This is a genomic window from Duganella dendranthematis (genome assembly GCF_012849375.1).
Lineage (GTDB): Bacteria > Pseudomonadota > Gammaproteobacteria > Burkholderiales > Burkholderiaceae_D > Rugamonas > Rugamonas dendranthematis.
The window spans coordinates 224915-339275 of sequence record NZ_CP051684.1 but is presented as its reverse complement, the minus strand read 5'-3'; the positions used below and the strand labels follow the sequence as shown (position 1 = coordinate 339275).

Annotated in this window: 99 protein-coding genes, 1 tRNA gene, 1 pseudogene and 1 riboswitch (2 of these 102 cut by a window edge); of the genes and pseudogenes, 67 read left to right on the top strand and 34 right to left on the bottom strand. The window is 63.2% G+C overall.

Features of this window, described 5'->3' with window-relative positions:
* On the bottom strand, window positions 1-256 hold the 5' portion of the coding sequence (locus HH213_RS01655) for a CidA/LrgA family protein (RefSeq protein ID WP_169110347.1). Its footprint begins 155 nt before the window's first position; the window shows 256 of its 411 coding nt (coding positions 1-256); the start codon lies at window positions 254-256; the stop codon falls past the left edge of the window.
* 77 nt (window positions 257-333) lie between these two features.
* On the opposite strand from HH213_RS01655, the gene HH213_RS01650 reads away from it, so the two are divergent.
* The gene (locus HH213_RS01650) at window positions 334-1221 is read left to right on the top strand and encodes a LysR substrate-binding domain-containing protein (protein WP_169110346.1); all 888 of its coding nucleotides are present in this window, start codon (window positions 334-336) and stop codon (window positions 1219-1221) included.
* Here the strand turns inward: HH213_RS01650 and HH213_RS01645 are convergent.
* Complete coding sequence (locus tag HH213_RS01645) at window positions 1218-3875, bottom strand: TonB-dependent receptor (RefSeq protein ID WP_169110345.1); 2658 nt, start codon at window positions 3873-3875, stop codon at window positions 1218-1220. The genes HH213_RS01650 and HH213_RS01645 overlap by 4 nt on opposite strands.
* 364 nt (window positions 3876-4239) lie before the next feature.
* Here HH213_RS01645 and HH213_RS01640 point away from each other — a divergent pair, with 364 nt between their 5' ends.
* From HH213_RS01640 to ispF, 34 genes are all read left to right on the top strand, one after another.
* Entirely contained in the window at window positions 4240-5580 is a 1341-nt protein-coding gene (locus HH213_RS01640) for a sugar MFS transporter (RefSeq protein ID WP_169110344.1), read from the top strand.
* A gap of 83 nt (window positions 5581-5663) precedes the next feature.
* A complete protein-coding gene (locus HH213_RS01635; RefSeq protein WP_229263253.1) occupies window positions 5664-8279 on the top strand; it encodes a TonB-dependent receptor in 2616 nt (871 codons plus the stop codon).
* A gap of 10 nt (window positions 8280-8289) precedes the next feature.
* A complete protein-coding gene (locus HH213_RS01630; protein WP_169110342.1) occupies window positions 8290-9990 on the top strand; it encodes a hypothetical protein in 1701 nt (566 codons plus the stop codon).
* Window positions 9977-11227, top strand: a complete 1251-nt coding sequence (locus HH213_RS01625) for an ABC transporter substrate-binding protein (RefSeq protein ID WP_169110341.1) — start codon at window positions 9977-9979, stop codon at window positions 11225-11227. The genes HH213_RS01630 and HH213_RS01625 overlap by 14 nt, the downstream gene beginning before the upstream one ends.
* A gap of 96 nt (window positions 11228-11323) precedes the next feature.
* On the top strand, window positions 11324-13873 hold the full coding sequence (locus HH213_RS01620) for a family 20 glycosylhydrolase (RefSeq protein ID WP_229263252.1): 2550 nt from the start codon (window positions 11324-11326) through the stop codon (window positions 13871-13873).
* A gap of 72 nt (window positions 13874-13945) precedes the next feature.
* Complete coding sequence (locus HH213_RS01615) at window positions 13946-15364, top strand: ABC transporter substrate-binding protein (protein ID WP_229263251.1); 1419 nt, start codon at window positions 13946-13948, stop codon at window positions 15362-15364.
* Window positions 15333-16043, top strand: a complete 711-nt coding sequence (locus HH213_RS01610; RefSeq protein ID WP_174864446.1) for a response regulator — start codon at window positions 15333-15335, stop codon at window positions 16041-16043. The genes HH213_RS01615 and HH213_RS01610 overlap by 32 nt, the downstream gene beginning before the upstream one ends.
* 4 nt (window positions 16044-16047) lie before the next feature.
* Window positions 16048-17496: a sensor histidine kinase gene (locus HH213_RS01605; RefSeq protein WP_229263250.1), complete on the top strand. Its 1449-nt coding sequence runs from the start codon at window positions 16048-16050 to the stop codon at window positions 17494-17496.
* A 28-nt stretch (window positions 17497-17524) separates the two neighbouring features.
* The gene (locus tag HH213_RS01600) at window positions 17525-18634 is read left to right on the top strand and encodes an acyltransferase family protein (protein ID WP_110848944.1); all 1110 of its coding nucleotides are present in this window, start codon (window positions 17525-17527) and stop codon (window positions 18632-18634) included.
* 123 nt (window positions 18635-18757) lie between these two features.
* A complete protein-coding gene (locus HH213_RS01595; RefSeq protein ID WP_169110338.1) occupies window positions 18758-19525 on the top strand; it encodes a GIN domain-containing protein in 768 nt (255 codons plus the stop codon).
* Between the two features lie 23 nt (window positions 19526-19548).
* The gene (locus HH213_RS01590; protein ID WP_161047962.1) at window positions 19549-20157 is read left to right on the top strand and encodes a tetratricopeptide repeat protein; all 609 of its coding nucleotides are present in this window, start codon (window positions 19549-19551) and stop codon (window positions 20155-20157) included.
* A gap of 97 nt (window positions 20158-20254) precedes the next feature.
* Window positions 20255-21235 (top strand): NAD(P)H-quinone oxidoreductase, encoded by a 981-nt coding sequence (locus HH213_RS01585; RefSeq protein WP_169110337.1) that lies wholly within the window; start codon window positions 20255-20257, stop codon window positions 21233-21235.
* Window positions 21236-21361: 126 nt separating this feature from the next.
* A complete protein-coding gene (tpiA, locus tag HH213_RS01580) occupies window positions 21362-22108 on the top strand; it encodes a triose-phosphate isomerase (RefSeq protein WP_169110336.1) in 747 nt (248 codons plus the stop codon).
* A gap of 72 nt (window positions 22109-22180) precedes the next feature.
* Entirely contained in the window at window positions 22181-22588 is a 408-nt protein-coding gene (gene secG / locus HH213_RS01575) for a preprotein translocase subunit SecG (protein ID WP_169110335.1), read from the top strand.
* A 183-nt stretch (window positions 22589-22771) separates the two neighbouring features.
* Window positions 22772-22856 (top strand) — tRNA-Leu (locus HH213_RS01570).
* 163 nt (window positions 22857-23019) lie between these two features.
* The gene (locus HH213_RS01565) at window positions 23020-23379 is read left to right on the top strand and encodes an NADH-quinone oxidoreductase subunit A (protein ID WP_072780614.1); all 360 of its coding nucleotides are present in this window, start codon (window positions 23020-23022) and stop codon (window positions 23377-23379) included.
* 3 nt (window positions 23380-23382) lie between these two features.
* The gene (locus HH213_RS01560; RefSeq protein ID WP_008450353.1) at window positions 23383-23859 is read left to right on the top strand and encodes a NuoB/complex I 20 kDa subunit family protein; all 477 of its coding nucleotides are present in this window, start codon (window positions 23383-23385) and stop codon (window positions 23857-23859) included.
* Between the two features lie 17 nt (window positions 23860-23876).
* Window positions 23877-24470 (top strand): NADH-quinone oxidoreductase subunit C, encoded by a 594-nt coding sequence (locus HH213_RS01555; protein WP_110848938.1) that lies wholly within the window; start codon window positions 23877-23879, stop codon window positions 24468-24470.
* On the top strand, window positions 24470-25723 hold the full coding sequence (locus HH213_RS01550; protein ID WP_110848937.1) for an NADH-quinone oxidoreductase subunit D: 1254 nt from the start codon (window positions 24470-24472) through the stop codon (window positions 25721-25723). Before HH213_RS01555 ends, HH213_RS01550 begins: the two co-directional genes overlap by 1 nt.
* An 18-nt stretch (window positions 25724-25741) precedes the next feature.
* Entirely contained in the window at window positions 25742-26221 is a 480-nt protein-coding gene (gene nuoE, locus HH213_RS01545) for an NADH-quinone oxidoreductase subunit NuoE (RefSeq protein ID WP_110848936.1), read from the top strand.
* On the top strand, window positions 26218-27513 hold the full coding sequence (gene nuoF / locus HH213_RS01540; protein WP_110848935.1) for an NADH-quinone oxidoreductase subunit NuoF: 1296 nt from the start codon (window positions 26218-26220) through the stop codon (window positions 27511-27513). Before nuoE ends, nuoF begins: the two co-directional genes overlap by 4 nt.
* A 22-nt stretch (window positions 27514-27535) precedes the next feature.
* The gene (nuoG, locus tag HH213_RS01535) at window positions 27536-29854 is read left to right on the top strand and encodes an NADH-quinone oxidoreductase subunit NuoG (protein ID WP_169110334.1); all 2319 of its coding nucleotides are present in this window, start codon (window positions 27536-27538) and stop codon (window positions 29852-29854) included.
* The gene (gene nuoH, locus HH213_RS01530) at window positions 29854-30939 is read left to right on the top strand and encodes an NADH-quinone oxidoreductase subunit NuoH (RefSeq protein ID WP_110848933.1); all 1086 of its coding nucleotides are present in this window, start codon (window positions 29854-29856) and stop codon (window positions 30937-30939) included. Before nuoG ends, nuoH begins: the two co-directional genes overlap by 1 nt.
* 12 nt (window positions 30940-30951) lie before the next feature.
* Window positions 30952-31440, top strand: coding sequence for an NADH-quinone oxidoreductase subunit NuoI (nuoI, locus tag HH213_RS01525; protein ID WP_110848932.1), 489 nt, complete (start codon window positions 30952-30954; stop codon window positions 31438-31440).
* Window positions 31441-31515: 75 nt separating this feature from the next.
* Window positions 31516-32145, top strand: coding sequence for an NADH-quinone oxidoreductase subunit J (locus HH213_RS01520; RefSeq protein ID WP_110848931.1), 630 nt, complete (start codon window positions 31516-31518; stop codon window positions 32143-32145).
* The gene (gene nuoK / locus HH213_RS01515; RefSeq protein WP_169110333.1) at window positions 32142-32450 is read left to right on the top strand and encodes an NADH-quinone oxidoreductase subunit NuoK; all 309 of its coding nucleotides are present in this window, start codon (window positions 32142-32144) and stop codon (window positions 32448-32450) included. The genes HH213_RS01520 and nuoK overlap by 4 nt, the downstream gene beginning before the upstream one ends.
* Window positions 32451-32486: 36 nt before the next feature.
* A complete protein-coding gene (gene nuoL, locus HH213_RS01510; protein WP_169110331.1) occupies window positions 32487-34574 on the top strand; it encodes an NADH-quinone oxidoreductase subunit L in 2088 nt (695 codons plus the stop codon).
* Between the two features lie 31 nt (window positions 34575-34605).
* Window positions 34606-36117, top strand: coding sequence for an NADH-quinone oxidoreductase subunit M (locus tag HH213_RS01505; protein WP_110848928.1), 1512 nt, complete (start codon window positions 34606-34608; stop codon window positions 36115-36117).
* Window positions 36118-36138: 21 nt separating this feature from the next.
* A complete protein-coding gene (gene nuoN / locus HH213_RS01500; protein WP_110848927.1) occupies window positions 36139-37644 on the top strand; it encodes an NADH-quinone oxidoreductase subunit NuoN in 1506 nt (501 codons plus the stop codon).
* The gene (locus HH213_RS01495) at window positions 37644-37949 is read left to right on the top strand and encodes a DUF2818 family protein (protein ID WP_169110329.1); all 306 of its coding nucleotides are present in this window, start codon (window positions 37644-37646) and stop codon (window positions 37947-37949) included. The genes nuoN and HH213_RS01495 overlap by 1 nt, the downstream gene beginning before the upstream one ends.
* Before the next feature lie 34 nt (window positions 37950-37983).
* The gene (locus tag HH213_RS01490) at window positions 37984-38535 is read left to right on the top strand and encodes an NUDIX domain-containing protein (RefSeq protein ID WP_169110327.1); all 552 of its coding nucleotides are present in this window, start codon (window positions 37984-37986) and stop codon (window positions 38533-38535) included.
* Entirely contained in the window at window positions 38532-39221 is a 690-nt protein-coding gene (locus tag HH213_RS01485; RefSeq protein WP_110848924.1) for a hypothetical protein, read from the top strand. The genes HH213_RS01490 and HH213_RS01485 overlap by 4 nt, the downstream gene beginning before the upstream one ends.
* An 8-nt stretch (window positions 39222-39229) precedes the next feature.
* On the top strand, window positions 39230-39958 hold the full coding sequence (gene ispD, locus HH213_RS01480) for a 2-C-methyl-D-erythritol 4-phosphate cytidylyltransferase (RefSeq protein WP_110848923.1): 729 nt from the start codon (window positions 39230-39232) through the stop codon (window positions 39956-39958).
* 2 nt (window positions 39959-39960) lie between these two features.
* Window positions 39961-40449, top strand: a complete 489-nt coding sequence (ispF, locus tag HH213_RS01475) for a 2-C-methyl-D-erythritol 2,4-cyclodiphosphate synthase (protein WP_169110325.1) — start codon at window positions 39961-39963, stop codon at window positions 40447-40449.
* Here ispF and HH213_RS29825 read toward each other — a convergent pair.
* Window positions 40389-40889 (bottom strand): DUF433 domain-containing protein, encoded by a 501-nt coding sequence (locus HH213_RS29825; RefSeq protein WP_217363484.1) that lies wholly within the window; start codon window positions 40887-40889, stop codon window positions 40389-40391. The two genes, ispF and HH213_RS29825, sit on opposite strands and share 61 nt — an antisense overlap.
* On the bottom strand, window positions 40816-41091 hold the full coding sequence (locus HH213_RS30620) for a BrnT family toxin (protein ID WP_169110324.1): 276 nt from the start codon (window positions 41089-41091) through the stop codon (window positions 40816-40818). Before HH213_RS30620 ends, HH213_RS29825 begins: the two co-directional genes overlap by 74 nt.
* Window positions 41092-41234: 143 nt before the next feature.
* Here HH213_RS30620 and HH213_RS01460 point away from each other — a divergent pair, with 143 nt between their 5' ends.
* Window positions 41235-41906 carry a DUF6624 domain-containing protein gene (locus HH213_RS01460; RefSeq protein WP_169110323.1) on the top strand — a complete coding sequence of 224 codons (672 nt, stop codon included), beginning with the start codon at window positions 41235-41237 and terminating at the stop codon, window positions 41904-41906.
* 5 nt (window positions 41907-41911) lie between these two features.
* On the opposite strand, the gene HH213_RS01455 is transcribed toward HH213_RS01460, so the two are convergent.
* From HH213_RS01455 to HH213_RS01435, 5 genes are all read right to left on the bottom strand, one after another.
* Window positions 41912-42334, bottom strand: a complete 423-nt coding sequence (locus HH213_RS01455; RefSeq protein WP_169110322.1) for a hypothetical protein — start codon at window positions 42332-42334, stop codon at window positions 41912-41914.
* A 66-nt stretch (window positions 42335-42400) separates the two neighbouring features.
* Window positions 42401-43342: an MBL fold metallo-hydrolase gene (locus HH213_RS01450; RefSeq protein WP_169110321.1), complete on the bottom strand. Its 942-nt coding sequence runs from the start codon at window positions 43340-43342 to the stop codon at window positions 42401-42403.
* 40 nt (window positions 43343-43382) lie between these two features.
* Entirely contained in the window at window positions 43383-45305 is a 1923-nt protein-coding gene (locus tag HH213_RS01445) for a M61 family metallopeptidase (RefSeq protein ID WP_169110320.1), read from the bottom strand.
* Between the two features lie 80 nt (window positions 45306-45385).
* Window positions 45386-46111 (bottom strand): SDR family oxidoreductase, encoded by a 726-nt coding sequence (locus HH213_RS01440; protein WP_169110319.1) that lies wholly within the window; start codon window positions 46109-46111, stop codon window positions 45386-45388.
* Window positions 46108-46974, bottom strand: a complete 867-nt coding sequence (locus HH213_RS01435; protein WP_169110317.1) for an NmrA family NAD(P)-binding protein — start codon at window positions 46972-46974, stop codon at window positions 46108-46110. Before HH213_RS01435 ends, HH213_RS01440 begins: the two co-directional genes overlap by 4 nt.
* Before the next feature lie 97 nt (window positions 46975-47071).
* Here HH213_RS01435 and HH213_RS01430 point away from each other — a divergent pair, with 97 nt between their 5' ends.
* A complete protein-coding gene (locus tag HH213_RS01430) occupies window positions 47072-47977 on the top strand; it encodes a LysR family transcriptional regulator (RefSeq protein WP_169110315.1) in 906 nt (301 codons plus the stop codon).
* Between the two features lie 28 nt (window positions 47978-48005).
* Window positions 48006-48311 carry a hypothetical protein gene (locus tag HH213_RS01425; protein ID WP_169110313.1) on the top strand — a complete coding sequence of 102 codons (306 nt, stop codon included), beginning with the start codon at window positions 48006-48008 and terminating at the stop codon, window positions 48309-48311.
* 4 nt (window positions 48312-48315) lie between these two features.
* Here the strand turns inward: HH213_RS01425 and HH213_RS01420 are convergent, their stop codons facing one another.
* Entirely contained in the window at window positions 48316-49545 is a 1230-nt protein-coding gene (locus HH213_RS01420; protein WP_169110311.1) for an MFS transporter, read from the bottom strand.
* A gap of 89 nt (window positions 49546-49634) precedes the next feature.
* Here HH213_RS01420 and HH213_RS01415 point away from each other — a divergent pair, with 89 nt between their 5' ends.
* Window positions 49635-50234, top strand: a complete 600-nt coding sequence (locus tag HH213_RS01415; protein WP_169110309.1) for a TetR/AcrR family transcriptional regulator — start codon at window positions 49635-49637, stop codon at window positions 50232-50234.
* A 69-nt stretch (window positions 50235-50303) separates the two neighbouring features.
* Here the strand turns inward: HH213_RS01415 and HH213_RS01410 are convergent, their stop codons facing one another.
* The 5 genes from HH213_RS01410 to HH213_RS01390 all read right to left on the bottom strand — a co-directional run bounded on the left by HH213_RS01410 (window position 50304) and on the right by HH213_RS01390 (window position 57245).
* Window positions 50304-53258: a sensor histidine kinase gene (locus tag HH213_RS01410; RefSeq protein ID WP_169110307.1), complete on the bottom strand. Its 2955-nt coding sequence runs from the start codon at window positions 53256-53258 to the stop codon at window positions 50304-50306.
* On the bottom strand, window positions 53258-54259 hold the full coding sequence (locus HH213_RS01405; protein WP_169110305.1) for an FHA domain-containing protein: 1002 nt from the start codon (window positions 54257-54259) through the stop codon (window positions 53258-53260). The genes HH213_RS01410 and HH213_RS01405 overlap by 1 nt, the downstream gene beginning before the upstream one ends.
* The gene (locus HH213_RS01400) at window positions 54256-55740 is read right to left on the bottom strand and encodes a S1 family peptidase (protein WP_169110303.1); all 1485 of its coding nucleotides are present in this window, start codon (window positions 55738-55740) and stop codon (window positions 54256-54258) included. Before HH213_RS01400 ends, HH213_RS01405 begins: the two co-directional genes overlap by 4 nt.
* A gap of 15 nt (window positions 55741-55755) precedes the next feature.
* Window positions 55756-56409 (bottom strand): GTP cyclohydrolase II, encoded by a 654-nt coding sequence (gene ribA, locus HH213_RS01395; RefSeq protein ID WP_169110301.1) that lies wholly within the window; start codon window positions 56407-56409, stop codon window positions 55756-55758.
* A gap of 131 nt (window positions 56410-56540) precedes the next feature.
* Window positions 56541-57245 (bottom strand): pirin family protein, encoded by a 705-nt coding sequence (locus HH213_RS01390; protein WP_110848906.1) that lies wholly within the window; start codon window positions 57243-57245, stop codon window positions 56541-56543.
* A 154-nt stretch (window positions 57246-57399) separates the two neighbouring features.
* Between HH213_RS01390 and HH213_RS01385 the strand changes: the two genes are divergently transcribed.
* The 5 genes from HH213_RS01385 (at window position 57400) to HH213_RS01365 (ending at window position 62543) form a co-directional block, all read left to right on the top strand.
* Window positions 57400-58338 (top strand): LysR substrate-binding domain-containing protein, encoded by a 939-nt coding sequence (locus HH213_RS01385; RefSeq protein ID WP_169110299.1) that lies wholly within the window; start codon window positions 57400-57402, stop codon window positions 58336-58338.
* A 39-nt stretch (window positions 58339-58377) separates the two neighbouring features.
* Complete coding sequence (locus tag HH213_RS01380; protein ID WP_169110297.1) at window positions 58378-59361, top strand: EAL and HDOD domain-containing protein; 984 nt, start codon at window positions 58378-58380, stop codon at window positions 59359-59361.
* Window positions 59354-61501 (top strand): putative bifunctional diguanylate cyclase/phosphodiesterase, encoded by a 2148-nt coding sequence (locus HH213_RS01375; protein WP_169110295.1) that lies wholly within the window; start codon window positions 59354-59356, stop codon window positions 61499-61501. The genes HH213_RS01380 and HH213_RS01375 overlap by 8 nt, the downstream gene beginning before the upstream one ends.
* Before the next feature lie 87 nt (window positions 61502-61588).
* Window positions 61589-62170, top strand: coding sequence for a BPSL1445 family SYLF domain-containing lipoprotein (locus tag HH213_RS01370; protein WP_110848902.1), 582 nt, complete (start codon window positions 61589-61591; stop codon window positions 62168-62170).
* Window positions 62171-62177: 7 nt separating this feature from the next.
* Window positions 62178-62543, top strand: coding sequence for a glutaredoxin (locus HH213_RS01365; protein ID WP_169110294.1), 366 nt, complete (start codon window positions 62178-62180; stop codon window positions 62541-62543).
* Here HH213_RS01365 and HH213_RS01360 read toward each other — a convergent pair.
* Genes HH213_RS01360 through HH213_RS01335 form a run of 6 tightly spaced genes read right to left on the bottom strand, consistent with a single transcriptional unit; the run spans window position 62540 to window position 67553 of the window.
* Window positions 62540-62845, bottom strand: a complete 306-nt coding sequence (locus HH213_RS01360) for a protealysin inhibitor emfourin (protein WP_229263249.1) — start codon at window positions 62843-62845, stop codon at window positions 62540-62542. The genes HH213_RS01365 and HH213_RS01360 overlap by 4 nt on opposite strands.
* 14 nt (window positions 62846-62859) lie before the next feature.
* Window positions 62860-63888, bottom strand: a complete 1029-nt coding sequence (locus tag HH213_RS01355; protein ID WP_169110293.1) for a M4 family metallopeptidase — start codon at window positions 63886-63888, stop codon at window positions 62860-62862.
* A 58-nt stretch (window positions 63889-63946) separates the two neighbouring features.
* Window positions 63947-64171 (bottom strand): DUF3820 family protein, encoded by a 225-nt coding sequence (locus HH213_RS01350; protein WP_110848898.1) that lies wholly within the window; start codon window positions 64169-64171, stop codon window positions 63947-63949.
* A 14-nt stretch (window positions 64172-64185) separates the two neighbouring features.
* Window positions 64186-65634, bottom strand: coding sequence for a class II fumarate hydratase (gene fumC / locus HH213_RS01345; RefSeq protein ID WP_169110292.1), 1449 nt, complete (start codon window positions 65632-65634; stop codon window positions 64186-64188).
* Between the two features lie 12 nt (window positions 65635-65646).
* A complete protein-coding gene (mqo, locus tag HH213_RS01340; protein WP_169110291.1) occupies window positions 65647-67164 on the bottom strand; it encodes a malate dehydrogenase (quinone) in 1518 nt (505 codons plus the stop codon).
* The gene (locus HH213_RS01335; protein ID WP_169110290.1) at window positions 67161-67553 is read right to left on the bottom strand and encodes an AraC family ligand binding domain-containing protein; all 393 of its coding nucleotides are present in this window, start codon (window positions 67551-67553) and stop codon (window positions 67161-67163) included. The genes mqo and HH213_RS01335 overlap by 4 nt, the downstream gene beginning before the upstream one ends.
* 174 nt (window positions 67554-67727) lie before the next feature.
* On the opposite strand from HH213_RS01335, the gene HH213_RS01330 reads away from it, so the two are divergent.
* From HH213_RS01330 to sppA, 6 genes are all read left to right on the top strand, one after another.
* Complete coding sequence (locus HH213_RS01330) at window positions 67728-68621, top strand: VOC family protein (RefSeq protein WP_169110289.1); 894 nt, start codon at window positions 67728-67730, stop codon at window positions 68619-68621.
* A complete protein-coding gene (locus HH213_RS01325; protein ID WP_169110288.1) occupies window positions 68608-70068 on the top strand; it encodes an alginate export family protein in 1461 nt (486 codons plus the stop codon). The genes HH213_RS01330 and HH213_RS01325 overlap by 14 nt, the downstream gene beginning before the upstream one ends.
* A gap of 13 nt (window positions 70069-70081) precedes the next feature.
* Window positions 70082-71179, top strand: a complete 1098-nt coding sequence (locus tag HH213_RS01320) for an aromatic ring-hydroxylating dioxygenase subunit alpha (RefSeq protein ID WP_169110286.1) — start codon at window positions 70082-70084, stop codon at window positions 71177-71179.
* Window positions 71180-71264: 85 nt separating this feature from the next.
* A complete protein-coding gene (locus tag HH213_RS01315) occupies window positions 71265-72467 on the top strand; it encodes an MFS transporter (RefSeq protein WP_110848892.1) in 1203 nt (400 codons plus the stop codon).
* Between the two features lie 123 nt (window positions 72468-72590).
* On the top strand, window positions 72591-74036 hold the full coding sequence (locus HH213_RS01310; RefSeq protein WP_169110284.1) for a sodium:solute symporter: 1446 nt from the start codon (window positions 72591-72593) through the stop codon (window positions 74034-74036).
* A 40-nt stretch (window positions 74037-74076) separates the two neighbouring features.
* Complete coding sequence (gene sppA / locus HH213_RS01305) at window positions 74077-75969, top strand: signal peptide peptidase SppA (RefSeq protein ID WP_169110282.1); 1893 nt, start codon at window positions 74077-74079, stop codon at window positions 75967-75969.
* A 39-nt stretch (window positions 75970-76008) separates the two neighbouring features.
* Here sppA and HH213_RS01300 read toward each other — a convergent pair whose 3' ends face one another.
* Entirely contained in the window at window positions 76009-77277 is a 1269-nt protein-coding gene (locus tag HH213_RS01300; RefSeq protein WP_110848889.1) for a sensor histidine kinase, read from the bottom strand.
* Entirely contained in the window at window positions 77277-78014 is a 738-nt protein-coding gene (locus tag HH213_RS01295) for a response regulator (protein WP_169110280.1), read from the bottom strand. The genes HH213_RS01300 and HH213_RS01295 overlap by 1 nt, the downstream gene beginning before the upstream one ends.
* 242 nt (window positions 78015-78256) lie before the next feature.
* Between HH213_RS01295 and HH213_RS01290 the strand changes: the two genes are divergently transcribed.
* From HH213_RS01290 to HH213_RS01245, 10 genes and pseudogenes are all read left to right on the top strand, one after another.
* Entirely contained in the window at window positions 78257-79585 is a 1329-nt protein-coding gene (locus HH213_RS01290) for an efflux RND transporter periplasmic adaptor subunit (RefSeq protein WP_169110278.1), read from the top strand.
* Window positions 79582-82742: pseudogene (locus HH213_RS01285) on the top strand (efflux RND transporter permease subunit). The gene HH213_RS01290 and the pseudogene HH213_RS01285 overlap by 4 nt, the downstream one beginning before the upstream one ends.
* Window positions 82739-86035, top strand: coding sequence for an efflux RND transporter permease subunit (locus tag HH213_RS01280; protein ID WP_110848886.1), 3297 nt, complete (start codon window positions 82739-82741; stop codon window positions 86033-86035). Before HH213_RS01285 ends, HH213_RS01280 begins: the two are co-directional and overlap by 4 nt.
* Before the next feature lie 68 nt (window positions 86036-86103).
* Entirely contained in the window at window positions 86104-87513 is a 1410-nt protein-coding gene (locus tag HH213_RS01275; protein ID WP_371875705.1) for an efflux transporter outer membrane subunit, read from the top strand.
* A 45-nt stretch (window positions 87514-87558) separates the two neighbouring features.
* Entirely contained in the window at window positions 87559-90138 is a 2580-nt protein-coding gene (locus HH213_RS01270; RefSeq protein WP_169110274.1) for a chemotaxis protein CheB, read from the top strand.
* 2 nt (window positions 90139-90140) lie between these two features.
* A complete protein-coding gene (locus HH213_RS01265) occupies window positions 90141-91826 on the top strand; it encodes a PAS domain-containing sensor histidine kinase (RefSeq protein WP_169110272.1) in 1686 nt (561 codons plus the stop codon).
* A 32-nt stretch (window positions 91827-91858) separates the two neighbouring features.
* Window positions 91859-93994 (top strand): S46 family peptidase, encoded by a 2136-nt coding sequence (locus tag HH213_RS01260; RefSeq protein WP_169110270.1) that lies wholly within the window; start codon window positions 91859-91861, stop codon window positions 93992-93994.
* Window positions 93995-94026: 32 nt separating this feature from the next.
* A complete protein-coding gene (pnuC, locus tag HH213_RS01255; protein WP_169110268.1) occupies window positions 94027-94635 on the top strand; it encodes a nicotinamide riboside transporter PnuC in 609 nt (202 codons plus the stop codon).
* On the top strand, window positions 94632-95144 hold the full coding sequence (locus HH213_RS01250; RefSeq protein WP_169110266.1) for an AAA family ATPase: 513 nt from the start codon (window positions 94632-94634) through the stop codon (window positions 95142-95144). The genes pnuC and HH213_RS01250 overlap by 4 nt, the downstream gene beginning before the upstream one ends.
* Window positions 95145-95170: 26 nt before the next feature.
* Window positions 95171-95860, top strand: coding sequence for a hypothetical protein (locus HH213_RS01245; protein WP_308494522.1), 690 nt, complete (start codon window positions 95171-95173; stop codon window positions 95858-95860).
* On the opposite strand, the gene HH213_RS01240 is transcribed toward HH213_RS01245, so the two are convergent.
* Window positions 95857-97989: a TonB-dependent siderophore receptor gene (locus tag HH213_RS01240; protein WP_169110262.1), complete on the bottom strand. Its 2133-nt coding sequence runs from the start codon at window positions 97987-97989 to the stop codon at window positions 95857-95859. The genes HH213_RS01245 and HH213_RS01240 overlap by 4 nt on opposite strands.
* Window positions 97990-98046: 57 nt before the next feature.
* Window positions 98047-98145, bottom strand: a riboswitch (TPP riboswitch).
* Window positions 98146-98247: 102 nt separating this feature from the next.
* Here HH213_RS01240 and HH213_RS01235 point away from each other — a divergent pair.
* A complete protein-coding gene (locus tag HH213_RS01235; RefSeq protein ID WP_110848878.1) occupies window positions 98248-98757 on the top strand; it encodes an Imm26 family immunity protein in 510 nt (169 codons plus the stop codon).
* Here the strand turns inward: HH213_RS01235 and HH213_RS01230 are convergent.
* From HH213_RS01230 to ompR, 3 genes are read right to left on the bottom strand one after another with little or no spacing between them, the layout of a single operon-like run.
* Entirely contained in the window at window positions 98720-99445 is a 726-nt protein-coding gene (locus HH213_RS01230) for a hypothetical protein (RefSeq protein WP_169110260.1), read from the bottom strand. The two genes, HH213_RS01235 and HH213_RS01230, sit on opposite strands and share 38 nt — an antisense overlap.
* On the bottom strand, window positions 99445-100812 hold the full coding sequence (locus HH213_RS01225; protein ID WP_169110258.1) for an ATP-binding protein: 1368 nt from the start codon (window positions 100810-100812) through the stop codon (window positions 99445-99447). The genes HH213_RS01230 and HH213_RS01225 overlap by 1 nt, the downstream gene beginning before the upstream one ends.
* Window positions 100813-100825: 13 nt before the next feature.
* Window positions 100826-101593 (bottom strand): osmolarity response regulator transcription factor OmpR, encoded by a 768-nt coding sequence (ompR, locus tag HH213_RS01220; protein ID WP_110848875.1) that lies wholly within the window; start codon window positions 101591-101593, stop codon window positions 100826-100828.
* A gap of 233 nt (window positions 101594-101826) precedes the next feature.
* Between ompR and HH213_RS01215 the strand changes: the two genes are divergently transcribed.
* The 3 genes from HH213_RS01215 to HH213_RS01205 all read left to right on the top strand — a co-directional run bounded on the left by HH213_RS01215 (window position 101827) and on the right by HH213_RS01205 (window position 106257).
* Window positions 101827-102168: a hypothetical protein gene (locus HH213_RS01215; protein WP_229263247.1), complete on the top strand. Its 342-nt coding sequence runs from the start codon at window positions 101827-101829 to the stop codon at window positions 102166-102168.
* Window positions 102169-102483: 315 nt separating this feature from the next.
* Window positions 102484-104277, top strand: a complete 1794-nt coding sequence (locus HH213_RS01210; protein ID WP_169110254.1) for a flagellar assembly protein A — start codon at window positions 102484-102486, stop codon at window positions 104275-104277.
* A gap of 111 nt (window positions 104278-104388) precedes the next feature.
* Window positions 104389-106257 carry a flagellar assembly protein A gene (locus HH213_RS01205; RefSeq protein WP_229263246.1) on the top strand — a complete coding sequence of 623 codons (1869 nt, stop codon included), beginning with the start codon at window positions 104389-104391 and terminating at the stop codon, window positions 106255-106257.
* Between the two features lie 68 nt (window positions 106258-106325).
* Here the strand turns inward: HH213_RS01205 and HH213_RS01200 are convergent, their stop codons facing one another.
* A complete protein-coding gene (locus tag HH213_RS01200; protein WP_110848872.1) occupies window positions 106326-107216 on the bottom strand; it encodes a LysR family transcriptional regulator in 891 nt (296 codons plus the stop codon).
* Between the two features lie 77 nt (window positions 107217-107293).
* Between HH213_RS01200 and HH213_RS01195 the strand changes: the two genes are divergently transcribed.
* Together HH213_RS01195 and HH213_RS01190 are read left to right on the top strand one after the other, a co-directional pair.
* Window positions 107294-108028, top strand: coding sequence for a sulfite exporter TauE/SafE family protein (locus tag HH213_RS01195; RefSeq protein ID WP_174864379.1), 735 nt, complete (start codon window positions 107294-107296; stop codon window positions 108026-108028).
* A gap of 94 nt (window positions 108029-108122) precedes the next feature.
* Window positions 108123-108449 carry an Arc family DNA-binding protein gene (locus tag HH213_RS01190; protein WP_199538309.1) on the top strand — a complete coding sequence of 109 codons (327 nt, stop codon included), beginning with the start codon at window positions 108123-108125 and terminating at the stop codon, window positions 108447-108449.
* Between the two features lie 18 nt (window positions 108450-108467).
* Here the strand turns inward: HH213_RS01190 and arfB are convergent, their stop codons facing one another.
* Entirely contained in the window at window positions 108468-108863 is a 396-nt protein-coding gene (arfB, locus tag HH213_RS01185) for an alternative ribosome rescue aminoacyl-tRNA hydrolase ArfB (RefSeq protein ID WP_169110252.1), read from the bottom strand.
* A 114-nt stretch (window positions 108864-108977) separates the two neighbouring features.
* On the opposite strand from arfB, the gene HH213_RS01180 reads away from it, so the two are divergent.
* The gene (locus HH213_RS01180; RefSeq protein WP_110848868.1) at window positions 108978-109457 is read left to right on the top strand and encodes a chemotaxis protein CheW; all 480 of its coding nucleotides are present in this window, start codon (window positions 108978-108980) and stop codon (window positions 109455-109457) included.
* A 10-nt stretch (window positions 109458-109467) separates the two neighbouring features.
* On the opposite strand, the gene HH213_RS01175 is transcribed toward HH213_RS01180, so the two are convergent.
* The 5 genes from HH213_RS01175 to HH213_RS01155 all read right to left on the bottom strand — a co-directional run.
* Entirely contained in the window at window positions 109468-111474 is a 2007-nt protein-coding gene (locus HH213_RS01175) for an ATP-binding cassette domain-containing protein (RefSeq protein WP_169110250.1), read from the bottom strand.
* Between the two features lie 89 nt (window positions 111475-111563).
* Window positions 111564-112451: a 50S ribosomal protein L3 N(5)-glutamine methyltransferase gene (gene prmB, locus HH213_RS01170; RefSeq protein ID WP_110849190.1), complete on the bottom strand. Its 888-nt coding sequence runs from the start codon at window positions 112449-112451 to the stop codon at window positions 111564-111566.
* Window positions 112452-112497: 46 nt separating this feature from the next.
* Window positions 112498-113631, bottom strand: a complete 1134-nt coding sequence (gene dapE, locus HH213_RS01165) for a succinyl-diaminopimelate desuccinylase (RefSeq protein ID WP_161053879.1) — start codon at window positions 113629-113631, stop codon at window positions 112498-112500.
* A 1-nt stretch (window position 113632) separates the two neighbouring features.
* Entirely contained in the window at window positions 113633-113986 is a 354-nt protein-coding gene (locus tag HH213_RS01160; RefSeq protein WP_169110248.1) for an ArsC family reductase, read from the bottom strand.
* Window positions 113987-114054: 68 nt separating this feature from the next.
* A protein-coding gene (locus HH213_RS01155) for an RNA 2'-phosphotransferase (RefSeq protein WP_169110246.1) crosses the window boundary here: on the bottom strand, window positions 114055-114361 show its 3' portion. It continues 251 nt past the right edge of the window; 307 of the gene's 558 nt are visible here — the last part of the coding sequence; its start codon lies beyond the right edge, outside the window; it ends in the stop codon at window positions 114055-114057.

The window sequence follows — 114361 nt, the reverse complement described above, 5'->3', positions numbered from 1 at the left end:
TCAGCAGGCCGGTGAACTGCACCACCGACACCACCAGCGGAATAAAGAACAACAGCATATTAGACAGCAGCCAGTCGGCGCCATGCTCGATGGCGGATGGGCGCAGCACGCCGCTTTGCAGCAGGATAACCATGACAATCAGGCCGACCACGCCGCCGGAGAAGGGTAATCCGACCCAGGCCGAGAAGCGGTCGGCGGCATACCATGCCGCGATCAGCCCCAGAACCTGCGCCAGTGTGTAGACAATACGTTTCATGCTGCCATTCTAGGCTGCGGCAGTTAAAAGATAAAATGAATTAAAATTATCAAAATCATTCTTAATTGGAATAGATCATGGATATCCGCGCGCTGCGCTATTTTGTCGCCGTCGTCGATCAACAGGGATTCAGCCGCGCCGCCGAAACGCTGCATGTGACCCAGCCTACCGTCAGCAAGATGATCCAGCAGCTGGAGCAGTCGCTCGACCTCACGTTGCTGGAACGGGTCGGCAAGCGCTTCACGCTGACCGATGCCGGCAACGTGGTGCTGCAACGCGGCCGCGCGCTGCTGGCCATGCACGAAGAGATGGGCGTCGAGCTGCAAGACTTGCAGCAGCTGCGTCGCGGCGATCTGCGCCTGGGCGTCACCCAGCAATCGCACGCACCACTGGCGCCGCTGCTGGCCGCCTATCACAAGCGTCATCCGCAGATAGAACTGAAGCTGTTTGAAGGCGGCTCGCAAGGCATTGAAGCAGACCTGCGTAGCGGTGTGCTGGAAATGGGCACCATGCTGGATCACCCGTCCAATCAGGCAGCGTGGCAGGAGTTCGATTCCTTCCCGCTACTGACGTCGCCAATGTGCCTGCTGGCGCCGAAGGATTCCGCCTGGCGCGGCAAGCGCGGCGTGCGGCTACGCGAACTGGCCGATTGCGCTTTCATCTTCTATGGCGAAGGCTTTGCGCTGAACGACATCATCGCCGATGCATGCCTGCGCGCCGGCTTCACGCCGCGCATCAGCGGCCGCAGTGGTCAATGGGATTTTGTCGCCTCGCTGGTGCGGCTGGGCGTGGGCATCACGCTGCTGCCCAAGGTGTTTTGCGATACGCTGGAAAAGGGCCAGTTCACCGTGGTCAAACTGGAGGAACCGGCCCTGGACTGGAAGCTGATGCTGGCCTGGCGGCGCGGCGGCCACCTCTCGTTTGCCGCGCGCGCCTGGCTCGATCTGGTGCGCAGTAAAGCTTAGAAGTTGGCTCCCACGCGGAAGCCGAACATGCGCGGCTCGATGTAGTTGGCCTTCATGAAGCCGCCGAAGGCCGAATCGGTGCTGGTCTTGGCATGCTTGTCGGTGAAGTTGCGGACATACAGCTCCGCGTGCCATGTGTCTTCCGGCGTTTCAAACCGCACCGACGCATCGCCCGTCGCATAAGCGTCCTGGAAGCGGCCGATGTGGGCGAAGTCGGAATTCAGCAGATCGAAGTACGCCTTGTCGCGCCAGTTCAGCTTCACGTACGGAATAACCTTGTAGCCGTTATCCAGCCCGAACTCCTGTGAGAAGTTCAGGTTGACCTGGTACTTCGGCGTATTCGGCAAGTGGTTGCCGTCGATGTTGGCCAAGCGGCGTCCCAGCAGCGTCTTGTCGCTGCCGTTGTAGACCGCAGGGCAGGCCGGCAGGCCAAGCTCCGTGCGCACATCGCACTGGTAATCGTCGCTGTACGAATTGAAGTCGTGGATGCTGGTGTTGATGTAGGCGAAGCCGCCGCCGAAGCGGCCGCCGCGCCATGGGCGGTAATCCCACTCCAGTTCCAGGCCGGGGATATTGACCTTGCCGACGTTGATGGTGCGCCAGGTTTCATACACATCGCACTTCGGCTGGTCGGCCGGGCAGGGCTGGCCGTTGTCCGGGATGATCTGGTTGACGAAGTAGGTGCCGGTCAGCTGCATGCCCTTGTACTTCATGAAGAAGGCGGTCGCGGACAGGCTCAGTTTATTTTCCAGGAACTTGCCCTTGAAGCCCAGCTCATAGTTGGTGACGGTCTCCGGATCGTACGGCAGGAAGGTGACCACGCCCGGCTTGCCATCGGCGCACAGGTGGTTGTTGCAGCTGTCCGTCTTGTCGGCGAAGCCGCCGGCCTTGTAGCCGGTGGAGATGGAGCCGTACACCATCTTGTTGTTGTCGATCTGCTTTTGCAGGCCCAGACGCCAGGTGACCTTGTTCCACGTCTGTTTATGATCGTTGGAGGTCGGTGCGCCATACAGGCTGTAGGCCGCTACGCTGCCGCCCATGCCGGGCGCCAGGTCGGTGCCGTCGTGGACGTGGAAGCCCGGCGTCCCGGGCGTGCCTTGCGAATACCAGCCGTTGTAGTAGGCCGCGTTACCGATCCAGTTGGCGCCGTAGACCTGGCCGCCCTTGTCCTCCTTGCTGTCGATGCTGTAGCGCGCACCAGCGGTGGCGGTCCATGTCGGCACGAACTGCCAGTCGGCCTGCGCGAAGGCGGCCTTGGCGTCCACCTGGCGGTTAGGCTGGTGATACAGCACGCTGCCGACATCGCCGTATGGTTTCTGGATGGTGTTGGTCTGCTCGTAGTCGATGGCGTTCCGCTCGTGCATCCAGAACAGGCCCGCCACATATTTCAGGCTGCCCAGCTGTTGCTTGAGCTGCGCCTCGTGCACGGTCGACAGGTAGCGCGAGTCCAGCGTGCGGTGGAAGGAGTCGGTGAGCGGCCAGGTGCCCCAGTTGCCGTCGACCGAATTCGGATAGGCGCCATTGATCTGGAACGGCGCGGCGTTCTGCAAGCCCTTGTCGTCGTCGGTGATTTCCGAGCGGCGCTGGTCGGCCACCTGGAAGGTGTAGTCAAGGCTGGTGTGGTCGTTGAGGTTCCAGTTGACACCTGTGCGCAGCGTGCGGATTTTCATATCGGTGTGACCCGGCACGTTGACGTTGATGTCCCACTCGCCCTGGCCTGGCGTGCAGGCGTAGCGCGTGCCGGCGCCGGCGTCGCAGTCGCGGAAGTTGGAACCGCCGGCGCTGGAGTCCTGGAATTCTTCATATGCCGCCTTGGCGGTGATGTCACGGTTGACCTTCAGCAGCGCGGTCAGGCGGCCGGCCCATTCGTTCTGATTGGTATAGAACTCGCTCGGACCGATCACGCGGTTGAAGCGCTGATCGACGTCCGGCTTGCCGTTGGGGATCCAGCCCAGCGCCGGCGCGTTGGCTTCGCTCAGGTCGCGGGTCTGGTTGGCGTAGCCGTCGCGCTTCACTTTCATGAAGGTGGCGCGCAGGGCCAGCGCGTCGTTGACCACCACGTTCTGAATCAGGTTGATCTGCTTCTTGTTGTAGTTGCCCAGGTCCAGATCGGCCTTGCCGTAGTTGCCGGTCCAATCGGGTTTGGCGGGAATCACGTTGATGCTGCCGCCGGTCGAGTTACGTCCGAACAGCGTGCCTTGCGGACCGCGCAGCACTTCCACCTGTTCCAGGTCGAACATCAGCGCCTGCGCGCCTTGTGGACGCGGCGAGTACATGCCGTCCACGTGGAAGCCGACCGCCGGGTCGCCGGTCTCGGTGAAGTTGGTCGAAGTGATGCCACGGATGGTGATCTGCACCGCCGAATCGAGGCCGGTGTTTTCGATCACCACGTTGGGGATTTCGCCGCTCAGGTCACTCAGGCTGGTGACGCCTTTGCGCGTCAGCTGCTCCTGCGTGACGGCGGTGACGGCCAGCGGGGTTTTCAGCAGCGAGGTGGAATAGCGGGTCGCGGTGACTTTGACTTCTGGAATCTGGTCAGGCGCGGGGGCTGCGGCGGCCGTGTCGCTGGCCTGCGCACAGGCCGTCGCGCTGATGAAAGCGCAAGCGCTGGCCACGGCAAGACTGACCAGCGTCCTACTGGTTGATTGCTGCATGTTGTCTCCTCGGTTTTTTGATTTATAGCCACATTTATCAATATGGCAAAACCAGATTGCTCTCGAAAAACAGGAGGGTCAAACGATTCCAAAAATAGGCATGCAGTTTATTTGTCTTTACTAAACAGACCTGCTTACAACACTTGCCCGACATTTTGGTTAAGTTTTGTAAGCGCATCTTGCAAAGTGCATGGCGACGTACGCCACCAGACGTGGGTTTAAGTAAGGAAATGTAAGCCCAGGAGCCCCTTCAAAAAGAACATTCTCAATAAAATCATATGGTTATACATTCCCGTACGCTTGCTGGTCATGCAAGGTTTGCCGCTGTTAGCATGAATCATCGACAACAAGGGGATGGCAGCACATGGAAATTAGTAACGATTGGTCCGAACAGCGTAGCGGCGGCTCCACCCGCGCCGTCGTGGTCGGGATGCTGTTTGTGGGCCTGCTGTTTTTCATCCTGGGTTTTGTGACCTGGCTGAACGGTTCACTGGTACCGTTCCTCAAGATTGTCTGCAGCCTGAGCAACTTCCAGGCGCTGTGGGTCACCTTCGCTTTTTACATCGCTTACACCGTGATGGCGCTGCCGTCGGCCATGGTGCTGAGCCGCATCGGCTACAAGAAGGGCATGACACTGGGCCTGGCCATCATGGGCGTGGGCGCCTTGCTGTTCATCCCGGCCGCGCGCAGCACCCACTACGAATTGTTCCTGGCCGCGCTGTTCACGCTGGCCAGCGGCATGACGCTGATGCAGACCGCCATCAATCCCTACATCGTCTGCCTCGGGCCGCGTGAGAGCGCCGCCATGCGCATCAGCATCATGGGCCTGTTCAACAAGGGCGCCGGCGTGGTCGTGCCGCTGGTGTTCTCGTCGCTGATGCTGGCCGATATCGACAACTTCTCGCACACCGCACTGTCGGCGCTGGATGCGGCCGGCCGCGTCGCCGCACTGGGCCAGCTGGCGCAGCGGCTGGTGTTCCCGTATGCCTGCATGGCCGCAGTGCTGTTCGTGATCATGGCCTTCATCCATTTTTCCAGCCTGCGCGATATTCCGGCGCAGACCGACAGCGTCGATGAGCAGCTGGAACGTAGTGGCGTGCTGCAGTTTCCGCAGCTGGTGCTGGGCGCGCTGGCGCTGTTTGCCTACGTCGGCGTGGAAGTGATCGCCGGCGACACCATCGGCCTGTACGGCCACGAACTAAGCGTCGCCAATTTCGGCGTGCTGACCTCGTACACCATGGTGTGCATGGTGATCGGCTACCTGATCGGCGTGGTGGCGATTCCGCGCTATCTATCGCAACAGCATGCGCTGGTTGCGTCGGCCGTACTGGGCCTGGCGCTGACGCTGGGCGTGGTCACCGGCTCGCCGCACGACGGCGTCATCTCGCAGGCGCTGCTGGGCTGGAGCGGCGTGCCGCTGGTGCCGGACACCGTCATGTGCCTGGCGCTGCTGGGTCTGGCCAACGCCATGGTGTGGCCGGCGATCTGGCCGCTGGCGCTGCATGGCCTGGGACGCTACACCGCCACCGGCTCGGCGCTGCTGGTCATGGCGATTTCCGGCGGCGCCGTGCTGCCGCTGCTGTATGGCCGCTTGTCGGATTTCGCCAGTCCGCGCGCCGGCTACTGGCTGCTGTTGCCTTGCTACGCCGTCATTCTCTGGTACGCCACCTACGGACACAAGATCCGCCACTGGCGTCGCCGCTGACGTACCCGCATTACCGTTTCTCACCCCAAAATCAGGAGAGTATCGAGATGTCCCTATTGAGCACAAAAAAAACGATTATCAGTATGGCAGTCGCTGGCGCTTGCGGCGGTATCATCACGCCGGCGCTGGCGCAGCAGGCGGCGCCGGCTGCGGCCAGCAAGGATGAAATCCCGGAAGTGGTGGTCACCGCGACGCGCCACGCCACTTCACTGCTGAAAACGCCGGTGTCGATGAGCGCCGTTACGCAGGACGAGCTGACCCGCAAGGGCATCACCGATATCCGCGGCCTCAGCGGCGAAGTGCCCAATCTGCAACTGGGTAGCGCCACCGACGGCAGCTCGGGCGTCAAGATCTCGATCCGCGGCGTCAGCAGCAATGACTTCACCGAGATTGGCAATCCGGCGGTGAGCCTGCATGTGGACGGCATCTACACGCCGCGGCCGCAATCGGCGCTGGCGCTGCTGTTCGACCTGGACCAGGTGGAAGTGCTGCGCGGTCCACAAGGTACGCTGTTCGGCCGCAACGCCACCGGCGGCAGCATCAACATCATTCCGGCCAAGCCGCAATTCGGCGTCAGCGAAGGCATGGGCACCTTCACGGTCGGCAATTACAACCTGCGCCAGGTAGCGGTGGCGCAGAATATCCCGATCAGCGACACCTTCGCCATGCGCGCCACCGCCATGGTCATCAAGCGCGACAGCTACCTGAACCAGCAGCAGGACTTCTACGCCGCCAACTTCCCGGCGCTGGGCATCGTGCCGCAGCGTGACGCCTCCGGCAACATCATCCCGGACGTCGACCAGCGTCATAACGTCAAGGTCGGCGCCGACAAGGCGTATGGCAACAAGGACGAATGGGCGGCGCGGCTGCAAGCGCGCTGGAAGGCCAGCAACAACCTGGAATGGCTGGGCGCCTACGAGCGCTACACCAACAAGGGCGCCGGCGATATCGCACTGAAGGACTGCAAGATGGCGGCCGGCACCGCCTACGCCTGTCCGGGCGGCCAGTGGGACGTCAAGATCAACGTGCCTGGCGAACTGGACTGGAGTATCGATACCTGGCGCAGCCGCTTCACCTGGGCCGTGTCGCCGACCGACACCATTGAGCTGAACTCGTCGTACGCGGTGCAGAAGCGCCGCCAGATCCGCGACGGCGACGCCGGCTACCAGCCGAACGCCGACGACATCAACATCTACGGCGGCATCTACAACGACACCGCCACCTTCACCAATTCATCCAAGTTCAAGACCACCGTCAACGAACTGCAATGGCGCGGCGAACGCGGCAGCCTGCGCTATGTGGCCGGCCTGTTCTGGATGCATGAAAAGAACGCCATCGAATTCGGCGAGGACGACATCTCGTCGATGGTACAGGCGCCAGGCCAGCCGTACTACTATATGTACAGCCAGACCGACCGCCAGTCCGATTCCAAGGCCGTCTTCAGCCAGGTCGACTGGGGCTTTGCGCCGAAATGGAACGCCACCATCGGCGGCCGCTTCACGCGCGACGTGCGCCAGGACCGCGACGGCAAGTTCTACGACTCGGGCACCGTCAGCGATCCGTATTCCTACTTCCAGGGCCAGTACACGCCGGTGGCGGGGCAGTACTTCAATAGCAGCGACCTGAAACCGGGCATGGGCGCCTACTATGGCCTGAGCGGCCTGAACCCGGCGATCGTGCCGGACGTCAGCAACAACAAGGACTCGTGGAACAAATTCACCTGGCGTCTCGGCCTGAGCTACCAGCCGACTCCGCGCGACTTCCTGTTCACTTCGCTGTCCACCGGCTACAAGGCCGGCGGCTTCAGCGACAAGCAGAACATCTGCGCGCGCGGCCTGAACGGCAATTGCGCCGACATGACGCCCGGTCCGCACTACACCTTCCTGCCATGGAAGCCTGAGACGCTGACCAACTTCGAGCTGGGCTACAAAGGCCGCATGCTGGACAACCGCCTGTCGGTCTCGGCCACCGCGTTCTACAGCCGCTACAAGGACATGCAGATGACCGGCGCGGTACAGATGGGCAAGATCATCCCGACCATCCCGTGCACCGCCGCCAACCCGGCCTGCGACGCCGCCGTGTTGTACGGCACCACCAACGCCGCCGAGGCCAAGATTTCCGGCCTGGAACTGGAAGGCAAGTACAAGCCATGGTCGGGCGCCGAAATCAACTTCTCGGCCTCGCATCTGCATGCGGTGGTGAGTTCGTATCCGGACTATGTGCAGACCTGGCGTGACGTGCCGTGCGGCCCGTTCCGCGAGACCTACGGCGTGCCGGCCTGCGTGCGCTACACCGGCACCGATCCTGCACTGATCGGCAAGTTCCCGCTGAACGTGGTGGGCAACCGCTTGCCGAACGCGCCGGACAACAGCGCCCGCGTCGAAATGTCGCAGGAGTTCGCGCTGCCGAACGCCTACCTGCTGACGCCACGCGTGTCGGCCCGCTGGCAGGACAAGATGTACTTCAGCATCCAGAACCTGGACAACGCGCACGTCGGCAACTCGCAGAAAGCTTACGCCACCTACGACGCCGCGCTGCGCCTGACCGCGCCAAGCGGCAAATGGCATGCGGAGCTGTACGTCAACAACCTGAGCGATGTCTTCGCCAAGAACAATGCCCGCGTTGTCGATCCTGGCTACGTGATTGCCCAGTACAACGATCCACGGATGTTTGGCTTGCGCATCGGCGCTGAATGGTAAGGAGAAAATAATGGCTCATATCAGGAATAGTCTGGCTTTGATGGCAGCGGGCGCCAGCCTGCTGCTGGCAGCATGCGGTGACAATACGGCGCCGGCGCTGGCGTCCCAACAGCAGTCGCAACAATTGCGGGCAGGCGCGCTCGCGGTGCAGCAGTCTCCGTGGCCGGTCTGGTCGGGCCTGGACTTTCCTTACAATGAGCCACCGCTGGCGGCCGCTCCGGCGGTCACCTTCGGCATCTCGCAGCTGACGCGGACCGCGTCGCAGACGGTGTTCGCCGGCAGCCACACGCTGCCGGCGGCCAACGTGCAGAACTACCGCATCGGCGTGTTCCTGCATAATGATGTGTTTTACTGGCAGGGCGACGCCGTGGCGGCCATCAATGCCAACGGTACTTTCAGCGTCACCATCCCGCGCGCGGTGGGCAGCGCCGACCGCGCGGTGCTGGTGCTGTACCCTAGCGGCAGCAACCCGCTGACGGCGTCGAACTGCAATGCGGCCGGCGGCTATTGCAGCCCGAGCACCACGGCCGCCACCAAGCTGACGCTGCCGCTCGATCCGGCGACGCTGACGGCCTACACGGCGGCATACTTCCCGGCCGCCGTGACCTCGGCCAATACCCAGATCGCCGGCCTGCAAAGCATGATGAACACGACCACCATCACCGGCGGCGCGTATGGTGACGGCCGTCTGATCCGCAGTTTCCGCGACATGGACTCGGCCTTCCTGTACGACCAGGCGCTGGCCGTGATCGCCTTCAGCCTGGCCGGCGACCAGGCCCACGCCGACCTGATCATCAATGCCATGGCCAAGCTGCAGAGCGCGTCCGGCGCTTGGGTGTTTGCCTACATGACCGACGGCTCGGACGCCAACGCCGGTGTCGACATGCGCATCGCCGGCTCCAACGCCTGGTTCGGCATGGCGCTGAACGCCTACCAGAAAGCTTTCAACAGCACCAAGTACCTGGCGGTGTCGACCAAGTTGCACAACTACCTGCTGGGCGAGCTGATCAACATCAGCATCAACGGCAGCGCGAAAAAAGGCCTGCGCTTCGCGCCGACCAACTACGTGGCGGGCCGCACCGGCATCTATGCGCTGGAGCACCAACTGGACGCCTACGCCAGCATGCACCAGTATTATGCGCTCAACGGCGGAGCGCAATACCTGAGCGCCGCCAACAGCCTGCGGGCGATGTCGGAAAGCCTGTGGAACGGCAGCCGCTTCCTTGGTGGCTACGACGCCAATACGCAGACGCTGAACACCAGCGAACGCTATCTGGACAATTATTCGTGGTCGGTGCTGGCGCTGGGTAACACCGGCAGCAGCGGACAGAATTTTGCCGCTGCGCTACCCGGCATGTGCGACTATTTCAACGTCGCAGGCAAGCTGGACTACCCATCCCGCAAAGTCACCGGCATCGTCGGCTTCTATGACGTCATCTACGACAATGTGCCATCATCGTCGCCGTTCGTGTGGAGCGAGGGCACCCTGGGGGCGGTGATGGCGATGAAGCAGGGCGCCAGCACCATGACTTGCGCCGGCAACACCGCCGCCAATATCGTCGAGTCGATGAACTACATGGTCGACAAGCTGTACACCATGCCGTACGCCACGCAAAATAGCAACGCCGACTTTACCAGTTCGGGCAGCGTGGCCGGCACGGCCTGGCTGTATTTCGCCAACCAGAACAAGAACCCGTATGCGCATTATTGATTTGCTCCGTCGTGGCGTGTTGCTTGCCCTGTGCGCGGCGGCGTCCGCGCGCGGCGGCACGCTGGTGATCGAAAGCTGGCGCGGCGACGACAAGACGCTGTGGGACCAGGTGCTGATTCCGGCCTTCGAGCGGCATCACCCGGGCATCGAAGTGCGCTTCGCCGCCAGTCCGCCGACCGGCTACGACGCCAGCGTGGCCAGCCGGCTGGCGTCCGGCGGCGCCGGCGACCTGATCGCCTGCCGGCCGTTCGACGCCTCGCTGTCGCTGTACAAAAAGGGTTATCTGGACCGTCTCAACGGCAAGCCCGGCATGCAGAACTTCGCCCCCACCGCCTTGCTGGCCTGGCAGACCGACGACGGCAAGGATACCTTCTGCATGCCGGTGGCCTCGGTGATCCACGGCTTTTTGTACAACAAGAAGATTTTCCGCAAGCTGGACCTGCAGCCGCCGAAAACGGTGGACGAGTTCTTTGCCGTGCTCGACGTGCTGAAGAAATCCGGCGTGGCGCCGCTGGCGCTGGGCACGGCCGAACAGTGGGAGTCGAGTCAGATGGTGTTCACCAACATCGGCCCGAATTTCTGGCGTGGGGAAGAGGGCCGCAAGGCGCTGATCGCCGGCCGCGCGCGCTTCACCGATGCACCTTTCGTCGACGCGCTGCAATTCGAGGCGCGCATGGGCAGCTATCTGCCCGCCAGTTCGACCACGCAAAGCTACGGCGACAGCCAGGCGCAGTTTGCCGCCGGCCGCGCCGCCATCTATCCGGCCGGCTCGTGGGACATCGCCTACTTCAGCCAGGTGCCCGGTCTGGAATTTGGCGCCTTTGCGCCGCCGGTGCGCAAGCGCGGCGACGCCTGCTTTATTTCGGATCACATGGATATCGGCCTCGGCGTCGCCAGGAATTCGAAAAACAAGGAAGACGCCTACAAATTTCTGGCGTGGGTCGGTTCGCAGGAGTTTGCCGACCTGTACACTGACCGGCTGACCGGCGTGTTCACGCTGTCGGACCATCTGATCGCGGTGCGCAATCCGGTGGCCAAGCAGATGAAGGAGTGGCGCAACAGTTGCGCCTCGACCATCCGCCTGAACGCACAGGTGCTCAATCGCGGCCAGCCCGGCATGGAAAGCGAACTGTGGGACGTCAACGCCCGTGTGTTGAATGGCAGTCTGGCGCCGCAGGAAGCGGCGGACAGGTTGCAGCAAGGTTTTGCCAAGTGGTACAAGCCACAGCAAAAGTAGTCACACATAATCCCTCCCATTGATGTGTGTGAATTTTTGGCCGGCGCCGACGCGCGGCGCCGGCATTTTTTTGGGGAGCAGGACTTGGAGAGACTCTTGAAGAATAAAACCATCTATGGCAGCTGCGCACTGGCCTTGCTGTTGCTGGCGGCGCCGCTGACCGAAGCGATCGCCGCCACGCCCGCCGCGTCGCAGGTCAGCGGCTACGCCAGTGGCGCCAAACTGACGCTGCGCTGGGAGTTGCAGCGCAACCTGTTCAGCGCGGCCGGCATCCGCGCGCAAACGCGCTTCATCCTGACCAATCAGGATAAGCTGCCGCTGCCGGCGCAAGGCTGGTCGCTGTATTTTAACTGCATGGATGGCGTCGAAAGCGGTACGCTGCCCAGCAAGCTGATCCTCGAACAAGTGGCGGGCAGCCTGTTCCGTCTGCGGCCGGCGCCGGACTTTGCCGGCCTGGCGCCGGGGCAGACGCTGGAGATTGCTTACTACCACCCGGACATGATCATCAAGATGGCCAAGGCGCCGGTCGGCCCCTACCTGGTCTACGACGCCGTGCCTGATCAGGGCGTGGCGATTACCGATTTCGAATGGCTGCCGGTGACGCGGCCGGAACAACTGGACAAGGGCAACAGTGGCGCCAAGCCGGTGGTCACGCCGCAAGACACTTATTTGCGCAACACCCAGGCCACGCTGCTGCCCGCCGCCGAAGTGCCTCCGGTGCTGCCGACGCCGCTGCAACTGCATCCCGGCAGCGGCACGCTGGTGCTGAAGGCGCAGCCTGCGATCAGCGCCCCAGCCGCGTTGGGGCGGGAGGCGGCGCTGGCGCGTTCGCTGTTCCCGGCCGGACTGGCGGCGGCCGGCGGCCCAGTGCTCAAGCTGGCTGTCGGCAAGGTGGAAGGGCAGGCCTCGCCGGAAGCCTACAGCCTGACGGTGCGCGCCGACAGCGGCATCAGCATTGTCGGCAACAGCGCCGCCGGCGTGTTCTACGGCCTGGAAACGCTGCGCGACCTGCTGCCGCTGCCGGGCGCTGCTGAGTTGAGCGTGCGGGAAGTCAGCATTGTCGACGCGCCGCGTTTCGGTTATCGCGGCTTCCAGCTGGACGTGGCGCGCAACTTCCACACCAAGCAAACTGTATTCAAGTGGCTCGACCTGATGGCGCGCTACAAGCTGAACAAATTCCACTTCCACCTGACCGAAGACGAAGGCTGGCGCCTGCAGATCAACGGCCTGCCGGAGCTGACCGCGATCGGCGCGGTGCGCGGCCACAGCGACAAGCCGGGCGTGCGCCTGCAACCGGCCTACGGCTCCGGCCCCGATCCGGCCGATCCGCACGGCAGCGGCTATTACACGCGCGCCGACTATATCGAGATTCTGCGCTACGCCGCCGCGCGCCACATCGAGGTGATTCCCGAGCTGGAAATGCCGGGCCACGCGCGCGCCGCCGTGCAGGCGATGGAGGCGCGCTACCACCGCCTCAAGTCCGCCGGCGACAAGGACGCCGCCAAGTATCTGCTGAACGACTTCGACGACCGCTCGGTCTACAAGTCGCCGCAGCTGTATAACGACCATGTGCTCAATCCGGGACTGGAGTCCAGCTTCACCTTCATCGAGCAGGTGGTCAAGGAAGTGGTGGCGCTGCACCGCGAAGCCGGCGTGCCGCTGCATACCATCCACATGGGCGGCGACGAATTGCCGAACGGCGCCTGGGAAAAATCGCCGGCCGCGCATGCGACCATGCAGAGGCTGAAGCTGGAAACCACCGCCGACCTGTGGGATTATTTTTACGACCGGGTCGACACCATCCTGCACAAGCATGGCCTGTTCACCTCCGGCTGGGAAGAGCTGGCGGCGCGCAAGACCATGCTCAACGGCCGCCACAAGCTGATTCCGAATCCGCGCTTCACCCAGCGCGGCTTCAGCGCCTACGTGTGGAACAACACCGAGGGCGCCGAAGATTTCGCCTATCGCCTGGCCAACGCCGGCTATGACATCGTGCTGGCGCCGGTGACCAAGATGTACCTGGATATGTCCTATAACCCGAACCCGGACGAGCCGGGCGTCAACTGGGGCGCTTATATCGAACTCGATTCGGTGTACAACTTCATGCCGCTCGATTACCTGAAAGAGGCGAGCGAAGCGAACCGTGTCGGCAAGGACGCGCTGACCGATTACGGCAAGCGCCGTGTGCGCGGGCTGGAGGCCACGCTGTTCACTGAAACGGTGCGCGATCCGCGCCGCATCGATTACCTCGTGATGCCGCGCCTGCTGGCGGTGGCGGAACGCGCCTGGGCGCCGGACCCGGCCTGGGCCACCGAGCCGGATGCCGACAAGGCCGCCGCGCTGCGCCGCATCGGCTGGACCGGCTTCGTCAACGCCCTGAGTCAGCGCGTGCTGCCGCGCCTGGACCTGGAACATGCGGACATCGATTACCGCATCGCACCACCCGGCCTGATGCTCGATGGCGACCGCGTGCTGGCCAACCATCTGCTGCCGGGCATCACCATGCGCTACACCAGCGACGGCAGTGCACCAACGGCGACCAGCCCGCTGGTGAGCGGCCCCATCATGGAGCATGGCGTGATCCAGGTCGCCGCCTTCGACCGCAACGGCCGCCGCGGCAACGTGGCGCGCATCGAACGGCCATAGCATACCAGCCCGCCGCAGACTGCCCGGCGGCGGGCTTCTTAGCTATAATCAACGTTTTCTGCGGGATATTGAGTGATCGCTTCGATGGAAAAACTGGGCCGGTTTTGCTTCGACTGGTTATGCCTTCGCCCGCGTTCTCACAGCTCATCCGCGCGCCGCGCCTGGGTCTTCGGCCTGCTGGCCGCGACCTGCGCCTGCAACGGCGGCCAATTGGCGCTGGCCGCACAAATTCTCACGCCCGCTTCCGCCCCGGTTGCCGCGCCATCGTCCAGCGTGCAGGTGCTGCACTGGTGGACCTCGGCCAGCGAGCGCAAGGCCGCGGACCTGCTGGTGCAGCGCCTGGCCGACGAACATATCGAATGGCAGGACGCGGCGATTCCCGGCGGCGCCGGGATTGGCGCCGGCAAGGTACTGAAGGGCAGGGTGCTGGCCGGCGATGCGCCGGAAGTCACGCAGATGATCGGCGTCTCGATTGCGGAATGGGCCGAGATGGGCCTGTTGCTGGAACTCGACAACGTCGCCGCCGCCGGCAACTGGAACAGCTTCCTGTTCCCGACCGTGCAGAGCCTGATCCAGCACCGCCGCCATGTGGTGGCGGCGCCGCTGGGCATCCACCGCGTCAATACGCTGTACTACAACCGCGCGCTGTTCGCGCAGCTCAGGCTGGCGCCGCCGCAGACCTGGCGCGAGTTCGAGGCCGCCGTGCACAAGCTGCGCGCGGCCCGCGTGCAGCCGCTGGCGCAAAGCAGCGAAGCGTGGCAGGTGGCGGCGCTGTTTGAAAACCTGGTGCTGGCCGAAAGCGGCCCGGAGTTCTATCGCGAGCTGTTCGTGCGCCGCAGTCCGGCCGCCGCCGCCGACCCGCGCAGCGCCAACGCCTTGCAGCGCCTGCGCATGATCAAGGGCTGGATGCGCGGCCCGGTGGAGGAGCGGCCTTGGACCGACATCGTCGCCCAGTTCGCGCGCCAGCCGGTCGGCATGCTGATCATGGGCGACTGGGCCAAGCCCGAACTGGCCGAACATGGCGCCGTGCTGGACCGGGACTACGGCTGCGCCGCCGCGCCGGACACCGGCAAGTACCACCTGTACAGCGTTGATGCATTGTCGATGTTCGCCGGCGACTACCGCCACATGGCGGCGCAGGAAAAGATGGCGCGGCTGCTGGTGACGCCGGCGCTGCAGGGTGACTTTAACGCGCTGAAGGGCGGCGTGCCGGTGCGGCGCGATGCCGATCCGGCGCGCATGGACAGCTGCGCGCGCGCCTCGTGGACCACGTTCGCCAAAGGTGCGGCGGTGCAGGCGCCCAGCCTGGTGCACCGCATGGCCACCGACGAAGCCACGCGCGACGCCATCATCGCCGAAGTGCAGCGCTATTTCCTCGACGACCGGGTGACGGTGGCTGAGGCCCAGCGCCGCATCGGCGCCCTGTTCAAAATGTTCAATCTCAGAAACCAAGGAGTACCTGGTGCGCAAGATACTGATCGTAGACGATGATCAAAAGACCCGTGTGCTGCTCAAGACCTACCTGGAAAAAAACCAGTATGAGGTGATCCTGTCGCATAACGGCGAGAGCTTTCTCGCCGAGCTGCAAACGCATGTGGACCAGCTGTCGCTGGTGATCCTCGACGTCATGCTGCCGGATACCGACGGCTTCGTGCTGTGCAAGCAGGTGCGCCAGCGGTCCAACGTGCCGATCATCATGCTGACCGCCAGTTCCGACGAGACCGACCGCATCGTCGGGCTGGAACTGGGCGCCGACGATTACATCGCCAAACCGTACAGCCCGCGCGAGCTGCTGGCGCGCATCAAGGCCATCTTGCGGCGCAGCGCGCTGGAGGCGCCGTCGGCGCGCTATTACCGTTTCGTCGGCTTCACGCTGGACCTGATGGAGCGCAAGGTCACCGACAGCGACGGCCAGCAGGTGGTACTGACGGGGCTGGATTACCAGCTGCTCAAATACTTTATCGAACATCGCGGCGTGGTGCTGGATCGCAGCGTGCTGAGCGAAGAAACGCGCGGCCGCGATACCGGCCCGCTGGACCGCTCGCTGGACGTGCAGATCAGCCGCCTGCGCCTGCGCCTCAACGACGACGGCAAGCAGCCGGCGCTGATCAAGACGGTGCGCGGCGCCGGCTATGTGTTTGCCGCCGACGTCAGCGTGTCCAGTGCTTAAGCTCATGGGGCGCCTGCGCCGGCTGTGGCCGGCGTCGCTGCTTGGCCGGCTGACGCTGGTGATGGTGGCCGGCGTGCTGGTCACGCAGGTGGCCGCCAGCGCGATCTGGGCCAGCCAGCTGCGCGCCAAATCGCGCGTGGAGGCGGAATCGTCGGCGCAGTACGTGGCGCACAGCGCGGCCGGCGCCATCCGCTTCTTCCGCAGCCTGCCGCCGGCCTATCGCATGCTGATCATCCAGCAGTTGCGCGAAATGGGCGGGACGCGCTTCTTCGTCAACTTCAACCATGCGTATGTGCCGGTCAGCCAGATCAGGGGCTATCCGCTGGCCGACAGCGTGATTGCCACCGTCGGCGCGACGCTGAAGGCCGACCTGCCACATTCGCCCGGTTTCCAGCTGGCGTTCTCGTGGCCGGACAAGCTGGTGGTGGCCGAGCACGACGTGCGCCTCAACGATCTGCCGGATTCGTGGGTGCAGCACGTGCTGCTGTTGCAGCCGGACCCCGCGCCCATCCTGGTGATCCAGACCGAGATTGAGCCGGGCAACTGGCTGTACATGGCGGCGCTGATGCCCAACCCGTATTTCCTGAGCAGTAACGACCCGTTCACGTGGGACCGGCTGACGCCGCAGGCGCTGTCGCTGGCCGTGGTGCTGGTGCTGTGCCTGCTGGTGGTGCGCTCGATCACGCGGCCGCTGGCGGCCTTGTCGGATGCGGCGGCGGCCTTCGGCCAGGGGCAGGACGAGGAGACCCGGCCATTGCCGGAGACCGGCAGCCGCGAGTTCATCAACACGGCGCGCGCATTCAGCGCCATGCGCGAGCGCATCCACCGTTACATCGAGGACCGCGAACGGCTGTTCATTTCGATTTCGCATGACCTGCGTACGCCGATCACCCGCCTCAAGCTGCGCTCCGAGTTGCTGGACGACGAGGCGCTGCGCAACGAGTTCGAAGAAGACCTCGACGAGCTGGACATGATGGTCAAAGGCGCGCTGCAATGCGTGAAGGACAGCGACATCCACGAGAATCCGGCCGAGATCAAGCTCGACGCCATGGTCGGCCGGCTGGTGCGCAGCGCGCAACTGGCCGGGCACGTGGTGGCGTGGCAGCCCGAGGGACTGACGGTGCGCGCCAAGCCGCTGGCGCTGAAGCGCGCGCTGGGCAACCTGCTGGACAACGCACTGTTCTACGGTCAGCGCGCCGAGATCCGTGCCTACGCCGCGCCGGGAACGGTGACCATCGCCGTACGCGACCATGGTCCCGGCGTGCCGGACGACGCCTTTGCCAGCTTGTTCGATCCGTATGTGCGGCTGGCCCACGGTCGCGAGCAGAACGACGGCGGCATGGGGCTGGGATTGGGCATCGCGCGCGGCATCATCGAAGCGCAGGGCGGCGAGCTGATACTGGAGAACCATCCGGAAGGCGGCCTGAACGCCATGATCCGGCTGCCGGCTTGATTCATCATCTGAGGGAAAGGGCGGTTCAATGAAGACACAGCATCAACGTTCGCAAGCAATCGACGTGTTGCGCGGCCTGACGGTTGCGCTGATGATCATGGTGAACATGCCGGGTTCGCCGGAAACAAGCTATGCCCCATTCCTGCACGCCGCCTGGCATGGGCTGACGCTGACCGACCTGGTGTTCCCGACCTTTATGTTCGTGGTAGGCACCGCGCTGGCCTTCACGCTGCAAAAGTACGAGGGCATGGGCGAGGCGGCGGTGCTGAAGAAAATCTTCACCCGCACTGCGCTGATCTTCCTGTGCGGTTTTCTGATGTATTGGTTCCCGTTCATCAGCCTGGAGCACGGCGTCTCGCTGATTCCGCTCTCCGGCACACGCATCTTCGGTGTATTGCAGCGCATCGCACTGGGCTACTGTGCCGCGTCGCTGATCCTGCATTACAGCGGCGAGAGGGGCGCGCTGCTGTTTGCGGTGCTGGCGCTGTTCGGCTATTGGGCGGTGATGGCCGGGTTTGGCGACTACACACTGGCTGGCAATGCGCAGCGCAAGCTGGATCTGCTGGTGCTGGGCGAAGCACATATGTACCACGGCGAGGGCATCGCCTTCGATCCGGAAGGGATACTCAGCACGCTGCCGTCCATCGTTAACGTGCTGGCCGGCTATTTTGCCGGACGGCTGGTGCGGCGGCTGGGCGCCAGCTACGAGACCATTGCCAGGTTGATGCTGGCTGGCGCAGTGCTGGCGGCGGTGGCGCTGAGCTGGAGCAGCGTGTTCCCGCTGAATAAAAAGCTGTGGACCAGTTCCTACGCGCTGATCGCGATCGCGATTGACCTCGGCGCACTGGCGCTGCTGCTGTACGTGATCGATCTGCGCGGGCAGCGCAGCTGGACTTATTTCTTTGAAGTCTTTGGCCGCAACACACTATTCATCTACCTGTTCAGCGAGTTGCTGGCGACGCTGTTCTTCATCAACCAGATTGATGGCCGGTCGATATTCGACTGGATTTATCAACATCTGTTCCGGCCATGGGCCGGCATTTACAACGGTACGCTGCTGTGGGCGCTGACCTATATGCTCGGCTGCTGGCTGGTCGGCTACGCGCTGGACCGCAGGAAAATCTACATCAAGCTGTAACGCGCCATCGCCTCCATTCGTCGTCCAGTGCCCGTTTTGTGCAGTTCGTCGCATTCCGGACTGGTGGCGCGGCTGAGCATATTATGCTTATGATAGCTGCAACAACATCTGAGGAATTCTACAATGAAGAAGCTTTTCCGGTTCGGCCTGCTGTTTGCCGCGTTCTGTGCCCTGTTCAGCCGTGCCAGCGCCGCCGATGAGGTCACTGAAACGCGCACGATTACGGTCGACGCCCGCGTGGTGCGAGTCATGATCGAAGGCGTGATCGACGTCAAGTTGCGCCAGGGCGACATGCCGTCGCTGAAGGTTACCGGCGAAAAGCGCTATATGGACAAGCTGACGGCGTCGCAGACGGGCGACACCTTGCATCTGGAAAGCGAAGGGCGTGGCATCAAGGTGGGCCGCGGCACCACCCGCGCCGAACTGATCCTGCCTAACCTGCGCCAGGTGGTGTCGGAAGGCGTCGGCACCACCGATATCAACGGGTTTAGCGGCGACAAGCTGGAATTGAGCATGGACGGCGCCGGCAGCATGAAGGTGGTGGCCGATTACCGCGCGCTGAAGGCCAGCCTGGGCGGCGTCGGCAGCATGAATCTGTGGATCAGCGAGAACGACGAGGCCGACCTGGACCTGCGCGGCGCCGGCTACATCACGCTGGGCGGCCGCAGCAAATTGCTGAAAGCCAACCTCGGTGGCGTCGGCAGCCTGAATGCGCAGCAGTTCCAGGCGGACACGGTCGATATCGACCTCAGTGGCCTGGGCAACGCCACGGTCAACGCCAAAACCAATGCAACGCTGAACTTGAGCGGCCTGGGATCGGTCATTGTGTATGGCAAGCCGCTGAATCGCAATGTCAGCGTGGATGGCCTGGGCAAGGTCAGCTGGAAGTAAAACACACCTATATATAACGCGATATGAAAAAATTCATACTAGCGATGGTCATCGCTTTGGGCTGGCAGTCAGCCGCGATGGCCGGATTCGCCGAAGGGGCGACTGCGTACAACAACAAAAATTACGCAGTGGCGTTGAAAGAAATACGGCCATTGGCTCAGGCCGGCAACGCGGATGCCGAGCATCTGCTGGGCTTGATGTATTACATGGGCCGCGGCGTGCCGCAGGATTACAAGGCGGCGCTGGAGTGGCATCGCAAGGCGGCGCTCAAGGGCAAGGCCGACGCGCAATATGTGGTGGGCGCCATGTATTACACCGGCAATGCGGTGATCCAGGATCACAAGCAGGCGGTGGGCTGGTTCCGCAAGGCGGCCGAGCAGGGCCATGTGCAGGCGCAGCAGGTGCTGGGGCTGATGTACCGGTATCACATGGGCGGCGTGCCGCAGGACAATGTGATTGCCTATATGTTATGGAACCTGGCGGCGGCCAACGGCTCGGCCAATGCGGCCGAGCAGCGCGCGCAGGTGGTCAAGACCATGACCCAGGAGCAGGTCGAGGAAGGGCAGGCGCTGTCGGCGGCGTGGAAGGTCAATACGCCGCTTCCTCAGAAGTCGCGCACGGGCGGCGGCTGACACCCCCAGGCGAAGAGGGGTCTGGCCCCATACGGGGCCAGACCCCTCAGCGAATCGCCGTGCGGGGTAAAATCGTGCTTTCCTTGAAAGGTTCCCCATGCGCGCGATTGAAATCACCCAGCCCGGCCCGGCCGATGTCCTGAAACTGTGCGAACGCCCGATGCCAGTGGTCAAGGCCGGCGAGGTGCTGATTAAGGTCCACGCGGCCGGCGTCAACCGCCCCGACGTGTTCCAGCGCCAGGGTAATTACGCGCCGCCACCGGGCGCTTCCGACATCCCCGGCCTGGAAGTGGCCGGCGAGATCGTCGACGGCGATCTGGACTACACCACCCTTGATATCGGCGACCATGTCTGCGCTTTGGTGCAGGGCGGCGGCTATGCCGAGTACGTTGTTGCGCCAATACAGCAGGTTTTACCGGTGCCGAAAGGCTGGTCCATGCTGGAAGCGGCTTCAATTCCGGAAAATTACTTCACAGTCTGGAGCAACGTTTTTGACCGTGCCCATCTGACCGCCGGCGAGACTTTATTGGTGCAGGGCGGCAGCTCCGGCATCGGCGTCACCGCCATCCAGTTGGCCACTGCCATGGGCCATCGGGTGTTCGCCACCGCCGGTTCCGACGACAAGGTGGCGGCCTGCATGAAGCTGGGCGCCGAGCGCGGCATCAACTACAAAACCGAGGACTTCGCCACCGTCATCAAGTCGCTGACCAATGACCGCGGCGTTGACGTGATTCTCGACATGGTGGCCGGAGACTACCTGCCACGCGAGGTTTCCTGCCTGGCGGACGACGGCCGCCTGGCCATCATCGCCACCCTGGGCGGTGGCAAAGCGACGCTGGACATGGCCCAGGTGCTGCGCCGCCGGCTGACCATCACCGGCTCCACGCTGCGCCCGCGGTCGGCCGAATTCAAGGGCGCGATCGCCAAAAAGCTGAAAGACCGGGTGTGGCCGATGCTGGCCGAGCGCAAGATCAAGCCGGTGATCCACACCGTGTTCCCGCTGGAACAGGCCGCCGCAGCCCACGCGCTGATGGAGAGTAGTTCTCACGTCGGAAAAATCATGTTGCAAGTGATCTAAATGGGGATTTCGTTGTAAAATGCGTAGTAAATTTACGGTTTTGGTTAGCCGGGGATGTCCTTTGCCTGTTTGACCCCGCCTTTTTCGGCGCGGTACAATGGCGAGTTATTCATCTTTAGGCTAGCTATGCGTCACAAACTCGTTATCGGTAACTGGAAAATGAACGGCAACCGCGCCGCCAACACGGCTCTGTTGTCCGGCATCGTTGCCGGCTTAAACGACTTTGGCGCGGATTGCGCGGTGTGCGTGCCGGCGCCGTACCTGGCGCAGTGCCAGGCTGAGCTGGCGGGAACGCCGGTCGCGTGGGGCGGACAAGATGTCTCCATCCACGCCGACGGCGCCTATACTGGAGAAGTGTCGGCAGCAATGCTGCGGGACTTCGGCGCCACGTACGTGCTGTGCGGCCACTCCGAGCGCCGCGCCTATCACCACGAGAGCAATGAGCTGGTGGCGCAGAAGACCGTGGCGGCGTTGGCTGCCGGTCTGACGCCGGTGGTGTGCGTGGGCGAATCGCTGGCCCAGCGCGAAGCGGGGCAGACCGAGGATGTGATCTGCGGCCAGTTGCAGGCGGTGCTGGATGCGCTGCCGGCGGACGATGTGGCGAAAATCATACTGGCCTACGAGCCGGTGTGGGCGATCGGCACCGGCCAGACCGCCACGCCGCAAATTGCGCAAGACGCCCATGGCTTCCTGCGCAACTGTGTGGCCAGCAAGAATGCGGCAGCAGCCGCCACCGTGCAAATCCTGTACGGCGGCAGCATGAAGCCGGAGAATGCCAAAGAATTAATGGCGCAGCCGGATATCGACGGCGGCCTGATCGGCGGTGCAGCTTTAAAGTCGACTGATTTTCTCGGGATTATTCAGGCGGTTTAAACGCAACGCTGTAGCGGTAAAACTGAAGTAGAAACAAAACGATACAAAACTTTTAATTTGGAATGGAATAACATGAGCTCCTTGTTCAATCTGGTTATCATCGTGCAGGTCGTTTCGGCCATCGCCATTATCGGCCTGGTGCTGCTGCAGCACGGCAAAGGCGCCGACATGGGCGCGGCCTTCGGCTCGGGCGCATCGGGTAGCCTGTTCGGCGCCACCGGCTCCTCCAACTTCATGTCGAAGTCGACCGGCGTCGCTGCTGCCATCTTCTTCGTCGCCACGCTGGCGCTGTCGTACATCACCACCCACCAGACCAACAATGTCAGTGGCGGCGTGATGGATAAGCTGCCGGCCGTCACCGCCCCGGCGCCAGCCCCGACCAACACGATTCCTGCGACGCCAGCGGCCCAAACGGCGCCGGCGGCATCGGCGCCCGCCGCACCTGCAGCACCGGCGCCAGCAAACTCCATCCCAAAGTAATATAATTGTGTAGTTAATTAGGCGCAGTTGATAATTTTTTAAGTTGTTTGCACATTGTTTTGGCAGTATCGTAGCGAAAATCTTTTGTGCATCAAAATAGTTAAAGATTTATCGTTTTTCTTCTTGTTTTGACGCAATACGGATTAACAACCGCGTGAAAAAGAAGTAAAATAACGGCCTTATGCCGACGTGGTGAAATTGGTAGACACGCTATCTTGAGGGGGTAGTGGCGCAAGCTGTACGAGTTCGAGTCTCGTCGTCGGCACCAGAAAATATAGGCCAGCAAGGGTGGTACCAAGCTGGCTTTTTTACGAGGATGTGTCGTTCGATCCTGGTCAGAGCAGTTTTACGATTGGGGCGAACGTTAAGCGCACCGCAGAACAGCGCGATGTGTCCTTTAAACTGATCGTTCAACATAAGCTCATCTAATCGTGAACCTCGAAAATTATCTCCCCGTCCTGTTGTTCATCCTCGTCGGTCTCGGCGTAGGTATCGCTCCCCAAGTGCTGGGCCACATTCTCGGCCCGAAAAAGCCTGATGCAGCCAAGCTGTCCCCGTATGAGTGCGGCTTCGAAGCTTTCGAAGATGCGCGCATGAAATTCGACGTGCGTTACTACCTCGTCGCGATTCTCTTTATTTTGTTCGATCTGGAAACGGCATTCTTCTTCCCGTGGGGCGTCTCCATGCGCGAACTGGGCTGGCAGGGCTTCGTTACGATGATGGTGTTCATCGCCGAATTCGTGGTCGGTTTTTGGTATATCTGGAAGAAAGGTGCCCTTGATTGGGAATAAGCCATGGCTATTGAAGGCGTATTAAACGAAGGTTTCATCACCACCTCGGCCGACAAGCTGATCAACTGGGCGCGTACGGGTTCGATGTTCCCGATGACGTTCGGTCTGGCCTGCTGTGCGGTCGAAATGATGCACGTGGGCGCAGCCCGTTACGACATGGACCGCTTCGGCGTGGTGTTCCGTCCATCGCCACGTCAGTCCGACGTGATGATCGTGGCCGGCACGCTGTGCAACAAGATGGCCCCGGCACTGCGCAAGGTCTACGACCAGATGCCGGAGCCGCGCTGGGTGATCTCGATGGGTTCCTGCGCCAACGGCGGCGGCTACTACCACTACTCTTACTCCGTCGTGCGCGGCTGCGATCGCATCGTGCCGGTCGACGTGTATGTGCCGGGCTGTCCGCCAACCGCTGAAGCCCTGCTGTACGGCATCATGCAGTTGCAGAACAAGATCAAGCGCACCAACACGATCGCACGCTAATGGGGGCGCTACACACAATGACTACTCATCTGGAAAAACTCCAAACCGCCCTCGGCACTGCCCTGGGCGATCGCGTTACTACCATCGTTGCACTGGGCGAAATCACGCTGGAAGTGAAGGGCGCCGATTACTACGCCGTCATGCAACTCCTGCGTGACAATGCCGAACTCGGCTTCGACACCGCGATCGACCTGTGCGGCGTGGATTACCTGAACTATGGCGACGGTATCTGGGAAGGCCAGCGCTTCGCCGCGGTGGTGCACCTGCTGTCGGTCAAGCACAACTGGCGCGTGCGCGTGCGCGCGTTCTGCGCCGACGACGACATGCCGCTGCTGCCGTCGATCACGCCGCTGTGGCGCGCGATGAACTGGTACGAGCGCGAAGCGTTCGACATGTTCGGCATCCTGTTCGAGAACCACAACGACCTGCGCCGCATCCTGACCGACTACGGCTTCATCGGCCACCCGTTCCGCAAGGACTTCCCGGTGTCGGGCTACGTCGAAATGCGCTACGACCCAGAGCAGAAGCGCGTGGTCTACCAGCCGGTCACCATCGAGCCGCGTGAAAACGTGCCGCGTGTGATCCGCGAAGAAAACTACGGGATTAAATAATGGCTGAGATTAAGAACTACACCCTGAACTTTGGCCCGCAACACCCGGCCGCCCACGGCGTGCTGCGCCTGGTGCTGGAGCTGGACGGCGAAGTGATCCAGCGCGCCGACCCGCACATCGGCCTGCTGCACCGCGGCACCGAGAAGCTGGCCGAGCAAAAGACCTACCTGCAGTCGGTGCCGTATATGGACCGCCTGGATTACGTGTCGATGATGTGCAACGAGCACGCCTACGTCATGGCCATCGAAAAACTGATGGGCATCGAAGTACCGCTGCGCGCGCAATACATCCGCGTGATGTTCGACGAGATCACCCGCATCCTGAACCACCTGATGTGGCTGGGCGCGCACGCGCTGGACGTCGGCGCCATGGGCCCGTTCCTGTACTGCTTCCGCGACCGCGAAGACCTGTTCGACTGCTACGAAGCGGTGTCGGGCGCGCGCATGCACGCGGCCTACTACCGTCCGGGCGGCGTCTACCGCGACCTGCCGGACGCGATGCCGCAGCACAAGCCATCGATCATCCGTTCGGCCAAGGCCATCGACAACCTGAACAAGGACCGTCAAGGCTCGATGCTGGACTTCATCGAAGCGTTCACCGCGCGTTTCCCGACCTATGTCGACGAATACGAAACGCTGCTGACCGACAACCGTATCTGGAAACAGCGGACCGTCGGCATCGGCGTGGTGTCGCCGGAAGATGCGAAAGCGATGGGCTTCACCGGCGCCATGCTGCGCGGTTCGGGCATCCAGTGGGATCTGCGCAAGCACCAGCCGTACGAAGTGTACGACCTGATGGACTTCGACATTCCGATCGGCACCAACGGCGACTGCTACGACCGTTACCTGGTGCGCGTGGAAGAGTTGCGCCAGTCGAACCGCATCATCAAACAGTGCGTCGAGTGGCTGCGCAACAATCCGGGTCCCGTCATGACCAGCAACCGTAAAGTTGCGCCACCAGGCCGCGTGGACATGAAGACCAATATGGAATCGCTGATCCACCACTTCAAGCTGTTTACCGAAGGCTTCCACGTGCCGCCAGGCGAAGCCTACTGCGCAGTGGAACACCCGAAAGGCGAGTTCGGCGTCTACCTGATGTCCGACGGCGCCAACAAGCCATACCGCGTGAAACTGCGCGCTCCAGACTACGCACACTTGCAGTCGCTGGATGAAATGGCGCGTGGCCACATGATTGCCGACGCCGTGACCATTATTGGCACGCAGGACATCGTGTTCGGCAGTATTGACCGCTAAGTGCGAGAGGCAAAAAGTATGTTGTTATCCGAGCAGTGCTACCAAAAAATCGATCGCGAGCTGGCCAAGTACCCAGACGATCAGCGTCAGTCGGCCGTCATGGCCGCGCTGGCGCACGCCCAGGTCGAACTGGGCTGGATCTCGCCTGAAACCATGCAGGAACTGGCGGACTACATCCGCATGCCGGCGATTGCCGTGCAGGAAGTTGCCACGTTCTACAATATGTACAACCTGAAGCCGGTCGGCAAACACAAGATCACCGTGTGCACCAACCTGCCTTGCGCCCTGTCGGGCGGCGAGCGCGCGGCGCACCACCTGAAACAAAAGCTGGGCATCGACTACCGTGACACCACGGCCGACGGCGAGTTCACGCTGATGGAAGGCGAGTGCATGGGCGCTTGCGGCGACGCGCCGGTGCTGCTGGTGAACAATCACCGCATGTGCAGCTTCATGTCCAATGACAAAATCGACTCCCTCGTGGAGGAATTGAAGAAATGACGTCACTCCACGACCGACATATCGACCCGGTGATCCTGGCTGGCCTGAACGGCGACAACTGGCACCTGGAAGACTACGTAAAACGCGGTGGCTACAGCGCCCTGCGCCGTATCATCGAAGAGAAAATCACTCCGGAACAAATCATCGCCGACCTCAAAGCGTCGTCGTTGCGTGGCCGTGGCGGTGCGGGCTTCCCGACCGGCCTGAAGTGGAGCTTCATGCCACGCCAGTTCCCGGGCCAGAAGTACCTGGTATGCAACTCAGATGAGGGCGAGCCGGGCACTTTCAAGGACCGCGACATCCTGCGCTACAACCCGCACGCGCTGATCGAAGGCATGGCCATCGGCGCCTACGCGATGGGCATCACCGTCGGCTACAACTACATCCACGGCGAGATCTTCGACGTCTACCTGCGCTTTGAAGAAGCGCTGGAAGAGGCGCGCGCCGCCGGCATGTTGGGCGACAAGATCCTCGGCAGCGAGTTCAGCTTCCAGCTGCACGCGCACCACGGTTATGGCGCCTACATCTGCGGCGAAGAGACCGCGCTGCTGGAATCGCTGGAAGGCAAAAAAGGCCAGCCGCGCTTCAAGCCGCCATTCCCGGCGTCGTTCGGCCTGTACGGCAAGCCGACCACCATCAACAACACCGAAACCTTCGCTGCGGTGCCGTTCATCCTGAACATGGGTCCGGAGAAGTACCTGGCGATCGGCCGTCCGAACAACGGCGGCTCGAAGATCTTCTCGATCTCCGGCGACGTTGAGCGTCCGGGCAACTACGAGGTGCCGCTGGGTACCCCGTTCGCCAAACTGCTGGAACTGGCAGGCGGCATGCGCGGCGGCAAAAAGATCAAGGCAGTCATCCCTGGCGGCTCCTCCGCGCCAGTGGTGCGCGGCGAGGTCATGATGCAGACGGACCTGGACTACGATTCGATCGCGAAAGCCGGTTCGATGCTGGGTTCGGGCGCGGTCATCGTCATGGACGAGACCCGCTGCATGGTCAAGGCGATGGAGCGTCTGGCGTACTTCTACTTTGAAGAGTCGTGCGGCCAGTGCACCCCATGCCGTGAAGGTACGGGCTGGATGTACCGCATGATCCACCGTATCGAAAACGGTCAGGGCCGCAAGTCGGATCTGGACGTGCTGAACTCGATCTGCGACAACATCCAGGGCCGCACGATTTGCGCGCTGGGCGACGCGGCGGCCATGCCGATGCGTGCGTTCATCAAGCAATTCCGCGAAGAATTTGAACATCATATCGAGCACAAGCAATGCTGCGTGCCCGCTTATATCTAAGCTGCGTCAGGTAACGATCACCATGGTTGAAATCGAAATAGACGGCAAAAAAGTCGAAGTCCCTGCTGGTAGCATGGTGATGGACGCCGCCAACAAATTGGGAACCTACATTCCGCACTTCTGCTATCACAAGAAATTGTCGATCGCGGCCAACTGCCGGATGTGCCTCGTCGAAGTGGAAAAGGCGCCGAAGCCTTTGCCAGCATGCGCAACGCCGGTCTCGGCCGGCATGATTGTGCGCTCGCACTCCGAAAAGGCCGTCCAGGCACAGAAGTCGGTCATGGAATTCCTGCTGATTAACCACCCGCTGGACTGCCCGATCTGCGATCAGGGCGGCGAATGCCAGCTGCAAGACTTGGCAGTGGGCTACGGCAAGGGCGAATCGCGCTACGAAGAAGACAAGCGCGTCGTGACCCCGAAAGACGCCGGCCCGCTGGTGTCGATGCAGGAAATGGCCCGTTGCATCCAGTGCACCCGTTGCGTACGTTTCGGCCAGGAAGTGGCCGGCGTGATGGAGCTGGGCATGATCGGCCGCGGCGAACACTCGGAAATCACCGCGTTCGTCGGCCAGACCGTCAACTCGGAAATGTCCGGCAACATGATCGACCTGTGCCCGGTCGGCGCACTGACGTCGAAGCCGTTCCGTTACAGCGCCCGTTCGTGGGAACTGTCGCGCCGCAAATCGGTCTCGCCGCACGACGGCCTGGGCGCCAACCTGATCGTTCAGGTCAAGGGCGGCAAGGTCAAGCGCGTGCTGCCGCTGGAAAACGACGCCGTCAACGAGTGCTGGATTTCCGACAAGGACCGCTTCTCGTACGAAGGCCTGGACACCACCGACCGTCTGACCCAGCCGATGCTGAAGCAGGGCGGTGAGTGGAAAGAAGTCGACTGGCAAACCGCGCTGGAATACGTGGCGCACGGCCTGAAAAACATCAAGCACGAGCACGGCGCCAACGCCATCGCTGCCGTGGCCACGCCGCACTCGACGCTGGAAGAACTGCACCTGCTGCAAAAAGTCGTGCGCGGCCTGGGTTCGGACAGTGTCGACACCCGCCTGCGTCACAGCGATTTCTCGCTGGACGTGACGCCATGGCTGGGCATGTCGATCACCGAATTCGGCGCGCTGAACCGCGCCTTCGTGATCGGCTCGTTCCTGCGCAAGGATCACCCGCTGCTGGCCACCCGTCTGCGTACCGCCATCAAGGGCGGCGCCAAGTTGTCGCTGCTGAGCGCGACCGACGACGACCTGCTGATGAACGTCGCCAACAAACTGATCGTTGCTCCATCGGAGTGGCTGTCGGCGCTGTCGCAAGTGGTGGTCGCTGTTGCCGAGGCCAAAGAAGTGGCGGCTCCGGCCGGCTTCGAAGGCGTACAGGCTTCGGACGCTGCCGCCGCCATCGCTGCCTCGCTGCTGTCGGGCGAGAACAAGGGCGTGTTCCTGGGTAACGCTGCTGCACAACATCCACAAGCTGGCGCGCTGCACGCCGCCGCCCAATGGATCGCGGAACAGACCGGCGCCAAGCTGGGCTACCTGACCGAAGCGGCCAACACCGTCGGCGCCTACATCGCCAACGCCAACGCCGGCAAGGCGCCAGTCTTCACCGAAGCCAAATCGGCCTACGTGCTGCTGAACGCCGAGCCTGAGCTGGACGCGCACAACCCGCAAGCCGCCGTCGCCGCGCTGAACAAGGCCGAAATGGTCGTCGTGCTGTCGGCCTTCAAACACGGTATGGACTACGCCGACGTGCTGCTGCCGGTATCGCCATTCAGCGAAACCTCGGGCACCTTCGTCAACGCCGAAGGCCGCGCGCAAAGCTTCAACGCGACCGTCAAGCCGCTGCTGGAAACCCGTCCAGCCTGGAAAGTGCTGCGCGTACTGGGCAACATCCTCGGCCTGACCGGCTTCGACTACGACACCTCGGAAGCGGTGCGCAACGAAGTGCTGGGCGCCGATGTGTTCGACGTTTCGGCCAAGCTGAACAACGTATCGAAACTGCCGCTGGCCGCTTCGAGCGTTGCTTCGAGCGGTCCTGAGCGTATCGCCGACGTGCCGATCTACTTCGCCGACGCCGTGGTGCGCCGCGCCGAATCGCTGCAGAAAATGGCCGACAGCGCCGCGCCGCAAGCGCACCTGTCGAGCGCACTGGCGCAGCAACTGGGCGTGGCCGCTGGCGACAAGGTCAAGGTCACCCAAGGTTCCGGCAGCGCGATCCTGGTCGCCGCTGTTGACGCCAAACTGCCTGCCAACGCCGTGCGCGTGGCCGCTGCGCACGCATCGACCGCCGCCCTGGGCAGCATGTTCGGTTCCATTACCGTAGAAAAAGCAGGAGAGGGGAAATAATGGCTCTGCCTGAGTTCGTTACATCGCTTTACACGCTGGGCGAAACCAGCGTGCTGGCGCCGGTCTGGCCGCTGGTCTGGTCGCTGATCAAAGTCCTGTGCGTGCTGTTGCCGCTGATGGGCCTGGTTGCTTACGCCACGCTGTGGGAACGCAAGTTCATCGGCTGGATCCAGATCCGCGTTGGTCCTAACCGCGTCGGTCCACTGGGTCTGCTGCAGCCGATCGCCGATGCGCTGAAACTGCTGTTCAAAGAAATCATCACCCCGGCCAAGGCCAACCCTGGCTTGTTCGTGATCGGTCCGATCATGACCATCATGCCGGCGCTGGCTTGCTGGTCGGTGGTGCCGTTCGGTCCACAGGCGGTAATCGCCAACGTCAACGCCGGCCTGCTGCTGCTGATGGCGATTACCTCGATGGAAGTCTACGGCATCATCATCGCCGGCTGGGCGTCGAACTCGAAGTACTCGTTCATGGGTGCAATGCGCGCGTCGGCCCAGATGATTTCCTACGAAATCCCGATGGGCTTCGTGCTGGTGGTGGTGCTGATGGTGTCCGGTTCGCTGAACTTCGGTGACATCGTCGCCGGCCAGCAAAAGGGCATGATGGTCGAGCACGGCCTGAACTTCCTGTCGTGGAACTGGCTGCCGCTGCTGCCGCTGTTCGTGGTGTACCTGACCTCCGGCCTGGCCGAGTGCAACCGTCACCCGTTCGACGTGGTCGAAGGCGAGTCCGAGATCGTTGCCGGTCACATGGTGGAATACTCGGGCATGGCCTATGCCATGTTCATGCTGGCCGAATACGCCAACATGATTCTGATCGCCACGCTGGGTTCGATCATGTTCCTGGGCGGCTGGTCCGCACCGTTCGCCTTCCTGGAATTCTGGGGCGGTTTCGGCGGCTTCTTCTGGTTGTTCGCGAAAGCGTTCTTCCTGGTGTCGGTCTTCATCTGGGTGCGCGGTACTTTCCCACGCTACCGTTACGACCAGATCATGCGTTTGGGCTGGAAAGTATTCATTCCACTGACCCTGGTGTGGCTGGTATTGGTCGCTGGCTGGATGCAGACCTCCTGGAATATCTGGAAGTAAGGAATAGAGACTATGGAACGTTTAAAAGACTTCATCGGCAGCTTCATGCTGACCGAGCTGATCAAAGGGATGGCGCTGACGGGCAAATATATGTTCTCGCGCAAGATCACCGTGCAGTACCCGGAAGAGAAGACGCCGATGTCGCCGCGCTTCCGCGGCCTGCACGCGCTGCGCCGCTACCCGAATGGGGAAGAGCGCTGCATCGCCTGCAAACTGTGTGAAGCAGTGTGCCCGGCGATGGCGATCACCATCGAATCCGAGCAGCGTGCGGACGGCTCGCGCCGTACCACCCGTTACGACATCGACCTGACCAAGTGCATCTTCTGCGGTTTCTGCGAAGAGTCGTGCCCGGTCGACTCGATCGTCGAAACGCACGTGCTGGAATACCACGGCGAGAAACGCGGCGATCTGTACTACACGAAAGAGATGCTGCTGGCCGTAGGCGATCGTTACGAAGACGATATCGCCGCAGCCCGCGCAGCGGACGCTCCTTATCGCTGACGAAACAGGGCGGCGCCGTACCGGCCGCCCGCTACAGCGATGTGATCAATAAACTGTACGTCTCTTGGGTTAGTTATGGAATTTAAAACTGCTTTGTTCTACGTCTTCGCCGCCATCATGATATTGGCTGCGACGCGCGTTATCACGGCCCGCAATCCGGTGCACGCGGCACTGTTCCTTGTGCTGGCGTTCTTCAACGCCGCCGGCATCTGGATGCTGCTGGAGGCCGAGTTCCTGGCCATCGTGCTGGTGCTGGTCTATGTCGGCGCCGTCATGGTGCTGTTCCTGTTCGTGGTGATGATGCTCGACATCGACACCGAAAAGCTGCGCGAGAACTTCTGGGGTTACCTGCCGGTCGCTTCCTTCGTCGGCGTGATCATCGTGCTGGAAATGGCCGCCGTGCTGTGGCGCTCGTTCCTGTCGTTCGACCCGCGTCCGGCGCCCGTCGCCAGCCTGGGCGGCACCAAGGAACTGGGCATGCTGATCTACACCAAATACATCTATGGCTTTGAGATCGCCGCCGTGGTCCTGCTGGTGGCGATCATCGCCGCCGTGGCACTGACGCTGCGCAAGCGCAAAGACACCAAACACTTCGACCCAGCCGACGCCGTGCGCGTCAAACGCAATGACCGCCTGAAGATCGTCAAGATCGCCCCGGTCACCACGCGCGGCGCGGCCGAAACCGAAGTTAAGGAGGCACCATGACTTTATCCCTGGCTCACTACCTCGTTCTGGGCGCGATTCTGTTCGCGATCTCGATCGTCGGTATTTTCCTGAACCGCAAGAACATCATCGTCATCCTGATGGCCATCGAACTGATGCTGCTGGCAGTGAATATGAATTTCATCGCGTTCTCGCATTACCTCGGTGATGCGGCAGGTCAGATCTTTGTCTTCTTCATTTTGACCGTTGCGGCCGCCGAATCGGCAATTGGCCTCGCGATCCTGGTGGTGCTGTTCCGTAATCTGGACACCATCAACGTCGAAGACCTGGACAGCCTCAAGGGCTAATTTTAACCTCACGAAAAATAACGATTAAGGTTCATCATGGCGGTTACTCTTAACCCTAATCTCCTGCTGGTCATACCACTGGCGCCCCTCGCGGGCGCGGCGGTGGCGGGCTTGTTGGGAACGAAATTCTTCGGCAACGTGGTCGGTCGCAAGACCGCGACCGCGGCGACCATCCTGGGCGTGCTGGTGGCATTCATTATTTCGGCGATGACGCTGAACGACGTGCTCAACGGCGCAACCTTCAACGGCACCATCTATAACTGGATGACCGTGGCCGGCATGAAAATGGAAGTCGGCTTCCAGATCGACTCGCTGTCGGCGATGATGATGTGCGTGGTGACCTTCGTGTCGCTGATGGTGCACATTTACACCATCGGCTACATGGCGGAAGACGAAGGCTACAACCGCTTCTTCTCATACATCTCGCTGTTCACCTTCTCCATGCTGATGCTGGTGATGTCGAACAACTTCCTGCAGCTGTTCTTCGGCTGGGAAGCGGTGGGCCTGGTGTCGTACCTGCTGATCGGCTTCTGGTACACCCGTCCAACCGCGATCTTCGCCAACATGAAGGCTTTCCTGGTCAACCGTGTGGGTGACTTCGGCTTCATCCTGGGTATCGGCCTGCTGCTGGCCTACGGTGGTTCGATGAATTACCAGGAGGTGTTCGCCAAGCGCGAAGCGCTGGCTCTGCTGACTCTGCCAGGCACCGACTGGATGCTGCTGACCGTGGCCTGCATCTGCCTGTTCATCGGCGCGATGGGTAAATCGGCGCAGTTCCCGCTGCACGTCTGGCTGCCGGACTCGATGGAAGGTCCAACCCCGATTTCCGCACTGATCCACGCGGCAACCATGGTTACCGCTGGCATCTTCATGGTGTCGCGCATGTCGCCGCTGTTCGAACTGTCGGACACCGCGCTGAGCTTCATCCTGGTCATCGGTTCGATCACCGCGCTGTTCATGGGCTTCCTGGGCATCATCCAGAACGACATCAAGCGCGTGGTGGCTTACTCGACGCTGTCGCAGCTGGGCTACATGACGGTGGCGCTGGGTTCGTCGGCGTACTCGGTGGCCGTGTTCCACCTGATGACGCACGCGTTCTTCAAGGCACTGCTGTTCCTGGGCGCCGGTTCGGTCATCATCGGCATGCACCACGATCAAGACATCCGCAACATGGGCGGCCTGCGTAAATACATGCCGATCACCTGGATCACTTCGCTGCTGGGTTCCTTGGCACTGATCGGCACGCCGTTCTTCTCGGGCTTCTACTCGAAAGACTCGATCATCGAAGCAGTGGGCGAGACCCATATCTGGGGCGCCGGCTTCGCGCAGTTCGCCGTACTTGCTGGCGTGTTCGTGACCGCGTTCTACTCGTTCCGTATGTACTTCCTGGTGTTCCACGGTAAAGAGCGTTTCGGCCAGGCGCATGCGCATGGTCATGACGACCACCATGCCGCCGCGCACGACGACCACGCTCACGATTCCGACGCGCACCATGAGGAAGAGGAAGACGACCACGCTCACCACGGTCTGGCCCCAGGTCAGAAACCGCATGAATCGCCATTCGTGGTCTGGTTCCCGCTGGTGATGCTGGCCATTCCATCGGTCATCATCGGCGCGCTGGCCATCGGCCCGATGCTGTTCGGCGACTTCTTCAAGAATGTGATCTACATCGGCGAAAACCACCACGCGATGGAACTGCTGAAAGAGGAATACCACGGTCCATTGGCCATGGCGATCCACTCGCTGACCTCGCTGCCGCTGTGGCTGGCGATCCTGGGCGTGGCATCGTCGTACTACTGCTACATGATCAATCCACGCGTACCGGCATGGTTCTTCGCCAAGTTCAAGGCAGTGCACACGCTGCTGGACAACAAGTACTACCTGGACAAGTTCAACCAGGTAGTGTTTGCAGGCGGCGCCCGTCTGCTGGGCGAAGGCCTGTGGAAAATCGGCGACAAGACCCTGATCGACGGCCTGCTGGTCAACGGCAGCGCCAAAGTAGTGGGCTGGTTCTCTTCGCTGACCCGCCTGGCGCAGACTGGTTACATCTACCACTATGCGTTCGTCATGATCCTCGGCATTCTGGGGTTCCTGGTCTACTTCCTGCCGTTTTGGCACGCTTAATTAGCTGATACGCAAAGAGATAACGATAACCATGATGCAGCAAACCATATCTACTCTACCTCCGTACCTGAGCCTGGCGATCTGGCTCCCGATTATTTTCGGCCTGATCGTCCTGGCAGTGGGGCGCGACAGCAACGCCGGCTTTACCCGCGTGCTGACGCTGATCGCGTCCATCGTCAGCTTCGGCGCGACGATCCCGCTGGTCACGCACTTTGACAATGCCGCGCACGGCATGCAGTTCGTCGAGAAATCGGCGTGGATCGAGCGCTTCAACATCTTCTACTCGCTGGGCATCGACGGCCTGTCGCTGTGGTTCGTGCCGCTGACCGCCTTTATCACCATCATCGTGGTGATCTCGGCCTGGCAGGTGATCCAGAAACGCGTGGCCCAGTACATGGGCGCGTTCCTGATCCTGTCCGGCCTGATGATCGGCGTGTTCTGCGCCATGGACGGCCTGCTGTTCTACTTCTTCTTTGAAGCGACCCTGATCCCGATGTACATCATCATCGGTATCTGGGGCGGCGACAACCGTGTCTACGCCTCGTTCAAGTTCTTCCTGTACACCTTCTTCGGTTCGCTGCTGACGCTGGTTGCCATCATCTACCTGTACAAAGTCACCGGTAGCTGGGACATTCTGTACTGGCACAAGGCGCCGCTGACGATGACCGAGCAGGTCGCCATCTTCTTCGCCTTCTTCATGGCGTTCGCCGTCAAGGTACCGATGTTCCCGGTCCACACCTGGCTGCCGGACGTCCACGTGGAAGCGCCAACCGGCGGTTCCGCCGTGCTGGCCGCGATCATGCTGAAACTGGGCGCGTACGGCTTCATCCGCTTCTCGCTGCCGATCACCCCGGACGCCTCGCACTACCTGTCGGGCTTCGTCATCACCCTGTCGCTGATCGCCGTGATCTACGTCGGCCTGGTGGCACTGGTCCAGAAAGACATGAAGAAGCTAGTCGCCTACTCGTCGATCGCGCACATGGGCTTCGTCACCCTGGGCTTCTTCGTCTTCAACAGCATGGCCACCCAGGGCGCCATCATGCAAATGATCTCGCACGGCTTCGTGTCGGCCGCGATGTTCCTGTGCATCGGCGTACTGTACGACCAGGCGCACTCGCGTCAGATCGCCGACTACGGTGGTGTGGTCAACAAGATGCCGCGTTTCGCCGCCTTCTTCATCCTGTTCTCCATGGCCAACTGCGGCCTGCCAGCGACCTCCGGTTTCGTCGGCGAGTTCATGGTGATCCTGGGCGCCACCCAGTACAACTTCTGGATCGGCCTGCTGGCAGCCACCGCGCTGATCTTCGGCGCAGCGTACTCGCTGTGGATGGCCAAGCGCGTCATCTTCGGCAAAGTGGCCAACCACCACGTCGCCGAGCTGGTTGATCTGAATGGCCGTGAATTCCTGATGCTGGGCATTCTGGCAGTCTGCGTGCTGGCCATGGGCCTGTACCCAGCCCCATTCACCGACACCATGCAAACCTCGGTTGCGGACCTGCTGGCACACGTTGCACAGAGCAAGCTGCCGTTCCCGGCGCATTAAGAAGAAAACGGAAACGCATAAATGACTACACCTATTCCACAAGAGGCCGTGAACCTGGTCCCGGCCTACGCCGAGATCGCGTTATTGATCGGCGCCTCGGCGATCCTGCTGATCGATATGTTCCTGACCAAGGCGCAGCGTTCGTTCACCTACGCGCTGTCGCTGCTGATGCTGGTGGTCCTGGCCGGCATCAGCTACCACGACTACGCCGCCGGTACGACGACCTATACCTTCCACGGTATGTTCGTCTCCGATCCGATGGCCAACCTGCTGAAACTGTTCACCTACCTGACCGTGGGCATGACGCTGGTGTATTCGCGCCAGTACGCGGCGGACCGCGACATGCTGAGCGGTAACCTGGGCGGCGAGTTCTACGTGCTGGCGCTGTTCGCCATGATGGGCCAGATGGTGATGATCTCGGGTTCCAACCTGCTGTCGATCTACCTGGGCGTGGAACTGATGTCCCTGTCGCTGTACGCACTGGTGGCGATCCGTCGCGACAACGTGCGCGCGACCGAAGCGGCGATGAAGTACTTCGTGCTGGGCGCCCTGGCGTCGGGCTTCCTGCTGTACGGTATGTCGATGCTGTACGGCGCGACCGGCACGCTGGACATCGCCCAGATCTCGGCAGCGGCAGCCAGCGGCACCATCAACAAAACCATCCTGATCTTCGGCCTGGTGTTCCTGGTAGCCGGCCTGGCGTTCAAACTGGGCGCCGTGCCATTCCACATGTGGGTGCCGGACGTCTACGACGGTTCGCCAACCGCCGTGACCCTGCTGCTGGGCGGCGCACCGAAAATCGCTACCTTCGCGATCTGCATCCGCCTGCTGGTGGAAGGCCTGATGCCGATGGCCTTCGACTGGCAGCAGATGCTGATGGTGCTGGCCGTGCTGTCGCTGGCGATCGGTAACCTGACCGCCATCGCCCAGACCAACATCAAGCGTATGCTGGCGTACTCGACCATCGCACAAATCGGCTTCGTGCTGCTGGGCCTGCTGTCGGGCGTGGCGGGCACCACCGACGTGACCGGCCGCGACGCTGCCTACAGCGCCTCGATGTACTACGTGATCACCTACGTGCTGACCACCGTCGGTACCTTCGGCACGCTGATGCTGGCCTCGCGCGCCGGCTTCGACGCCGACAACCTGGCCGACTTCAAGGGCCTGAGCAAGCGTAATGGCTGGTTCGCGCTGGTGATGACCATCCTGCTGTTCTCGCTGGCTGGCGTGCCACCGATGATGGGCTTTGCCGCCAAGTTCGCTGTACTGAACTCGGTGCTGGCCACCGGCCAACTGTGGCTGACCATCTTCGCCGTGATGTTCTCGCTGATTGGTGCGTTCTACTATCTGCGCGTCATCAAGACCATGTGGTTTGACGAGCCGGTCGATACCGCGCCGATCGTCGCCCCGTTCGACATGAAGCTGGTACTGAGCATCAACGGCCTGGCCGTCGTTGCGCTGGGTGTTATGCCAGAAGGCATGCTGAAAGCCTGCATGGCCGCCATCAAAGCGACCCTCGCGACCTGATGGATACCTCCACCGCCGGCTGGTTGGTGATCGCGATTGCACTCGCGGCCGCCAACCTGCCGTTCTTCAACGACCGCCTGTTCGCCGTGGTCGGCGCCAAATGGCAGCGCAAGCCGCTGTACATCCGGCTGCTGGAAATGACGGCACTGTACATGGTGGTCGGTTTTATTGGCTTCGCCCTCGAAGCCAATATCGGCGTCCGCTTCCCGCAGGCGTGGGAGTTCTACGCAATCTCCGGCTGCCTGTTTGTGGTTCTCGGTTTTCCGGGATTCATCGTCCGTTACCTGCGCAAGCCTCACGGCTGATACACTATCGTTCTCATACGATCGTGGAGCAGGGATGGACAACCTCAAAGAAACGCGCATCGACGGTGAACTGGTCTACAACGGCCATTTCCTGAAGGTGCAGCGCGACATCATAGAACTCCCCAACGGCAAGCACACCAAGCGTGAATACATCCTGCACCCCGGTGCAGTGGTGATTCTGCCGTTGCTGGACGACGGCACGGTGCTGATGGAGCGCCAATATCGCTACCCATTGCATGACGTCTTCATCGAATTCCCGGCCGGGAAAATCGACAAGGGTGAAGACCCGTTGGTCGCCGCCAAGCGCGAGCTGGAAGAGGAAACCGGCTACACCGGCGGCGAATGGCAGTTCGTCAGCAAAATCCATAACGCCATCGCCTATTCCGACGAGCACCTGGACCTGTACCTGGCGCGCGGCCTGAAAGCCGGCCCGGCCAAACTGGATGAAGGCGAGTTTCTCGAAACCTTCACCGCCACCATCGACGAACTGCTGCAATGGGTCCGCGAAGGCAAGATCACCGACGTCAAGACTGTGATCGGCATCTTCTGGCTGGACAAGCTGCGCGCGGGCGACTGGAAGCTATGAAACCGTGGATGGCGTGTTTGCTGATGCTTGCCGCTGGTAGCGCGCAAGCGGCGCAGCAACGCACGCCATTCCAGATTCGCTGCGAAGACACGATCAGCAAGACGGTATCGGTGCTGTCGTCGAAGCAGAACGGCTTCACCGTCAACAACCAGCTGCCATACCGCGCATTGACTGCGCGCACCGGCAGCATGGACAACCGCATGCAGACACTCGGGCTGACGGTCACCAATGGCGTTTACCGCGCCACGCTGGGCGGGCCGATTCTGCAAGACCCGGCCAGCGGCTACGAATGCGTGGCGCCGCGCGTGACGATCCAGCTGAATTATTCGCCGGTGCTGATCTATGTCGGCAACGAGTTTGCGCCGGGCACCTGCGCGTACAAGGAAATCCTGACGCACGAGCAGCGCCACCTGAAAGCCTACATGGACAATCTGGCGCGGGTGGAAAAAGTGGTGACGGCGGCGTTAAACAAGCGTTTTGCCGGGCAGCCGATGTACGCGCCGTCCGGCACCGCCATGTCGGCGCTGGAGCACGAAATCAACGGTACCTGGTTCCCGTTCATCCAGGCGGAATTCGACAAGGGCAAGCTCGAACAGGCCAGGATCGACACGCCGCAGGAATACGCACGCCTGGCCCAGACCTGCAACGGCGAGATAGCGGCGATCGTGAATCGCCGCCGTAAATAGAGAAACTGATGACAGCAACAACTCAACAACCACCGCGCTACTTTGCGCTGCTGCCTGCCGCTGGCGTTGGCGCGCGCATGGCGGCCAACGGGCCGAAACAATACCTGACTGTCGGCGGCAAACCGATGCTGCGACATGCGGTGGACGCGTTTCGCGCTTCCGCGCTGGTGACGCATACCTACGTCGTCGTCAGCCCGGACGATGGCGTGATCGACTCGGTGCTGCCGTCGAACCTGGACGGCGTGACGGTGCTGCGCGTCGGCGGCGCCACGCGCATGGACTCGGTGCTGAACGGCCTGCGTGCGCTGACTGGCGTGCTCGATCAGTACGACCTCGTCATGGTGCACGACGCCGCGCGTCCCGGTCTGACGCCGGCCTTGATCGCCAAACTGATCGACGGCGTCGGCGATGATCCGGCCGGCGGATTGCTGGCCATGCCGGTAGTCGACACCATCAAGCGCAGCGCCCCCGCGACGGACGGCTCAAGAACCAGCGCCGCCACCGTGCCACGCGATGGCCTGTGGGCCGCGCAAACGCCACAAATGTTCAGCTACGGATTGCTGCTGCGCGCCTTGGGCAGCGCTCCCGACGCCAATGCGATCACCGACGACGCCAGCGCCGTCGAAATGCTGGGCCATGCACCGCGCCTGATCGAAGGCCATCCACGGAATTTAAAAGTAACGCTGCCAGCGGACATCCGCATCGCCGAAATGTACCTGGCTAACAAGGAAGACTAAACATGAGCAAACTCCCATTCCGCATCGGTCAAGGCTATGACTGCCACGCGCTGGTGGAAGGCCGCAAACTGATTATCGGCGGCGTAGACATCCCGCACCACGTCGGCCTGCTGGGCCACTCGGATGCCGACGTGCTGCTGCACGCGATCACCGACTCGATCCTGGGCGCCGCTGCCCTGGGCGACATCGGCAAACACTTCCCAGACACCGATCCAGAATTCAAAGGCGCCGACTCGCGCAAGCTGTTGAAGGAGGCCGCCAGGCGTGTGGTGGCGACCGGCTATAGTATCGGCAACATCGACTGCACCATCATCGCCCAGCGTCCGAAGATGGCGCCGCACATCCCATCGATGCGCGCCAACATCGCCGAGGATTTGGGCGTGGACATCAGCCAGGTCAACGTCAAGGCCAAGACCAATGAGAAGCTGGGTTACCTCGGACGTGAAGAAGGCATCGCTGCTGAATCCATCGCTTTGCTGATTGCCTCATAAAAAATCGTCGCATCGTTTTCCAGCACGGCGACCGCCACGTCGCGCGACACGGCGGGATAGTCACGGAGGAAGTCCGCCATCGGCCGTCCCGCCAACAAATAGTCGAACATCCGCTTGACCGGCACTAGCGTGTCTTTGAAAACTGGCATGCCGCCGAGGATGTCCGGCTCCATCTGCACCAATGGCGTGATCGATTTCATAAACGCCAGCACCGCAGGATCAAAAGGGTCCAGCGGCGATTGACGGGGCGGAATCACGCGACCGTTAAAGTAATGTACCGGCTCACCAAAATACCTCGGATCATATTCCGGCCCATCCTCATCAATGATGATTTCGTCGTCGTGATTGGGCATCGCATTAAACCAGCTATCCTGATCGTCGAAGGTATCTTCTTGATTCTTGTCGAGTGGCTTTTCTGAATGAAATGATTCGTAGTCCATTGCGCCTCTCCGTGTAAGTGATGCATACGATCTGGGCGTTCCACCAGCCGTAAGCGTTGTAGCGTTGTTCGCCGTAGTCATGGCGGAAATCTTCAATGACGAGTGCTTCAGCTTCAAGCACAGCACAAGCGTCGGCGAAGTCCAGGCCGTGCTTACGCAGATTGCTCTTGCGCTTAGCTGCGTCCCATGTATAGATAGTCATTTCAGTGTAGCGGCTTGACGATATCCTTCAAGCGGACTGAAAAGCCAGCGGACTCAGGGCATCTTCACCATCGTCCGCTTGCTGTTTGCCTGATCTTTAGTTTGGATCAAAGGTGCGTGATTTGATATCCTGGAGATGAAGTCATGCCAGCTCTTCGCATGACGGCTGCGTACGCCAAGAATGCCTTCAAGCGGTTTAGGAGTTTTGTGAAGAATCGATTCATCTTTTTAGGCTGGTTTGCTTTTGCTTTTGCTTTGCAGGCCAGTGCGCAAACCATTCATTGTGATGCCGTCAGTACTCGCTTGAACGAGCTGGCGGGTGGCGACCAGAAAATTCGGCAAGCGCTGCATCAACAGGCCACTGCCGCTGAACAGGAGCGTGTGCAAAAGCGCCAGATGGTCATCGATAGCGAGAATCTGCAACACCTGAAAGCGATCGTCGCAGCGTGCGGGTGGCCCAAGACCACAAAGGGCAGCCATGCCGCCTGGTTGCTAGCCCAGCATGCGGATAGCGACCTCGCGTTTCAACGCAGTGCAAAGGAACTGCTGGAAGCTTCAGTCAAAGCAGGCATTGCCGCACCGCTCGATGTTGCCTACCTTGCCGATCGCATTGCCACCAACGAAGGCCGCCCACAAGAGTATGGAACGCAATTCTCGCTGACGGATCGCTGCCACCTGGTACTCGATCCGGTGGATGATCGGAAACTGGTCAACCGTCGCCGCCTGGCGATTGGGCTGCAAAGTCTGGAAGAATACGAGGCAGAAGCCCGCCGGCGTTTTATCCCGGCTGATTGCCCCCCAGCGGTGGGCCGTTAGCCAACTTATTTTGGCGTCGCCGTTGCGGTGGTGACCGGCACGCCAAATGAGGCTTGCAGCGTCTCGTAATGATCGATGTCCAGCGCGTCGCCGCCTTCGGTGAAGATCAGCTGGGCGCCGTCCTTGGAGACGAACTGGTCGGGGGACGTGGGGAAGATTTCCACAGTGGGCTTGCCCCTGAGTCCTATATAGAAACGGCCGACCCGGCGGCTGAAGCGCACGATGTCGCCGTTATTCAGCACGTACTCGTACTCGAACGCCTTGAAGTCCTGCGGCTCCATGTGATAGCGCCGCGCCTTGACCGTTACGCTCCCAATGGGATCAGCCGCTGCGGCAGCGCTGAGCGCTTGCTCTTGTTGCTGGGCAGAAGCGGACGCGACGGAAAAGCAGAGTGCCGCAGCGGCCAGGCGTGAAGCGATTATTTTCATAAGAGCCTCCAATGAGTTAGTAAAAAGATACTATCTCATTGTAATGCCGTATGCAATTGTTTTCAGTTATCGGGGCAGAGGGATGACTTCGCCAATGCCGGAGTGGTCGTGATGGTCGCCGAAAATCCGCTCCAGTTCAACCTGCGCGAATTCGCCCGTGCAGTGGCCGGCGGCGACGCGTTCGATATGCCAGCGCGATTTGAAATTGTTGACTACTTCGCTGACCTGCTGGTCGCTCTTGTCGACCAGATGCAGACCGCCGACGATGGTGTAGAGCTGCGTATCGTACTGCGCCGCCGCTTCCAGAATTCGTTCGATGCCAGGATGCGAACAGCCGACCACAACCGCCAAGCCCTTCGGCGTCTTGATCGCCAAAGATAGTTCGTTCAGCTCCAGTGTGCCTTTGCTGTCAGAAACCGTCTTCACCAAAAACAGCCCCGGTGCGATTTCTACCGACTTATCGATCAATGTGAATTTGGTGTTTGGCCATGGCGAATCGATGGTCAGGTTTTCCGGTGGTTTGCCGTTGAAATAGCGCAGGTCGGGAGTGATGCCGGCGGCATTGCGCAGCAACGCCTTGGCCGCAGGAGGAGATGGCGGCGTACCGAATGAGCCGGTTTCCAGCGGCGCATAAATCTTCACATGGGGATTCTGCTCCAGCACATACGCCAGTCCGCCAGTATGGTCGCCGTGCCGATGCGAGATGACGACGAAGTCCAGCGTCTTCAGGTCGATATTCAGCTTGCGTACATTGTCCGCAAAGGCCTGATACTGGCCGCCCGCGTCAAACAAAATCCGTTTGCCGCCGTACTCCACCAGCGCCGAATAGCCCCAGCCACGCTCCAGGTTCGATGGTTTGCCGAACGCGTCAAAGATCACTGTGACGCGCGCTGGGTTCTCATCAGCGTGTACGGGAAAAAGGCAGGACAGGCCTGCCAGCAAAACCATCAAGCGTAGCAACTTCATTTCAGATCCTTTGGAGAACGATACGGATCGATCGATTGTCACGCGATGGCCATTCTTTTACCAAGTCTATTTGCGCATATCCTTATTGGTTTTCTGAGGACGGCGCCAGGAGACTTTGCAGGCGGTCTGCTGTGCCGGAAATCCGTTGAAGTCGCGGGTAGCGCAGGGACTCGAAGTAGGCGATGCTGACGGTGTACGATGCGCCGTCGGCGTCGAAGGATAGTTCGATTGGCTGTTTGCTGGCAGCGGCATCGCGGATGGCTTGTTTGAGCAGATCGTCCGTGTACGGCTTGCCCGCGACGGCCGTCAGACGGGTGCCAAGGCTGATGCCGGCCTTGAAGGCGGGGCTTTCCCACGCCACGCTTTTCACCGCGCCTTTTTTGCCGATCACCAGTCCCAGCGAAGTGGAGAGGTCAATGCCGCCCAGGTCCGCTTCGTGCTGCACGAAGAAATCGGTCGGCTGGTCGGTGTACACCAGCTGATAGCCGCCACGCTTCAGGCCATCCAGCAGATGCGTGTCGTCATGCGCGTTCAGGCGCGTGTTGAAATACGCCGCCCAGTTGTATGGTGCAATCTGGTTCAAGGCCTTGCACACGTCGTCGAAAGTGTAGGTGGAGATGGTGCGGGAATTCTGCCCCAGGCCGAAGAAGGTGGCGGCAAAATCGAGCATGCTTTTCCGACCGCCGCTCAGTTCACGCAGCAGCATGTCGACATCCAGCCACAGCATCACACCTTCCGGGTAGTAGTCCTCGCGCCGCTGCCAGTCGCGCCAGTGGACTGGCTTGGCCGGCATGTACAGCGCATCGACGGTGCTGTCCTGTAGCGACTTCCACACGCGCCCCGGACGATTGGCCATCAGCGACGCGTCGACCGCCAGCGCATCCAGGCTTTGCTCCATCGTGCGCAAGCCAAGGCGCCGCGACATGACGTGGGCCCAGAATTCGGTCTGGCCTTCGTACACCCACAGCAGGCTGCCGCGCATCGGCAGGTTCAGGTTGGGCGACCACAAATCGGCCGGCTGTCGCGTGCGGCCATTCCACGAATGGATAAATTCATGCGCCACCAGATTGGCCATCAAGACCTGTTCGCCCACATCGCGCGCGTAGTTGGCGGAGACGTTGATCTCGGTCGATTCCTGATGCTCGACGCCACCTCCGGACGGCATCACGTCGGACAGGGACATCAGCAGATCGAAGTGGCGATAGTGCTGCGAACGGAATAACTGCGGCACCGCCGTCGCCATCGCGCGGAATTTTTCCACCAGCGCGGGCGGCAGGTCCAGCGCAGCGTCGTTATCGCCGAACATATTCAGGCGCACCGGGATGGCCGGTGCATTGGTTAGCTCTACACGCTTGTAGTAGCGGCCAGCGTACACCGGCGCGTCGGCCAGATCCTCGAAGCTGGCCGGCTTGAACGAGACGCGATTGGCGTTCGCCTGCGCCGTTTCCAGCGAGGTGGCGAACTGGAAGCCCTCGGGCATCGTCAACTCCGCCTGCACGCCGATATTGCGAATGAACCAGCCGGCAGGGTAGAGCGCCACCTTGGACCAGGGCAGCGTCAGCATGTCGCGCGAAATGAGTTTAGGGCCGTTCGCTGCGGGCAGGTACTGGAATTCCAGTTCCAGCTCGCGCGTGCCGGCGGGAACGTCGATATGGAACGCAAACGGGTTGACGACATCGCGCCGCCATTCCAGCCTGCGCTGGCCGGCTTTGATGATCAGGCCCGCCAGCGCCGCCGCTTCCTGCGTGGCCGAATGACTGCCGGTTTCCCACTGCGGATACAGCAGCACCATGGCGCCTGCCTTCTGTACCGGAATGGTCTCGCGCACGCGGAAGATTTTATGCACGCTGTCTGAAGCGTCGACCTTGAGCGTAATGTCACCTTTAAACGGAATATCACGCGGCGCGGCGATGGCAGGAGCCGCAGGCGCCGGTTGCGGGCCAACGCTGGCATACGCAGGAATCACGCAAGCCAAGGTGAGAAGAGGGAGCAGCAGCTTGTTCATTGCACGCCAAATGAAATCCACGGGACGCCAAGAATATCTGTACGCCCGCGCGGTGTAAAGCCATTAGCGCGGGCGTTCAGTTACACCAGCACGCCGCCGCCGTCGACGGTGTGCACCTGGCCGGTGGCGAAGCCGCTGGTCATCAGGAACAGGTAGGCCGCCGCGACGTCCTCCGCCGAGCCGACGCGGCCCACCGGCAGCTTTGCGGCCAGGTCAGCGTACATGCGCTGGCAGGCTTCTTCCGTCATGCCCGACCACAGATTGGTCGCTACCACGCCTGGCGATACCGCATTGACGCGAATGGGCGCCAGTTCCACCGCCAGCGCGCGCGTCAAGGCTTCCACTGCGCCGCACACGCTGGCGACCAGCGTCCAGTTGGCGTGCGGTTTTTGTGCCGCGATGCCGGTGGTGAAGGTCAGCGAACCGCCCGGCCGCAGGTTACGCACGCCGTATTTCGCCGCCGCCATCGCGCCCCAGTAGCGGATCTCGAACGCGGAGCGCGCCGTCTGCAAGTCGGTGTCCGGGAGCGGCGCAAGCTGTAGCGAGTCGCCGGCTGTGTAGACCAGGTGATCGAATGCGCCGCAGGTGTTGAAGAAGCGCTCTATCGCGCTTTCGTCACGCAGATCCACCGTGCAGCCTTGGGCCTTGGGTCCGAGCACCGCCAACGCTTTCTCGATGCGCGTCATCTGGCTGGAGACGATCATGACTTCCGCGTCCTCACGCAAGGCTTCACGCGCCACGGCGAGACCGATCCCGGACGAAGCACCCAGCACGATCACGCGCTGACCATACAAGCGGCCGCTCATGCCTGCACCCGCGCCAGCAGTCCGGCGATGGCATGGTCTAGCGTGACGGTGCCTTTGCGCGACCCGCTTTCCCCTTTTTCGAACTCGATCCAGCCTTCGTTAAAGCCATCCAGCATTTGCATGCGCGGCGTTGGATTGGTCATGCCTTGCGCCGCAAACAGCTCGGCCCAGGTGTCGCGTGGCACGGCGCGCGCGCTCACTTCGCGGCTCAGCAGGCGGCTGAAGCTGGCGGCGATGTCGGCAGGGCTGATGCGTTGCGGTCCTTCCAGTTCGACCACGCGGGTGCCTTGCCAGGTCTGTTGCAGCAGCTCGGCCGCCAGCGTGGAGATGTCGGCGCAGGCCACCATCGGCACCGGACGCTCCAGTGGTTGCAGGAAGCTGGCGATGCTGCCAGCGCGCGCGGATGGCACGTCCCACTGGTAATTCTCGATAAACCATGCGGCGCGCAGGAAGGTCACCGGCAGATCCAGCGAACCGAGTTCGCGCTCCATGATGCCCAGCTGATTGAGCAGGTTGGGCTGCGTGGCTTGCGCGCCGATGGTCGACAGTACGACAACCCGTGACGGACGCGCCGTTGCCAGTGCCAGGCGCAGGGCGGCGATGCTGCGGCGCGCTTCTGGAAAGCCTTCGGTCGGATCGAAGGTTGGCGGCAGCAGCACGAACACCGCTTCGGCGCCGATAAAGGCATGGGCCAGTGCGTCAGCGTCGTTGATGTCGGCCAGCGCGACTTCGGCGCCGTGGGCGGCCCAGCTCTGGCCTTTGGCCGCGTCACGCACCACGGCGCGCACGGGCAGGCCGGCGGCCAGCAATTGCCTGCCCAGCTCCGAACCGACTTGTCCCGTAATACCGGTAATTGCATACATCTGATTCTCCTTGTGAAGTTGATGGGAGAATTTTGCTGCAAAACGTCCAATACTCCGATAGCATGGAACGCATATCATTGATGACTAATCGGCATATATGGCATTCGACGAAAAAACCGTGAACGGTATGCGCGTGCTGGCCGCAATTGTGGACAGCGGCAGTTTCGTGCGCGCTGGCGAGGCGCTGGCGATGTCGCAGTCGGGCGTCAGCCGCGCCGTCGCCCGGCTGGAGGCCCGGCTCAATATCCGGCTGTTCGACCGCACCACGCGCAAGGTGTCGCTCACCGACGAGGGCCGCCGCTTCTACGCGCAGATCAATCCACTGCTGGCGGGGTTGGAAGATGCCGTGGCGTCCGCAGGCGAGGGCGCCGTTGTGGTGCGCGGCCGGCTGCGGGTGAATGTCGATCCGCTGCTTGCGCGCCTGCTGCTGGGTCCAAAGCTGGGCGCCTTTGTTAAGCAGTATCCGGAACTGGAGCTGGACCTGACTGTGCGCGATCACTTGGGCGATATGGTCGGCGATGGTTTCGACCTCGCCGTCCGCCTCGGTCATCCGCAGACCTCATCGCTGATCGCCCGCAAGCTGATGGACACGCGCGTGCTCACCGTCGCCACGCCGGCCTATCTGCGCAAGCACGGCACGCCGACGAAGCCGTCCGACCTGGAAAGCCCGGACCACGTCTGCATCCACTTCCGCAACCCGGTCACGGGGCGGCCATTCGACTGGGAGTTTCATCGCGGCGGCAAGGTGACCATTGTGCATCCACGCGGCCAGGTCACGCTCAACGATCCGGGCACGATGGAGAGCGTGCTGCTGTCGGGTTATGGCTTGGCGCAGGTGATCGATCTGGCGGTGCAGCCGCTGCTGCGTTCCGGCGCCCTGACGCCGGTGTTGACGGCATGGCCGGACGAACGTTTTCCGCTGTATGCGCTGTACCCGTCGCGCCAGCATCCGCCGGCCAAGACGCAGGCCTTCCTGGCCTTTGTCCAGTCTCTGCTACCATGACGGCTTTTAGGAGTAGCAGGAGTAGCAAATGACGACGCGGGATATGACGGCGTACCGCAAGGTAGCGGTGCATTCGGAGGAGTGGAATGGCCAGGTGGAGATCCATCCGATGCCAGGCCAGGCCTATGCGACGGATCTCAACGTGCAGTGTTCGCGCCGCATGTGCGACACCCGCATCTACCCGCTCGGCACCAGCTTCCTGGTAGACGCCAAACTGACGGACCGCCTGGGCGGTCCGCAGTACCTGTACGTCTGGCATGGCGACGACATCAACGTGATGTCGGACCAGGAGGCGGAAGTCTTCCTCGGCGCTTATCGCCGCGTCAGACTGTAACGCTTTAATGCACCGCGTGTAGCTTGGTGGCCGGCTGTTCGCCGTCCTGTGCCCAGCGCATGGTGACTGCCGCCATGGCCAGTGCCAGTACGCCGCCCACCACCATGGCGCTCGATACACCCAGATGATCGACCGCCACGCCACCAACCAGCGCACCGCTGGCCAGCGCAATCTGCGCGGTGGTGACGAATACCGCGCCGCCGCTTTCCATCGCATGCGGCGCCGCCTGGAAGATCCAGGTCTGCACCGACATCGGCATCATGCCGAACGCAATGCCCCACACGATGACCAGCAATGTTGCACCGATCAGGCCGGTGCCCAGCAACGGCAGCAGCGCGGTTGACAGGCCCATCACCACGCCAGTGGTGATCAGGCCGGCACGCACGCTGCGCGCCAGGATCTTGCCGCCGATGACGTTACCTGCCAGGCCGGCCGCGCCGTACACCAGCAGCAGGATGCTGATGGTGCGGGCGTCCAGATGCGCCACCTGGCTGAGGAACGGGGTGATGTAGGTGTAGGCGGCAAACTGGCCGATGAACACCAGCATGGTGATGAGAATGCCTAGCCGTGCCTTCGGCACGCGCAGCATTTCCGGCAACTGGCGGAAGGTCACCGACGATTTGGCCGGCAGCGACGGCAGCAGGCGCATTTGCGTTAGCAGCACCAGCAACGCGACCACGCCACCGGCATGGAAGGCAATGCGCCAGCCGAACAATTCGCCCAGCAGCGCACCGGCCGGCACACCGGCCACGGTGCCGATGGAAACGCCGGCAAAAATCATCGACAGCGCGCGCGGCTCGGAGCCGGGCGGCACCAGCCGCGTGCTAAGCGCCGGTCCCAACGCCCAGAAGCCGCCGACGCCGATACCCAGCAACGCGCGGCCGAACAGCACCAGCGGGAAGGAATGCGACAGGGCGACGATCAGGTTGGACACCAGCATGGTGCCGGTCAGGCTCCACAGCACGAAGCGACGGTCGGTCTTGCCGATGCCGACCGTGACCAGGATGGCGGCCAGCGCTGCGACTAAACCGGGCACGGTGACCATCATGCCGGCCACGCCTTCGGTCACGCCCAGTTCGGCGGCAATCGCCGGCAGCAGGCCGACCGGCAGGAATTCGGTGGTCACCAGCGCGAAGGCGCCGATGGCGATCGATATCACAGCCGGCCACGGCGAGTGGTGGTGCGACGGTGAGGTTTCGGCCTCGGTGGCCAGGGTGTTGGTTTGATTTTGCATGATCGTCCTGAAAAAGCTTGAGTTTTTTACTGGTCGGTTCATAATGTGCGTCAGGAGATACTTTGTCAATAAATATTTAACCGATCGGTATGAAAGAGCGAAAAATCGGCCGTCCACGCACCTTCGATGCAGACCAGGCGCTGGATAAAGCCATGAGAGTATTCTGGGAAAAGGGCTACGAAGGCAGTTCCTTGCCCGAGCTGACGGAAGCCATGGGCATGAACCGGCCCAGCCTGTACGCGGTGTTCGGCAACAAGGAGAACCTGTTCAAGCTGGCGCTGGAGCGCTACGGCGCCACCCACGATCCGCTGTTCAACGCTGCGCTGGAAGAGAAAACCGCGCGCGGTGTGGTCGAGCATTTCCTGCGCGGCAATGCCGATGCCCAGACCGAGGAGGAGAATCCGCACGGTTGCCTGGTCATCAACGGCGCGCTGGCGTGCAGCGACGATGCGCTGCCGATCCGCAATTCCCTGATCGAGCGCCGCGCCGCCGCGGAAGCGCGCCTGCGCGACCGCTTCGACCGCGCCAAGGCCGAGGGTGATTTGCCGGAAGATTTCTGCGCCAGCCAGATGGCGCGCTATGTGATGACGATGTCCAACGGCATGGCGGTGCAGGCCGGCGCCGGGGCCACCCGCCAGCAATTGCAGGAAGTCGTCGATCAGGTATTGCGCGGCTGGCCGGGCGCCTGACGCGGCTTACATTCCCACGTGCTCGCGTGCTGACCCGCTGGCTTGCTGACCTGCCGGCCGCTGGCCAAGTCAGGGCGGGTAGGCCAGTTCCGCCGGCACGTTCAGCTCCAGCCAGGTGCCTTTGTCGGGCTTGCTGACCACGATCAGCTTGGCGCCCAGGTTTTGCGCGCGTTCGCGCATGCCCAGCATGCCCCAGTGTCCCTGCTGAATGCTTTTTTGCAGCTGTTGCTCGTCGTAGCCCTTGCCGTTGTCGACGATGCGCAGCGTCACCACATCATTGGCGTAGCAGATTTCCGCCGTCACCAGTGTGGCTTCGGCGTGCTGGAAGGCGTTGCGCAACGCCTCCTGGCCGATCTCGCTTAATTCTTCCTGCACGATCACGCTCAACGCGCGCCGCTGGCCTTCGATCTCCAGCGCAAAGCGGGTGGCCGGATGCAGCACCGTCAGGTATTCGCCCAGATGCTGGAGCTTGCGCTCGGGATCGCTGCCCCGGCGTAGCTGCTGCACCTGCGCGCGGCCCTCGTCCATCGCCTGGGTGGCGCTGCCCAGCACTTTTTGCAGGCGGGTGCGCGCCGGGCCGCCGTCGGGCAAGTCTTGCGCCACCGCGTGGATCTGCAACGCCAGCCCTTGCACGCTTTGCAGGAAGGTATCGTGCAGCGTGCGGGCAATACGTTCGCGCTCCGCCAGTCCGGCCTGCATGCGGTTCTGCACTTGGTGCGTAATGCGGCGGGTGGCGATCTTCAGGCGGTATTTGTGCAGGCCGTAGACCAGTCCAAGCAGCAGCGCCGCGCACAGCAGCCGGAACCACCAGGTCTGGGCGATGGTTGGCGCGATCGTGATTGGCAGCACGGCGGTCGATTCGCTGACCACGCCATCCTCGTTGACGGCGCGCACGCGGAACGCATATTGGCCCGGGCCGACGTTGGTGTAATAGGCGGCGCGGCGCGTGCCGGCGTCTTCCCATTCCGTGTCCACGCCTTCCAGCTGGTACTGGAAGCGCATGCCTTCCGGCTTGCGCAGGCCCGGCGCGGTGTAATGGATGGTCAGGTTGGACGAACCGGGCGGCAGATGCAGCGCGCCATCGGCCGGGTAGGCGCCTTTCTGGGTTTCCACCCGCAACAGCTGGACATTCGGACGCACCGGATTGGTCTGGACCTGATCCAGGTCCAGCCGCACCAGGCCGCCGGAGGCGCGCGCCCACAGGCGTTGGTTGTCGATGTTGATCAGCGTGCTCAGCCGGTTATCGAAGGCGGCGCGGCCAGGATAGCCTTCCTGCGCGTCGATCAGATCAAACTTCAGCGGCAGCCTGGGCTGGCGCAACGCGGCGTCCCAGTCCTCGCGGCGGATGCGCACCAGTCCCTTGGCGCCGTTCAGCCAGCGGTCGCCGTTGGGCAGCAGCGTCAGGCCGGTGACATTGCGCAGCGCTTCCGCGTCGGGCGGCCCCAGCAGCTCGAACTGCTGGCCGCGCCGCACGGCGATGCCATGCTCGCCTCCCACCACCAGTTGCGGGCCCGGGAAAATGCCCGACTCGGCGCCGACCACGCGGATGTCGAATTCGGACAGCTTGCCGTTGTCGTACAGGCTCAGGCCGCCGTCGCTGTGGCTCAGCCACAACTGGCCGGTGTCGCCCGGCGCCGACATGGTGATCAGCGGCGGCAGGTTGAAGGCCTGGCGTGGCAACCACTTGCCGTCGACCAGCGCCATCAGGCCGGTCTGCAACGACATCATCCACAGCGCCTTGCCGTCGTCCAGCACGCCCAGCACCGTCAGATCGGCCGGCTTGCCGCCCGCCGTCGGCAGCGCGATGGTGCTGGTGGCGCCGTGCAGCACGCGCGTGATCTCGCGCTTGCCGACCAGCAGCATGGCGCCGTCGCGGTCCTTGCCCAGCACCTGCGCATAACGCCTCGGCTGCGCTTGCGGTGGCTGCCCCGGCGTCACTTTCCACAGCGTGCCGTCCGAATATTCGGCAGCCCACAGCTGGCCCTCGCTATCGGCGGCGATGCTGAACACGCCGGAACGGCTGGGGATGTTGGCGGCCACCAGCTTGTTCATGCGGAAGCGGTCGACGCCGGCATGGGTGGACACCCAGACATTCCCTTCGCGGTCTTCCAGCATGGCATTGACCGCCACCGAACTGAGCTGCCAATGCTGGTCGAGCTGGTCGTGCCTGGCGGCGGCCAGCGTCACCGGCTGGCCGGCCTGGATCTGCTCGCGGCTGATGCGGCATACGCCGATCGGGCATTGCAGCAGCCACAAATTGCCGTCGCGGTCGAACTGGCCGCGCAGCCGCGCTTCCTGCTGGTTGAATTCGGGCCGGCGCGGCAGCTGCTGGCCGGTCGGCGGCATCGGCACCGGCTGCGCGCCTTGCGGCGACAGTGTCCAGATCTGGCCATCCGGCGATTGTGTCAGCAAGCCGCGCAGCGCATCGCCCGGCAAGCGCTTGAGCTGGCCGGCGGCGCGGTCCACCAGCGACACATGCTCGCCGTTGCCGACCCAGACGCGGTCGTACTGGTCGATCAGCACGCTGAGGTTGTCGGTGTGCCACTCCGCGCCGGTGGACACCGTCTGCCAGCGTCCCGCGCGGTAGCGGTGCAGGCCGCTGTCACTGGCGGCCCATATTGTGCCCTCGGCGTCCATGTCCATCGCCAGCGGCGATTCAATCTGGTGCCAGTCGGCCTGGCCCAGCTGTTCGACCTTGCCGTTGGCATGGAGCACGCCGACGCCGTCGAATAAATAACCCAGCAGCAGGTCCCCATTCGGCAGCGCACGCAGGTAGTTGATCTGGTTGTTGGCCAGCGGATAGCGCTCGAATCGTACGCCGTCAAACCGGTATAGCCCGTCCTTGCTGCCAATCCACAGCCAGCCGTCGCGGGTCTGCGCCATGCCTTGGCTGTTTTGCGGCACGCCGTCCTTGTCGGTCCAGGCCGCATGGTTGAGGTCGGACAGCGGAATGCGCGCATCGAGTGCCGCAGCCGGACGCGCGATGGCCAGTACCAACAGCAGGGAAAGCAGCAGAACTCGCATCAATCGGCGCCGCTATCCTCGTCGCCATCGCCATCATCGTTGTCGGCGCCATCCTTGACTGCATGCGCGCGGGCGGCATCCACCCCGGCCTGCAACTTGGCGGCATTGGCCAGGAACTGGTCGACGCTGCGGTTGTCGCTGTGGCGCACTTCCGGCGGCAGCAGCACCGACATGTACAGCTCGTCGGAAGCGCGGCCGGTGCTTTGCAGATTGCTCAACACGACCAGTCCCGAACAGGCCAACAGCATCACCGTAGTGGCGATCAGGAAGCGGCGCGGGTGGTGCGGCTTGATGGTAATCAGGTGGAAGAAAATCATCGCGCAGGCAATCGCCAGCGTGACCAGATTGCCGTAGCGCGTCAGCGATTCGGCCGACCAGGCATAGGCCAGCACCGCGCTGCCGCCGCGCCACAGGCCGACCACCGCCAGCGCGCTGCCGAGGATGAACAAATGGCGGCCGAGCCGTGCATGGGTGCCGAACAGGCGGTTGGCCAATGCCCACACGCCGGCCCACAGCAAACCGGCGGCCAGGCTGGAGGCCAGCACCAGCAGGTAGCGGATCAGGGCAAACGGTTCGACGTCGCTAAGCCAGGTTTCCAGGCAGCTGAAGATGGCGATCAGCACCAGGCCGATGGTGGCCGGCGTCGCGCCTTCCCAGCTATGCATGGTGGTATCGGCGATTTCCGCCGCCACCGGAAAGTCCGACGGCCGCACCCGCAGCCGCGTGTGGCCGAGCCGCACCACGGTGTCGCCGTCCAGCGTGATGCTGGTTTGGCGACGGCCTTTGTGGATGGTGCCGTTCTTGCTGCCGAGGTCGCGCAAGATCACCTGGTTGTGCTGGTCGGTTTCGACGATGGCGTGGCTGGCGGCGCTGTGGGCGTCGTCCAGGATGATTTCATTGTCGTAGGCGCGGCCGATGCGGATAGGCAGCGCGGCGACCTTGTGCCGGTGCAGCACGTCTCCATTGCGGGCCAGGATTTCGACGAAGTAGGGGGCTTTCATTTGACGCCGCCTTTCTTCGCCACGTCGGCGACAGGCTTGAGCGACAGCGAATCGAGAAATACGCGCGACAGGCGCATGCCGTTTTCATACGAGACGCCGCGCGCATCCAGCCGGCTTTGCAGGCTCATCAAGCCCTGGTCGGTGCTGGCGGTCAGCAGGGCGAAGTCGTACAGGCCGGCGAACTTGCGGTAGGCGCGCACGCACAGCACGGCGCGCAGCGGCAGATCCTTGTTCTTGACGAAGTCTTCGGTGCAGTTGGGGCCGGTCAGGCGCGAGTCCTTGTTGCTGCCGAAATGCTCGTTGCGGAACGAGGCGCTGGCCAGCTGGGCGAAACGCAGCTTGTCGAGCCCGGCGCTGCGCAGGAACTGGTGGCGGATCGCGATCTGGCCGGTTTGCAGGGAGCCGCTGACGAAGATCGCCGATTCCATCGCACAGCTGGCGTCGTCCACCGTGAACGGCTTGTCGGCCTTGACGTTGGAACGGCCCCAGCAGCGCATCTGCTCGGATTCGCGCACCGGCACTTGATACGGCCCCATCGGCTTCAAGCTCAGCGGGCTGGACAGCAGCTGGTTGACCATCGCGGTCTGGTGCGCCAGCAGCTGGCCGGCCACCACGGCGGTGAAATCGGTCGGCGCTTTCTGCTGGGTTTCCACCTTGTTGAGGATGTCCTGGGCGTAGCGGGCCGGCACCAGGAAGCTGACCAGTTCGCCGTCGAGGCGCTTGGAGACGTTGATGCCGGCCACCGAACCGTCGGCCGTCACGCTGGGGCCGCCGCTCATGCCGGAGTTGATCGGGCCGGTGAACATCAGCTGGTCGTAAAAGCTGCGCGCGATGACGCCGTTGTAGGCGCCTTCCGAAATCGCAAAGCCGAGGTCGAGCGGATTGCCCATCGAGTACAAATACTGGCCTTGCGTCAGGCGCGCCAGTTGCGGCGGCATCTTGAAGAAGCCGGTACCGTTGCGGCTGACGCGCAGCACCGCCAGGTCGTGCAGCACATCGACCGCAAGCAGTTCCACATTGCCGCGCTGGCCGCTGGTGTCGACCCACTCGCCGACGTAGGTGTCGGGATCGAGCGCGAACTGGGATACCACGTGGTAATTGGTCACCACCAGGTTGCTGGTGCCGATCAAAAAGCCGGAGCCGACCGAGGATTGGGTGCGGCCGCTTTTCAGCAGCGAGCGCACTTGCAGGATGTCGTTCTTGGCGGAAGCATACAGGTGTTGGGCGGCGCTGGACGGCGGCGGCAACGGCGCGGCGTCGCCATTGGCGTCGGCGCCCGGCGCGGCGGAGGCGGCTGGCGGCGTGCCAGCTGGCGCCACCGCAGCTGCGGGCGCCGCCGCGTGGGGCGGTTGGCCGGCGGGCGGCCTGGCGGCGGGCTGGGCCGGCGCAGCAGCAGTAGCAGCGGCGGCAGCGGAGGCCGCGCCATGGCCGGCGGCGGCCCAGATCAAAACAAGGGTACTAGCGAGCCTGGTGACTTTCATGCATTCCTTCAAACGTTACAGCGCACCATCCTCCACCGGCGCCGGCGTCAGCGGCGTCATCATGTGGCCCAGCTTGGCGGCCTTGGTATCCAGATAATACTGGTTGAAGGCATTGCGGTTGACCAGCAGCGGAACGCGCTCGGCCACTTCAATGCCCAGTTTGGTCATGGCATCGATCTTACGCGGATTATTGGTCATCAGGCGCAGGCTTTTCACGCCGAACTGCGCCAGCATCGGCTGCACCAGGCCGTAGGTGCGCTGATCCGGCTTGAAGCCCAGTTGTTCATTGGCTTGCACCGTATCGGCGCCGGCTTCCTGCAGGCGGTAGGCGCGGATCTTGTTGATCAGGCCAATGCCGCGGCCTTCCTGACGCAGGTAAAGCAGCACGCCGCGGCCTTGTTCGGCAATCTTCTTCAGCGCGCCTTCCAGCTGGGCGCCGCAGTCGCAGCGCTGCGAGAACAGCACATCGCCGGTCAGGCATTCCGAATGGACGCGGGCCAGCACCGGCTCGCCGTCGCCGATATCGCCCAGCACCATGGCCAGGTGCTCCTTGCCGGTGGCCTTTTCGACAAAGGCGTGCAAGGTGAACTGGGCCCAGGGAGTCGGCAGGGCGCAGGAGGTAACGTAGTTCAGTTCGTCCTGGGACGGGATTTCTGCGCTCTGCGACATGGTTTTGCTCTTTATTCTGTTCATATAAGGTAAAAAAGGCGCGCCGGGCTGTTCCAACAGACCCGGCGCGCCCTTCATGATACCAAAACTGGCGGAAATGTTTCTGAGGCCCCCCTCGGGCCTGCAGACCCTTATTGTTTTGGCAGGTCGAACAACAGCAGTTCGGCTTCTTCCGCTTGTTCCAGCGTCACCAGCGTTTCATCGCTGATCTTCAGCGCGTCGCCCTGTTTCAGGTGCACGCCGTTGACTGTGACCGCGCCGCGGATCACATGGACATAGCCGAGGCGGTCTTCGTCCAGCGTATGTTTCAGGTGGTCGCCTTCATCCATGATGGAAGCGTAGATCGATGCTTTCTGGTGAATCAGCACCGAGCCGTTGCGGCCATCGTTGGACGCGATCAGCGCCAATTTGCCTTTTTTGTGCTCCGGCGTGAAGTGCTTTTCCTCGTAGCTCGGTGGAATGCCCAGTTCGTTCGGCTGAATCCAAATTTGCAGGAAGTGCACTTGCTGGCTGCGGTCGCCGTTGTACTCGCTGTGACGCACACCGGTGCCGGCGCTCATGCGCTGGACGTCGCCGTAGTGCAGCACCGAACCGGTGCCCATGCTGTCCTTGTGTTCCAGCGCGCCGCTCAGCACGTAGGAGATAATCTCCATGTCGCGGTGACCGTGGGTGCCGAAGCCCTGGCCGCCCTGTACCTGGTCTTCATTAATCACCAGCAACGGACCGAAACCGACGTGCTCCGGGTCATGGTAGTGACCAAACGAGAAGCTGTGTTTGGAATCCAGCCAGCCGTGGTTAGCTTTGCCGCGGGAATCAGAATGGCGTACTTGTAACATGATGAGCTCCGTTTCTTGTGAGTTAATGTGCGATAATTTTGAAAGCGTTTTTTGCTGCCGTCTTCCGTATCGCTGCATCCATGAATCACATTGTAGACCTGTGTTCGGGATTAAAAAAACGGAAAATTTACCCCTCTATTATCGATAAATTCGAATGCTCAGACTCAGCCTGGAAGCCCTGCAAATCGTTGACGCTATCGACCGGCGAGGGTCTTTCTCTGCCGCAGGGAAGGAATTGCACCGCGTTCCCTCGACAATTTCCTATACCGTCAGCAAGCTGGAGGACGATCTCGGTGTGCAAGTTTTCGAACGTAACGGCCCGCGCGTCGAGCTGACGGCGGCCGGGGCTGAACTTCTGAAAGAGGGCCGCTACCTGCTTAAGGCGGCGCTGGACCTGGAACACCGCGTGCGCCGCGTCGCTTCGGGCTGGGAAACCGAGCTGGCGGTCGGCATGGATTCGATGTTTTCGGCCTGTCTGTTCCATGACGACGTGCCGGCCTTCTATGACGTCGCCCAGCAAACGCGGCTGCGCATCGTGCAGGAAGCGCTGTCCGGCACCTGGGAAGCCTTGATCGAGCGGCGCGCCGACCTGCTGGTGGGGGCGGCCGGCGACGGTCCGGCCGGCGGCGGTTATGTGTCCGAGCCGATCGGCAAGATCGATTTCGTGTTCGCGGTGGCGCCGTCGCATCCGTTGGCCGCTGTCGAGGGCAAGCTGAGCCGCACGCACCTGCAAAATTACCGTGCCATCAGCGTGGCCGATTCCGCCCGCAAGATGGCGCCGCGCACCGTCGGCCTGTTGCTGGGGCAGGACACGCTGACCGTGCCGGACATGAAGACCAAGTACCAGTACCAGCTGGCCGGCATGGGCTTCGGTTTCCTGCCCGAACCGTGCGCCCGCTACGCCATCGCCCAGGGGCTGCTGGTGGAAAAGCCGGTGGAAGAACCAAAACCGGCCGAGACCTTCTACCTGGCCTGGCGCAGCGGCGAAAACGGCGCCGCGTTGAACTGGTGGATCGAGCGTATGCGGCGGCCCGGCCTGTTCGAGCGCTTGCTGAGCCATCTGCCCCATCATAAAGTTGACCAAGGCCAATAGTTTCGGGCAACATAGCAGAACCACTGAACGGACCATGTCATGACCGCACTAATCGCCACGCCTGTATTGCTGCATTTGTTGGCTGACCGTAAAGGCAGTCCGGCAGCCTTGCTGCTGGACGCCGGCGGCGTGCCGGCACGCGCGTCGGAACCGCCGGTGAAACTACTTGAAGAACTCGCCAACGGCGGCATGCATTGCTTCTACCGCGCCGGCATCGACCAGGCGCCGCATCAGGCGCTGGCGCAAGCCGGATGGCAAGCGCTGGCGGCCGACAAGGTGGTGCGGGCCGATGACGTGCTGCCGAAGGAACTGCCGCCCGGCGTCAACTGGATCGAAGGCGACTGGTTCCTGGCGCCGCCACCGAAGGCGGTCGGCACGCAGGCTGCCTCGCGCGCACTGGCGCTGCAACTGGTGCAACTGGTGTCGGCCGATGCCGATACCCACGAAATCGAGGCGCTACTGCGGCAAGACCCGACGCTGTCGTATCACCTACTGCGGCTGGTCAATTCGCTCGGCATGGGCACCGGCCGCCGCGTCACCAGTTTTTCGCAAGCCATCCTGATCCTCGGCCGCGCGCAACTGCGGCGCTGGCTGAACCTGATGCTGTTCTCGTCGCGCGAAGGCGATCCACGCTCGGCCATGCTGCTGGCGCGGGTGGCGGTGCGGGCGCGCATGATGGAACTGCTGTCTAAGGCCTGCGGCGAAGACAAGCCGCACCAGGAGCAGGCCTTCATGGTGGGCATGTTCTCGCTGCTGGGCGTGCTGTTCGGCCTGCCGCTGGAAGAAGTGATGAAACCGCTGACCATCAGCGACGCCGTGCAGCAGGCGCTGCTGGCGCACGAGGGCGAACTGGGTCAGCTGCTGTGCGTGGTGGAGTCCGCCGAGCGCGAAGACCACGACGCGCTCGATGGCTGCCTGGCGGCGCTGCCGCTGGATGCCGGCACCTACAACCGCATCGTCATCGACGCCTTCCTGTGGATGCAGGACGTCACGGCAGGCAAAGCGGGTAGCGGCCATGCATGATGCGATCCAGCGTTGTCTTGCACTGAGCCGCCAAGCACGGAACGAGCAAGGCGACGCGCTGGCGCAGACCCTGACCGCACTGGACGCCGCCCTTCACCAGGCGCAGGCGGCGATCAAGCCGGCCGACCTGCCGCCGCAGGACGCCACGCTGGCGCTCGACCTGACCGGTTACGTCACCGCCTGGAGCATTGGCGCGCAGCAGATGTTCGGCTACACGGCCGACGAAGTGACCGGCCAGCACGTGCTGTTCCTGTACGCCGAGGATGACGACGACGGCAATATCGCCGAACTGTTCTTCGACCACGACCCCGGCGCTTCGGCCGCCCGCACCGAAGTGCGCCGCCGCAAGAAGAACGGCGAGATCATCTGGGTGCACCTGGACATCGAGCTGCGTCCCGACGACGGCGGCATGCTGGTGACGCTGTCGCAAGCCAATCAGACGCTGTCCGACCTCGACAAGGTCAACCTGCACGCGCGCATCATCGAGGACAGCGAGCAGGGCGTGCTGATCACCGACGCGCATGAACGCATCGTCTCGATCAATTCCTCGTTCACCCGCATCACCGGCTATACGCCGGCTGAATCGATCGGCAAAACGCCCGACCTGCTGCGCTCCGGCGTGCACGACGCCGACTTCCGCGCCAAGGTGCGCAGCGCCATGCAGGGCGGCGGGCCGTGGCGCGGCGAGATCATCGGCAAGCGCAAGAATGGCGAGCTGTTCCCGCAGTCGGTGACCATCAGCGCAGTGCGCGACCAGCATGGCAAGATCAGTCATACCTTCTCGCTGTTCTCCGATATCAGCGTGCACAAGGACGCCGAGGCGCGCATGCAACGCATGGCCAACTACGATCCGCTGACCGGGCTGCCGAACCTGTGCCTGCTAACCACGCTGGTGGGCCAGGCGCTGACCGAGACCAAGCGCTCCGGCGAGCACGGCGCGCTGCTGGTGGTGGAAATCACCCGCTTGGGCGCGATCAGCGACACGCTGGGCCACGATCTCGGCAATGAGCTGCTGTGCGAAATCGGCCGCATCTTCCGCGCCACGCTGCGCGAAGCCGACGTGCTGGCGCGGCTGGACGGCCACCGTTTCGCGATCGCGCTGCTGCACGTGGAAAAACGCGAACATGCCGGCATCGTCGCCGAAAAATTGCTGGCCGCGCTGGCGGCGCCGATCGCCATCGCCGGCCACAGCCTGCAAGTCGGCGCGCATGTCGGCATCACGGTCTACAACGAGGACGGCGCCGACGTGCCGACGCTGATCCGCTACGCCGACGTGGCGGTGGCCAAGGCGGGGCAGAGCATCGAGTCCAACTTCCTGTTCTACAGCGAAGAGATGAACCAGCGCGCCAAGGAGCATCTGCGCATCGAAAGCGAGTTGCGGCAGGCGCTGCAAAATAACGAGTTGCAGCTGTATTACCAGCCCAAGGTCAGCCTGCGCAGCGGCCGCATCGTCGGCGCCGAGGCGCTGCTTCGCTGGCGCCATCCGTTGCGCGGGCTGGTGTCGCCGGGCGTGTTCATCCCGGTGGCGGAAGAGACCGGCTTGATCCTCGATCTCGGCGCCTGGGTGCTGGAAGAAGCCTGCCGCCAGGTACGCGAATGGCGCGACGCCAATATGATCACGCCGCCGATCGCGGTCAACCTGTCGGCGCGCCAGTTCGACGCCGAGTTGCCGAATCGCATAGCGGCGGTGCTGGAGCGTCATCAGGTGCAGCCGGACCAGATCAACCTGGAAATTACGGAAAGCCTGCTGGTGCGCGGCACCGACAAGGTGATCGCCATCATGAACCAGCTGGTGGCGATGGGCATGGCGCTGGCGCTGGACGACTTCGGTACCGGCTATTCCAGCCTGGCGTACCTGAAGAAATTCCCGATCAGCACCTTGAAGATCGACCGTTCCTTCGTCATCGGCCTGCCGTATGAAGAAAACGATTGCGCCATCGCCCGCGCCATCGTCACCATGGCGCAGCAGCTGCGCCAGGAGATTGTGGCGGAGGGTGTGGAGACGGCCGAGCAGATGGCTTTCCTGCGCGAACTCGGCTGCGACCAGCTGCAAGGCTACCTGTTCAGCCAGCCGGTGCCGGCGGCCGATTTCGCCGCCATGCTGCGCGAAGGCAAGCGGCTGGCCTTCGCCAATCGTTGAGCTGCGGTGTGCTACGGAAGAGAGATAGCGTGGTAATGTAGAAGATGAAACAATGGTCTGTTTAATCCACACTTACTGGAGACTTCCATGCAAAAACGTACTTTCCTGATGCGCGCTACCGCCGCTGTCGCTTTCGCTGGTCTGGCGCTGGGTGGCTGCACCACCACCACCGGCGCCGCCAAGCCAAGCTCGGCCGCCGTGAAGACGGAAATCGAACAGGGTTCCTACAACACGCTGGAGCGCCTGTACAAAGAAGTAAAAGGTTCGCGCGAGCTGGTCCACAAGGCCAACGGCGTACTGGTGTTCCCGAATGTGGTGGCGGCAGGCCTGGTGGTCGGCGGCGAATACGGCAAGGGCGTGCTGCGCACCGGCGGCCAGGTGGCGGACTATTACAGCGTCGCTTCGGTATCGGTCGGCTTCCAGGCCGGCGCGCAATCGAAGGCCGTGGTGCTGCTGTTCATGAGCCGCGAAGCGCTGGATAAATTCCGCAACGGCAAAGGCTGGACCGCTGGTGTTGACGGCTCGGTGGCGCTGATCAAAGTGGGCGCCAATGGCGAGGTCGACACGGCCACCGCCAACAATCCGATCCAGGCCTTCGTGCTGACCAACGGCGGCCTGATGGCGAACCTGAATCTCGAAGGCACCAAAATTTCCAAACTCGACTTATAAGGCAATAATGACCCGACCGCTCCTGGATCAAGCACGCATCCACCCCGCCGCACTGGCGCAGATCAGCAGCTATCACACCGAGCTGATCGCCGAGGTGGAGGCCGCCATCGCCGCCAACAAGGTGGTGGTGGTCGGCATGGGACTGAATCCTTTCCCAGCCAAGGCACGCAAGATCCTGGACGGTCAGGGCACGCCGTACAAGTACCTGAGTTACGGCAATTATTTCTCGCAATGGCGACCGCGCCTGGCGCTCAAGCTGTGGAGCGGCTGGTCGACCTTCCCGCTGATCTTCGTCAACGGCACGCTGATCGGCGGCGCTACCGACCTGCAAAAGCTGATCGCCAGCGGCGAGTTCGCGCGCCTGCTGGGCTAATCCGGGTCGACCTCGTCGTTGAGTTTTTCCGTCAGCGTTTTCAGCGCAGGCGAGGCCTGGTCGAGGTGGTAGCGCACGCAGTGCGCCTTGCCGCCGTCATCCACTTCCAGATCGTATTGAAAGTCCCACGACTTCGGCGCTTCCTTCACCAGTTTGGGCGGCAGCGTGAAGAAGTCGCTGGCATGCAGCAGCTGCTCCAGCTGGCTGGACTGGTCCGGCGGCAGCTTGGCCAGATCGACGGTGCGGGTTTGCGCGCCGGCCGGTCCGGCGAAGCCGCCGGTACATTTCAGAGTCAAACGCATGATGCTTCCTTAATTTAACTGACGCCAACCACTTTCCATGCCGCCTGTATCGCGTGCTGCTCGGCCGAATCGGCGCCGTACAGCAGCGCGCCAGCTTGCGTGGTGGCCTTGGCCATGTCGGCAAACGTGGCGTTGGGCGTCAGCAGCGACAGCGACTTGTACCAGATCGGCGCGGCCTTTTCCCAGGCATTGCCCTTGAGCGCGATCGCAGCCGCGTAAAACGCATGGTTGGGAATGCCGGAGTTGGTGTGGACGTCGCCGTTTTCCACATATCCTGCCATGGTTTTCGGCTGGTCGTCGCCCGACCAGGTGAGCGCCTGGTTGCCGGGATCGGCCATCGAGCGCAGCGCCTTGCCGACCGACGGCGCCATGATGCCGGCGCCGATCAGCCAGTCGGCCTGCTCGGCGCTTTGCTTCAGCGTCCATTGTTTGACCACGCTGCCGAATACATCGGAAATCGATTCGTTGAGCGCGCCGCTCTGGCCCTCATACACCAGCCCGCCCGGCACCGCGTACTGCGTGACGCCATGGGTCAGTTCGTGGGCGATGACGTCGACCGCGCCGGTGAAGCCCATGAACAGCTTGCCGTCGCCGTCGCCGTACACCATCTGCTGGCCGTTCCAGAAGGCATTATTGAATTTGTTCTGGTAATGAACGGTGGAATCGATGCGCAAGCCTTTGTTGTCGATGGAATTGCGCTGCAGGATTTCACGGTAGAAATCGTAGGTGGCGCCGGCGCCGTCGTAGGCCTGGTTGACCGCCTTGTCGGCGGACGCTTTGCTGTCCTCCCCGCGCACCAGCTTGCCGGGCAGTTTGGACTTGTTCTGGGCATCGTAGACCGTACGGCGCTTCTCGCCGGTGGCGGCGGTGGTAATGCCCATCGTCATCGGCGCGACGGAGCGCTGGCCGCGCAGATGGGCGGACAACTCGGCCGTGTCCAGCAGGCAGTGGCGCTCGTGCTGGTCGTGGGTTTGCTCGGCCAGCTTGCGCAGCATGTTGGACGGAATGATGAAGCAGGTACAGCCAAGCGGGTGCGCAGCCATGACGTTCTCCTAAACAATGCAATAACGTATTTATACACGTATTTTCATTGCTGGGACGTCACGCTGACCGCTGTGGCTGGCGCAAGGGATCGAGCAACATGCGCAGGTTGTTGTGGTCGAGTTCGTACATCAGCGCGATCAGCGCGCCGAGCTCGCCGGAAGGGAAGCCTTCGCGCGCGAACCAGCCCAGGTAATGGCCGGGCAGGTCGGCGATTTTGCGGCCTTTGTACTTCCCGTACGGCATTTCGCGAGTCAGCAGCAGGGCGAGTTTTTCTGAGTTCATGCGGCGATTTTAACTCAGGCGCCGGCGACTCCGTGGCCGATCATGGCGCGCGCGTCGACCACGCGGTCGAAGGTGGCGGCGTCGACGTAGCCGGACGCCAGCGCCGCTTCCCGCAACGTCGAACCGCTGGCGTCGGCCTGCTCGGCGATATGCGCGGCGTGCTGGTAGCCGATTACCGGCGATAGCGCCGTCACCAGCATCAGGCTGTTGTCGAGGTAGCTGGCGATCTTGGTACGGTTCAGCTGCGTGCCTTCGACCGAATAGGTACGGAATTTCGCGCAGCCGTCGGCCAGGATGGTCGCCGAATGCAGGAAGGCATTGATGATGATCGGCCGCATGGCGTTCAGCTCAAAGTTGCCCTGCGAGCCGGCAAGCGCCACCGCGCTGTCGTCGCCGAGCACCTGAATCGCGATCATCACCATGGCCTCGCACTGCGTAGGATTGACCTTGCCCGGCATGATGGACGAGCCGGGCTCGTTTTGCGGCAATTTCAGCTCGCCCAGGCCGCAGCGCGGGCCGGACGCCAGCCAGCGCATGTCGTTGGCGATTTTCATCAGCGCCACCGCCAGTCCGCGCAAGGCCGCATGCGCGCGCACCATGGCGTCCAGCGAGCCCTGCGCCATGAATTTGTTGGGGGCGGTGATGAACGGCTTGCCGGTCAGTTCGGCGATCCGCTGCGCCACCTGCACCGAAAAGCCTGGCGGCGCATTGATGCCGGTGCCGACCGCCGTGCCGCCCACCGCCAGCTCGTACAGGCCGGCGCGGCTGTTCTCGATGTTGACCAGGGCGGCGCGCAGCTGGGCGGCGTAGCCGGACCATTCCTGACCGACCGTCAGCGGCGTCGCGTCTTCCAGGTGGGTGCGGCCAATCTTGACCACCTCCATCCACTCGGCCGCCTTGTCCTCGATGACCTCGGCCAGTTGCGCCAGTTCGGGCAGCAGGCGCCGATCCAGCAGGTCCAGTGCGGCGATGTGCATCGCGGTGGGGAAGGTGTCGTTCGAGCTTTGCCCCATGTTGACGTCGTCGTTGGGGCCGACCGGCTGCTGGCTGCCCAGCGTGCCGCCGAGCAGCTGGATGGCGCGGTTCGACAGCACTTCGTTGACGTTCATGTTGGACTGGGTGCCGGAGCCGGTTTGCCACACATACAGCGGAAAATGCTCATCCAGCTGGCCGGCGATGGCTTCGTCGGCGGCGCGCAGGATGGCTTGCGCCTTCCACGCCGGCAAGCGACCGGCGGCCTGGTTGACCAGCGCGCAGGCTTTCTTGACGATGCCGTAGGCGTGATACACCGCCTTCGGCATGCGGTCGTCGCCGATGGAGAAGTGCTGCAGCGAGCGCGCCGTCTGCGCGCCGTAGTATTTGTCGGCCGGTACGTCGACCGTGCCCATGGAATCAAATTCCTGACGGCTGCCGCTGGCGGCCAGCCCGATCGGCAAGTCCTTCAGTTTAGTGATCGCGTTCATGCTGTCACTCCTTCAGACGTTCTCGATTTGCAGCAGCGCGGCGGTGGCGGCGCGGCTTTGGCGGCAAGCTTCGGCGTCCTGCTTGAGGTCAATGCCGTAGGTCGGGATGATCGCTTTCAGCTTGGTCAGCCAGGCCGCCTCGGTCAACTGGTCGCCAAAGCAGCGTTGCAGCACTTCCAGCGCGATGTAGGCGGCGGTCGAGGCGCCCGGCGACGCCCCCAGCAGCGCCACCAGCGACTGGTCGGCGGCCGACACCAGTTCGGTGCCGAACTCCAGCTTGCCTTCCTCATGCTTGAACCAGCCAGCGCTTTCATGCGGCGCGATGGTTTGCACGCGCTGGCCGGCGATGGCTTTTTTCCAGTCCTGCTGGACTGCCCTGGGGAAGAATTCCTTCAGCGCGGCAAACTGGTGCTCGGCGCTTTGCATCACCTGGCCGATCAGGTATTCGGTCAGTTGCAGGTTGTCGCGGGCGACGTCCAGCAAGGGGATGATATTGCTGTGGGTGAGCGTGGTGAACAGGTCCGACAGGCCGCCGTACTTGAGCAGTTTGGTGGAAAAACCGGCATACGGTCCGAATAGCAAGGACTGCTTGCCGCCGATGATGCGGGTGTCCAGGTGCGGTACCGACATCGGCGGCGAACCGCTGGCGGCCTTGCCGTACACTTTGGCGTGGTGGCGCTGGCTGACTGCGTCCACGTCGCAGCGCAGCCAGATGCCGCTGACCGGGAAGCCGCCGTAGCCCTTGGCTTCCGGGATTTTCGATTTTTGCAGCAGCGGCAGCGCGCCGCCGCCGGCGCCGATGAAGACGAAGCGCGCCGACAGGTGGCGTTTGGCGCCGCTACGCGTATCTTCCGCCGTCACCAGCCAGCTTTGATCGTCCTGCCGCTGCAGACCTTCTACCTTGCTGTTGTAACGCACCGCGAAACCGGGCTGTGTGCTCAGATGTTTGACCAGCAGGTGCGTTAGCGCGCCATAGTCGACATCGGTCCCGGTGATCATGCGGGTGGCGGCGATCGGCTGCTGCGGGTCGCGACCTTCGATCACCAGCGGCGCCCACTCGGCGATCACGGCCGGGTCTTCGCTGTATTCCATGCCGTGGTAGCAGTGGTGGGCCGACATGGCTTCGTACCGCGCGCGCAGGAAGGCGACATTTTCCTCGCCCCATACAAAACTCATGTGCGGGCACGGATGCAGGAAGGCGCGCGGGTCGGGGATTGCGCCGCGCCCGACCAGATACGCCCACAGCTGGCGCGAGATGTCGAACTCGGTGTTGACCTCCAGCGCCTTGCTGATGTCGATGCTGCCGTCCGCTCGCTGCGGCGTGTAATTCAATTCGCAGTTGGCGGCGTGCCCGGTGCCGGCGTTATTCCAGCCGTCCGAGCTTTCCTGCGCACAGTCGTGCAGCGCTTCCAGCATGACGATGGACAGCGCCGGGTCCAGTTCCTTCAGCAGGGTGCCCAGCGTGGCGCTCATGATGCCGCCACCAATCAGGACGATGTCGTGGTTTTCCGTGACTTGAATGTCGCTCATGCTTTGCTCCTTGGGGTGAAGAGGGTGTCTACTTCCGGGCCGACGATGATGTAGGCGCGGCGCCACGGCTGCTCGTCAATCAGGCGCCAGCTGTGGCCGCTGCCGCTGAGATCGTCGGCCAGCAGCACGTCGCCGGGGTGGATGATGAAAGTGGCGCCGCTGGCGGTGGTGAATTCCAGCGTGCCGCTGAGGGTCAGCACGAGTTGCAGCGATGGCGCGTGGTGCGGGGCGAACTGGCCGCCGGCCACGGTTTCGCGGAACGAGATGCTGGCGGCCTTGAGTAGCGGGCTCAGCATGTCGCCGCGCTCACCCTGGAGCAGGGCAATCTGTCCCTCTTCAAACAGCGAATCACCGCCGGGGCCGGTCCATATGCGTATGCAACGTATCATGATTGCTCTCCTTGCAAGATTGCGTGGCGTGGAGCGACTATGCCCGGCATTCGTACCGGACGGACCTCCCGAACGGTAGAAAAATCGGCCGACCTGATCCGATGGTAGGGCAATCCGGGACGTGCGATCGGTATAGTGAAACCATCCCTCATTCACGTTATTTCAGGAGTTTCCATGACCTTGCAATCCTTCCGTCACCGCATGCTCGTTGGCGCACTGTCGGTGGCCCTGGCGCTGCCGGCGCTGGCGATGGCGGCGCCGGACGTCGCGGTCGGTCCGCAGTACGACACCACCCATGTGTATGTGCAGGATGCCGATCTCGCGACCTTCATCCAGAGTTTTACCGGTACTTTCGGCGGCAAGGCGAGTCCGCGTGCAGTGTTTACCGTGACGCCGACGCCGAGCAAGACAGCCTCGCAATATGTGCAGACGCCGGTCGGCATGCTGTCGGTGTTTGCGTTCCAGACGCCGATTCCGTATGGCTTCGGCGAGGAGCGCACCGGTTATCTGGTGAGCGATATTCACAGCGCCACCAAGGCGGCGGTGGAGGCGGGCGCCGATGTCACCGTTGAACCGTTTGATGACCCGATCGGCAAGGATGTGATTATCCAATGGGCCGGCGGCGTGAATATGCAGCTGTACTGGCATACCAAGGCGCCGTCATACGCGCCGTTGCATAGCGTGCCGGATAACCGAGTGTATGTGTCCAAGGTCTCGGGCGATAAATTTATCGGCCAGTTCAAGCAGTTTGCGCATGCCAAAGTGACTGCCGATGACAAGATCGATGGCGCGGAAATCGGCCGCGCAGGCACCGAGATTCGCCGCGTGCAGCTGTCGTCCGGCTTCGGCAAGATGATGGTGTATGTCAGCGACGGCAAGCTGCCGTTCCCGTATGGCCGCGAGACCACCGGCTATCAGGTGGATGACGTGGCGGCGACGCTGGAGAAGGCAGCCGCCAATGGCGTCAAGGTGCTGGTGCCGCCGGTGAAAACGAGTCAGGGTAATGTGAGCGCCATGTTGCAGTTCCCGGGCGGTTACATCAGCGAGATTCACAATGCGGCGAAATAGTTTGACGTTGCGCCGCTGCGGCGGCGCGCTGGCGCTGGTGGTCAGCGGCGCGGCCGGCGCGCAGACCTTGACGGCGGCCGATGCGTCGCCCGCTGGTGCCGCATCGGCCAGCACCCCGGCGCCGGTCTGCGACGCCAAGCGGCCCGCCATCAACTTCAATCGCTGGAACGAAAACTGGGGCGTGCTGGCCGATCCCTGCCTGCCGCAGCAACCGCTGGATGGTCTGAAATACATCCCGCTCAGCGAGGACGGCATATCCTACCTGTCGCTGGGCGCCGGCCTGCGCGAGCGCTACGAGCATATCGACGCGCCGCTGTACGGCGCCGGCACCACGCCGTCCGACGGCTACGTCATCCAGCGCACCAACCTGCACGCCGATCTGCGTCTCGGCCCCTACGTGCAGCTGTTCGGCCAAGTGGTCGACGCCCGCACCTTCGGCAAAAAGACCATCGCGCCGCCCGACCGCGACAAGCTGGATATGGAACAGCTGTTCATGACCGTGGCCGTGCCGACAACCGACGGCGCCGTCAAGGTCCGCGTCGGCCGCCAGGAAATGGCCTTCGATTTGCAGCGCTTTATCGCCGTACGTGACGGCCCCAATGTGCGCCAGGCTTTCGATGGCGTCTGGGCCGACTGGGAGCATGGCCCGTGGCGATTGATCGGCTACGTGACGCAGCCGGTGCAAAACCGCAGCGTCGACAGCTTCGACGACTACTCCAACGGCCACCTGACGCTGAACGGCCTGCGGCTTGAATACCAGGGCCTCGGCCCCGGCGACCTGTCCGGCTACTACTCGCGCTATCGGCGTGACAGCGCGCGCTTCCTCGACGCCACCGGCGACGAACGCCGCAACGTCTGGGACATGCGCTACAACGGCAAGAGCGGGGCAGTGGACTTTGACATTGAAGGCATGCGCCAGACCGGCCAGGTGGGCGCCAAGCAGGTCTCGGCATGGGCCATCGGCTCCATCGCCGGCTACACCTTCGCCAAGACCGGATGGACGCCGCGCGTTGGCCTGCAGTTCGACATGGCGTCCGGCGACAAGCACGCCGGCGACGGCACGCTGGGCACCTTCAATCCGCTGTTCCCCAACGGGTACTACTTCGCGCTGGCCGGCCTGACCGGCTACAGCAACTTGATCCACCTGAAGCCATCGGTCACGCTCAAGCCGGCGAAGACGCTCAGTGTCACCACCGCGCTTGGCCTGCAATGGCGCCAGACCACCGCCGATGCGGTGTACGTGCAAAGCATGGCCGGCGTGCCGCGCACCGCAGGCCAGGGTTCGCGCTGGACCGGCGCCTACGGCCAGCTGCGCGTCGATTGGGCGGTGACGGCCAACGTTGCGGCGGCAGTGGAAGCGGTGCATTTCCACGTCGGCGACACGCTGCGCAACGCCGGCGGCCGGGATGCCGATTACCTTGGTGTGGAGCTCAAGTTCGGCTGGTAGATTAGAATGCGGCATGCTGACTAATCTCTGGTATGTAGTGCTGCCATCCGCGCAACTGACGGACGGCCTGAAGCCCGTGCAACTGCTCGGGCAGCACTTTGTCGCTTTCCGCGATGAAGTCGGTGCGGCGCGGCTGCTGTCGGACATCTGCGTCCATCGCGGCGGCGCGCTGTCGGCCGGCGTCAAGGTGGGCGGCAGCGTGCAATGCCCGTACCACGGCTGGCGCTTCGGCGGTGACGGCGTCTGCAACCACATTCCGGCGCAACCAGACCTGCGCATTCCGCTGCGCGCGCGCGTGGATGCCTATCCGACCATCGAACGCTATGGCTGGATCTGGGCCTTCCTCGGCGACCTGCCGGAAGCCGAACGTCCGCCGCTGCCGCAGCTGGACTGGGTCGACGATCCGAATGTGCGCGTGGTCTCCGGCCACTTCGACTGGGATGCGAGCTGGGACCGGGTGATGGAAAACGGTCTCGATTTCGCCCACGCGCCGTTCGTCCACGGCTCCACCTTTGGCGATCCCGAACATCCGGAAATCGGCGGCTTCGACGTCGAGCGCGAGCCCTGGGGCGGCAGCGCGCTGATGACCATGCGCCGTCCGGTGCGCAAAGGCTGGCGGCGCGCGCCGACCGGCGCGCATGTGGGCGTGGCCACGCGGCCCGGCTTCCACCTGTCCGGCCCTTGCGTCACGCTGGAACTGGCACCGCGCGACGGCTGGAAAATCTACATCGTCTCGGCTCACACGCCGGTGGACGGCAACCGTACGCGCACCTGGTGGATGATGGGCCGCACCTTCATGCGCTGGCCGCTGCTGGACCGCCGCGTCATCGCCAGCAACCTCAACATCTTCAACCAGGACCTGGTGGTGCTCAACAAGGTGCGCCCGGAGCGGGTGCCGGATTCGTGGCTGCAAGAGGTGTCGATCAAATCCGACGCGCTGCAAATCGCCTTCCGCCAGAAGATCCGGGAGCTGGAGGAGCGCGGCTGGCGCATCGACGAAGTGCGCGTAGAGCGCGAGTTCACCGGCCGCACCGCCTGCGTAGTGCCGGGGCCGGACCGCCGCGACGGCGGGCCATGGGCCATCGAGACCATTCCCATTATTGCGTGCTGAGCAAAGATGTTTTGGAGTTTCGTGTCTTTTTCCCCTGCGCAAAAGTCCTGATACTGCATGACATCAACTACTCAGGAGTGACGTCATGCCAATTGCACTACTCGCGCTGACCATCAGCGCATTCGCCATCGGGACCACCGAGTTTGTCATTGTCGGCCTGTTGCCGACCATCGCCGCCGATCTGGGCGTGAACCTGCCATCAGCCGGCCTGCTGGTCAGCCTGTACGCCCTGGGCGTGGCCGTCGGCGCGCCGTTGCTGACCGCACTGACCGGTAAAGTGCCGCGCAAGCTGCTGATGGTATCGCTGATGGTGCTGTTCACCCTCGGTAACCTGCTGGCCTGGAAAGCGCCCAGCTACGAATCGCTGGTGATCGCCCGCATTCTCACCGGCCTGGCGCACGGCGTATTCTTCTCGATCGGCTCGACCATCGCCACCTCGCTGGTGCCGAAGGAGAAAGCCGCCAGCGCGATCGCCATCATGTTCACCGGCCTGACCGTGGCGCTGGTGACCGGCGTGCCGCTGGGGACCTTCATCGGCCAGCATTTCGGCTGGCGCGAGACTTTCCTGGCCGTGGCAGCGCTGGGTGCGATTGCGGTGGTGGGCAGCATGCTGTTTGTGCCGTCGACTATCCAGCACAACAAACCGGCTTCGCTGCTGCAGCAGATGAAAGTGCTGGCTGAGCCGCGCCTGTTGCTGGTGTACGCCATGACGGCGGTGGGCTATGGCGGTTCCTTCATCGCCTTCACCTTCCTGGCGCCGATCCTGACCGACATCACTGGCTTCAGCGCCAGCGCGGTGGGCCTGGTAATGCTGGTCTACGGTGTATCGGTCGCGGTGGGGAATATATGGGGCGGCAAGCTGGCCGACAAGCGCGGTCCGATTGGCGCGCTGAAGATCATCTTCCTCGGTCTGGCGGCTGTACTGGTGGTGTTGAGCTTTGCGGCGTCGTACAAATGGCTGATGCTGGCAACTGTACTGGTGTGGGGTGCGGTGGCGTTTGGTAACGTGGCCGGCTTGCAGGTGTATGTGGTGCAGCAGGCGGAACACTACACGCCGCGTGCCGTCGACGTGGCATCGGGCCTGAACATTGCGGCGTTCAACCTGGGGATTGCAGGTGGCGCGTGGGGAGGTGGTCTGATCGTTGAGCATGTGGGTCTGGTGCACACCGGCTGGATCGGCGGGCTGGTGGTACTCGGCGCGCTGGGCCTGACCGCGCTGAGCGGACGGCTGGATCGGCTGAATCCACGTACCGTGCGGGGTAGCGGCGTGCGCGTGGCAGCACACTAAACCCGCACTTCGCTAGGGGTCTGACCCCGTACGGGGTCAGACCCCGGTTTGGCTTCGGGGTAAAAGCCAGCGCCGCCAACTGGTGTATATTGGCGGCGATCTGAATTCTTCGCCGTCCATCCCATGTCCGCAGTCTCGCTGTTTTGCCTCGTCTCCGCCTATTTCGCCGTGCTGCTGATCGTAGCCTGGCGCACCTCCCGCAACGCCAACAACGACAGCTTCTTCATCGGTAACAAGCGCAGTAACTGGATGCTGGTGGCGTTCGGCATGGTCGGCACCACGCTGAGCGGGGTGACGTTCATCAGCGTTCCCGGCGCCGTCGGCCGCGATGGTTTCGGCTACCTGCAAGTGATACTTGGCTATGTGCTGGGCTATATCGCCGTCACCTTCATCCTGCTGCCGCTGTACTACCGTCTCAAGCTGACCTCGATCTATACCTATCTAGAGCAACGTCTCGGCCAGCGCGCCTACCAGAGCGGCGCCGCGTTCTTCATCATCTCGCGCCTGCTGAGCGCCTCTGCGCGGCTGTACCTGGTGGTCAACATCCTGCAATTGACGATCCTCGACAGCATGGGCGTGCCGTTCTGGCTGACTACCACCGTCATTCTCGCCATGATCCTGCTGTACACCTACGAAGGCGGCGTCAAGACCATTGTCTGGACCGACACGCTGCAAACCACCGGCATGGTGCTGGGCCTGGTGATCTGTGCTGGGTGGCTGCTGCACACCATGCACCTCGGCCCGCTGGACAGCTTCGCGCAAATGCAGGCGCACGGACTGACGCGGGTGATCACCACGTCCATCGACAGCCCGGCCAACTTCTGGAAGCAACTGCTGGCCGGCTTCTTCATCGTCCTGGCCATGACCGGCATGGACCAGGAGACCATGCAGAAGAACATCTCGGTGCAAACGCTGCGCGACTCGCAGAAGAACATGCTGCTGACCACCGCTGTACTGACCGCTGTACTGGTACTGTTCATGTACCTTGGCGGGTTGCTGTACCTGTACGCGCCGACGGCCGGTGTAACCGCGGTAGGGGACAAGCTGTTCCCGGCGGTGGTGATGGGCCAGATGCCGGCCGCGTTGCAGCTGATCTTTTTCGTCGGCCTGATCTCGGCGCTGTTTCCCAGCGCCGACGGCGCCATGACTGCGCTGACCTCCAGCTTTAGTATCGACATCCTCGGCGTGCAGCGCCGCAGCGACCTGACGGAAGCCAGCCGCAAACGCCTGCGCCACCGCGTGCACCTGACGTTCTGCGCCATCTTCCTGGCGCTGGTGCTGGTGTTTAAGTGGGTGGACAACGCCAGCATGGTCGGCCTGGTGCTGAAGCTGACCGGCTACACCTATGGCCCATTGTTGGGCCTATTCGCCTTCGGTATCCTGACCCGCCGTGCAGTGCGTGACCGCTGGGTGCCAGTCGTGGCGCTGGCCGGGCCGCTACTATGCTATGTTATTGATTTTAATCAGCAATCGCTGTTTGGAAGCTATCGGATCGGGCTTGAATTGCTTATCCTGAACGGCTTGCTGGTGTTCGCCGGCCTGCTGGTCATTTCCAAAAAGCCGCTGTAGCGGTATTATCATTGCAAATTACGCAACCACTGGAGTGTTGATGAGTCAGTCCCCGCAATCCCCGCAAAAACCGCGGTCCTTTGTTCGTCGCGGTTTTTCTTTTGTCTGGCGTTCGATCGACGCCACCCGCCGTACGGTGCTGAACCTGATTTTCCTGGCCATTGTGCTGATCCTGCTGTACGCCATCTTCGGTGGCGGCGCCAAGCCGCTGCAACCGAAAACCACGCTGGTGCTGGACCTGAAGGGCCAACTGGTCGAACAGTCCAGCGTCAACGCCACGGAAGCGCTGCTGGCCAACGCCCGCGGCGGCGAAGTGCACAAGATGATCCAGCTGCGCGACGTGCTGGCCGTACTGGACACCGCCGCCAAGGACCCGAACGTGGAATCCGCCGTGCTGCTGACCGACGACCTGCAAGGCGCCGGCCAGGCTTCGCTGCGCGAAGTGGCGGCCGCCATCGACCGCTTCAAGGCTGCCGGGAAGCCGGTCATCGCCTGGGGCGCTAGCTATGACCAGCGCCAGTACCTGCTGGCCGCGCATGCCAGCGAGGTCTATCTGCATCCGATGGGCATGGTGATGATCGAAGGTTTCGGCCGCTATCGCAATTACTACCGCGATGCGCTGGACAAGCTGGGCGTGACGGTCAACCTGCTGCGCGTCGGCACCTACAAGAGCTTCGGCGAGCCGTACATCGCCAACGGCCCGTCGCAGGCTGCCAGCGAGGCCGATTCGTACCTGAACAATGCGCTGTGGGCGTCGTACACCGACAACGTCGAGAAAGCGCGCAAGCTGCCGCAAGGCCAGATCATGAAAACCATCGACGACCTGCCGACGCAAGTGGCGGCGGTGAATGGCGACCTGGCCAAGCTGTCGCTGGCCGAGAAGCTGGTCGACGGCCTGAAGACCAAGGATGAAATCCGCCAGATGATGATCAAGCGTGGCGCCGCCGATACGGACGCCAAGAGCTTCCGCCAGGTGGCGTTTGACGAATACCTGGCGCGCGTGCCGCACAAGCTGACCGGCGATGCAGTCGGCGTGATCGTGGCGCAGGGCGAGATCAGCGACGGCAGCGCCGGTCCCGGCTCGATCGGCGGCGATTCGACCTCGAAGCTGATCCGCATGGCGCGTGAAGACAGCAACATCAAGGCCGTGGTGCTGCGCATCGATTCGCCAGGCGGCAGCGCCTTCGCTTCGGAGCTGATCCGCCGCGAGCTGGAACTGACGCGCGCCGCCGGCAAGCCGGTGGTGGTTTCGATGGGTAACGTGGCGGCTTCCGGCGGCTATTGGATTTCGATGTCGTCGGACGAAGTAATCGCCGAACCGACCACCATCACCGGTTCGATCGGCGTGTTCGCCATCCTGCCGACCGCCGACAAGGTGATCGACAAGCTGGGCATCCACACCGCCGGCCAGCCGACCACCTGGCTGGGTGACGCCGGCAATCCGCTGCGTCCACTGGACCCGCGCTTCGGCCAGGTGATCCAGGGCAGCATCAACCATATCTACGCCGAGTTCACCACCAAGGCGGCACAGGCGCGCAAGACCACGCCGGAGAAGATCAATGAAGTGGCGCAGGGCCGTGTGTGGACTGGCGCGCAGGCCAAGGATCGCGGTCTGGTCGACCGTCTGGGCAGCTATGGCGACGCGCTGAAATCGGCCGCCGCCCGTGCCAAACTGCCGGCCGATTACCGCGTGGTGTATGTCGAGCGTGACATCAGCAAGTTTGACCGCTTTGTGGAGATGATCGGCGGCGGCACGGCGCAAGCGGTGGCGCAGGCTGTATCGTCGCAACTGAAACTGGGCGCTGCGGCCACCACCGGTCTGCCGCCAAGCGCGGCCACCGGCATCGCCAATGACCTGGGCTGGCTGACGGAGATCACGGCGCAGCACAAGCCGTTCACCGCGATCACCCACTGCCTGTGCGAATCGCCATAACGTCGTTCCCGCGCACGCGGGAATCCATGGAACGCTAGCTCAGGCTAGCGGCAACTCCACCTCGAAGCAGCTGCGTCCATCCCGCATCAGGGCGCAGCGGGCTTCGCCTCCATGGCGCCGGGCGATCTGGCGCACCAGTGCCAGACCCAATCCGGCGCCATTGTTATCCAGCGTGCCGCGACGGCGGAAGAAGGGCTCGAATACGCGCTCGAATTCCGGATCCGGTACGCCTGGACCCTCATCCCATACCCGCAACGTCGCCACATTATTAGCGCAAATGATGCGCACGCTGGCCGGCGGCACGCCGTGGCGGTGTGCGTTCTCCAGCAAATTGCGCAGCAGTCGGCGCAGCAGGCGAGGATCGCCCCGCATCACGGCGGACTCGCCATCCAGCATGGTGTCGTCGTAGCGCGCGCATTCTTCCGCCGCCAAGGCCAGCAGGTCCAGTTCTTCAGTGTCGGTGTTTTCCGGGATCGCGCCGAGGCGGCTGGCCAGCAGGATTTCATCCAGCAGGTGATTCAGTTCGGCGATGTCCTGTTCCAGGCCCTTGCGCCGTTTCGGGTCGATGCCTTCCGGGATCAGCTCCAGCGCCAGCCGGATGCGAGCCAACGGCGTGCGCAATTCGTGTGAGGCGTTGGCCAGCAGCGTCTTGTGCGCGCCAACCAGCTGTTCGATCTGGTCGGCGGCGCGGTTAAAACTTTGCGCCAGCCGCGCCACTTCGTCCTTGCCTTCGATCGGCACGCGCGCGGTGAAATCGCCGGCGCCGAGTTTTTCGACGCCGATTTGCAGCCGTTCCAGCCGCTTGGTCAAATGCCGCACCAGCGGGAAGGCCGCCACGCCGATGCCCAGCGCCACCAGCAGCAGGGCGTTATGCAGCATGGCCTTGGGCCGCGTGAAGCCCAGCGGTTCGCTGGACAGCAGCTTGCGGCCGTCCGGCAAACGCACAAACGATTCCGGCGGCGGACCGGTCACGCCCTGGCGGCGCCAGTGACGCGCCGGGATCAGGTCTCCCACCACGGCCAGCGGGCGCCAGTCGCGCGTGTAAAGCGTCATGTGGGCGTCATTCAGGTTAGCGGCGACGCGCGCCAGTGCGGCCTGCTGCATATCGGGCGGGGCGTCGGGCGGCGCCAGCACGTTCTGCATTACTTGCGCCAGTGTGGCGTTGGAGCGCTCCAGCGGGCTGCCGGTGCGGTTCCAGATTTCCAGCGTGGCGAAGGCGAAGATCGCCAGGATCACCAGCAGCGCGACGTAAAAGCGGAAGTAGAGGCGCGGCAGGCCGATAGGCGGAAGATTAAAGCGACGCTTCATCAGTCCTGCACCTTGGCGAACAGGTAGCCGGCGCCGCGCACGGTGATGATGCGGCGCGGCTTTTTGGGATCGTCTTCAACAGCGGCGCGTATGCGCGACATATGCACGTCGATCGAGCGGTCGAAGGCTTCCAGCGGTTCGCCCTTGAGTAAATCCATCAGCGCGTCGCGCGACAGCACGCGGCCGGCGTGTTTGGCCAGCACCAGCAGCAGGTCGAACTGGTAGGCGGTCAGCTCGCACGGCACGCCGTCCAGCCGGGCGGCATGGGCGGCCGGGTCGACTTCCAGCCGGCCGAAGCGCAGGAGCTCGTCCTGGCCGGGTTGTGTGCGCTGGCCGGCGCCGGGTGGCGTGTCCAGGTGGCGCACGTCGACGCGGCGACGCAGGATGGCGCGCAGGCGCGCCAGCAGTTCACGCGGTTCGAAAGGCTTGGGCAGGTAGTCGTCGGCGCCGATTTCCAGGCCGACGATGCGGTCGATGGCGTCACCGCGCGCGGTCAGCATCAGCACCGGCACGTCGGAGGTGGCGCGCAGTTGGCGGCACACGTCCAGGCCATCCATATCCGGGAGCATCAGGTCGAGGATGACAGCGTCGATCTCGGAGGCGGCGATATGGTCCATGGCGATGCGTCCAGTGGGCGCGTGCAGCACGCGAAAGCCGGACTGGCCCAGGTATTCGGTGAGCATCTCGGCCAGGCGCGGGTCGTCTTCTACCAGCAAAATTCGGTCTACAGGATTCATGCGATTAATTCTACGCTACGGTGAGTGCGGCCAGTATGCCGCGCACGCGTGTAGGAGCGATGTCGGTCCGGTAAAGATATGTAAAGGTAGTTTAACGATAAATGCGCAAAGTCCTTGATTTGTAGCGAGATTGTAACCCCAGACAAAGGCCGACAGACAGCGGCAAGACCTTGTGCTAGAGTCCACGCATTGATTCCATGGCGCGTTTGCCATGGACACGCACGCCTAGAAAAAGGATAACGATGGATTCGCAAGCCAAGCCGACTTTGAATGCCAAACCTCCCAAACGCAGCCGCAAGCTACTCGGCAGCGTGATTGCCGTCGCCGTGATGGCGGCTTTAGGGGGATTGGCGTGGTATCTGACGCACCAGCCAGCAGGCGGCGCGCCCGGTGCACAAGGTGCGGGCGGTCCTGGCCCAGGCGGTCCCGGTGGTCCTGGCGGCCCTGGTGGTGGTGCAGGTGGCCGCCGCATGCCGGCGACCACGGTTGGTGTGGCCACGGCTGAAAAAGCCGACGTGCCGGTGACGCTGGAAGCCCTCGGCACCGTGACGGCGGCTGCCACCACCACGGTGCGTCCGCAGGTGTCCGGCATCCTGCAATCGGTCTTGTTCAAAGAAGGGCAGATGGTCAAGGCCGGCCAGGTACTGGCGCAGATCGATCCGCGCCAGTTCGAAATGGCGCTGATGCAGGCCACCGGTAACCGCCAGCGCGATGAAGCGCAGCTGGAAAACGCCAAGCTGACGCTGAACCGCTATCGCACCCTGTTGACCCAGGATTCGATCGCCCGCCAGGACGTGGATACGCAGGCGGCGCTGGTCAAGCAACTGGAAGGCACGGTGCTGACCGATAAAGCGGCCGAAGGCACGGCCAAAATCAATCTGGGCTACACCAAGGTGGTGGCGCCGATCTCCGGTCGCGTGGGTTTGCGCGTGGTCGATATCGGTAACCTGGTCAGCTCCAGCGACACCGGCGGCCTGGCCGTGATTACCCAGCTGTCGCCGATCGACGTTGAGTTCTCGATCCCGCAGGACAGCGTGCCGGGCGTGGCGCAGCGCGTCAACGACGGCGCCACCTTGCCGGCGCTGGCTTTGAACCGCACCCGCACCGCGACGCTGGATAGCGGCGCCTTCAAAGCTATGGACAACCAGATCGACACCCAGACCGGTACCGTCAAGGCCAAGGCGCGCTTCGCCAACACCAAGCTGACGCTGTTCCCGAGCCAGTTCGTCAACGTGCGTCTGGAACTGAACACCATCAAGGATGCCGTCATGGTGCCGGTGAACGCACTGCGCCACGGTAACAGCGGCGACTTCGTCTACGTGCTGAAAGAGGACAAGACTGTCACCGTGCGTCCGGTCACGCGCGGCGTCGCCACGGTCGACAAAGTGCAGGTCACCGACGGCCTGAAACTGGGCGAACAGGTGATCACCGAAGGCGCCGACCGCCTGAAAGAAGGCGCCAAGGTCACGCTGCCGGGCGCCAAAGGTCAGGGCGCTGGCGCGGCCGGCGCCGCATCGTCGCCAAACGGCGAGCATCGCCGTCGCAACAAGGAAGGCGCAGCGAAGCAATGAGTCCATCCGCACCCTTCATCCAGCGTCCGGTAGCGACGTCGCTGCTGATGCTGGCGATCGTCCTGGCGGGTATCGTCGGCTTCAAGTTCCTGCCGTTGTCGGCGCTGCCGCAGGTGGACTTCCCGACCATCCAGGTACAAACGCTGTACCCGGGCGGCAGTCCGGAAGTGATGGCGCAGACCGTGACCGCGCCGCTGGAGCGCCAGTTCGGCGCCATGGCCGGCCTGTCGCGCATGAGCTCCACCAGCGCCGCCGGCGTTTCCATCATCACGCTGCAGTTTGGCCTGGGCCAGACGCTGGACGTGGCCGAGCAGGAAGTGCAGGCCGCGATCAACGCCGGCAACTCGCTGCTGCCGACCGACCTGCCGGCGCCGCCGGTGTACGCCAAGGTTAACCCGGCCGACGCGCCGGTGATGACGCTGGCGATCACCTCCGACACCATGCCGCTGACCGAAGTGCAGAACGTGGTCAACACCCGCCTGGCGCTGAAAATGAGCCAGGTGTCGGGCGTCGGCCTGATTACCCTGAGCGGTGGCCAGCGTCCGGCGGTCCGCATCCAGGCCGACACCAACGCATTGGCGTCTTATGGCCTCGGTCTGGACACGCTGCGCACCGCCATCACGGCGGCCAACGCCAATGGCGCCAAGGGCAGCTTCGACGGCCCGACCCGCGCCTACAGCATCAACGCCAACGACCAGCTGGTGACCGCCAAGGACTATAAAGACCTGATCCTGGCCTACAAGAACGGCGCCCCGGTGCGCCTCTCCAACGTCGCCCAGGTGATCGACAGCGCGGAAAATGTGGAACTGGGCGCGTGGTCCGGCACCAAATCCAGCCTGAAACAGGCGATCATCCTCAATGTGCAGCGCCAGCCTGGCGCCAACGTCATCGCCACCGTGGACGCCATCAAGGCGCGCCTGCCTGAGTTGCAGGCCGGCCTGCCGGGCGCGATCCACGTCGAGGTGCTGAGCGACCGCACCACCGGCATTCGCGCTTCCGTCGAACACGTGGAGATGGAACTGGTGCTGGCCGTGGTGCTGGTGGTGCTGGTGATCTTCGCCTTCCTGCACAGCATCCGCGCCACCATCATCGCCAGCCTTTCGGTGCCGATTTCGCTGATCGGCACCTGCGGCGTGATGTATTTGCTCGGCTATAGCCTGAACAACCTGTCGCTGATGGCGCTGACCATCGCCACCGGCTTCGTGGTCGATGACGCCATCGTCATGATCGAGAACATCGCCCGCTACATCGAAGAGGGCGAAACGCCGATGGCCGCCGCGCTCAAAGGCGCCAAGCAGATCGGCTTCACCATTATTTCGCTGACGGTGTCGCTGATCGCCGTGCTGATTCCGTTGCTGTTCATGGGCGACGTGGTGGGTCGTTTGTTCCGCGAATTCGCGATCTCGCTGGCCATCACCATTCTGATCTCCGCCGTGGTGTCGCTGACGCTGGTGCCGATGATGTCGGCCCGCTGGTTGAAGAGCCACGCCGAAGAAAAGCCGTCGCGCTTCGCCGTGCGCTTCCAGCAGTTCTTCGACTGGGTGATTGGTCATTACGACAAATCGCTGACCTGGGTGATCAACCATAGCGGCCTGACGCTGCTGGTGGCGCTGGCCACCTTGCTGTTGACGGCACTGCTGTACGTGGTGATTCCGAAGGGCCTGTTCCCGACCCAGGATACCGGCCAGTTGCAGGCCCGCCTGGAAACCGGCAAAGCTGTCTCGTACGACAAGATGGCGGAGCTGCAGCAGAAGGCTGCCCAGGTAATCCTGCAAGATGCGGCGGTCGAGAACCTTAGCTCGGTGGTCGGCGTGGACGCAGCCAACAACACCATGCTGCATACCGGCAGCATGCTGATCAACCTGAAGCACGATCGCAGCGGCAATCAGCAGGACATCATGGAGCGCCTGCGCGCGCATGTGGCCGAGATTCCGGGCCTGACGCTGTATCTGCAACCAACGCAGGATTTGACCATCGACGCCGAAACCGGCCCGACCCAGTTCCGCGTATCGATTGAAGGTGCGGACAACGCATCCGTCAACGAGTGGGCCACCAAGCTGGAAGCGCAGATGCGCACCAAGGCCCAGCTGCGCAACGTCACTTCCGACGTCGGCGCCAGTTCGGCGGCTGCTTACGTCACGGTTGATCGCGACACCGCGTCGCGCCTGTCGGTGACCGCCGCATCGATCGATGACGCGTTGTACAGCGCCTTCGGCCAGCGGATCGTTTCGACCATCTTCACCGAGACTAACCAATATCGCGTGATTCTGGAAGCGCGCCGCAATTCGATTAATACCCTGCCGACCTGGAAAACCTCCAGCTGCGCACCGGTTCCGGCAAGGCCACGCCGCTGGCGGCGGTAGCCAGCGTGACCGAACGCACAGCGCCATTGCAGGTAACGCACGTGGCGCAGTATCCGGCCACCACGCTGGGCTTCGACACCGCGCCGGGCGTCTCGCTCGGCACCGCGGTGGACAGCATCAAACAGGCCGCCGCCGAGATCAAGTTCCCGTCCGCCGTGACGCTGACCTTCCTCGGCGCATCCGGCGCGTACCAGAATTCGCTGAACAACCAACTGTGGCTGATCCTGGCCGCCGTGGTCTGCGTCTATATCGTGCTGGGCGTGCTGTATGAAAGCTATATCCACCCGCTGACGATTCTGTCGACGCTGCCGTCGGCCGGCGTCGGCGCCTTGCTGGCGCTGTGGATCACCGGCCAGGACCTGGGCGTGATCGGCATCATCGGCATCATCCTGCTGATCGGTATCGTCAAGAAGAACGCCATTATGATGATCGACTTCGCCATCGAGGCGGAGCGCGACGAAGGCAAGCCGCCGCGTGAAGCGATCCACCAGGCCGCGCTGCTGCGTTTCCGTCCGATCCTGATGACGACACTGGCCGCGCTGTTCGCCGCCGTGCCGCTGATGCTGGGCTGGGGCGAGGGCGCCGAATTGCGCCGTCCACTGGGCCTGGCCATCTTCGGCGGCCTGATTGTCAGCCAGATGCTGACGTTGTTCACCACGCCGGTGATCTACCTGGGCTTCGACAGCCTGGCGCGCCGCGTCAACCGCCGCTTCAACGGCGCGCCGCCGCGCGACCCGCACCAGGCGGCGCTGCTGTCTCCAGCGCCAGGTCAGGGCAAAGGTGACGCGTCGTGAATCTGTCGTCCCCATTCGTCAAGCGTCCGATCGCCACCGTCCTGTTGACGGTGGGCGTGGCGCTGGCCGGCATTGGCGCGTTCTTCGTGCTGCCGGTGGCGCCGCTGCCGCAGGTGGACTTCCCGATTATTTCGGTGAGCGCCACGTTGCCCGGCGCCAGCCCGGACACCATGGCGACCAGCGTCGCCACGCCGCTGGAGCGGCATCTGGGCACCATCGCCGGCGTCAATGAAATGACCTCGCAGTCGAGCACCAGCTCCGCCAACGTCACCTTGCAGTTCGATTTGAACCGCAACGTCGACTCGGTGGCGCGCGAGGTGCAGGCGGCGATCAACGCCAGCCGCGTCGACCTGCCGTCCACGCTGCGCAGCAATCCGACCTATCGCAAGGCCAACACCTCGGGTGCGCCGATCATCATTCTGGCGCTGACCTCGAAAACCCGCACGCCGGGCCAGATCTACGACGCCGTTTCCAACATCGTGCTGCAACGCCTGTCGCAAGTGACCGGCGTCGGCGACGTGGAACTGGGCGGCAGCTCGCTGCCGGCGGTGCGGGTGGAACTGAACCCGTATGCGCTGAACAAGCAGGGGCTGTCGATGGAGGACGTGCGCGCCGCCATCCAGGCCGCCAACGCCAACCGGCCGCGCGGCGCCTTGCAGGGCAACGGCCGCCGTTTGCAGATCTATTCCGAATCGGCCAACGCCTCCGGCGGCCGCAGCGCCAGCGATTACCAGAACCTGATCGTCGGCTACCGCAACAGCACCGCGATCCGCCTGAAGGATGTGGCGGAGGTGGTCGATGGCGTCGAAGACCAGAACAACCTTGGCCTGTTCAACGGCGAAAAGGCCATCATTGTGCTGCTGCGTTCCCAGGCCGGCGCCAACGTCATCGAGACGGTGGACAGCGTACGGGCGCAGTTGCCGATGCTGCAGGCGCAGCTGCCTCCGGACGTCAAGATCCAGGTGGCCAGCGACAGCACCAACTCGATCCGCTCGTCGCTGCATGAAATCGAGATTACGCTGATCATCTCGATCCTCTTGGTGGTGCTGGTGGTGAGCGTCTTCCTGCGCAACGTGCGGGCCACCATCGTGCCGACGGTGGCCACCATCGTCTCGCTGCTGGGCACTTTCGGCGTGATGTATTTGCTGGGCTTCAGCCTGAATAACTTGTCGCTGATGGCGCTGACCGTGGCCACCGGCTTCGTGGTCGATGACGCCATCGTGGTGCTGGAAAATACCACCCGCCATATCGAAGCGGGCATGGACCGCTTCGAGGCGGCGCTGCTTGGTGCGCGCGAGGTGGGCTTCACGGTGCTGTCGATCAGTCTTTCGCTGATTGCCGTGTTCATTCCGCTGCTGTTCATGGGCGGCCAGTTCGGCGCGCTGTTCAAGGAATTTGCCATTACCCTGTCGGCCGCGGTGATGATTTCGCTGGTGATCTCGCTGACCACCACGCCGATGATGTGCGCCTGGCTGCTGTCGCCGGATAATGTCCACGCCAAGCCGCCGGGCCGCGTCGCGCGCTTCTTCGAGCGCGGCTTCGACGCCATCCTCAAAGGCTACGAGCATGCGCTGGACTGGGCGCTGCACAGCGTCTGGCTGGTGATGCTTAGCCTGGTGTTTGTGATTGGCCTGAACTTCTACCTGTTCGCGGCGATTCCCAAGGGCGGCTTCCCGCAGCAGGACACGGGCCAGATCAATGGCGGCATCCGCGCCGACCAGAGCATCTCGTTCCAGGCCATGCAGGGCAAGCTGAAACAGCTGGTCGACATCATCAAATCCGATCCGGACGTGGCCACGGTGGTCGGCTTTACCGGCGGCCGGCGCGCCGGCGGCGGTTTCATGTTCATCAACCTGAAGCCGGCCAATGAACGCAAGGTGGCGGGGCAGGCGGTGATTGCGCGCCTGCGGCCGAAGCTGGCCAGGGTCACCGGCGTCAGCCTGTTCCTCAGCCCCGTGCAGGATCTGCGCTCGGGCGGCCGTTCGGCCAACGCCAACTATCAGTACACGCTGAAGTCCGACAACCAGGCCGACCTGAAAAAATGGGCGGCGCGTCTGGCCGAAGCGATGAAGGGGCAGAAAGCGCTGACCGACGTCGACTCCGACCAGGCCGACAACGGCGTCGAGACCTTCGTCACCATCGACAAGCAGAGCGCCTCGCGGCTGGGCATCTCGACCAAGGATATCGACAACGCGCTGTACGACAGCTTCGGCCAGCGCCAGGTGGCGACCATCTATGATGAGCTGAACCAGTATCACGTCATCATGGAAGTGGCGCGCGAGTATGCGCGCAGTCCGGAGTCGCTGAAGGACGTCTACGTGCCGTCCACCGGCCTGCCGGCGCCGAGCGCCGCCAACCCGAGCGGCGCCCAGGTGGCGACGACGGCGGCGGCCACCAGCACCAGCGGCACCAGCAGCACCACGACGACATCGTCGGCCACCGCCGCCAACATCGCCGCGCCGGCGGTGCGCGATGCCTCGTCCGGTAATTCGCTGAGCACTTCGGCCACCACCATGGTGCCGTTGTCGACGGTCGCCAGCTACGCCGAAAGCTCGGCGCCGACCTCGATCAACCATCAGGACGGCGAACTGGCCACGACCATCGCCTTCAACCTGGTGGAGGGCGCCAGCCTGTCCGACGCGGCGGCGCAGATCGCCCAGGCGGAGGCGGACATCGCCATGCCGGGTAATGTGCGCGGCAGCTTTGCCGGCGCCGCCAAGTCGGCGCAGGACAGCAACAAGTCGCTGCCGCTGCTGATCCTGGCCGCCATCGTGGTGATCTATATCGTGCTGGGCATTCTGTACGAAAGCCTGGTGCACCCGGTGACGGTGCTGACCACGCTGCCGTCGGCCGGTGTCGGCGCGGTGCTGGCGCTGCTGATCTTCAAGATGGAGTTCTCGACGATTGCGCTGATCGGCATCTTCCTGCTGATCGGTATCGTCAAGAAGAACGCCATCCTGATCATCGACTTTGCGCTGGAAGCCGAGCGCGCGCGCGGCCTGGCGCCGATGGAAGCGGTGCGCGAAGCCTGCCTGCTGCGTTTCCGCCCGATTCTGATGACCACCGTGGCCGCCGCCCTGGGCGCGCTGCCGCTGGCGATCGGTTTCGGCGAAGGCTCGGAGCTGCGCCAGCCGCTTGGCGTGGCCATTATCGGTGGCCTGATCGCCAGCCAGCTGCTAACGCTGCTGACGACGCCCGTGGTCTACATCCTGATGGACAAGCTGCGTCGCCGCAGCCCGTCCGAACAACAACTGAGCCGCATCCATAGCGGCGAATCGCCGATTATTTCATGAGCAAATACGTGAGCACATACGTGAGCAAAACCGCCCCAACTTCCCGCTATCCCCTGACTGCGCTGGCCATGGCGGTTGCGCTGCTGGCCGGCTGCTCGGTCACGCCGAGCTACAAGGTGCCGGAGACGCCGCAGCCGGCGGCCTACAAAGAAACCCCGAGCGACGCCGACAAGGCCGCCGCCGGCTGGACCGCCGCCGCGCCCGCCGACACGCTGGAACGGGGCCCGTGGTGGCAGCTGTTCGGCGATCCGCTGCTGAATCAGCTGGCCGACAGCATCGAGGTGAATAACCAGAACGTGGCCGCCGCCGTCGCCGCGTACGCACAGGCGCGCGCGCTGGTGGCCGAGCAGCGCGCGTCGCTGTTCCCGGTGGTGGACCTGAACGGCAGCGCCACCCGCAGCGGCGGCGGCGGCAACAACCAGACCGCCAACCAGTACCGCGCCAACATCGGCGCCAGCTGGGAGCCGGACGTGTGGGGCAAGCTGCGCGCCGGTGTCGGCAACGCCAACGCCAGCCTGCAGGCCAGCGCCGCCGACCTGGCCGCCGCGCGCCTGTCGGCGCAGGGCGAACTGGCCACCAATTACTTCGCGCTGCGCGAGGCGGACGCCGAGAAGGCGCTGCTGGAGCAGACCACCGAAGGCTACGAGCGGGTGCTGCAGATTACGCAGAACCGCTTCGACGCCGGCATCGCCGCCAAGTCCGACCTGCTGCAGGCGCAAACTCAGCTGGCCAGCGCGCGCATCGACCAGATCACGCTGGTGCGCAGCCGCGCCAATTATGAGCATGCGATCGCGGTCCTGCTGGGCAAGGCCGCCGGCGAGTTCACGCTGGCGCCGGCCGACTGGAACATCACCGTGCCGGATATTCCGACCGGCCTGCCTTCGACGCTGCTGCAACGCCGTCCGGACATCGCCGCCGCTGAGCGCCGCGTCGCCGCCGCCAATGAAAACATCGGCATCGCCCGCAGCGCCTATTACCCGAGTCTGAACCTGACCGGTTCCTTCGGCTACGGCGCGGCCTCCACCGGCGGCTTGTTCAACGCCTCCAACAACCTGTGGTCGCTGGGCCTGACGGCGGCGCAGACGCTGTTCGACGCCGGCGCCACCAAGGCCCGCGTCAGCGGCGCCGAGGCGGCGCGCGACCAGGCCATCGCCAGTTATCGCCAGACGGTGCTGACGGCGTTCGCCGACGTCGAAAACCAGCTGGTGGCCACGCGCGCGCTGGTGCAGCAGCAGGATCTGCGCAAGACGGCGTCGGAAGCGGCCGACCAGGTCGAGGCGCAGCTGCTCAACCGTTACCGCGCCGGCCAAGTCAGCTACAGTGATGTGGTCACGGCGCAGCAGACCGCGCTGAGCGCGCGCCGTGCGCTGGTGCAGGCCCAGGTCAACCGCCAGACCACGGCGATTGCGCTGATCCAGTCGCTGGGCGGCGGCTGGCACGTCGCTAGCGACCAAGCGGGCGGCACGGCCACCAACTAAGCGTCACGCTTGGTTTTTGGGGAGGGCTTTGTATAATCAGGCAACATGACCACGCCCACTCTCGACCCTGACGACGCAGCCGCCAGAACCACCGCGTCGCCGGACGCCGGTGTGCCGGTGGTGGGGATAGGCGCGTCGGCCGGCGGGCTCGATCCGATCTGCGAGTTCCTCGCCAGTGTGCCGCCCGCCAGCGGCATGGCCTACATGGTGGCGCAGCATGTCGACACCCAGCACCAGGTCATTTTTACCCAGCTGCTGCAGCGCGTGACGGCCATGCCGGTCAGCGAAGTGCAGGATGGCATGACGCTGTTGCCGGACCGGGTGTACGTGATGCCGCCGCGCGGCCAGCTGATCCTGGACGGCGACCGCGTCGCACTGCAGCCCCATTCGGTGTCGCGCCAGGAGCATTTGTCGATCGACCGCCTGTTCATGGCGCTGGCCCGGCATAGCGCCGGCCAGACGGTCGGGGTCGTGCTGTCCGGCATGGGGGCGGACGGCACCCTGGGCCTGAAAGCGATCCGCGACAGTGGCGGGCTGACCATGGCGCAGCTGCCGCCGTCGGCCCGCTTCGAGTCGATGCCGGTCAGCGCCATCAGTGCCGGCGTGGTCGATGTAGTGGCGCCGCCGGCTGAGCTGGCGCGGCGCGCGCTCGACTGGTGGCGGCGCGACAATGGCCTTGGCGCCAACCTCGATGCCTTGCGCCAGCGCGAGGCGCTGCAGCAGATGTACCAGCTGTTGCTGGCCCAGACCGGCGCCAATTTTTCCGACTACAAGCTGAGTACCGTCATGCGCCGCATCGAGCGCCGCATGAAACTGCGCCAGTGCCGCGAGCTGCCCGTGTATATCGATTATCTGCGTGAGAACCCAGCCGAAGTCGAGCTACTGTTCAAGGAGCTGCTGATCGGCGTGACCAATTTCTTCCGCGGCCCGAAAGTCTGGGAATACCTGATCGAGACGGCGCTGCCGCAGCTGCTGGAACGGCATCCGCACGGCGCCGCCTTCAAGGCCTGGGTGCCGGCCTGCTCGACCGGCGAGGAAGCCTACACGCTGGCCATCAGTTTTCACGAAGTGCTGGCGCAACTGCGTCCCACTGTCCAGTACACGCTGCAGATCTTCGCCACCGACCTCGATGACGACGCGGTGGCGCGCGCGCGCCAGGGCGTGTTCAGCGCCGCCATCCGCGACGATGTCGGCGAGCAGCGCCTGCAGCGCTATTTCGTCACCGAGGAAGATGGCCGTTACCGGATCCGCAAGGACATCCGCAATACCATCATCTTCGCGCGCCAGAACATCATTTCCGACCCGCCGTTTACCAAGCTCGATGTGCTCTGCTGTCGCAACCTGCTGATATACTTTACGGCCAAGCTGCAGCGCGATCTGATTCCCTTGTTCCACTACGCGCTCAAGCAGGACGGTTTGCTGCTGCTGGGAAGCGCTGAGACGCCGGGCGAGTTTACCGAACTGTTTGCGCCGCTGAACGCGGTGGCGCGCGTGTACCGCCGGCTGGAAGCGTCGATCAACCATGTAGCCAGTTATTTTCCGACCCGGGTCAGCAATGCCTCGGTCCCCTCAGCTATCGCATCCCATCTCCCATCCATGAACGGTAATCTTCAACAACAGGTCGAGCAGCAGCTGCTCAAGCGGCATACACCGGCGGCGGTGCTGCTCAACGTGCATGGCGACATCCTGTACATCCATGGCCGCACGGGCGCCTATCTGGAGCCGGCCGCGGGCAAGGCCAACTGGAACATCCACGCCATGGCGCGCGAGGGCTTGCGCCACGAGCTGGCCGGACTGCTCAAGCGCGCCACCCAGGGCGAGGAAACGGCGAGTGTGCGCGGCCTGATACAGCGCGACGCCGCCGGCCATCCGGCGATGGCGGTCGACATGACGGCCGAGGCGATGGCGGACGAAGGGCCGCTGGCCGGCGCGGTGCTGGTGACCTTCGCCAGCGTTGCGGTGCCGGCCGAACGGCGGCGCGCGCGCTCGCGCAACCCACAGCTACTGGAGCTGGAGCAGCTGCTGGCACAGGCGCGGCTGGAAATTCAGGCGGTGCGCAACGAGATGCAGGCCTCGCGCGAGGAACTCAAATCGGCCAATGAAGAGCTGCAGTCGACCAACGAGGAACTGCAATCGACCAACGAGGAGCTGACCACCTCCAAGGAAGAGATGCAGTCGCTGAACGAGGAGCTGTACACCGTCAACGCCGAGCTGCAATCGAAGGTGGACGACCTGTCGATGGTCAACGGCGACATGAAAAATCTGCTCAACAGCACCGACGTCGCCACCATCTTCCTCGACAGCGAACTGCGCATTCGCCGCTTTACCGACCGCGCCACCCAGATCTACAAGCTGATTCCGGGCGACGTGCAGCGGCCGCTGGGCGACATCGTCAACGACCTCGATTATCCGGAACTGCAGGACGACGCGCGCGAGGTGCTGCGCACACTGGTGTTCAGCGAGCGGCAGATTTCCGCCCGCGGCGGCGGCTGGTACATGGTGCGCATCATGCCGTACCGGACGGTGGACAACGTGATTGACGGCGTGGTGGTCACGTTCATCAATATCAGCGAAGCCAAGCAGCTGGAGGCCAGGCTGCGCATGATGCAGGGGACGCCGGAGTAAGTATGAAAAAGCCGCCGCGTCCCGAGCTTGATCCCGCGCAGTTGCGGGCGGCCGCCGAGCATGCGGTGGCGCGCTATCCGCTGCCGCCGGCGCCGGACGCCGGCAGCGACGAACTGCGCCACTGGCATGAACTGCAGGTCAGCCAGATCGAGCTCGATCTGCAAAGCGAGGCGCTGGCCGAACTGCAAACCGAGCGCGATCAGGCCAGTGCGCTGCACGCGCGCTACGCCGCGCTGTACGAGCAGGCGCCGGCCGGCTATGTGTCGCTCAATCACAGCGGCTACATTACGCGTGCCAATCTGGCGGCGGCCGAACTGCTGGCCGGCGCCGGTGCGCCGCTGCTCGGCAAGCGTCTGGAACAGTTTGTGGCGCCCACCGCGCAGGCCGAGCTGCGCCGTTTCCTGCAGCGGCTGTTCGACAGCGGCGAGCGTGCGGCGCTGGAGGTGCTGCTGTTTGAACCGCCGGGCGCAGTCCGCACCGGCGAGGAACCGCGCCGGCTGCGCATCGAAGCCAATCTGGACGCCGGCGCCCAGACCTGCCGCATGATCCTGACCGACGTCGGCAACGCCAGCCTGCGCGACGCCGCGCGGCTGCGCGCCATGCAGGTGCTGAGCAATATCAACGAGGGCGTGCTGGTGTGCGACGCCGACCTCAATATCGTCTCCGTCAACCACGCCTTCACGCAGCTGACCGGCTATGCGGCGGAAGAGGCGCTGGGACGCAATCCGCGTTTCCTCGGCCGCGCCGGCGCCCATCCGCCCGGCTACCACGCGGCCGCGCTGGCGCAGGTGCGGCTCCAGGGACGCTGGCAGGGCGACGTGTTCAACCGCCGCCGCGACGGCACGCCGTACGTGGCCAGCATGTCGCTGACGGTGATCCGCGACGGCGAGGGCGCCATCACCCACTACATCGGCGTGTTTTCCGACGTGACCGCGCAGCGCGACGCCGAGGCCGCGCTGCAACGCTGGTCGGCGGAATTGGACGCGCGCGTGGCGGCCCGCACCGCCGAACTGACGGCTTCGCGCGAAGAGCTGCGCGAGCTGGCCGAGCACCTGGAAACCGTCAAGGAGGATGAGCGCAAGCGCATCGCCCGCGACATCCACGACGAATTGGGGCAAAACCTGCTGGCGCTGCGCATCGACCTGTCGATGCTCAACGCGCGCACCGCCGGCAGCCACGGCCTGCTGCACCAGCGCGTCAGCGCGGCGCTGGAGAATGTGGACGCCACCATCCGCAGTGTGCGCGGCATCATGAACGAATTGCGGCCGGCGGTGCTCGATCTCGGCGTGCAGGCGGCGCTCGAGTGGCAGGCCGCCGAATTCGCCCGGCGCACCGGACTGGCGTGCGCGCTGACGCTGCCCGATGCGGCCGGCCTGGCGACGCTGGCCGGACTGTCGCCCGACATGCAGATCGTGCTGTTCCGCAGCCTGCAGGAGGCGCTGAACAATGTGCGCCGCCATGCGCACGCGCGGCGGGTGAATATTGTGCTGTCGCTGCGCGCCGGCCATCTGGCGCTGAGCGTGAGCGACGACGGTGTCGGCATCGGCCTGCAGCAGCCGGAGCGGCGCAAGCCCGAGTCCTTTGGCCTGATCGGCATGAACCAGCGCGTCGCCGCGCTGGGCGGCCGCCTGGAGATCTGCAACCAGCCGAGCGGCGGCTGTAGGCTGACGTTGAGCTTCGATCTATAATACTGGCGCCGTAACCAATCAGGGGCCATATCTTGTTAAAATATTTCGTTATTCCCGCCGCACTGCTGTGCGCCACCAGCGCACACGCCGACGAAGGGCAATGGCAGCCGTACCAGCTGCCACAGCTGAAATCCGAACTCAAACGCATCGGTATCGCCATCCCGGCGGAAAAGCTGGCCGACCTGTCGAAGCATCCGATGAGCGCCATCGTCTCGCTGGGCGGCTGCTCGGCGTCGTTCGTGTCGGACGCCGGCCTGGTGGTTACCAACCACCATTGCGCGTATGGCGCCATCCAGCGCAATTCGACGCTGGAACATAATTACATCGCCAACGGTTACCTGGCCAAGACCCGCGCAGACGAGCTGCCGGGCGGCCCGAATACGCTGGTGTACGTGACCGACAAGGTGGAAAACGTCACCGGCCGCGTGCTGAAGGACATCACGCCAAGCATGAGCGGCAAGGCGCGCAGCGAAGCGGTGGACAAGAACATCAAGGCCCTGATCGCCGAATGCGAGAGCGACAAGTTCTATCGCTGCTCGGTGCCGGCCTTCCATCGCGGCCTGGAATACTATCGTATCCGCCAGATGATGATACGCGACGTGCGCCTGGTGTACGCGCCGGCCAACTCGCTGGGCGACTTTGGCGGCGATATCGACAATTACGAATGGCCGCGCCACGTGGGTGATTATTCGTTCCTGCGCGCCTATGTGGGCAAGGATGGCCGTCCGGCCGAACCGTCGCCGGACAACGTCCCGTATAAATCCAAGGACTTCCTGGTGGTGTCGGCCGCGGGCCTGAAGAACGGTGATCCGGTGCTGCTGGCCGGCTACCCGGGCCGCACCAGCCGCTACAAACTGCCGTCGGAAATCCGCTACGCGCGCGACGCCGCCTATCCGGCCAAGGCAGCCGAGATTCAGTCCGACCTGGACGTGATCGCCGCCTCCACCGAGAAGAGTGAAGCCAACGCGGTGCGTTACGCCAGCGTGGTCAAGGGTCTGAACAACGTGATGAAGAAAACGCGTGGCCTAATCGACGGCTTTGCGCGCAAGGACATCGCCGCCATCAAGGACGTGCAGGACGCCGAGTTCCGCGCCTGGTACGCCAAGCAGCCAAACAGCGACAAGAAGCTGCTGGCCGAACTGGATGCGCTGATCGCCGCCGACATCGCCCTGAGCGACGAGGAATTCGGCTACAGCGTGGCCACCACCAGCGACCTGCTGAAAGCCGCCGCGCCGCTGTACCGCCTGGCGCAGGAAAGCGCCAAGCCGGACGCCGAGCGTGAGCTGGGCTTCCAGCAGCGCGACCTGCCGTTCATCAAGGCGCGTTTGAACCGCCTGGAGCAGTCGTATGTGGGCAGCGTTGACCAGGCGCGCTTCGTCGCCGCCTTGCAGCGTTACGCCAGGCTGCCAAAGTCGATGCACGTCACCGGCCTGGATGCGCTGCTGCCGCCGGTGGATGCGGTGCCGGCGCTGTACGCGCAATCGCAACTGGGCGATAGCGCGGCGCGCCTGTCGTGGGTTGGCAAGGACACCGCCGCCTTCGGCGCATCGAACGACGCTTTCATCAAGCTGGCGGTGAAGACCGACGACGTGTCGCAGTCGCTGAAGGACCGCCGCAAGGAACTGGATGGCAATCTGGAACGTGTGATCCCGCAGTACATGGCGGCCGTCATCGCGTGGAAGAAATCGCAGGGCAAGCCGGTTTATCCTGATGCCAATTCGACGCTGCGCGTGACCTACGGCACCGTATCGCCATATTCGCCGAAGGACGGCATCACCAAGGGGCCGTTCACCACCATCGAAGGCATCGTCGAGAAGAACACCGGCAAGGCGCCGTTCGACGCGCCGCAAAACCTGCTGGATGCGATCAAGGCCAAGCGCTATGGCCAGTTTAAGGATCCGGTACTGGGCACGGTGCCGGTCGACTTCCTGACCAGCGCCGACACCACCGGCGGCAATTCCGGTTCGGCGGTGATGAACAAGAACGGCGAGCTGATTGGCCTTAACTTCGATTCGACCTACGAGTCGATCACCAAGGACTGGTACTTCGACCGCGACATCACCCGCGCCATCCATCTGGATATCCGGTATATGCTGTGGGTGATGTCGGAAGTGGATCACGCCGACAATCTGCTCAAAGAAATGACCATCAAATATCCTAAAAAATGACGACGCTCCAGCTCCTGCTTAGTTACGCGAATATGCCGTTGCACCTGGCAGTATTTGCCACGACCCCGCTGGAGCTGCTGTCGTTCCTGCTGTCGGTGGCCACGGTGTGGCTGAACATTCGCCAGAGCCATTGGGGCTGGCTGTTCGCCATCATTTCGTCGGCCACCTATGGTCTGGTGTTTTATGGTTCGCGGTTGTATGGCGACATGGGCTTGCAACTGGTGTTCATCGCGGTGTCGGTGTTCGGCTGGTATCAGTGGCTGCACGGCGACGACCGCCATGACAGGCTGCCGGTGACGGCGCTGTCGGCGCGCGGCCGCTGGCTGGCCGCCGGCGCCTGGCTGGCCGGCTTTGTGCTGCTGGCCTGGTTCCTCAAGTCCTATACCGATACCGACGTGCCGAACTCGGACGGCTTCCTGACGGCCGGTTCGCTGGTCGGCCAGTTGCTGCTGTCGCGGAAGAAGATCGAGAACTGGCATGTTTGGATCATTGTCGATGTGCTGTACGTCGGGCTGTATCTGCACAAGCACCTGATGTTGACGGCGATCTTGTACGCCATCTTCGTCGGCATGGCGGTGATCGGCCTGCGCACCTGGAGCGGTGACACGCATACGGGCGGCCGCCGTCTGGCCATGGAATGAAACCGCTACGCATTGCGATTCTCGGCACGGCGTCCTCCGGCAAGACTACCTTGGCGGCGGCGCTGGCGCAGCGCTACGGCACCGTGTGGGTGCCGGAGTACCTGCGCGAATTTGTCGATACGGAAGGCCGCGTGCCGGTGGCGGCGGACCAGATCCACATCGCCCGCACGCAGCGTGCGCGCGAGGACGCCGCCGCGCCGCTGGCCGGCAAGTATCTTTTTTGCGACACTACGCCGCTGATGACGGCGGTCTACAGCCGCCATTATTTTGGCGGCATCGATTCCCAATTGGCGCTGCTGGCGGACGCGCACCCGCGTGACTACGCCATGACGCTGGTGATGGCGCCCGATATTCCCTGGGTGGCCGATGGCTTGCAACGCGAGAACGAGGAAGTCAGCATCATCGTCAACCGCTTGCTGCTGGACGAACTGGCTGCGCGTGAGATACCCTACATGTTGATATCGGGCGATCCCGATCAACGCATCTCACAGGCGTCGGGGTATTTATGATCAAGCGGTTGGCGGCGTTATCGATCTTGGTTACTCCGCTAGCGCTGGCCGATGCCGGCTACTATTTGGTCTCAACCTACGATGTGGAAGGCCAGGCGTCGATCGACTACAAATACTGGCACGCCCAATACAGCGGCCGCACCACGGCGTCGCCGGAAATCGGCATCGGCTATGGCGTTACTTCGCGCTGGTACACGGAGATTTACGAAGAGTGGTTCACGCGCAATGGCGGCGGCACGCAGCGCACCGCCACCGCCTGGCAGAACGACTACATGCTGACGCAAGGGCAGTACGACTTCGATCTGGCGCTACACACCAAAATCGAGCGCTCGCATGATCGGGATGATGGCTATATGCTGGAATGGGGGCCGGTGCTGCAAACGGAGATCGGCCGCACCCAGTTCAACGCCAACCTGTTCTTCCAGCGCGATTACCGCACCGTCTCCGGTCCGAATCCAACCGAACTGACTTACCAGCTACAGGTGAAGCACAACTGGAAGCCGTGGTTCCAGCCCGGCGTGCAGGCATTCGGCGAGGTAGGGAAGTGGAACGACTGGTCGCCATACAAGCAGCAGTCGCATCGCGCCGGGCCGATGGTCGGTGGGCACACCGATATCGGACGGCAGGAATTGAAGTACGAATTCGCTTACCTGATCGGCAGGAACTCGGCGCGCGCAGCGAAGAGTTTTTCGATGCGCGCGCAGCTGATCTTTTAAAGATCGAAGGTGGCCGACACGCGCAAGGTGCGCGAGGCGCCCGGCATCAGATAGCCGCCCAGGTCCGGCGTCACATCACGCCAGTAGAACTTGTCGAACACATTGTCGATACCGGCGCGGAAGGTGGTGCCGATATTGCCGATGCGGGTGGCGTACGATCCGGTCAGGTTCACTACGTGGTAGCTCGGTACGAACACCGAGTTGGCGGCGTCGAAGGCCTTCTTGCCCGAGTACTGCCAGTTGGCGCCGACCTTCAGCCCCTGCACCTGCGGCAGGGCGTAATCCGCATACACCGATGATTTGAACGCGGCGACGTCGGTTACGCGCTTGCCGTCCAGCTCCGCCGAACCGGTGCCGCTTTGCTGCGTGTTCAGCGCGGTGGCCGATACGCCAACCGTCAGGTCGCGCGATGCGCGACCGTTCAGCGCTACTTCCAGGCCGCGATTCTGCGCTTCGCCGTTGCGCACGTAGGCGTTGGCGGCGTCGGTATATTCCAGGCCTTTTCGGATCTGGAACAGCGCCACGCTGGCGCTCAGGTCCTGGCGGATGTCGGCCTTGACGCCCACTTCCACCTGTTTCGATTTGCTCGGCGCCAGCGCGCGGTGTTCGTTTTCGGTGCCCATCGGCGCGACGCCGCCATGCTCCAGGCCCTGCGCGTAGGAGACATAAGTCGCCACGTTGGGCCGTACGTTGTAGACCAGCGCCACGTTCGGCAGCCAGAAGCCGATGTCGGTATGCGCGTACGGCAGCACGGCGCCGTTGTCGTCCACGCCGACGTATTCGTCACGCTTCACTTTCACATAGCGCGCGCCGGCATGCAGCTTGAGTTGTTCATTCAGGCTGACGATGTCCTGGGCGAACAGCGCGCGTTCGTTGTCGCGGCGGCGTTCCGAGACCGGGCCGCTGGTGCCCGGCGCCGGCGTCACCACTACCGGATGATAGATGTTGCTGACGCCGGACAGGTCATACAGGTAGTCGCCCCATTTTTCGCTGTTCTTGAAGAACGACGCACCGCCGGTGAAGTCATGCTTGATCGCGCCGGTGGCAAAGCGGCCTTGCAGCAAGGCCTGCGCCGTCAACGGCGATTTCTTTTCGCCCAGGCTGATGTAGTTGTAGACGTCGTAATCGCCATTGCCGCAGAAGCCAGGATACAGATCCTGCGCGCCGCAGCCGTAAGGGAAGGCGGTGTAGTCGTCACGCTTGAAGTTATGCTGGTTGGCGCTGATGGTGGCGTTCCAGTCCGGCGAGAACTTGTATTCAAAGCGCGCACCGACGTTGCTGCTGGTGGTTTCCACCGGACGGCTCCACGGCTGGTCGTTCAGCAGCTGGTCTGCCGGCACGTTCGGCAGCGTCAGGTTGTTCAGCAGCTGGTAGCCGGGCGCGGTGACCTGTGACTTGCGCTGGTAGTCGGCGTCGATCTGCAACAGCGCCTGTGGCGAGATGCGCCAGTCGAAGGCGGCCGAGACGAACTTGCGGTTGCCGTCGGCGCCCTTGATGTAGGAGCGCAGACGCTCGGCGGCGGCGTTGATGCGGTAGCCGAAGTCGGGGTTCTCGAAGCGGCCCCCCAGGTCGACCGCGCCATACAGGTTGCCGCGTTCGCGTTCTTCCAGCACCACGGTGCGCAGCGGCGTGTCGGTCGGACGCTTGGTGACGTAGTTGATGATGCCGCCTGGCGCGGACACGCCTGCCTGCAGGCCGGACAGGCCTTTCAGCACTTCCAGCCGTTCCTTGTTCTCTAGCGGAATCTGGGTGTCGCCGGTGATGGCCATGCCATCCTTGCGGTAGCTCGATTCATTATCCAGCTTGAAGCCGCGGATCGAGAACTGCTCGGCATAGCCGACCGCGTTGTAGGCGTCGCTCAGGCTGGCGTCGTAGCGGGCGGCGTCGGTGGTCGAGCGGATTTGCAGGTCCAGCATCTGCTGCGAGGTCAGCACGCTCACCGAGGCGGGCGTTTCCAGCAATGGCGCGTTGGCGAAGCCGGCAACGCTGGCGGTGGTGGCGCGCGTCTTGGCGGCGCTGACCACCACTTCCTGCATGGTCTGGTCGGGGTCTTCCGCGCGCGCGGCGCTGGAAGTCATCTGTAAAACCGCCAGGGCGATGGCGGACACTGCGAAGTTTGGTGTGGACATATTTGCTCTCTACTTGTCTCGGCTGGGGGCCGGCGAAGAGAGCCATCAAAGGAGGGAGATCCGACTTTTGCGCTTTCCTTCGCTGGCATTATCCAGATCAGGTACGAAGGGTATCTCTCACCCGGAAACAATGTTCCAGGACCCCTAGCGAAGCGGCGAGTGTATCACAGTTCACAATTGACATCGCGTGCGCCACGTTTGGCGCGGCGTCGCTACACTGCGAACTTGCGCCGCAGGGCGGAAGTGGAAGGGGTTGGAATGAAGCAGTCGTATCAAGAGGGAAGCTGGTTTGCCGTGCCATTGCTGGACGGCGGCTATGGATGGGGTCTGGTGGCGAGGCTGTCGCCGGGCAGTAAAATCATGCTGGCCTATCTGTTCGGCCCCAAGCTGCCGCGCTTCCCGTCGCTGGAAGAATTGAATACGCTGCGGCCGCAGGACGCCGTCAAGGTGCTGCGTTGCGGCGACATGGCGCTGGCCAGCGGTCACTGGCGCGTGCTGGGCGATATCGATACGTGGGACCCGGCGCAGTGGCCGGTGCCGCAGTTCCTGCGCCGTGCCGACGCGCTCAAGCGCGCCTGGCGGGTCACCTATGCCGATCCGGACCCCAGCCGTTCGGAGCGCGAAGAGTCTGTCCCCTATGATACACAAGGGCTGGACATCGATTCGCTGTACGGTTACGGCTCAGCGGAGCTATTGCTGACCAAATTGCTGGAAGGACCGGACCACCCGATCAACCAGCAAACGGCGCAGCAGACGGCGCGCAGCTGACATTCCACGCCGCGTATTCGCCGCGGCTTTTGCGCACCGCAACCCGCACCTGCGTCTCGCGGTCGCTGTCGAACACCATGCCCACCATGGTTGGTGCGCCGTTGGACGGCGGCGCCGGCTCGATGGCGCTCAGGCGGAAGGTTAGCGAGCGTTGGCGCGCGCAGCCGGAGTTTCCGGCGAACAGCAGCCGCGCGCGCGCCAGCAGTTCACGGTGCTGCCAGATCAGCGCCTTGACGTCGTCCGGATGCACGGCCGGGTCCATGCGCGTGGTGTATTGCGCGGCGGTGCAGATCACTTTCGGCGTGGCCAGCCAGACGTACCATTCCGGCGCGGCGGCCGACGGCGTCCAGCGCTGGTCCTGCGGCGCCTTGGGATTGTAGATGTAGCTGGTGCGCACCTGCCGGCACAGGTCCGGCGTAAAGTGGCGCGGCGACGAATCGACCCGCGCGATCACCTGCCACGGTTCCTTGCCGCGCCGCTGGATGTCGAACACCGGCGCAAACAGCGACGGGCCGCCACTGATCCTGGCCGGCACTTGCAGGCGATAGTATTCCTCGAACGAGCTGCGTTCCTCGGCAGTCGGCTCGCGCAGCTGCAAGGAGGGCGGCGTCTTTGGCCTGGCGGCCGGCGCGGCGGCGCAAACGCTGGCGGCAAGCGCCAACGCGGCGGCAAACAGAACGCGCCGCATCACAGCGCCTTCATCACGATCTGGATCTGCAAGCCGCCGCCTTCGCGGTTGCGCACATTTAGCTCGGCGCCGTGGCGGGTGATCACGCGGTCGACAATCGCCAGCCCCAGCCCGGCGCCGTTGGCCTGGCCGCGCGCCGCATCGAGCCGGGTAAAGGGCTTGAGCAGCTGCTCGATTTGATCCGGCGGCACGCCGGTGCCGTGATCCTGCACTTCGATGATCACGCGTTTGGCCGCATGCATGCCTTTGACGCTGCACTTGATGTCGATCTCGGTGTAGTCGGCATCCGCCTTGCGGCCGTAGCGGCGGGCGTTTTCGATCAGGTTGTTAATCACGCGCTTGATGTCGGTGGCGTTGCCCATCGCATGGGCGTCGGGCGCGATGTCGGTGTTGATGCGCACGTCGGGCAGGCGCGAGACTTCATGCGCGGTGTCGGTCAGCAGTTCGCTGATGTCGACGTTGACGAAGCTGGACGCCTCGGTGGGCTTGGCGTAGTCAAGGAACTGGCCGATGATGGCGTCCATCTGGCCGATGTCGGACTGCATGCCCTCGCGCGCCTCGGTCGACAGATTGGCCATCTCCAGTTCCAGCTGCATGCGCGCCAGCGGCGTGCGCAAATCGTGCGAAATGCCGGCCAGGATCACCGCGCGGTCCGATTCGACCTGCTGCAAATCGGTCACCATCTGGTTGAAGCTGCGGTTGGCCTCCATGATTTCGGCCGGCCCTTTTTCCGGCAGCGGGGCGGGGTGCTTGCCCTGGGCGAAATCGCGGGTGGCCTGGGTCAGGCGGCGCAGCGGCAGGTTAATCAGGCTGGAAATGAAGGCGGCGCCCAGCAGCGACACTACCGACACCACGCTGGCCCAGCCCAGCCACTGGATGCCGGTCAGGCCGCGGATGCGTTCGCGCTCCAGCATCAGCCAATACTGGTCGTCGTCGATCTTGAAGCTGACCCAGAAGCCCGACACGCCGTTCACCTTGGACGAGAAACGCGTGTCCTGCCCCAGCTTGGCGCGTACCAGTTGCTCGATGTCCGGCATCAGCGCGTTGTTGGCCGGCGGCGCCACCTGGTCGTCGTCCTCCAGCGTGAACACGCGGATGCCCTCATTGGCCACCAGGTCGAACAGCAGCTCGCGCCGCAGTTCGGGCGCGGCGTGCGTCAGTGCGGCGTGGGTGATGGTGACCACCGAGATCACCTGGGCGGAAATCTGCTGCACCTGCGGCTCGTGCTGCACCACGCTGATCATGCCGACCCAGGCCGTCATGCTGGTGGTGGTGAGGGCGCCAAGTAAAAAGAAGGTGCGCCAGAATAGGCCGCTTTTCAGGCTGGCGAGGCGTAGCGGGAAGGGAAACTTCAGCAGCGACTTCATAGGCGTCCGCAGATTAGCGCGGCTGTCCCTCCGGGATGAATACATAGCCCAGGCCCCACACGGTCTGGATGTACAGCGGGCTGGAAGGGTCCGGCTCGATCAGCTTGCGCAGGCGCGAGATCTGCACGTCCAGGCTGCGGTCGAACACTTCGTATTCGCGGCCGCGCGCCAGTTCCATCAGTTTTTCGCGCGACAGCGGCTGGCGCGCATGGCGGGCAAATACTTTTAGTACCGAAAACTCGCCGGTGGTCAGCGGCACCGTCTCGCCGTTTTTCTTCAGCGTGCGGGTGCCCAGGTCCAGCACGAACTGGCCGAACTCGAAGGTTTGCGGGGTTTCCGACGGCGCGCCGGGGATTTCGTCCGGGCCGCGGCGGCGCAGCACGGCGCCGATGCGGGCCACCAGTTCGCGCGGATTGAAAGGCTTGGGCAGATAGTCGTCTGCGCCCATTTCCAGGCCGACGATGCGGTCGACGTCTTCGCCTTTGGCGGTCAGCATGATGATCGGCGTCTGGTCGCCGGCGCCGCGCAGGCGGCGGCAGATCGACAGGCCGTCTTCGCCCGGCAGCATCAGGTCCAGCACCAGCAGGTCGTAGCGCTCGCGCAGCCACAGTTTGTTCATGGCGGTGGCGCTTTCCGCGGTGAAGACATTGAAGCCTTGCTCGGTCAGGTAGCGGCGCAGCAGATCACGCAGTCGGACGTCGTCGTCGACCACCATGATTTTGGCGGCATGGCCCTGGCCATGGGTCGCGTTGTTGCCGGAATCAGTCGTTGTTGTAGTCATTTGGCTGTCAGATTTGTCTTATTCATGTTGCTATGGTAACGTCATATTCGTCCTGCGAAAACACGCACGACAACCCATTACAAAGTGTTACAAACTTTACCCAATTCGCCTTACCCCTCAGGCAAAGCATCATACACTGCGGGCATAGATTCAGCTTTCCAGGGGACGTCATGTTCATCGATCACAAAAGAAAATTCGCGGCAGCTAGCGCATCTTTTTGCGTTCGATTCACTATGGCTTCCGCATTGGTGTGCGGTTTGCTGGGCGCCAGCCTGGCGCATGCCGACGGCGATGGACCCAATGGCCAGCAACGCCGCGACCAGCCGCCGCAATCGCAGCAGCATCAACAGAACGCGCCACGCGGCGATCAGCCGCGTTCCGGCGACGTGCGCCAACTCGATCCACGCAGCTACGAAGCGCGCGCCGAAGAACAGCGCCGCGCCATGCAGGACGCCAGCCGCAACGCCGAGATGAGCCGCCGTGTCGGCCGCATGACGCCGGACGAGCGCCGCGACCTGCGTCGCCAGATCAACGAGGTCAGTCAGGATTTGTACGCGGTGCCGCCGCGTCGTTGATTGCTTTGTTGATTATCTGATACTCAAGAGTAATAAAACGCTAAATTTATTATTTGCGTATTATTGTTTTGTATCAATATCCTCACACTTGTGGCGCTTGGCGCCGCCTTTCTCCTATCTTTTGCATGGTCTGCGTGTAAGATCAATTAATCACACGCAACGCCTTCCGGCAGCCTGCGTGCCGTTTGGAGGAAGACCGTGGTTCAAGACGTTGCATCCGCAGCGCTAGCCGTCGGCTCGGAGCCAGAAGCTCCCGGTCCCGGCTTGCCTATTGGTTTAGTGAAGCGTGCGGACGGAATTTATATCGATGTGGGCATGAGCAAGCCGGCGCTGACGGCGGCGGTGACGCACGTGTTCCAGTCCGGCGGCTACTTCGCCGGTCTCGATTACGCCGCGCTGATGCAGGCGCTGTATGGCGTCGGGCCCGATCTCGGCGAGGTGCAGGCGCTGCGCCTGGCCGACGCCGTGCGCATGTTCGACGGCGCCCGCCTGGCGCTGTACAAGAATCCCAAAATCAGCCTGTCCTATGCCGAGTACACCTTCCAGCCGCTGTTCCTGGACGAGATCACGCTGCCCGACGGCACCGTGATTCCCGAGCGTCCGGCGCACCTAGATATCGACGAATTCATCGCTGATATGTGGAACAAAGGTATCTGCTTCGGCATCGACGTGGCGGCGGTGAAGGCGGCCATGCTGTCGCCCAAGGCCGACCGCATCACCTTCGCCACCGACCTGGAGCCGGAAAACGGCAAGGACGCCTTTGTGGTGGAAGTCTCGTCCGACCTGCACCGCAGCGATGCGCCCAAAGCGCGCGCCGACGGCCGCATCGACCTGCAAAGCTTCCAGAACCGCTTCCCGCAGATTAAGGCTGACGTCCGGCTGCTGAAGAAGGAGCCGTCGGTGCCTGGCTTGCCGGGCTTCGACCTGGCCGGCCGCAGGACCGAGCCGGCGCCGCCCAAGGACTTGACGCTGCGCTTCCTGGCCGGCGAGGGCACAGAGGCCAAAACCTTCGAGGACGGCGAATACCTGGTCTCCACACGCGAGGGCTTTTTGAGCGTGGACGCCAAGTCCAGCCGCATTTCGATCACCGATAAAATCATCAGCCTGGAAGGCGTCAGCGGCCGTACCACCGGCAACTTGCAACTGGCCGGCGCTTATGAGGAATACGGCGACGTGCAGGAGCAGCGGGATGTCACCGGCTCCGATATCACCGTGCACGGCAACGTCTATGGGAACATCCATTCGCGCGGCGGCACGGTGGTGCTGGACAAGAATCTGGTCAGCGGCAGCGTGCATAACGTGGCCGGCAATATCAATATCGCCGGCGTCGCGTCCAACTCGGTGATCCATGCGGTGAATGGCGCGGTCACCATCCAGCGTGCCGAGAACTGCGTGATCTCGGGTGTCAACGTCAAGATTGAGGAAGCCTCCAACTGCGAAATCATCGGCGACGGCGTGCTGATTTCGGTGGCCGAAGGCTGCGCCATCGCCGGCCGCAACGTCGAGGTGGAAAGCGCCGGTCCGCGTCGCCGCACGGAGATGATCATCTATGTACTGGTGAAGGACGTGACGCAGTTCGACCAGGAGATCGCCGAACTGGAAGCGCGCGTGGCCGCTTTCGCCCAGGCCAATGCCGACAGCCAGCAGGAGATCGATCGCATCTCGGCGCTGCCGGACGTGCGCCGCTATCTGGCGCTGGCGGCCAAGCTGCGCACGCAGGAGCTGGTGCTGACGCCGGAGCAGGGCCAGTTCCTGCGCAAGATCGCCACGGCGGTGGCGGAAGAGATCAAAGCCATACAGAAGCACAAGCTGGACTTGCAAGTCGGTCAGACCCAGCATACGCTGCTGAGCGAGCGGCTGGCGCGGGTGATCGAGCAGAAGGTGGAGGCAGCCGGTATTGCGCGCTGCGGGCTGCACATGGCCAGCGGCGAGACGCTGGTGCGCACCATGCCGTTTGTCGCCGACACGGCGGCGCTGCGGCAGCTGCCGCCCAAGGATCTGAAGCAGCGCCTGCGCGGCACGCCCAGCGGCGGCCAGTTGCTGTTTGCCGACAGTGCCGGCGCGCTGGACTGGCACCTGGATCCGCGCCTGCGGCCGGCATCGCCTTGAAGCGGCTGGCGCAAGCCCGGCGTAACATGCTAATCTTGGGCTAATATCAAAAAGTGAAGGGGACGCGCCATGGCGCGCTGGCCCGACGTACATTTTCCTGGGGATTAGACTGTGTCAGACGACGCGACGGCGCTGGAACCAACTGCGGAAGGCGATCTCCCGACAGCGATCGTCAAGCGCGCCGACGGCATCTTCTTCAAGGGCGATGCATCGGCGGTGGCTTGCGCTTTGGCGGCCAGCCAGGTGTTCCTCGGCAGCGCCTATTTCGCCGGGCTGGATTACGCGGTGTTCAGCAAGATGCTGTACAACGTTGGCCCGGATCTGCCGGAAAACCTGCGCGACCAGCCGCTGCTGCGTTTCGCCGATTCCATCGAACCATTCCACGCGCCGCGCCGCGCCTTGTACAAGACGGTCAAGGTCATCAACGGCGAGGCGGAATACTATTTCGAGCCGGTGTTCTTCGACGTCCCTGACATGCCACCGCAACCGGCGCGCCTGAACTTCGACGAATTCGTCGCTGATATGTGGGTCAAGGGCATCCGCTTCGGCATCGATGCGCCGGCGGTGCGCGACGTCATTGCCACCGGGCGGCTGGCGCGCATCATCGTCGCGCGGCGCCTGAACGCGGTGCCGGGCAAGGACGCCGCCATTGTCGAAGTGTCGCAGGATATCCATCGCAGCAATGCGCCCAAGGACATGGGCGACGGCCGGCTGGATCTGCAATCGTTCCAGAACCGCTTCCCGCAGGTGAAGCCGAACGTCAAGCTGCTGCGCAAGATGCCGCGCGCGGCGGGCGTGCGCGGGTATGAGTTGTCAGGACTGGTGCTGGAGCCGCCGCTGCCCAAGGATATCGAACTGGCCAGCGTGGCCGGCGATGGTACGGTGATCGAGAACCTGCGCGGCGGTGAATTTTTGGTGTCGGCGGTCGAAGGTTTTCTGAGTGTGGACCCGGCCACCAAGCGCCTGTCGATCGGTCCCAAGATCATCAGCCGCGAAGGCGTTAGCGCGCGCACCACCGGCAATTTGCAGCTGACCGGCGAGTACGAGGAATTCGGCGACGTGCAGGAGCAGCGCATGGTCGAAGGCGGCAACATCACCATCCACGGCGACGTGTTCGGGAATATCGTCTCGCGCGGTGGCGATGTGCTGCTGAGTAAAAACCTGATGGGCGGCACCGTCACCAACGCCGACGGCGCGATCCGCGTGCGTGGCGTGGCATCCGGCGCGGTGCTGCAAACCAAGCGCGGTGAGGTGGCCCTGACGCGTGCCGAGAGCTGCATCATCTCCGGCAGCCGGGTGGTGATCGGCGAGGCCAGTAACTGCGAGATCATGGCCGATGAAGTGGTCATCAAGGTGGCCGAAGGCTGCGCCATCGCCGCCCGCAAGATCGAGATTGTGCACGCCGGTCCGCGCAAGCAGAACGAGATGCTGTTGTACGCGCTGGTGCCGGATACCACAAAGTTCGACAAGAAGATCGCCGAGTTGCAGCCCAAGGTGCAGCACGCGGCGCGCGAGGCGGATGCGCGCAAGGCCGAGATGGACGCCATCACCGGCCAGACCGAAGTGCGCAACTACCTGACGCTGGCCACGCGCGTGCGCAAGCGCGAGGTGGTGCTGACGCCGGAGCAGCTGCCGCTGTTCCAGAAGATGGCGGAAGCGGTCGGCCCGTCGCTGCGCCAGGTGGCGAAGATTTCGCTGGCGATCAAGGCGGCGCAGGTGCAGCAGGAACAGGCGCAGGGCGAGGTCGATCAGGTACAGCGGCAGAAGTCCGCGCTGATACGCGGCTCGCGCTGCACGGTGGAGCTGATCACCGGCGACGTGCTGCTGCGGACCATGAGCTTTGTGCCCGGCGAACCGCCGCCCTACGATCGTCCGGCCAAGGAATTGAAAGCCAAGGTGCGCACCGCCACGCCGGGCATGACCGTGCTGCACTCAGGCCCGGTGGGGCCGATCAACTGGGCGCCGTATGCTGAAAACTAGTGCGCCGGCCGCGCCATACTAATTCGCGCTAGACTGCACTAAGCGGCACTAATCCACACTACACGGCACTAATCCGCCCGCAGAACTGCTAGCAGCTCGCGCGCGTAGCCGGGCAGTGCGGCTTCGTCGCGCACGCAGACCAGCAGTTTGCGGTCGGCCCAGGCGTCGCTTAGCTTGACGATGCGCAGTTCGTCCGGACTGCGGTGAGCGGCGCTTTCCGGCAGCAGCGCCAGGCCGGCGCCGCTGGCGGCCATGCGGGCCATCGCTTCAAAACTGCGCAGGCGGATCTTGCAGTGCAGTCGGCGGCCCAGCCGGGCCGCTTGTTCGACAGCTTGCTGCTGAAAAGCGCTGTCGCCGGCCAGGCCGATAAAGTCGTGGTCCAGCGCATCGGCAAACCCCATGTGGCGCTTGTGTCCCAGCGTGTGTGCCAGCGGATGGCTGCGCGCCATTGCCAGCACTAGCGGGTCGTCGCGGAAGGGGAAGGTTTGCAGTGCGGCGTGGTCCACCGCGTCCGAGATGATGCCGATGTCCGCCACGCCGTCGGCCAGCGCTTGCACGATGTCGCGGCTCAGGCGCTCTTCCAGGTTGATGCTCAGTTGCGGATGGGTTTTCAGGAACGCAGCCAGCGCGTCCGGCAGGAACTCGGTCATGGCGGAGGTATTGCACAGCAGCCGCACCTGGCCTTTCAAGCCGGTAGCGAATTGCGCCAGATCGGCGTGCATGTCCTCCACCTGGCGGGTAATGGCGCGCGCATGCTGTAGCAGCGTGCGGCCGGCCTCGGTGGGCTCGGCGCCGCGCCGGCCGCGTTGCAGCAGCGGCACGTCCAGCGCTTCCTCCATGCCGCGCACGCGGGCGCTGGCCGAGGGCAGCGCCAGATGCGCCAACTGCGCGCCAGCCGTAATGCTGCCGCTGTCGGCGATATGGATGAACAGCTTAAGATCGGTCAGGTCGAAGCGCATAGCCTATGGATAATCCGAAGTCTGCCTCAGTATAAGCCAGATTTTCAAGCGCGTGCCGGCGGCGCAGAATAGCGGGCATGGATACTTTATTTATTGCGCTTGTCTTCGTGCTGGCCGGCCTGGTGAAGGGCGTGACCGGCATGGGTTTACCGACGGTCGCGGTGGCACTGCTGACCCTGCACATGTCGCCACTGGAGGCGGCGGCGCTATTGATTGTGCCTTCGTCGATTACGAATGTATGGCAGCTGGCGGCCGGGACTGCGCTGTACCCGCTGTGGCGGCGCTTGCGATGGCTGCTGCTGGCGGTATGTGTGGGCACTGGCTGCGCGCCGCTACTGGCTGGGGCGGCATGGAGCGGCGCGGTGCTCGGCGTGGCCTTGCTGGCCTACAGCGTGCTTGGACTGACCGGCTGGCGCATGCGGGTGGCGCCGCGCGCCGAACGCTGGGCCGGGCCGCTGGCCGGCGCCGCCACCGGCATCATGGCCGGGGTGACCGGCGTTTTCGTGATGCCGGTGGCCCCTTATCTGCAAGCGCTCAATCTGGACAAGGAGGATCTGATCCAGGCCATGGGCATGGCCTTCACCGTCTCCACGCTGGCACTGGCCGCCATGCTGGCCGCGCGCGGTGAGTGGCATGTGACGGCGGCAGGGCAATCTCTGCTGGCGCTGGTTCCGGCCTTCGCCGGCATGCAACTGGGTCAGTGGCTGCGGGGCCGGATGCCGCCAGTGGTGTTCCGTCGCTGCTTCTTCATTGCCTTGCTGGCGCTTGGTGCGCACCAGCTGGCGGCGTGGCTTTTGTATGAATTTAGATGAAGTGTCACTATTTAAAGTTTTCCTGTCACTAGCCAGTTTTCCCGGTTAATGCCAAGATAACGCCATGTCAAATATCTACCGCAGTCAATTCCGTATGCCCTTCACGCTGTTCGAAAAGCTGAAGGCAGAAGCCGGCAAAGCTGGCCGCAGCGTCAATGCCGAATTGGTCGGGCGGCTGGAGCGAAGCCTCACCGACAGCTCAAACGAAATTGACGTGCGCATCATCTTTGAAGCGCTGGAGCGGCTTTCGTTGCGCAATCCGGAGCTGCGCTACAGCTTTGGCGTCAATATGGGCAGCCAGCTTGACGAGCGACCCGCCGAGATCAAGAGCGGCGACTGGACGCTGGCGGCCAATCCCGGCAGCGCGGCAGCGGATGTCTACCTTCACCAGAATCCGGACCTCCTGCAAAAGAAGGCCTGAGCGGCAAGCGACCTGTGGTTACAGGACGACCTTGCCGCGCAGTTGTTTTCTCTCGCCGTCCTTGCTCTTGCCTTCCAGGCGCCGGCGCTGCGACCCGAGCGTAGGCTTGGTGGCGCGGCGCACTGCGGGCAGCACGGCCACGCTGTCGACCATCTCCTGAAGGCGGCGTAACGCGTCCTGCTTGTTGGCTCCCAGGCTGCGCGACTGCTGCGCCTTCATCACCACCACACCTTCGCGCGTAAGGCGGCTGTCGCGCAGGGCCAGCATGCGTTGCTTGATATGGTCGGGCAGCGACGACGCAGCGATGTCGAAGCGCACATGCACGGCGTTCGACACCTTGTTCACATTTTGCCCGCCCGGGCCCTGGGCGCGGATGGCGGTGAATTCCACTTCATCGGGATTAATCTGGTTCATGCGGCGATTGTAGCAAACACGCCAACGCGCCGGGGAAGGTTGATGCCTGTCAACGCCAGCAACGGCGTGCGCGGTTAGGATGGCACTTGCTGTTCTCCGAACGAAAGGATCAACATGTCTTCCTCGACCACGCAGGCCAGCGCCGCTGAGGCGCAGCAGTATCTGGTATTCCGGCTCGGCGGACTCGATTACGCGCTGGATTTCAGCAAGGTGCAGGAACTGCGGCCGTTACAGGCATTGGAACGCTTCTCGTCAGATGACGGCGAGATTATCAGCGGCGTGGTGGTGTCGCGCGGCGTGATCATGCCGATCGTCGATATGCGCATCGCCTTCGGTCCGCGCCCGCCGCAGCATGATCCACTGACGGACGTGATCATTCTCAAGCTGTCCAGCTGCGTGATGGGGATGGTGGTGGATGGCGTGACGGACATCGTCGCGCTGAAGCTGGACCAGATCGAACCGATTGCCGGCGCGGCGGCGGTGGATTATCTGATCGGGTTGGGAGAGGTGGACGGACGCCGTTTGATCGTGGTGGACATCGATAAGCTGATGTCCATCCGCAAAGTGCAGTTCGGCGCCCGCCAGGCAGCCTAGCGGCTAAAGCTTAGCCGAGCGCTTCCATCTGCTCATTCAACTCCAGCCACTGGGCTTCCAGCTCGCCCAGGTCCTTGTTGAAGAAGGTCTGGTCGGCCAGCAGCTGCTTCAGCTTGGCCTTGTTGGCGGCGTCGTAGATCGACTCTTCGCCCAGCTTGGCTTCCACTTCCGCCTTCTGTGTCGTGCGCTTGGCGATCTGCTCGTCCAGGCGCTTGATTTTCTGCTCCAGCGGCTTGCGCAGCGCGGACAGGCGCTGGCGCTCTTCCGCCTCCTTGCGCTTCTGTTCCTTGGTGTTGACCACCGGCGCGTCAACCGCAGCCTTTTCCGGCGCGACCGGCGACTGCACCGGGAACGCGGTTTTGTTTTCCTTGCCCGCCGCCGGCAGCACGTCGGTGCCTTTACCCAGCTTGGTCTGGAACAGCCAATCCTTGTAGTCATCCAGGTCGCCGTCGAACGGTTGCAGCTTGCCGTCGGCGACAATGATGAACTGGTCGGTGGTGGCGCGCAGCAGGTGGCGATCGTGGGATACCACCACCAGCGTGCCTTCGAACTGCGCCAGCGCTTCGGTCAGCGCTTCGCGGGTTTCCAGATCCAGGTGATTGGTTGGTTCATCGAGCAGCAGCAGGTTAGGGCGCTGCCAGACGATCAGCGCCAGTGCCAGGCGCGCTTTCTCGCCGCCGGAGAACGGCGCGATCGAGCTGGTGACCATGGTGCCCGGGAAGTTGAAGCCGCCCAGGAAGTTGCGCAGTTCCTGCTCACGCACGGTCGGCGCGATCTTCGCCAAGTGCCACAGCGGCGATTCGTCGTGACGCAGCATCTCCACTTGGTGCTGGGCGAAGTAACCGATGTTCAGGCCCTTGCCGGTGGTTGACTCGCCGGTCAGCGGCGCGATGTCGCCGGCGATGGTCTTGATCAGCGTCGATTTACCGGCGCCGTTCACGCCCAGCAGGCCAATGCGCTGGCCGATCTGCAGCGAGAAGTTGATGTTGTTGACGATGGTCTTGTGCGTGATCTCGCCGGTCGCCTGGTCTTCGATCTTGTAACCCGCATCGACGTCTTCCATCACCAGCAGCGGATTCGGTGCGCTCAGCGGCTCGCGGAATTCAAACGAGAATTCGGCGGCGGCGCGCAACGGCGCCAGTTCTTCCATCTTGGCCAGCGCCTTCATGCGGCTCTGCGCCTGACGGGCCTTGGAGGCTTGCGCCTTGAAGCGGTTGACGAACGATTCCAGGTGGGCGCGTTTGCGCTGCTGCTTTTCCAGCGCGCCGGCGGCCAGGATCATCTGCGCTGCGCGCTGACGTTCGAAGGCCGAGTAGTTGCCCGAGTAGCGTTTCAGCTTGCGCTCATCGATGTGCACCACGACGTTGACGATTTCATCGAGGAAGTCGCGATCGTGGGAGATGATCAGCAGCGTGCCGGGGTAGCGTTTCAGCCAGTCTTCCAGCCAGATGATCGCGTCCAGATCCAGGTGATTGGTTGGCTCATCGAGCAGCAGCAGGTCGGAAGGGCACATCAGCGCCTGCGCCAGATTCAAACGCATGCGCCAGCCGCCGGAGAAGCTGGCCACCGGTTGCTGCATCTGGTCCAGCGAGAAGCCAAGGCCCAGCAGCAGCTGTTCGCCGCGCGACTGCACGGTGTAGGCGTCGGCGTCGGCCAGCTCGCTGTAGATTTCACCGATGGCGATGCCGTTCTCGGTGGTTTCCGGTTCGGACTCCAGGCGCGCCAGTTCGGCTTCCAGCTTGCGCAGCGTGACGTCGCCATCGATGGCGTAGTCCAGCGCCGCGCGTTCCAGCGGCGGGGTTTCCTGCGCCACGTAGGCGACACGCCACTTGGCCGGGAAGTCGATATCGCCCTGGTCCGGGTGCAGCTCGCCGCGCATCATCGCGAACAGGCTGGATTTGCCGGCGCCGTTGGCGCCGATCAGGCCAATCTTGTCGCCGGGGTTGAGGGTAACGTCGACTTGTTCCAGCAGCGGCTTTATGCCGCGCATCAGGCTTACTTGGTTAAAACGGATCATTGCATGTTCTCGATACCGTCGTCCCCGCGGAGGCGGGGATCCATACTCAGCATGGATTCCCGCCTGCGCGGGAAGGACGCGGGTTATTTTTAGAGTTTCAACTGGTCGGCGGTCAGCAGGAAGACCATGTCGTCGCCATTGCTGGTGGTGAGCCATGTCAGGCCAAGTTCACCAAATGCAGCTTCGGCGTATTCCTTTTCATTGCCGATTTCGACGATCAGCAGGCCATCGTCGGTCAGACGTTCGGCGGCACCTGCCACGATGCGGCGCACCAGGTCCATGCCGTCTTTGCCGCCGTCCAGCGCCAGTTCAGGCTCGGCGCGGTATTCCATCGGCAGCTTGCTCATCGACGCCGAGTTCACGTAAGGCGGATTGGTGATGATCAGGTCATACTTCTTGTTCGGCACATTGGCGTACAGGTCGGACTGGATCAGCGTCAGACGGTTTTCCAGTTCGTAGGTGGCGACGTTGCGCTTGGCGACTTCCAGCGCATCGGCCGAGATATCGACCGCATCGACGGCGGCATCCGGGAAAGCGTCGGCCATCATGATGGCCAGGCAGCCGGACCCGGTGCACAGTTCCAGGATGTTCGACACATTCTCAGGCTCGTTGACCCAAGGCGCGAAGTATTCCGGAATCAGTTCGGCGATGAAGGAGCGCGGCACGATGGTGCGCTCGTCGACGTAGAACTTGTAGGTGCCGAGGAAGGCTTCGTTGGTGATGTAGGCAGCCGGCACGCGGTCGTTGGTGCGGCGGTCGATCACGGCCAGCACCGCGGCCACTTCTTCCGGCAGCAGCTTCGCATCCAGGAAAGGATCGAGCAGGTCCAGCGGAAGCTTGAGCGTGTGCAGGATCAGATAGGCTGCTTCGTCATACGCTTCGGTGCTGCCATGGCCGAAAAACAGCTTGGCGGTGTTGAAGCGGGTGACGGCGTAGCGCAGCAGGTCGCGCGGCGTGGTGAATAGAGTCGTGTTCATGGCTATCTCGGTAAAACGGTCATCGGAGCCCACGCCGCGCTGCTATTTACGTCAGCAGGTTTTCCAGCGTGCGGCGATAGATATTCTTCAGCGGATCGACAAATCGCAGCTCGATATGCTCATCGATCTTGTGGATACTTGCGTTGGGAGGCCCGAATTCTATCACCTGAGGGCAGATCTGCGCGATAAAGCGGCCGTCCGAAGTGCCGCCGGTGGTCGACAATTCGGTGGTAACGCCGGTTTCCGACTTGATCGCCGCCGACAGCGCATCGCTCAGGGTGCCTCGCGGAGTCAGGAACGGCAAGCCGCTCAGCGCCCATTTGATGTCGTAATGGAGGTGGTGCTTGTCCAGGATGGCGTGCACGCGGCGTTTCAGCTCCTCGTGGGTGCTGGCGGTGGAGAAGCGGAAGTTGAAGTCGACCACCATCTCGCCCGGAATCACATTATTGGCGCCGGTGCCGGCGTTAATGTTGGACATCTGCCAGGAGGTCGGCAGATAGTACTCGTTACCGTGGTCCCAGACTTCGGCCGCCAGTTCGGCCAGTGCCGGCGCGCCCAGATGGATCGGGTTCTTGGCCAGCTGCGGATAGGCGATGTGGCCTTGCACGCCCTTGATGGTCAGCTTGCCGGACAGCGAGCCACGGCGGCCGTTCTTGATCATGTCGCCCAGCGTTTCATCCGAGGTTGGCTCGCCGACGATGCAGTAGTCCAGCGTCTCGCCGCGCTCTTTGAGCAGATTGCAGACGATGACCGTGCCATCGGTGGCCGGACCTTCTTCATCGCTGGTAATCAGGAAGGCGATCGAGCCTTTGTGATCGGCGTGCTTGGCGATGAACTCTTCGCAGGCCACGACGAAGGCGGCGATCGAGGTTTTCATGTCGGCCGCGCCGCGGCCATACAGCTTGCCGTCGCGGTGGGTCGGCGTGAAGGGCTGCGAGCGCCATTGCTCGACCGGGCCGGTCGGCACCACGTCGGTATGGCCGGCGAATACCATCACCGGCGAGGTCGTGCCGCGCCGCGCCCACAGATTGGTCACGCCGTTCGATTCGATGGTCTCGCAGGCGAAGCCCAGTGGCGTCAGCAGGTCGATCAGGTGCTGCTGGCAGCCCTTGTCGTCGGGCGTGACGGACGACAGGGAGATCAGTTTTTCGGTCAGCGCCAGGGTCTTGGAGGGAGTCATATCAGCCATTGAAAATTTGTTGGTATTGCGCGTCGGAGAAACCGACCGAGAAGGCGCCGTTGTTGTCCATTACCGGACGTTTGATTACGGACGGGTTTTCCAGCATCAGCGCGATGGCCGCGTCGTCGTCGACGATGGATGCCTTGCGCTCATCGGACAGCGCGCGCCAGGTGGTGCCCTTGCGGTTCACCAGCACGTCGCGCGACAGCTGCTGCAGCCAGCCGGCGACGATGTCGCGGCTCAGGCCTTGCTTTTTAAAGTCATGGAACACGAATTCCTGCTGATGTTCGGCCAGCCAGGTGCGCGCTTTTTTGACGGTATCGCAGTTCGGGATGCCGTAGACGGTAATGGTCATGATAGGTCGGGGAAGTTGGACCCGGTAGGATACCATGGCTCACGCCCGGCCTGATAGTTGTAGTCTGCTTAAACGGCAGCGGGAAAGTCAATGAAGTCCACTGGAACCGCAGCGGTTAGCCAGACGCCGTTATCGGAAATGTAGAACAAATGACCATGTTGTTGCATCGCCTGGGCCCGGATTTGCAGGATGACCGGTTTGCCGTGGCGCGAACCGACCGCAGTTGCGGTTTCCTGGTTCAGCGACAAATGGACATGGTTGCGCGAGCCTGCACGCAGTCCGTCGGCCTTGATTGAATTAATGAACCGGCTGGCCGTGCCGTGATAGAGGATGGTGGGTGGTGTCTCCGGCGGCAAGGCCAGGTCGATGCTAGCG

Excerpts from the sequence above, each read along its gene's own strand:
- nuoK (WP_169110333.1), top strand. The coding sequence starts at position 32,142 with ATGACTTTATCCCTGGCTCACTACCTCGTTCTGGGCGCGATTCTGTTC.
- HH213_RS01520 (WP_110848931.1), top strand. The coding sequence starts at position 31,516 with ATGGAATTTAAAACTGCTTTGTTCTACGTCTTCGCCGCCATCATGATA.
- HH213_RS01230 (WP_169110260.1), bottom strand. The coding sequence starts at position 99,445 with ATGCGGCGCGTTCTGTTTGCCGCCGCGTTGGCGCTTGCCGCCAGCGTT.
- HH213_RS01600 (WP_110848944.1), top strand. The coding sequence starts at position 17,525 with ATGAAGACACAGCATCAACGTTCGCAAGCAATCGACGTGTTGCGCGGC.
- HH213_RS01430 (WP_169110315.1), top strand. The coding sequence starts at position 47,072 with ATGGCATTCGACGAAAAAACCGTGAACGGTATGCGCGTGCTGGCCGCA.
- ispF (WP_169110325.1), top strand. The coding sequence starts at position 39,961 with ATGAGCAAACTCCCATTCCGCATCGGTCAAGGCTATGACTGCCACGCG.
- HH213_RS01330 (WP_169110289.1), top strand. The coding sequence starts at position 67,728 with ATGACCTTGCAATCCTTCCGTCACCGCATGCTCGTTGGCGCACTGTCG.
- pnuC (WP_169110268.1), top strand. The coding sequence starts at position 94,027 with ATGCCGTTGCACCTGGCAGTATTTGCCACGACCCCGCTGGAGCTGCTG.
- HH213_RS29825 (WP_217363484.1), bottom strand. The coding sequence starts at position 40,889 with ATGGACTACGAATCATTTCATTCAGAAAAGCCACTCGACAAGAATCAA.
- HH213_RS01405 (WP_169110305.1), bottom strand. The coding sequence starts at position 54,259 with ATGAAAGCCCCCTACTTCGTCGAAATCCTGGCCCGCAATGGAGACGTG.
- HH213_RS01455 (WP_169110322.1), bottom strand. The coding sequence starts at position 42,334 with ATGAAAATAATCGCTTCACGCCTGGCCGCTGCGGCACTCTGCTTTTCC.
- HH213_RS01265 (WP_169110272.1), top strand. The coding sequence starts at position 90,141 with ATGAAAAAGCCGCCGCGTCCCGAGCTTGATCCCGCGCAGTTGCGGGCG.
- HH213_RS01400 (WP_169110303.1), bottom strand. The coding sequence starts at position 55,740 with ATGAAAGTCACCAGGCTCGCTAGTACCCTTGTTTTGATCTGGGCCGCC.
- HH213_RS01425 (WP_169110313.1), top strand. The coding sequence starts at position 48,006 with ATGACGACGCGGGATATGACGGCGTACCGCAAGGTAGCGGTGCATTCG.
- HH213_RS01485 (WP_110848924.1), top strand. The coding sequence starts at position 38,532 with ATGAAACCGTGGATGGCGTGTTTGCTGATGCTTGCCGCTGGTAGCGCG.
- HH213_RS01275 (WP_371875705.1), top strand. The coding sequence starts at position 86,104 with ATGGCGGTTGCGCTGCTGGCCGGCTGCTCGGTCACGCCGAGCTACAAG.
- HH213_RS01270 (WP_169110274.1), top strand. The coding sequence starts at position 87,559 with ATGACCACGCCCACTCTCGACCCTGACGACGCAGCCGCCAGAACCACC.
- HH213_RS01360 (WP_229263249.1), bottom strand. The coding sequence starts at position 62,845 with ATGCGTTTGACTCTGAAATGTACCGGCGGCTTCGCCGGACCGGCCGGC.
- nuoH (WP_110848933.1), top strand. The coding sequence starts at position 29,854 with ATGGCTCTGCCTGAGTTCGTTACATCGCTTTACACGCTGGGCGAAACC.
- HH213_RS01625 (WP_169110341.1), top strand. The coding sequence starts at position 9,977 with ATGCGCATTATTGATTTGCTCCGTCGTGGCGTGTTGCTTGCCCTGTGC.
- HH213_RS01310 (WP_169110284.1), top strand. The coding sequence starts at position 72,591 with ATGTCCGCAGTCTCGCTGTTTTGCCTCGTCTCCGCCTATTTCGCCGTG.
- HH213_RS01585 (WP_169110337.1), top strand. The coding sequence starts at position 20,255 with ATGCGCGCGATTGAAATCACCCAGCCCGGCCCGGCCGATGTCCTGAAA.
- prmB (WP_110849190.1), bottom strand. The coding sequence starts at position 112,451 with ATGAACACGACTCTATTCACCACGCCGCGCGACCTGCTGCGCTACGCC.
- HH213_RS01375 (WP_169110295.1), top strand. The coding sequence starts at position 59,354 with ATGCATGATGCGATCCAGCGTTGTCTTGCACTGAGCCGCCAAGCACGG.
- HH213_RS01560 (WP_008450353.1), top strand. The coding sequence starts at position 23,383 with ATGGCTATTGAAGGCGTATTAAACGAAGGTTTCATCACCACCTCGGCC.
- HH213_RS01410 (WP_169110307.1), bottom strand. The coding sequence starts at position 53,258 with ATGCGAGTTCTGCTGCTTTCCCTGCTGTTGGTACTGGCCATCGCGCGT.
- HH213_RS01550 (WP_110848937.1), top strand. The coding sequence starts at position 24,470 with ATGGCTGAGATTAAGAACTACACCCTGAACTTTGGCCCGCAACACCCG.
- nuoI (WP_110848932.1), top strand. The coding sequence starts at position 30,952 with ATGGAACGTTTAAAAGACTTCATCGGCAGCTTCATGCTGACCGAGCTG.
- HH213_RS01225 (WP_169110258.1), bottom strand. The coding sequence starts at position 100,812 with ATGAAGTCGCTGCTGAAGTTTCCCTTCCCGCTACGCCTCGCCAGCCTG.
- HH213_RS01385 (WP_169110299.1), top strand. The coding sequence starts at position 57,400 with ATGCTCAGACTCAGCCTGGAAGCCCTGCAAATCGTTGACGCTATCGAC.
- nuoE (WP_110848936.1), top strand. The coding sequence starts at position 25,742 with ATGTTGTTATCCGAGCAGTGCTACCAAAAAATCGATCGCGAGCTGGCC.
- HH213_RS01250 (WP_169110266.1), top strand. The coding sequence starts at position 94,632 with ATGAAACCGCTACGCATTGCGATTCTCGGCACGGCGTCCTCCGGCAAG.
- HH213_RS01350 (WP_110848898.1), bottom strand. The coding sequence starts at position 64,171 with ATGAACTCAGAAAAACTCGCCCTGCTGCTGACTCGCGAAATGCCGTAC.
- HH213_RS01180 (WP_110848868.1), top strand. The coding sequence starts at position 108,978 with ATGTCTTCCTCGACCACGCAGGCCAGCGCCGCTGAGGCGCAGCAGTAT.
- HH213_RS01495 (WP_169110329.1), top strand. The coding sequence starts at position 37,644 with ATGGATACCTCCACCGCCGGCTGGTTGGTGATCGCGATTGCACTCGCG.
- nuoL (WP_169110331.1), top strand. The coding sequence starts at position 32,487 with ATGGCGGTTACTCTTAACCCTAATCTCCTGCTGGTCATACCACTGGCG.
- mqo (WP_169110291.1), bottom strand. The coding sequence starts at position 67,164 with ATGAGCGACATTCAAGTCACGGAAAACCACGACATCGTCCTGATTGGT.
- HH213_RS01190 (WP_199538309.1), top strand. The coding sequence starts at position 108,123 with ATGCCCTTCACGCTGTTCGAAAAGCTGAAGGCAGAAGCCGGCAAAGCT.
- HH213_RS01630 (WP_169110342.1), top strand. The coding sequence starts at position 8,290 with ATGGCTCATATCAGGAATAGTCTGGCTTTGATGGCAGCGGGCGCCAGC.
- HH213_RS01650 (WP_169110346.1), top strand. The coding sequence starts at position 334 with ATGGATATCCGCGCGCTGCGCTATTTTGTCGCCGTCGTCGATCAACAG.
- HH213_RS01460 (WP_169110323.1), top strand. The coding sequence starts at position 41,235 with ATGCCAGCTCTTCGCATGACGGCTGCGTACGCCAAGAATGCCTTCAAG.
- ispD (WP_110848923.1), top strand. The coding sequence starts at position 39,230 with ATGACAGCAACAACTCAACAACCACCGCGCTACTTTGCGCTGCTGCCT.
- HH213_RS01490 (WP_169110327.1), top strand. The coding sequence starts at position 37,984 with ATGGACAACCTCAAAGAAACGCGCATCGACGGTGAACTGGTCTACAAC.
- fumC (WP_169110292.1), bottom strand. The coding sequence starts at position 65,634 with ATGAACGCGATCACTAAACTGAAGGACTTGCCGATCGGGCTGGCCGCC.
- HH213_RS01390 (WP_110848906.1), bottom strand. The coding sequence starts at position 57,245 with ATGTTACAAGTACGCCATTCTGATTCCCGCGGCAAAGCTAACCACGGC.
- HH213_RS01370 (WP_110848902.1), top strand. The coding sequence starts at position 61,589 with ATGCAAAAACGTACTTTCCTGATGCGCGCTACCGCCGCTGTCGCTTTC.
- HH213_RS01320 (WP_169110286.1), top strand. The coding sequence starts at position 70,082 with ATGCTGACTAATCTCTGGTATGTAGTGCTGCCATCCGCGCAACTGACG.
- HH213_RS01445 (WP_169110320.1), bottom strand. The coding sequence starts at position 45,305 with ATGAACAAGCTGCTGCTCCCTCTTCTCACCTTGGCTTGCGTGATTCCT.
- nuoF (WP_110848935.1), top strand. The coding sequence starts at position 26,218 with ATGACGTCACTCCACGACCGACATATCGACCCGGTGATCCTGGCTGGC.
- HH213_RS01315 (WP_110848892.1), top strand. The coding sequence starts at position 71,265 with ATGCCAATTGCACTACTCGCGCTGACCATCAGCGCATTCGCCATCGGG.
- HH213_RS01295 (WP_169110280.1), bottom strand. The coding sequence starts at position 78,014 with ATGAATCCTGTAGACCGAATTTTGCTGGTAGAAGACGACCCGCGCCTG.
- HH213_RS01640 (WP_169110344.1), top strand. The coding sequence starts at position 4,240 with ATGGAAATTAGTAACGATTGGTCCGAACAGCGTAGCGGCGGCTCCACC.
- HH213_RS01555 (WP_110848938.1), top strand. The coding sequence starts at position 23,877 with ATGACTACTCATCTGGAAAAACTCCAAACCGCCCTCGGCACTGCCCTG.
- HH213_RS01415 (WP_169110309.1), top strand. The coding sequence starts at position 49,635 with ATGAAAGAGCGAAAAATCGGCCGTCCACGCACCTTCGATGCAGACCAG.
- ribA (WP_169110301.1), bottom strand. The coding sequence starts at position 56,409 with ATGTCGCAGAGCGCAGAAATCCCGTCCCAGGACGAACTGAACTACGTT.
- HH213_RS01590 (WP_161047962.1), top strand. The coding sequence starts at position 19,549 with ATGAAAAAATTCATACTAGCGATGGTCATCGCTTTGGGCTGGCAGTCA.
- nuoG (WP_169110334.1), top strand. The coding sequence starts at position 27,536 with ATGGTTGAAATCGAAATAGACGGCAAAAAAGTCGAAGTCCCTGCTGGT.
- HH213_RS01505 (WP_110848928.1), top strand. The coding sequence starts at position 34,606 with ATGATGCAGCAAACCATATCTACTCTACCTCCGTACCTGAGCCTGGCG.
- HH213_RS01200 (WP_110848872.1), bottom strand. The coding sequence starts at position 107,216 with ATGCGCTTCGACCTGACCGATCTTAAGCTGTTCATCCATATCGCCGAC.
- HH213_RS01365 (WP_169110294.1), top strand. The coding sequence starts at position 62,178 with ATGACCCGACCGCTCCTGGATCAAGCACGCATCCACCCCGCCGCACTG.
- nuoN (WP_110848927.1), top strand. The coding sequence starts at position 36,139 with ATGACTACACCTATTCCACAAGAGGCCGTGAACCTGGTCCCGGCCTAC.
- HH213_RS01440 (WP_169110319.1), bottom strand. The coding sequence starts at position 46,111 with ATGAGCGGCCGCTTGTATGGTCAGCGCGTGATCGTGCTGGGTGCTTCG.
- HH213_RS01290 (WP_169110278.1), top strand. The coding sequence starts at position 78,257 with ATGGATTCGCAAGCCAAGCCGACTTTGAATGCCAAACCTCCCAAACGC.
- dapE (WP_161053879.1), bottom strand. The coding sequence starts at position 113,631 with ATGACTCCCTCCAAGACCCTGGCGCTGACCGAAAAACTGATCTCCCTG.
- HH213_RS01335 (WP_169110290.1), bottom strand. The coding sequence starts at position 67,553 with ATGATACGTTGCATACGCATATGGACCGGCCCCGGCGGTGATTCGCTG.
- arfB (WP_169110252.1), bottom strand. The coding sequence starts at position 108,863 with ATGAACCAGATTAATCCCGATGAAGTGGAATTCACCGCCATCCGCGCC.
- HH213_RS01300 (WP_110848889.1), bottom strand. The coding sequence starts at position 77,277 with ATGAAGCGTCGCTTTAATCTTCCGCCTATCGGCCTGCCGCGCCTCTAC.
- HH213_RS30620 (WP_169110324.1), bottom strand. The coding sequence starts at position 41,091 with ATGACTATCTATACATGGGACGCAGCTAAGCGCAAGAGCAATCTGCGT.
- HH213_RS01645 (WP_169110345.1), bottom strand. The coding sequence starts at position 3,875 with ATGCAGCAATCAACCAGTAGGACGCTGGTCAGTCTTGCCGTGGCCAGC.
- HH213_RS01325 (WP_169110288.1), top strand. The coding sequence starts at position 68,608 with ATGCGGCGAAATAGTTTGACGTTGCGCCGCTGCGGCGGCGCGCTGGCG.
- HH213_RS01215 (WP_229263247.1), top strand. The coding sequence starts at position 101,827 with ATGGCTTCCGCATTGGTGTGCGGTTTGCTGGGCGCCAGCCTGGCGCAT.
- HH213_RS01635 (WP_229263253.1), top strand. The coding sequence starts at position 5,664 with ATGGCAGTCGCTGGCGCTTGCGGCGGTATCATCACGCCGGCGCTGGCG.
- HH213_RS01210 (WP_169110254.1), top strand. The coding sequence starts at position 102,484 with ATGAGCAAGCCGGCGCTGACGGCGGCGGTGACGCACGTGTTCCAGTCC.
- secG (WP_169110335.1), top strand. The coding sequence starts at position 22,181 with ATGAGCTCCTTGTTCAATCTGGTTATCATCGTGCAGGTCGTTTCGGCC.
- HH213_RS01435 (WP_169110317.1), bottom strand. The coding sequence starts at position 46,974 with ATGTATGCAATTACCGGTATTACGGGACAAGTCGGTTCGGAGCTGGGC.
- sppA (WP_169110282.1), top strand. The coding sequence starts at position 74,077 with ATGAGTCAGTCCCCGCAATCCCCGCAAAAACCGCGGTCCTTTGTTCGT.
- HH213_RS01595 (WP_169110338.1), top strand. The coding sequence starts at position 18,758 with ATGAAGAAGCTTTTCCGGTTCGGCCTGCTGTTTGCCGCGTTCTGTGCC.
- HH213_RS01160 (WP_169110248.1), bottom strand. The coding sequence starts at position 113,986 with ATGACCATTACCGTCTACGGCATCCCGAACTGCGATACCGTCAAAAAA.
- HH213_RS01240 (WP_169110262.1), bottom strand. The coding sequence starts at position 97,989 with ATGTCCACACCAAACTTCGCAGTGTCCGCCATCGCCCTGGCGGTTTTA.
- HH213_RS01195 (WP_174864379.1), top strand. The coding sequence starts at position 107,294 with ATGGATACTTTATTTATTGCGCTTGTCTTCGTGCTGGCCGGCCTGGTG.
- HH213_RS01605 (WP_229263250.1), top strand. The coding sequence starts at position 16,048 with ATGGGGCGCCTGCGCCGGCTGTGGCCGGCGTCGCTGCTTGGCCGGCTG.
- HH213_RS01420 (WP_169110311.1), bottom strand. The coding sequence starts at position 49,545 with ATGCAAAATCAAACCAACACCCTGGCCACCGAGGCCGAAACCTCACCG.
- HH213_RS01235 (WP_110848878.1), top strand. The coding sequence starts at position 98,248 with ATGAAGCAGTCGTATCAAGAGGGAAGCTGGTTTGCCGTGCCATTGCTG.
- ompR (WP_110848875.1), bottom strand. The coding sequence starts at position 101,593 with ATGACTACAACAACGACTGATTCCGGCAACAACGCGACCCATGGCCAG.
- HH213_RS01355 (WP_169110293.1), bottom strand. The coding sequence starts at position 63,888 with ATGGCTGCGCACCCGCTTGGCTGTACCTGCTTCATCATTCCGTCCAAC.
- HH213_RS01175 (WP_169110250.1), bottom strand. The coding sequence starts at position 111,474 with ATGATCCGTTTTAACCAAGTAAGCCTGATGCGCGGCATAAAGCCGCTG.
- HH213_RS01380 (WP_169110297.1), top strand. The coding sequence starts at position 58,378 with ATGACCGCACTAATCGCCACGCCTGTATTGCTGCATTTGTTGGCTGAC.
- tpiA (WP_169110336.1), top strand. The coding sequence starts at position 21,362 with ATGCGTCACAAACTCGTTATCGGTAACTGGAAAATGAACGGCAACCGC.